This is a genomic window from Marinobacter goseongensis (genome assembly GCF_023156235.1).
Taxonomy (GTDB): Bacteria; Pseudomonadota; Gammaproteobacteria; order Pseudomonadales; family Oleiphilaceae; genus Marinobacter; species Marinobacter goseongensis.
The window spans coordinates 1-114,307 of the sequence record NZ_JAKZAI010000012.1 but is presented as its reverse complement, the minus strand read 5'-3'; the positions used below and the strand labels follow the sequence as shown (position 1 = coordinate 114,307).

108 protein-coding genes, 3 tRNA genes and 1 other RNA gene are annotated in these 114,307 nt (G+C 60.2%); 37 read left to right on the top strand and 75 right to left on the bottom strand.

The window, feature by feature from the left end; genetic code table 11:
- Positions 1-26: 26 nt before the first annotated feature.
- The 13 genes from MLC70_RS12585 (at position 27) to MLC70_RS12525 (ending at position 13,808) form a co-directional block, all read left to right on the top strand.
- Positions 27-1,772: a tetratricopeptide repeat protein gene (locus MLC70_RS12585; RefSeq protein WP_248184231.1), complete on the top strand. Its 1,746-nt coding sequence runs from the start codon at positions 27-29 to the stop codon at positions 1,770-1,772.
- 2 nt (positions 1,773-1,774) lie between these two features.
- Positions 1,775-2,416, top strand: coding sequence for a lipoprotein insertase outer membrane protein LolB (lolB, locus tag MLC70_RS12580; RefSeq protein ID WP_282448453.1), 642 nt, complete (start codon positions 1,775-1,777; stop codon positions 2,414-2,416).
- A complete protein-coding gene (ispE, locus tag MLC70_RS12575) occupies positions 2,413-3,276 on the top strand; it encodes a 4-(cytidine 5'-diphospho)-2-C-methyl-D-erythritol kinase (RefSeq protein ID WP_248184229.1) in 864 nt (287 codons plus the stop codon). The genes lolB and ispE overlap by 4 nt, the downstream gene beginning before the upstream one ends.
- Before the next feature lie 19 nt (positions 3,277-3,295).
- Positions 3,296-3,370, top strand: a tRNA-Gln gene (locus MLC70_RS12570).
- A gap of 52 nt (positions 3,371-3,422) precedes the next feature.
- On the top strand, positions 3,423-4,373 hold the full coding sequence (locus MLC70_RS12565; protein ID WP_248184227.1) for a ribose-phosphate diphosphokinase: 951 nt from the start codon (positions 3,423-3,425) through the stop codon (positions 4,371-4,373).
- Positions 4,374-4,543: 170 nt separating this feature from the next.
- Positions 4,544-5,188: a 50S ribosomal protein L25/general stress protein Ctc gene (locus MLC70_RS12560; RefSeq protein WP_248184226.1), complete on the top strand. Its 645-nt coding sequence runs from the start codon at positions 4,544-4,546 to the stop codon at positions 5,186-5,188.
- Positions 5,189-5,218: 30 nt separating this feature from the next.
- Complete coding sequence (gene pth, locus MLC70_RS12555) at positions 5,219-5,809, top strand: aminoacyl-tRNA hydrolase (protein ID WP_248184224.1); 591 nt, start codon at positions 5,219-5,221, stop codon at positions 5,807-5,809.
- Positions 5,810-5,886: 77 nt separating this feature from the next.
- Entirely contained in the window at positions 5,887-6,978 is a 1,092-nt protein-coding gene (gene ychF, locus MLC70_RS12550) for a redox-regulated ATPase YchF (protein WP_248184222.1), read from the top strand.
- 92 nt (positions 6,979-7,070) lie between these two features.
- Positions 7,071-7,147 (top strand) — tRNA-Met (locus MLC70_RS12545).
- A gap of 392 nt (positions 7,148-7,539) precedes the next feature.
- On the top strand, positions 7,540-8,817 hold the full coding sequence (locus MLC70_RS12540) for an O-acetylhomoserine aminocarboxypropyltransferase/cysteine synthase family protein (protein WP_248184221.1): 1,278 nt from the start codon (positions 7,540-7,542) through the stop codon (positions 8,815-8,817).
- 159 nt (positions 8,818-8,976) lie between these two features.
- Positions 8,977-10,017, top strand: a complete 1,041-nt coding sequence (gene lipA / locus MLC70_RS12535; protein ID WP_248184219.1) for a lipoyl synthase — start codon at positions 8,977-8,979, stop codon at positions 10,015-10,017.
- 25 nt (positions 10,018-10,042) lie between these two features.
- Complete coding sequence (locus MLC70_RS12530) at positions 10,043-11,263, top strand: methyl-accepting chemotaxis protein (protein WP_248184215.1); 1,221 nt, start codon at positions 10,043-10,045, stop codon at positions 11,261-11,263.
- Between the two features lie 52 nt (positions 11,264-11,315).
- Entirely contained in the window at positions 11,316-13,808 is a 2,493-nt protein-coding gene (locus MLC70_RS12525) for an efflux RND transporter permease subunit (RefSeq protein WP_248184209.1), read from the top strand.
- 116 nt (positions 13,809-13,924) lie between these two features.
- Here the strand turns inward: MLC70_RS12525 and MLC70_RS12520 are convergent, their stop codons facing one another.
- Complete coding sequence (locus MLC70_RS12520) at positions 13,925-14,374, bottom strand: Spy/CpxP family protein refolding chaperone (protein WP_248184206.1); 450 nt, start codon at positions 14,372-14,374, stop codon at positions 13,925-13,927.
- Between the two features lie 211 nt (positions 14,375-14,585).
- On the opposite strand from MLC70_RS12520, the gene ylqF reads away from it, so the two are divergent.
- The gene (gene ylqF / locus MLC70_RS12515) at positions 14,586-15,479 is read left to right on the top strand and encodes a ribosome biogenesis GTPase YlqF (RefSeq protein WP_248184204.1); all 894 of its coding nucleotides are present in this window, start codon (positions 14,586-14,588) and stop codon (positions 15,477-15,479) included.
- Here ylqF and MLC70_RS12510 read toward each other — a convergent pair.
- Entirely contained in the window at positions 15,471-16,253 is a 783-nt protein-coding gene (locus MLC70_RS12510; protein WP_248184200.1) for a helix-turn-helix domain-containing protein, read from the bottom strand. The genes ylqF and MLC70_RS12510 overlap by 9 nt on opposite strands.
- A 52-nt stretch (positions 16,254-16,305) precedes the next feature.
- A complete protein-coding gene (locus MLC70_RS12505; RefSeq protein ID WP_248184196.1) occupies positions 16,306-16,944 on the bottom strand; it encodes an Mpo1 family 2-hydroxy fatty acid dioxygenase in 639 nt (212 codons plus the stop codon).
- Between the two features lie 83 nt (positions 16,945-17,027).
- On the opposite strand from MLC70_RS12505, the gene fabB reads away from it, so the two are divergent.
- Together fabB and fnr are read left to right on the top strand one after the other, a co-directional pair.
- A complete protein-coding gene (fabB, locus tag MLC70_RS12500) occupies positions 17,028-18,236 on the top strand; it encodes a beta-ketoacyl-ACP synthase I (RefSeq protein WP_248184194.1) in 1,209 nt (402 codons plus the stop codon).
- 143 nt (positions 18,237-18,379) lie between these two features.
- Positions 18,380-19,126, top strand: a complete 747-nt coding sequence (gene fnr / locus MLC70_RS12495) for a fumarate/nitrate reduction transcriptional regulator Fnr (protein WP_248184192.1) — start codon at positions 18,380-18,382, stop codon at positions 19,124-19,126.
- Here the strand turns inward: fnr and MLC70_RS12490 are convergent.
- Positions 19,123-19,968, bottom strand: a complete 846-nt coding sequence (locus MLC70_RS12490; protein ID WP_248184191.1) for a sugar nucleotide-binding protein — start codon at positions 19,966-19,968, stop codon at positions 19,123-19,125. The genes fnr and MLC70_RS12490 overlap by 4 nt on opposite strands.
- 142 nt (positions 19,969-20,110) lie before the next feature.
- On the opposite strand from MLC70_RS12490, the gene MLC70_RS12485 reads away from it, so the two are divergent.
- Positions 20,111-20,470: a hypothetical protein gene (locus tag MLC70_RS12485; RefSeq protein WP_248184189.1), complete on the top strand. Its 360-nt coding sequence runs from the start codon at positions 20,111-20,113 to the stop codon at positions 20,468-20,470.
- 16 nt (positions 20,471-20,486) lie between these two features.
- Here the strand turns inward: MLC70_RS12485 and alr are convergent, their stop codons facing one another.
- From alr to rnr, 8 genes are all read right to left on the bottom strand, one after another.
- Complete coding sequence (gene alr / locus MLC70_RS12480) at positions 20,487-21,563, bottom strand: alanine racemase (RefSeq protein ID WP_248184187.1); 1,077 nt, start codon at positions 21,561-21,563, stop codon at positions 20,487-20,489.
- Positions 21,563-22,969, bottom strand: a complete 1,407-nt coding sequence (dnaB, locus tag MLC70_RS12475; RefSeq protein WP_248184184.1) for a replicative DNA helicase — start codon at positions 22,967-22,969, stop codon at positions 21,563-21,565. The genes alr and dnaB overlap by 1 nt, the downstream gene beginning before the upstream one ends.
- A 234-nt stretch (positions 22,970-23,203) precedes the next feature.
- Positions 23,204-23,650: a 50S ribosomal protein L9 gene (gene rplI, locus MLC70_RS12470; protein ID WP_248184182.1), complete on the bottom strand. Its 447-nt coding sequence runs from the start codon at positions 23,648-23,650 to the stop codon at positions 23,204-23,206.
- Between the two features lie 20 nt (positions 23,651-23,670).
- Positions 23,671-24,537, bottom strand: a complete 867-nt coding sequence (locus tag MLC70_RS12465) for a hypothetical protein (RefSeq protein ID WP_248184181.1) — start codon at positions 24,535-24,537, stop codon at positions 23,671-23,673.
- A gap of 26 nt (positions 24,538-24,563) precedes the next feature.
- Positions 24,564-24,794, bottom strand: a complete 231-nt coding sequence (rpsR, locus tag MLC70_RS12460) for a 30S ribosomal protein S18 (protein ID WP_007154918.1) — start codon at positions 24,792-24,794, stop codon at positions 24,564-24,566.
- A 25-nt stretch (positions 24,795-24,819) separates the two neighbouring features.
- On the bottom strand, positions 24,820-25,236 hold the full coding sequence (gene rpsF, locus MLC70_RS12455) for a 30S ribosomal protein S6 (protein ID WP_248184179.1): 417 nt from the start codon (positions 25,234-25,236) through the stop codon (positions 24,820-24,822).
- Between the two features lie 231 nt (positions 25,237-25,467).
- Positions 25,468-26,205 (bottom strand): 23S rRNA (guanosine(2251)-2'-O)-methyltransferase RlmB, encoded by a 738-nt coding sequence (gene rlmB, locus MLC70_RS12450; RefSeq protein ID WP_248184177.1) that lies wholly within the window; start codon positions 26,203-26,205, stop codon positions 25,468-25,470.
- Positions 26,206-26,208: 3 nt separating this feature from the next.
- Positions 26,209-28,794, bottom strand: a complete 2,586-nt coding sequence (gene rnr, locus MLC70_RS12445) for a ribonuclease R (RefSeq protein WP_248184175.1) — start codon at positions 28,792-28,794, stop codon at positions 26,209-26,211.
- 252 nt (positions 28,795-29,046) lie between these two features.
- Between rnr and MLC70_RS12440 the strand changes: the two genes are divergently transcribed.
- Positions 29,047-29,133, top strand: a tRNA-Leu gene (locus MLC70_RS12440).
- 127 nt (positions 29,134-29,260) lie between these two features.
- Here the strand turns inward: MLC70_RS12440 and MLC70_RS12435 are convergent.
- The 4 genes from MLC70_RS12435 to mpl form a co-directional block, all read right to left on the bottom strand.
- Positions 29,261-31,138 carry a hypothetical protein gene (locus MLC70_RS12435; RefSeq protein ID WP_248184173.1) on the bottom strand — a complete coding sequence of 626 codons (1,878 nt, stop codon included), beginning with the start codon at positions 31,136-31,138 and terminating at the stop codon, positions 29,261-29,263.
- A 142-nt stretch (positions 31,139-31,280) separates the two neighbouring features.
- A complete protein-coding gene (locus MLC70_RS12430) occupies positions 31,281-32,420 on the bottom strand; it encodes an acyl-CoA dehydrogenase family protein (RefSeq protein WP_248184172.1) in 1,140 nt (379 codons plus the stop codon).
- 120 nt (positions 32,421-32,540) lie between these two features.
- Positions 32,541-33,209, bottom strand: a complete 669-nt coding sequence (locus tag MLC70_RS12425; RefSeq protein WP_248184170.1) for a flavin prenyltransferase UbiX — start codon at positions 33,207-33,209, stop codon at positions 32,541-32,543.
- Entirely contained in the window at positions 33,206-34,603 is a 1,398-nt protein-coding gene (mpl, locus tag MLC70_RS12420) for a UDP-N-acetylmuramate:L-alanyl-gamma-D-glutamyl-meso-diaminopimelate ligase (RefSeq protein WP_248184166.1), read from the bottom strand. Before mpl ends, MLC70_RS12425 begins: the two co-directional genes overlap by 4 nt.
- 166 nt (positions 34,604-34,769) lie before the next feature.
- On the opposite strand from mpl, the gene MLC70_RS12415 reads away from it, so the two are divergent.
- On the top strand, positions 34,770-36,032 hold the full coding sequence (locus MLC70_RS12415; protein WP_248184164.1) for a 6-phosphofructokinase: 1,263 nt from the start codon (positions 34,770-34,772) through the stop codon (positions 36,030-36,032).
- A gap of 96 nt (positions 36,033-36,128) precedes the next feature.
- On the opposite strand, the gene MLC70_RS12410 is transcribed toward MLC70_RS12415, so the two are convergent.
- Both MLC70_RS12410 and MLC70_RS12405 read right to left on the bottom strand, forming a co-directional pair.
- Positions 36,129-36,386 carry a GrxA family glutaredoxin gene (locus MLC70_RS12410; RefSeq protein ID WP_248184162.1) on the bottom strand — a complete coding sequence of 86 codons (258 nt, stop codon included), beginning with the start codon at positions 36,384-36,386 and terminating at the stop codon, positions 36,129-36,131.
- A gap of 158 nt (positions 36,387-36,544) precedes the next feature.
- The gene (locus tag MLC70_RS12405) at positions 36,545-38,671 is read right to left on the bottom strand and encodes a methyl-accepting chemotaxis protein (RefSeq protein ID WP_248184160.1); all 2,127 of its coding nucleotides are present in this window, start codon (positions 38,669-38,671) and stop codon (positions 36,545-36,547) included.
- A 46-nt stretch (positions 38,672-38,717) separates the two neighbouring features.
- Here MLC70_RS12405 and MLC70_RS12400 point away from each other — a divergent pair, with 46 nt between their 5' ends.
- Positions 38,718-39,164: a YqaA family protein gene (locus MLC70_RS12400; protein ID WP_248184159.1), complete on the top strand. Its 447-nt coding sequence runs from the start codon at positions 38,718-38,720 to the stop codon at positions 39,162-39,164.
- Here MLC70_RS12400 and MLC70_RS12395 read toward each other — a convergent pair.
- Positions 39,101-40,555 (bottom strand): ABC1 kinase family protein, encoded by a 1,455-nt coding sequence (locus MLC70_RS12395; protein ID WP_248184157.1) that lies wholly within the window; start codon positions 40,553-40,555, stop codon positions 39,101-39,103. The genes MLC70_RS12400 and MLC70_RS12395 overlap by 64 nt on opposite strands.
- A 259-nt stretch (positions 40,556-40,814) precedes the next feature.
- Here MLC70_RS12395 and MLC70_RS12390 point away from each other — a divergent pair, with 259 nt between their 5' ends.
- Positions 40,815-41,903 carry a GGDEF domain-containing protein gene (locus MLC70_RS12390; RefSeq protein ID WP_248184155.1) on the top strand — a complete coding sequence of 363 codons (1,089 nt, stop codon included), beginning with the start codon at positions 40,815-40,817 and terminating at the stop codon, positions 41,901-41,903.
- A gap of 12 nt (positions 41,904-41,915) precedes the next feature.
- On the opposite strand, the gene lipB is transcribed toward MLC70_RS12390, so the two are convergent.
- The 11 genes from lipB to MLC70_RS12335 all read right to left on the bottom strand — a co-directional run bounded on the left by lipB (position 41,916) and on the right by MLC70_RS12335 (position 51,978).
- Positions 41,916-42,554, bottom strand: coding sequence for a lipoyl(octanoyl) transferase LipB (gene lipB / locus MLC70_RS12385; protein WP_248184154.1), 639 nt, complete (start codon positions 42,552-42,554; stop codon positions 41,916-41,918).
- 4 nt (positions 42,555-42,558) lie between these two features.
- Positions 42,559-42,828 carry an HP0495 family protein gene (locus tag MLC70_RS12380; RefSeq protein WP_248184153.1) on the bottom strand — a complete coding sequence of 90 codons (270 nt, stop codon included), beginning with the start codon at positions 42,826-42,828 and terminating at the stop codon, positions 42,559-42,561.
- 33 nt (positions 42,829-42,861) lie between these two features.
- Entirely contained in the window at positions 42,862-44,025 is a 1,164-nt protein-coding gene (locus MLC70_RS12375) for a D-alanyl-D-alanine carboxypeptidase family protein (protein ID WP_248184152.1), read from the bottom strand.
- Positions 44,026-44,063: 38 nt separating this feature from the next.
- Entirely contained in the window at positions 44,064-44,936 is an 873-nt protein-coding gene (locus MLC70_RS12370; protein ID WP_248184287.1) for a septal ring lytic transglycosylase RlpA family protein, read from the bottom strand.
- Positions 44,937-44,963: 27 nt separating this feature from the next.
- Positions 44,964-46,004: a lytic murein transglycosylase B gene (gene mltB, locus MLC70_RS12365; RefSeq protein WP_248184150.1), complete on the bottom strand. Its 1,041-nt coding sequence runs from the start codon at positions 46,002-46,004 to the stop codon at positions 44,964-44,966.
- A 126-nt stretch (positions 46,005-46,130) separates the two neighbouring features.
- Positions 46,131-47,270: a rod shape-determining protein RodA gene (rodA, locus tag MLC70_RS12360; RefSeq protein ID WP_248184149.1), complete on the bottom strand. Its 1,140-nt coding sequence runs from the start codon at positions 47,268-47,270 to the stop codon at positions 46,131-46,133.
- Positions 47,270-49,162 (bottom strand): penicillin-binding protein 2, encoded by a 1,893-nt coding sequence (gene mrdA, locus MLC70_RS12355; protein ID WP_248184145.1) that lies wholly within the window; start codon positions 49,160-49,162, stop codon positions 47,270-47,272. Before mrdA ends, rodA begins: the two co-directional genes overlap by 1 nt.
- Positions 49,163-49,170: 8 nt before the next feature.
- A complete protein-coding gene (gene rlmH, locus MLC70_RS12350) occupies positions 49,171-49,641 on the bottom strand; it encodes a 23S rRNA (pseudouridine(1915)-N(3))-methyltransferase RlmH (protein ID WP_248184143.1) in 471 nt (156 codons plus the stop codon).
- 2 nt (positions 49,642-49,643) lie between these two features.
- On the bottom strand, positions 49,644-49,994 hold the full coding sequence (gene rsfS / locus MLC70_RS12345; protein WP_248184141.1) for a ribosome silencing factor: 351 nt from the start codon (positions 49,992-49,994) through the stop codon (positions 49,644-49,646).
- 70 nt (positions 49,995-50,064) lie between these two features.
- A complete protein-coding gene (gene nadD, locus MLC70_RS12340) occupies positions 50,065-50,715 on the bottom strand; it encodes a nicotinate-nucleotide adenylyltransferase (RefSeq protein ID WP_248184139.1) in 651 nt (216 codons plus the stop codon).
- A 6-nt stretch (positions 50,716-50,721) separates the two neighbouring features.
- Positions 50,722-51,978: a glutamate-5-semialdehyde dehydrogenase gene (locus tag MLC70_RS12335; RefSeq protein ID WP_248184137.1), complete on the bottom strand. Its 1,257-nt coding sequence runs from the start codon at positions 51,976-51,978 to the stop codon at positions 50,722-50,724.
- Between the two features lie 202 nt (positions 51,979-52,180).
- On the opposite strand from MLC70_RS12335, the gene MLC70_RS12330 reads away from it, so the two are divergent.
- Genes MLC70_RS12330 through MLC70_RS12320 form a run of 3 tightly spaced genes read left to right on the top strand, consistent with a single transcriptional unit; the run spans position 52,181 to position 55,640 of the window.
- The gene (locus MLC70_RS12330; RefSeq protein ID WP_248184135.1) at positions 52,181-53,200 is read left to right on the top strand and encodes a GGDEF domain-containing protein; all 1,020 of its coding nucleotides are present in this window, start codon (positions 52,181-52,183) and stop codon (positions 53,198-53,200) included.
- A complete protein-coding gene (locus MLC70_RS12325) occupies positions 53,197-54,195 on the top strand; it encodes a GGDEF domain-containing protein (protein ID WP_248184133.1) in 999 nt (332 codons plus the stop codon). Before MLC70_RS12330 ends, MLC70_RS12325 begins: the two co-directional genes overlap by 4 nt.
- Positions 54,192-55,640, top strand: coding sequence for a bifunctional DedA family/phosphatase PAP2 family protein (locus tag MLC70_RS12320; protein ID WP_248184131.1), 1,449 nt, complete (start codon positions 54,192-54,194; stop codon positions 55,638-55,640). Before MLC70_RS12325 ends, MLC70_RS12320 begins: the two co-directional genes overlap by 4 nt.
- A gap of 27 nt (positions 55,641-55,667) precedes the next feature.
- Here MLC70_RS12320 and MLC70_RS12315 read toward each other — a convergent pair whose 3' ends face one another.
- Positions 55,668-56,246: an LON peptidase substrate-binding domain-containing protein gene (locus tag MLC70_RS12315; RefSeq protein ID WP_248184129.1), complete on the bottom strand. Its 579-nt coding sequence runs from the start codon at positions 56,244-56,246 to the stop codon at positions 55,668-55,670.
- 50 nt (positions 56,247-56,296) lie between these two features.
- Positions 56,297-57,553 carry an HDOD domain-containing protein gene (locus tag MLC70_RS12310; protein ID WP_248184128.1) on the bottom strand — a complete coding sequence of 419 codons (1,257 nt, stop codon included), beginning with the start codon at positions 57,551-57,553 and terminating at the stop codon, positions 56,297-56,299.
- A 168-nt stretch (positions 57,554-57,721) separates the two neighbouring features.
- Between MLC70_RS12310 and ilvD the strand changes: the two genes are divergently transcribed.
- Positions 57,722-59,557 carry a dihydroxy-acid dehydratase gene (gene ilvD, locus MLC70_RS12305; RefSeq protein ID WP_248184123.1) on the top strand — a complete coding sequence of 612 codons (1,836 nt, stop codon included), beginning with the start codon at positions 57,722-57,724 and terminating at the stop codon, positions 59,555-59,557.
- 84 nt (positions 59,558-59,641) lie between these two features.
- On the opposite strand, the gene MLC70_RS12300 is transcribed toward ilvD, so the two are convergent.
- Positions 59,642-60,052, bottom strand: coding sequence for a peptidoglycan-binding domain-containing protein (locus tag MLC70_RS12300; protein ID WP_248184120.1), 411 nt, complete (start codon positions 60,050-60,052; stop codon positions 59,642-59,644).
- 127 nt (positions 60,053-60,179) lie between these two features.
- Positions 60,180-61,280: an AI-2E family transporter gene (locus MLC70_RS12295; protein WP_248184118.1), complete on the bottom strand. Its 1,101-nt coding sequence runs from the start codon at positions 61,278-61,280 to the stop codon at positions 60,180-60,182.
- Positions 61,281-61,405: 125 nt separating this feature from the next.
- On the opposite strand from MLC70_RS12295, the gene MLC70_RS12290 reads away from it, so the two are divergent.
- From MLC70_RS12290 to MLC70_RS12280, 3 genes are all read left to right on the top strand, one after another.
- The gene (locus MLC70_RS12290) at positions 61,406-61,750 is read left to right on the top strand and encodes a hypothetical protein (protein WP_248184117.1); all 345 of its coding nucleotides are present in this window, start codon (positions 61,406-61,408) and stop codon (positions 61,748-61,750) included.
- A gap of 122 nt (positions 61,751-61,872) precedes the next feature.
- Positions 61,873-62,121 (top strand): hypothetical protein, encoded by a 249-nt coding sequence (locus MLC70_RS12285; protein WP_248184115.1) that lies wholly within the window; start codon positions 61,873-61,875, stop codon positions 62,119-62,121.
- Positions 62,122-62,246: 125 nt separating this feature from the next.
- Positions 62,247-63,146, top strand: coding sequence for a haloalkane dehalogenase (locus MLC70_RS12280; protein ID WP_248184113.1), 900 nt, complete (start codon positions 62,247-62,249; stop codon positions 63,144-63,146).
- 27 nt (positions 63,147-63,173) lie between these two features.
- Here the strand turns inward: MLC70_RS12280 and MLC70_RS12275 are convergent, their stop codons facing one another.
- Positions 63,174-63,962 carry an acyl-CoA thioesterase gene (locus tag MLC70_RS12275; RefSeq protein WP_248184111.1) on the bottom strand — a complete coding sequence of 263 codons (789 nt, stop codon included), beginning with the start codon at positions 63,960-63,962 and terminating at the stop codon, positions 63,174-63,176.
- A gap of 197 nt (positions 63,963-64,159) precedes the next feature.
- Here MLC70_RS12275 and MLC70_RS12270 point away from each other — a divergent pair, with 197 nt between their 5' ends.
- A complete protein-coding gene (locus MLC70_RS12270) occupies positions 64,160-65,689 on the top strand; it encodes a DEAD/DEAH box helicase (RefSeq protein WP_248184108.1) in 1,530 nt (509 codons plus the stop codon).
- Here MLC70_RS12270 and MLC70_RS12265 read toward each other — a convergent pair.
- Genes MLC70_RS12265 through MLC70_RS12250 form a run of 4 tightly spaced genes read right to left on the bottom strand, consistent with a single transcriptional unit; the run spans position 65,668 to position 68,650 of the window.
- Positions 65,668-66,183, bottom strand: a complete 516-nt coding sequence (locus tag MLC70_RS12265) for a dihydrofolate reductase (RefSeq protein WP_248184106.1) — start codon at positions 66,181-66,183, stop codon at positions 65,668-65,670. The two genes, MLC70_RS12270 and MLC70_RS12265, sit on opposite strands and share 22 nt — an antisense overlap.
- A gap of 34 nt (positions 66,184-66,217) precedes the next feature.
- Positions 66,218-67,057, bottom strand: a complete 840-nt coding sequence (locus MLC70_RS12260; RefSeq protein WP_248184105.1) for a thymidylate synthase — start codon at positions 67,055-67,057, stop codon at positions 66,218-66,220.
- A complete protein-coding gene (gene lgt, locus MLC70_RS12255) occupies positions 67,054-67,842 on the bottom strand; it encodes a prolipoprotein diacylglyceryl transferase (protein WP_248184104.1) in 789 nt (262 codons plus the stop codon). Before lgt ends, MLC70_RS12260 begins: the two co-directional genes overlap by 4 nt.
- A gap of 10 nt (positions 67,843-67,852) precedes the next feature.
- Positions 67,853-68,650 (bottom strand): sulfite exporter TauE/SafE family protein, encoded by a 798-nt coding sequence (locus tag MLC70_RS12250; RefSeq protein ID WP_248184103.1) that lies wholly within the window; start codon positions 68,648-68,650, stop codon positions 67,853-67,855.
- 85 nt (positions 68,651-68,735) lie between these two features.
- On the opposite strand from MLC70_RS12250, the gene MLC70_RS12245 reads away from it, so the two are divergent.
- From MLC70_RS12245 to dxs, 4 genes are all read left to right on the top strand, one after another.
- Positions 68,736-69,512, top strand: coding sequence for an NRDE family protein (locus tag MLC70_RS12245; RefSeq protein ID WP_248184102.1), 777 nt, complete (start codon positions 68,736-68,738; stop codon positions 69,510-69,512).
- Between the two features lie 54 nt (positions 69,513-69,566).
- A complete protein-coding gene (locus MLC70_RS12240) occupies positions 69,567-69,821 on the top strand; it encodes an exodeoxyribonuclease VII small subunit (RefSeq protein ID WP_248184100.1) in 255 nt (84 codons plus the stop codon).
- Positions 69,821-70,720: a polyprenyl synthetase family protein gene (locus MLC70_RS12235; RefSeq protein WP_248184098.1), complete on the top strand. Its 900-nt coding sequence runs from the start codon at positions 69,821-69,823 to the stop codon at positions 70,718-70,720. Before MLC70_RS12240 ends, MLC70_RS12235 begins: the two co-directional genes overlap by 1 nt.
- 72 nt (positions 70,721-70,792) lie before the next feature.
- Positions 70,793-72,724 (top strand): 1-deoxy-D-xylulose-5-phosphate synthase, encoded by a 1,932-nt coding sequence (dxs, locus tag MLC70_RS12230; protein ID WP_248184097.1) that lies wholly within the window; start codon positions 70,793-70,795, stop codon positions 72,722-72,724.
- A 44-nt stretch (positions 72,725-72,768) separates the two neighbouring features.
- Here the strand turns inward: dxs and ribA are convergent, their stop codons facing one another.
- The 6 genes from ribA to MLC70_RS12200 all read right to left on the bottom strand — a co-directional run bounded on the left by ribA (position 72,769) and on the right by MLC70_RS12200 (position 80,258).
- Positions 72,769-73,383, bottom strand: coding sequence for a GTP cyclohydrolase II (gene ribA, locus MLC70_RS12225; protein WP_248184096.1), 615 nt, complete (start codon positions 73,381-73,383; stop codon positions 72,769-72,771).
- A gap of 109 nt (positions 73,384-73,492) precedes the next feature.
- Complete coding sequence (gene moaC, locus MLC70_RS12220) at positions 73,493-73,981, bottom strand: cyclic pyranopterin monophosphate synthase MoaC (protein ID WP_345799556.1); 489 nt, start codon at positions 73,979-73,981, stop codon at positions 73,493-73,495.
- Between the two features lie 106 nt (positions 73,982-74,087).
- On the bottom strand, positions 74,088-75,044 hold the full coding sequence (locus tag MLC70_RS12215) for a Nudix family hydrolase (RefSeq protein ID WP_248184095.1): 957 nt from the start codon (positions 75,042-75,044) through the stop codon (positions 74,088-74,090).
- Between the two features lie 2 nt (positions 75,045-75,046).
- Complete coding sequence (argJ, locus tag MLC70_RS12210) at positions 75,047-76,264, bottom strand: bifunctional glutamate N-acetyltransferase/amino-acid acetyltransferase ArgJ (protein WP_248184094.1); 1,218 nt, start codon at positions 76,262-76,264, stop codon at positions 75,047-75,049.
- A gap of 105 nt (positions 76,265-76,369) precedes the next feature.
- Complete coding sequence (secA, locus tag MLC70_RS12205; protein WP_248184093.1) at positions 76,370-79,108, bottom strand: preprotein translocase subunit SecA; 2,739 nt, start codon at positions 79,106-79,108, stop codon at positions 76,370-76,372.
- Between the two features lie 193 nt (positions 79,109-79,301).
- Positions 79,302-80,258 carry a M23 family metallopeptidase gene (locus tag MLC70_RS12200; RefSeq protein WP_248184092.1) on the bottom strand — a complete coding sequence of 319 codons (957 nt, stop codon included), beginning with the start codon at positions 80,256-80,258 and terminating at the stop codon, positions 79,302-79,304.
- A gap of 213 nt (positions 80,259-80,471) precedes the next feature.
- On the opposite strand from MLC70_RS12200, the gene MLC70_RS12195 reads away from it, so the two are divergent.
- On the top strand, positions 80,472-80,918 hold the full coding sequence (locus MLC70_RS12195; RefSeq protein WP_248184090.1) for a DciA family protein: 447 nt from the start codon (positions 80,472-80,474) through the stop codon (positions 80,916-80,918).
- An 11-nt stretch (positions 80,919-80,929) separates the two neighbouring features.
- Here MLC70_RS12195 and lpxC read toward each other — a convergent pair whose 3' ends face one another.
- From lpxC to rsmI, 18 genes are all read right to left on the bottom strand, one after another.
- Entirely contained in the window at positions 80,930-81,847 is a 918-nt protein-coding gene (lpxC, locus tag MLC70_RS12190) for a UDP-3-O-acyl-N-acetylglucosamine deacetylase (RefSeq protein WP_248184087.1), read from the bottom strand.
- Positions 81,848-82,059: 212 nt separating this feature from the next.
- On the bottom strand, positions 82,060-83,217 hold the full coding sequence (gene ftsZ / locus MLC70_RS12185) for a cell division protein FtsZ (protein ID WP_248184085.1): 1,158 nt from the start codon (positions 83,215-83,217) through the stop codon (positions 82,060-82,062).
- A gap of 103 nt (positions 83,218-83,320) precedes the next feature.
- Positions 83,321-84,556 (bottom strand): cell division protein FtsA, encoded by a 1,236-nt coding sequence (gene ftsA / locus MLC70_RS12180; RefSeq protein WP_248184083.1) that lies wholly within the window; start codon positions 84,554-84,556, stop codon positions 83,321-83,323.
- A 36-nt stretch (positions 84,557-84,592) separates the two neighbouring features.
- Complete coding sequence (locus tag MLC70_RS12175) at positions 84,593-85,435, bottom strand: cell division protein FtsQ/DivIB (protein WP_248184081.1); 843 nt, start codon at positions 85,433-85,435, stop codon at positions 84,593-84,595.
- Entirely contained in the window at positions 85,428-86,402 is a 975-nt protein-coding gene (locus MLC70_RS12170; RefSeq protein ID WP_317238707.1) for a D-alanine--D-alanine ligase, read from the bottom strand. Before MLC70_RS12170 ends, MLC70_RS12175 begins: the two co-directional genes overlap by 8 nt.
- The gene (murC, locus tag MLC70_RS12165; RefSeq protein WP_248184079.1) at positions 86,395-87,840 is read right to left on the bottom strand and encodes a UDP-N-acetylmuramate--L-alanine ligase; all 1,446 of its coding nucleotides are present in this window, start codon (positions 87,838-87,840) and stop codon (positions 86,395-86,397) included. Before murC ends, MLC70_RS12170 begins: the two co-directional genes overlap by 8 nt.
- Entirely contained in the window at positions 87,833-88,918 is a 1,086-nt protein-coding gene (gene murG / locus MLC70_RS12160) for an undecaprenyldiphospho-muramoylpentapeptide beta-N-acetylglucosaminyltransferase (RefSeq protein WP_248184077.1), read from the bottom strand. Before murG ends, murC begins: the two co-directional genes overlap by 8 nt.
- Positions 88,911-90,113 carry a putative lipid II flippase FtsW gene (gene ftsW, locus MLC70_RS12155; protein WP_248184280.1) on the bottom strand — a complete coding sequence of 401 codons (1,203 nt, stop codon included), beginning with the start codon at positions 90,111-90,113 and terminating at the stop codon, positions 88,911-88,913. The genes murG and ftsW overlap by 8 nt, the downstream gene beginning before the upstream one ends.
- Complete coding sequence (gene murD / locus MLC70_RS12150; RefSeq protein WP_248184074.1) at positions 90,113-91,456, bottom strand: UDP-N-acetylmuramoyl-L-alanine--D-glutamate ligase; 1,344 nt, start codon at positions 91,454-91,456, stop codon at positions 90,113-90,115. Before murD ends, ftsW begins: the two co-directional genes overlap by 1 nt.
- Before the next feature lie 15 nt (positions 91,457-91,471).
- Complete coding sequence (mraY, locus tag MLC70_RS12145; protein ID WP_248184072.1) at positions 91,472-92,557, bottom strand: phospho-N-acetylmuramoyl-pentapeptide-transferase; 1,086 nt, start codon at positions 92,555-92,557, stop codon at positions 91,472-91,474.
- Positions 92,557-93,933, bottom strand: a complete 1,377-nt coding sequence (locus tag MLC70_RS12140; RefSeq protein ID WP_248184070.1) for a UDP-N-acetylmuramoyl-tripeptide--D-alanyl-D-alanine ligase — start codon at positions 93,931-93,933, stop codon at positions 92,557-92,559. The genes mraY and MLC70_RS12140 overlap by 1 nt, the downstream gene beginning before the upstream one ends.
- The gene (locus MLC70_RS12135; RefSeq protein WP_248184069.1) at positions 93,930-95,414 is read right to left on the bottom strand and encodes a UDP-N-acetylmuramoyl-L-alanyl-D-glutamate--2,6-diaminopimelate ligase; all 1,485 of its coding nucleotides are present in this window, start codon (positions 95,412-95,414) and stop codon (positions 93,930-93,932) included. The genes MLC70_RS12140 and MLC70_RS12135 overlap by 4 nt, the downstream gene beginning before the upstream one ends.
- A 4-nt stretch (positions 95,415-95,418) precedes the next feature.
- Positions 95,419-97,158: a peptidoglycan D,D-transpeptidase FtsI family protein gene (locus tag MLC70_RS12130; RefSeq protein WP_248184068.1), complete on the bottom strand. Its 1,740-nt coding sequence runs from the start codon at positions 97,156-97,158 to the stop codon at positions 95,419-95,421.
- A gap of 32 nt (positions 97,159-97,190) precedes the next feature.
- Positions 97,191-97,595: a cell division protein FtsL gene (ftsL, locus tag MLC70_RS12125; RefSeq protein WP_248184279.1), complete on the bottom strand. Its 405-nt coding sequence runs from the start codon at positions 97,593-97,595 to the stop codon at positions 97,191-97,193.
- Positions 97,596-97,597: 2 nt separating this feature from the next.
- A complete protein-coding gene (rsmH, locus tag MLC70_RS12120; RefSeq protein ID WP_248184067.1) occupies positions 97,598-98,584 on the bottom strand; it encodes a 16S rRNA (cytosine(1402)-N(4))-methyltransferase RsmH in 987 nt (328 codons plus the stop codon).
- Positions 98,581-99,033, bottom strand: coding sequence for a division/cell wall cluster transcriptional repressor MraZ (gene mraZ / locus MLC70_RS12115; protein WP_248184066.1), 453 nt, complete (start codon positions 99,031-99,033; stop codon positions 98,581-98,583). The genes rsmH and mraZ overlap by 4 nt, the downstream gene beginning before the upstream one ends.
- 306 nt (positions 99,034-99,339) lie before the next feature.
- Positions 99,340-99,689: RNase P RNA component class A (rnpB, locus tag MLC70_RS12110), an RNA gene on the bottom strand.
- Positions 99,690-99,741: 52 nt separating this feature from the next.
- Positions 99,742-100,620 (bottom strand): 16S rRNA (cytidine(1402)-2'-O)-methyltransferase, encoded by an 879-nt coding sequence (gene rsmI / locus MLC70_RS12105; protein ID WP_248184065.1) that lies wholly within the window; start codon positions 100,618-100,620, stop codon positions 99,742-99,744.
- Positions 100,621-100,800: 180 nt separating this feature from the next.
- Here rsmI and MLC70_RS12100 point away from each other — a divergent pair, with 180 nt between their 5' ends.
- The 3 genes from MLC70_RS12100 to MLC70_RS12090 are packed head-to-tail and all read left to right on the top strand — an operon-like array spanning position 100,801 to position 103,651.
- The gene (locus tag MLC70_RS12100) at positions 100,801-102,642 is read left to right on the top strand and encodes a penicillin-binding protein activator (protein WP_248184064.1); all 1,842 of its coding nucleotides are present in this window, start codon (positions 100,801-100,803) and stop codon (positions 102,640-102,642) included.
- Between the two features lie 44 nt (positions 102,643-102,686).
- A complete protein-coding gene (locus MLC70_RS12095) occupies positions 102,687-103,058 on the top strand; it encodes a YraN family protein (protein WP_248184062.1) in 372 nt (123 codons plus the stop codon).
- Between the two features lie 2 nt (positions 103,059-103,060).
- Entirely contained in the window at positions 103,061-103,651 is a 591-nt protein-coding gene (locus MLC70_RS12090) for a D-sedoheptulose-7-phosphate isomerase (RefSeq protein ID WP_248184060.1), read from the top strand.
- A gap of 56 nt (positions 103,652-103,707) precedes the next feature.
- Here MLC70_RS12090 and MLC70_RS12085 read toward each other — a convergent pair whose 3' ends face one another.
- The 12 genes from MLC70_RS12085 to MLC70_RS12030 all read right to left on the bottom strand — a co-directional run bounded on the left by MLC70_RS12085 (position 103,708) and on the right by MLC70_RS12030 (position 114,156).
- Entirely contained in the window at positions 103,708-104,118 is a 411-nt protein-coding gene (locus MLC70_RS12085; RefSeq protein WP_248184278.1) for a ClpXP protease specificity-enhancing factor, read from the bottom strand.
- 62 nt (positions 104,119-104,180) lie between these two features.
- Complete coding sequence (locus MLC70_RS12080) at positions 104,181-104,810, bottom strand: glutathione S-transferase N-terminal domain-containing protein (RefSeq protein ID WP_248184059.1); 630 nt, start codon at positions 104,808-104,810, stop codon at positions 104,181-104,183.
- A gap of 107 nt (positions 104,811-104,917) precedes the next feature.
- Positions 104,918-105,673, bottom strand: a complete 756-nt coding sequence (locus MLC70_RS12075; RefSeq protein ID WP_248184057.1) for a cytochrome c1 — start codon at positions 105,671-105,673, stop codon at positions 104,918-104,920.
- A complete protein-coding gene (locus MLC70_RS12070) occupies positions 105,673-106,905 on the bottom strand; it encodes a cytochrome b (RefSeq protein ID WP_248184055.1) in 1,233 nt (410 codons plus the stop codon). Before MLC70_RS12070 ends, MLC70_RS12075 begins: the two co-directional genes overlap by 1 nt.
- Positions 106,905-107,501 carry a ubiquinol-cytochrome c reductase iron-sulfur subunit gene (gene petA, locus MLC70_RS12065; RefSeq protein ID WP_248184054.1) on the bottom strand — a complete coding sequence of 199 codons (597 nt, stop codon included), beginning with the start codon at positions 107,499-107,501 and terminating at the stop codon, positions 106,905-106,907. Before petA ends, MLC70_RS12070 begins: the two co-directional genes overlap by 1 nt.
- Before the next feature lie 241 nt (positions 107,502-107,742).
- Positions 107,743-108,135, bottom strand: coding sequence for a 30S ribosomal protein S9 (rpsI, locus tag MLC70_RS12060; protein ID WP_248184053.1), 393 nt, complete (start codon positions 108,133-108,135; stop codon positions 107,743-107,745).
- Between the two features lie 12 nt (positions 108,136-108,147).
- On the bottom strand, positions 108,148-108,576 hold the full coding sequence (gene rplM / locus MLC70_RS12055; RefSeq protein ID WP_248184052.1) for a 50S ribosomal protein L13: 429 nt from the start codon (positions 108,574-108,576) through the stop codon (positions 108,148-108,150).
- 206 nt (positions 108,577-108,782) lie between these two features.
- Positions 108,783-109,559: a TatD family hydrolase gene (locus MLC70_RS12050; protein WP_248184050.1), complete on the bottom strand. Its 777-nt coding sequence runs from the start codon at positions 109,557-109,559 to the stop codon at positions 108,783-108,785.
- 15 nt (positions 109,560-109,574) lie between these two features.
- On the bottom strand, positions 109,575-111,155 hold the full coding sequence (gene prfC, locus MLC70_RS12045; protein WP_248184049.1) for a peptide chain release factor 3: 1,581 nt from the start codon (positions 111,153-111,155) through the stop codon (positions 109,575-109,577).
- Between the two features lie 113 nt (positions 111,156-111,268).
- Positions 111,269-111,754 (bottom strand): ribosomal protein S18-alanine N-acetyltransferase, encoded by a 486-nt coding sequence (gene rimI / locus MLC70_RS12040; RefSeq protein ID WP_248184048.1) that lies wholly within the window; start codon positions 111,752-111,754, stop codon positions 111,269-111,271.
- On the bottom strand, positions 111,751-112,578 hold the full coding sequence (locus MLC70_RS12035; protein ID WP_248184047.1) for a 2-isopropylmalate synthase: 828 nt from the start codon (positions 112,576-112,578) through the stop codon (positions 111,751-111,753). Before MLC70_RS12035 ends, rimI begins: the two co-directional genes overlap by 4 nt.
- Before the next feature lie 27 nt (positions 112,579-112,605).
- Positions 112,606-114,156, bottom strand: coding sequence for a 2-isopropylmalate synthase (locus MLC70_RS12030; protein ID WP_248184046.1), 1,551 nt, complete (start codon positions 114,154-114,156; stop codon positions 112,606-112,608).
- Positions 114,157-114,307 lie beyond the last annotated feature (151 nt).

Sequence of the window (114,307 nt, the reverse complement as noted above, 5' to 3'; positions counted from 1 at the left end):
GTTGTTTACAGGATACGGGATGTTGCATGCATAGATCTGCACGGATTTATCTTTCCTGCCTTTTCGGGCTGTCTCTCACCGGTTGCGCAGCCCTGAGCGGGGCGCCGGACGAACCCGCGGTCAGCGAGAAAGACACCCCGACGGACGCCGCCTCAATCGAGCCCGAAATCCGCTACGCCGATTTTGAGCCAGAGGTGCTTTATCTGCTTTTGTCCGGCGAAATCGCGGCCCAGCGCGGACGCTACGACGTCACCCTGGTGAACTACCTTAATGCCGCCAAGCAATCCCGTGACAAGGCGGTGATCGAGCGCGCCATGCGAATCGCTCAGTCGCTGAACGGTGACAACGCTCAGCGCCAACTCGCCAACCTGTGGCTGGACGTGGAGCCGGACAACCTGCAAGCGCAGCGGGTTGCCGCCATTCAGGCCATCAAGCAAAACGATCTGCAAACGGCCATCGGGCACATGGAGCGGATCATGGACCTGGGCGGAGACGCAGATTTTGACAGCCTCGCTGCCATGGCCACCAACCTGCCCCCGGAGCAGCAGCAGGAGCTGCTGGCACTCTATGAGCAGATGGCAGAGCGCCACCCGGAAACCCCGGAACTGGAATACAGCACTGCGCTTCTGCTGAAAGTCACCAACCAGCCAAAACGGGCGCTGGCAAGGATTGAGACCCTGCTGGAGCGCGAACCCAACTTCCAGCCTGCAATCATTCTGAAGGGCGACCTGCTGTACCAGGTGGGCGACCAGCGTGATGCCCTGGACCACCTGCTGGTCAACACCCGGCGCTTCCCGGAAAACCGCCAGATGGGCACGCTGTACGGCCGCATGCTGATCGGCGAGGGTGAGTTGCAGGCGGCGCAGGACGAATTCAACCGATTGATGAAACGCTTCCCCAACGCACCCGGTCTGCGCCTGTCCCATGCGCTGGTCGCGCTGGAGAACGGCCAGACCGAGCTGGCACGCACGGACCTGACCCGATTGATTGAGCAGGGCCACCACACCAGTGAAGCCAACTATTACCTGGGGCGGATCGCCGACGAGGACAACCAGCCGCAGCAGGCCATCGGCTACTACCGCAGCGTGGAAGAAGGCAACTACTACTTTCCGGCACTGGCCCGGGCCAGTGCGTTGCTGGCCGAGCAGGGCGAGCTGGACTCGGCGCTGGAGGACATCCGCACACTGCGCCAGTCCAACCCCGGACAAGCCGAGAATTTCTGGCTGCTGGAGGTCAACCTCCTGCTGGACCAGGAACAGCAGGCCGCGGCCCTCGACAGTGCCACCGATGCGCTGAACTCTTATCCGGACAACGTCAGAATCCGCTACGCCCGCGCCATGCTGTTCGACAGCCTGGACTCACCGGACAAAGCCGAGGAAGATCTGCGCCGGATCATCGAGGATGAACCCGACAACGCGGTTGCCCTCAACGCCCTCGGCTACATCCTTACCACCCGCACCGACCGTGTCGACGAGGCCCGTACGTTTATTGAGCGCGCCCTGACCCTGGATCCGGAAAACCCCGCCATACTCGACAGCATGGGCTGGGTGCTGTTTCTGCAGGGGCAACAACAGGAAGCGCTGGCGTACCTGTCCGAGGCCTGGGCAGCCTATCCGGATCCGGAAGTGTCCGCCCACTATGGCGAAGTCCTCTGGACCACCGGTGCCGAGGACCAGGCCCGGATCATCTGGAAGGAAGGCATCGATGTGGACCCGGATCATCCGGTACTGATTGAAACCATTCAGCGCCTGACCGGAGAGCAACAACCGTGAGCCTGCTCAGACCACGACTGCTTCTGCTGGTGGCCAGCGCACTGATGCTGGGTGCCTGTACCACCATTCAGCTGGAACCCCTGCCCGAGGGCCTGACCGACCAGCCCCCCGCTGACTGGAGCGAGCGCAGCGAACAGCTCAAACGCTTCAACGCCTGGCAACTGAGCGGCAAACTGGCGGTGAAACAGCCGTCAGACAGCGGCACGGCCATTATTAACCACTGGATCCAGAAGCAGGATGCCTACGATCTGGAACTGTCCTCGTCTTTTCTCGGTATGGGCCGAACCAGCCTGCAAGGGGTTCCGGGCTTCATCTCCCTGACCCTGCCGGATGGCGAAACCTACCGCTCCGGCGACCCGGAAGCGCTGATCCAGGCGGCGACCGGCTGGCAATTGCCGATCGACAGCCTGGTGTGGTGGATTCGCGGCCTGCCCGGTCCCGATGGCGACTTCCGCCTGCTGTTTGACGACAGCAGTCAGCTCGCCATGATTCGCCAGCAAGGCTGGGAAATCCGTTACGATCGCTGGCAAGCCTTCATCACCGGCTACCCCGAACTGCCCGCCCGCATTACTGCGGTCAAGGACGACAAGCGCGTCAGAATGGTGGTGACGCGCTGGCAAGAGACCACGGAACAAAACCGGTGAAACCGTTTACCCTGCCCTCTCCGGCAAAGCTCAACCTCTGCCTGCACATCGTTGGGCAGCGCCCCGACGGTTACCATGAGCTGCAGACTCTGTTCCAGTTCCTTGATTACGGTGACCACATCACCTTTGAACCGGCTGCAGGCGGTGCCCCGGGGATACGGCTGAAAACGCCCATACCCGGCGTTGCCGACGACGCCAATCTGATCCTGCGAGCCGCTCGCCTGCTGGCCGGAAACCGCGAACCCGAGCTGCCCGGCATTACCCTATCGGTCCGCAAGCGCCTGCCCATGGGCGGCGGCCTCGGCGGCGGCAGCTCCAATGCCGCCACGGTGCTGCTGGGACTGAACCACTACTGGCAACTGGGACGCAGCCTCGACCAACTGGCCGACCTCGGCCTGCAGCTGGGCGCAGACGTGCCGGTGTTCGTGCGGGGCCACGCCGCCTGGGGAGAAGGCGTGGGTGAACAGCTGACTCCGGCCAAGCCACCGGAAGACTGGTTTCTGGTTCTTAAACCCGCCTGCGATATAAACACCGGTAAGATTTTTTCCGAGCAAGGGTTGACAAGGAACACCCCTAGAATCAAAATAGCGCCCGCTTTTGAGGGAGACGCCTCGAGGTACCGAAACGACTGTGAGGATGTGGTTTGCGAACTGTATCCGGAGGTTAACCAGAGCCTGAAATGGCTTTCACAATTCGGACCTGCAAGATTAACCGGAACCGGGGCTTGCATATTTGGACGTTTCCCGACAGAATCCGCAGCCCGGATTATCTGGGAAAGCAAACCCTCCGGCATCACGGGGTTCGTCGCTCAAGGGGTGAATATTTCACCACTTCACACAAAGCTGACAGAGCTGGAATGATGCCAAAAAAGCACGATACTGGGGTGTCGCCAAGTGGTAAGGCAACGGGTTTTGATCCCGTCATGCGCAGGTTCGAATCCTGCCACCCCAGCCACCTTTCTCCTGCTTCTTCTGAATCAAACGCTGATACCGCGAAGGATGCCGTCGTGTCCAAACTGATGATTTTCGCTGGCAATGCCAATCCTGACCTTGCCAAAGCTATTGCCCAGAAACTCCACATTCCCATGGGTCAGGCCACCGTAGGCCGGTTCAGCGACGGTGAAACCACTGTCGAGATCGATGAGAATGTCCGTGGCCATGATGTTTTCATCATCCAGCCCACCTGCTACCCCACCAACGATAACCTGATGGAATTGATCGTGATGGCCGACGCACTTCGCCGTGCATCCGCGACACGCATCACCGCCGTAATTCCCTATTACGGATACGCTCGTCAGGACCGTCGCGTTCGCTCAACGCGGGTAGCCATCAGTGCCAAGGTCGTGGCCGATATGATTTCCAGCATCGGCGTGGACCGCGTGCTGACACTCGACCTGCACGCTGACCAGATACAAGGCTTCTTCGACATCCCGGTAGACAACATCTACGCCACCCCGGTGTTGCTTGAAGACATCGAGAAGCAGCGCTTCGAGAACTTCGTTGTGGTCTCCCCTGACGTTGGCGGCGTGGTTCGTGCGCGGGCTATCGCCAAGCGCCTGGACGACGCCGACCTTGCCATCATCGACAAGCGCCGCCCGCGGGCCAACGTGTCCCAGGTCATGCACATCATCGGCGATGTAAAAGATAAGACCTGCATCCTGGTGGATGACATTATCGATACCGCCGGCACCCTGTGCAAAGCCGCCAATGCGCTCAAAGAGCACGGCGCTGCAAGGGTTGTGGCCTATATTACCCACCCGGTGCTTTCCGGTCCGGCGATCGAGAACATCAATTCCTCCGAACTGGACGAGCTGGTGGTCTGCGACACTATTCCACTGGGTGACAAAGCGAAGAATTGTGATAGAATCCGCGTCCTCAGTATGGCGGGTCTGCTCGCGGAATCCATTCGCCGCGTCAGCAACGAAGAATCCATCAGCGCCATGTTTGAGAACGTCTGAGCAGGATCTTTCTGTTTACTCAGACAAAACAAGCAGATACAGAATCGGGAGCCTGAACAGGCTCCCGATTCTTTTAGTCAGCCGAAGAAAATATTCCGAGGCTATTCAAAAATATCACCTGTCCAAACGCCTGGTCGCGGGCAGTTCAGGTGACGATCGAGGTACATATCATGTCCCAGGAATTTGTTATTGAAGCATTTCCTCGTGGCGATCAGGGGAGAGGTGCGAGCCGCCGCCTGCGTCGTGAGGAACGGAAAATCCCGGCCATCGTCTATGGCGGTGATAAAGAAGCTGTGTCCATCTCCATCTGGCACAACGAGCTGAAAAAGGCTCTGGAGAACGAAGCGTTCTTCTCCCACGTTCTGACCATTGAACTGGACGGCAAGAAAGAAAGCGTGATCCTGAAGGATCTGCAGCGTCACCCCTATAAGCCGCTGCTGACCCACGCCGACTTCCTGCGCGTTGACAAGGATCATGAGATCCACGTTAACGTACCGCTGCACTTCCTTAACGAAGACAGCGCACCGGCCATCAAGCTTCAGGGCGGCGTTGCCAACCACCAGATCAACGAAGTAGAAGTGATCTGTCTGCCGCAGAACCTGCCTGAGTTCATCGAAGTGGACATGACCACTGTCGAGATGGATCAGGTTGTTCACCTGAGCGACCTGAAACTGCCGAAAGGCGTCAAGGTTGCGGCTCTGCTGCAGGGTGAAGATCACGACCTGCCAGTTGTGGCGATCCACAAGCCGCGCGGCGCCAAGGCTGATGATGCCGAAGACGCTGCAGAAGGCGAAGAAGGCGAAGACAAGGAGTAATCGCTCCGGGTCTGAGGAGGGCAACGGCGAATGGCTCAGGATATTGTCATGGTGGTCGGCCTGGGGAATCCCGGAGCCGACTATGAGAATACCCGCCATAACGCCGGCGCCCTGTTCGTCGAAGCTCTGGCCCGCACTGCGGGCCAGACGCTCCGCCCCGAACGCAAGTATCACGGGCTCTATGCCCGCATTCAGTGGCAGGGTCTCGACCTGCACTTGCTGAACCCCTCCACGTTCATGAATCGCTCCGGCCTCGCCATCAAGGCACTGGCGGATTTCTTCAAGATTCAGCCCGAACAGATTCTGATTGCCCACGACGAACTCGATATCCCCCCCGGTACCGCCAAACTGAAAAAGGGCGGAGGGCACGGCGGGCACAACGGCCTGCGAGACACCATTGCCCACCTGGGCAGCAACGATTTCCAGAGACTGCGCATTGGCATTGGCCACCCCGGCGACAGCCGCAAGGTCACCGGCTATGTGCTGGGCCGCCTCGGCAAACAGGAAAGCGAAGAGCTCACCGCGGTGATTGACGAGATCCTGCGTGTTCTCCCGGATGCCGCCAGCGGCAAACTGGCCGCCGCGATGAACCGGCTGCACAGCTTCAAGCCGACCCCCTGACATATCCCCCTACTCGCTTACGCCCATCGACACCGGTATAATCCGGCCAAATTTTCCAGTACCAGCAGAGGCACTCCATGGGATTTAACTGCGGCATCGTCGGCCTTCCCAACGTCGGCAAATCCACCCTGTTCAACGCACTGACCAAATCCGGCATCGGCGCGGAAAATTTCCCGTTCTGCACCATTGAGCCCAATGCCGGTGTGGTGGCCATGCCCGACCCGCGCCTTACCAAGCTGACCGAGATTGTAAAGCCTCAGCGAGTGGTGCCCACCACCATGGAGTTTGTCGACATTGCCGGCCTGGTTGCCGGCGCCTCCAAGGGCGAAGGCCTGGGCAACCAGTTTCTGGCCAACATCCGACAGACCGATGCCATTGCCCACGTGGTGCGCTGTTTTGAAGACGGCAACGTGATCCACGTCGCCAACAAGGTGGATCCCGCCTCCGATATCGAGGTGATCAACACCGAGCTCGCCCTCGCTGACCTGGACACCGTAGAGAAAGCCATCAAGCGGGTACAGCGCGTGGCCAAGAGTGGTGACAAGGACGCCAAGGCCCAGCTCGAGATGTTCGAAAAGCTGCTGCCGGTGCTGAACGAGGGTAAACCCGTCCGCAGCATGAACCTCGACAAGGACCAGATGGCCCTGGTGCGCGAGCTGTGTCTGTTGACCGTAAAGCCCACCATGTACATTGCCAACGTCAATGAAGAAGGCTTCGAGAACAACCCGCATCTGGATACCGTGAGAAAGATCGCCGAATCCGAGAACGCCGTGGTGGTACCCATCTGCAACAAGATGGAAGCCGAAATCTCCGAACTGGAAGACGAAGAGAAAGCCATGTTCCTGGATGAAATGGGCATGGAAGAGCCCGGGCTGGATCGGGTGATTCGTGCCGGGTATGGCCTTCTGGGCCTGCAGACCTACTTCACGGCAGGGGTAAAGGAAGTGCGCGCCTGGACCGTCCGGATTGGCGCTACGGCACCCCAGGGCGCCGGTGTGATCCACACTGATTTCGAGCGTGGTTTCATCCGCGCGGAAGTGGTCAGCTACGATGACTTCGTGCAGTACAACGGCGAGGCCGGTGCCAAGGATGCCGGCAAGTGGCGCCTGGAAGGCAAGGAATACATCATCAAGGATGGCGACGTCATCCACTTCCGCTTCAACGTGTAACTTTTCAGGAAAAAACGGCCCCCAAGCCTTGACAGGAAGGGCCCAAATACTGAAAATACGCGCCTCGTTCAGGGCGATGCCCAAAGCGAAATGGCAAGGTAGCTCAGTTGGTTAGAGCACAGCACTCATAATGCTGGGGTCGGCGGTTCGACTCCGCCCCTTGCTACCAGTATTGCTAAAAGCCCGACTCGCAAGAGCCGGGCTTTTTTTGTCGATTCAGTCCCAGAGATTCCACCAGGCCTTGGCGTTTTCCTGTTTTTTAGCCTGCCCCTGCTCACTGCCTTTTGACACCGGATCCGCCTTGCGGTTTTCGTTATCCCGGTTGGCGGCCTGAGCCTGCTCCCGCTCGCTCTCACCCCGTTCTCGGATTCATGGAGACTCTCTCTTCAATGAGTTAACACCGGTGTCATCCCCGGCAGGTTCAACCGCACGCAATGATAAGGATGAATGAAATATCCGGGGTACTCATTTCACGCCAGAAGCCGTGCCGTGGTTCCAATCGGTATGGCATACTCCGCTAACGAAACCGACAAACCCCATACAACAGCAAGGATCGTTGCTATGAGACCCGAAACTCTGGCTCTGCACGCAGGCTTCAAAAGCGACCCCACCACCCGGGCCGCCACCACGCCCATCTACCAGACCACGTCCTACACCTTCGATGACACCCAGCACGGTGCCGACCTGTTTGACCTCAAGGTGCAGGGTAATATCTACACCCGCATCATGAACCCCACCAACGCGGTGCTCGAAGAGCGGATGGCCGAGCTGGAAGGCGGCGTGGGCGCCCTGGCCGTGGCTTCCGGCATGGCCGCCATTACCTACGCCCTGCAAACCATCTGCAGGGTGGGCAACAACATTGTCAGCACCAGTCAGCTTTATGGTGGCACCTACAACCTGTTTGCCCACTCGTTGCCCAACCAGGGCATCGAATGCCGCATGGTGCCCCACGACGATTTCGACGCCGTCGAGAACGCCATCGACGACAACACCCGGGCACTGTTCTGTGAATCCATCGGCAATCCGGCGGGCAACGTGGTGGATATTCAGCGCTGGGCCGACATTGCCCACAAGCACGGCATCCCCCTGATGGTGGACAACACCGTCGCCACGCCGTTCCTGTGCCGCCCGTTCGAGCACGGCGCTGACATCGTCATTCACTCCCTCACCAAGTACATCGGTGGCCATGGCACCACCGTGGCCGGCGTGGTGGTGGATTCCGGCAAGTTCGACTGGAAAGCCAGCGCCGCCAAATTCCCGATGCTGAATGAACCCGACCCGTCCTACCACGGCGTGGTCTACACCGAGGCCCTCGGCCCGGCCGCCTTCATCGGACGCTGCCGTGTGGTGCCGCTGCGCAATACCGGCGCCGCGCTGGCCCCGTTCAATGCCTTCCTGATCATGCAGGGCCTGGAAACCCTTGCCCTGCGCATGGAGCGCCATTGCGAGAACGCCGAGAAAGTCGCCCACTTCCTGCAGAACCACCCGTCCGTGGAATGGGTCAACTACGCCGCGCTGGCCAACAGCCCCTACAAAGCTACCTGTGACAAGATCTGCGGCGGCAAGGCCTCCGGTATTCTGAGTTTCGGCATCAAAGGCGGCCGTGATGCCGGTGCCCGCTTCATTGATGCCCTGAACCTGATTCTGCGGCTGGTCAACATTGGCGATGCCAAATCCCTGGCCTGTCACCCGGCTACCACCACCCATCGCCAGCTCAACCCGGACGAGCTGAAAAGTGCCGGAGTCAGCGAAGATCTGGTGCGGCTGTCGATTGGCATCGAGCACGTCGATGACATCCTTGCCGACATCACTCAGGCCCTCAACGCCGCCACGCCCTGACTCTACTTTGACGGAGATCAACGGGTACGACAAAAGTCGTGCCCGTTATCCCTCTTTACCCCTCTATAACCCCGTGATTGCCCTTACTCGTCTTGTAACTACCCCGCCGCCGTTTTACTCTTTAAAGCTCCCCAACGTCTTTACGAGAGTCCGGTTGTAATGAGCGACACCGCAAAGCCCCGCGTCACCAGTGGTTCCAAATTCCGCAACGAGCATGGTTTTTCAGCCATCAAGGATGGCGTCAAGCGCACATCCAGCCCGGAAGCCACGCCGTTACAGCGCAAGCCAAAATGGCTGAGGGCCCGCATGCCCGGTGGTGAGCGCTACGAAGCGGTACGCAGGAACGTCAGTGAGCATCGCCTGAGCACCGTCTGCCAGGAATCCCACTGCCCCAACATCGGGGAATGCTGGACCAACGGCACCGCCACCATCATGGTCATGGGTTCCGTATGCACCCGCGCCTGCAAGTTCTGTGCGGTCGACACTGGCAACCCCAGGGGCTGGCTGGATCCGGAAGAGCCGGAGAACACCGCCAAATCCGTGGAACTGATGGGGCTGCGCTACATCGTTCTGACATCGGTAGACCGGGACGATCTTGACGATGGCGGCGCGGCTCACTACGCCGCCTGTGTGGCAGCCATCAAACAGCGCACGCCCGAGGTGGCCGTGGAGGCGCTGACCCCGGATTTCGACGCGGTGATGACCGATGTGGAGAAAGTAGTGGATTCCGGCCTTGATGTGTTTGCCCAGAATGTCGAAACCGTGGAACGCTTGACCAGCCGCGTGCGTGACCCGCGGGCGGGCTATCGGAAAACACTGGATGTGCTGGCCCACGCCAAGACGCATCGCCCGGATGTCATCACCAAGACCAGCCTGATGCTGGGGCTGGGCGAGACCGAGGCAGAAGTTCTGGCGACCATGGACGACCTGCGCGCCATCGGTGTGGATATCCTTACCCTCGGTCAGTACCTGCGCCCCACGCCCAACCATCTTCCGGTTGAGCGCTACGTGACCCCGGAAGAATTCAATCGTTACCGTGATATCGGCCTTGAAAAGGGCTTTATGGAAGTGCCCTCCGGCCCCATGGTGCGCTCCAGCTACCGGGCCGATCGCGTATTCGACAAGAACAACCTCGGGCTTGCTGTCCCGGAAGTGCCTGTGGCTGGCGCCCAGCAAATTCCGGTCAAGGCCTTGGATTAAGACCACCGTCCGGACCGGGAATTCCATGTTAACCCTGCTCAAAAACGCCCGCCTGAAATACAAGTTCTGGCTGCTCAACATCCTGGTGTTTGCGGTGATGTGCCTGCTGGTGCTTTACGCCATCGACACCATTGCCGACATCACCGGACAAAGTTTTGCGGCCACGTTTTCAAAGGCGGCCCCGGGCTTTGCCCTGGTGGTCGCCGTGCTCATGGCACTGGAAATGGCTGGATCCCAGTTACTGATCTCCTTTATTGAGCGCCACGTTCACCGCCTCAAAGGTACCATGGTAGACGTTCAGGCCTCCGGCAATCTGAGTAAACGGGCGCAGGTGGATTCCACCGATGAAATCGGCGAGATGGGCGACGCATTCAATGCCATGCAGGACCGCACCATGGCCGTGGTCAAAAGCATGAAAGCGGCCATCGACCGGTTGCACAGCGAAGTGCGAGAACTGACCGCCGCAGCGGAGAGCCGCCGCGACGATCTGGCGCGCCAGCAATCCGGGGCCGACCGCTCGGCGGAAGTGATCGCGACCATGCTCCAGAGTTTTGGTGGTATCGCGGAACAGGCCGGCATTGCCAAAACCCTGTCCCACGAGGCGCGCAGCACGGCATTGGACGGCGGTGAACGGGTCTCCCGCAGCGCCGACTCCATTCGCCGCCTGGAGGACGTTATCCGCCATTCCGCCGCCAGTGTGGAATCCCTGGCCGAGAACAGTCATGAAATCAGCAAGGCGGTCACGGAAATCAAGGGCATTGCCGAGCAAACCAACCTGCTGGCATTGAACGCCGCCATTGAGGCCGCACGCGCCGGCGAGCAGGGCCGTGGATTTGCCGTTGTTGCCGACGAAGTGCGCAACCTGGCCCAGCGTGTTCAGGACTCCACCGGGCACATCCAGACCATCATCGACCGTCTGCTGCAGGCGATGGATACGGCTGTCCGCCAGATGACGGAAAGCTCCGCTGACGCCAGCCGCTGCGTGGATGAGTCCGAGCAGGGCCGCAAGGCGCTGGACGCCATCAACTCGGTGGTCAGTCGCATCGACGATACCAACGAGGAGATCGCCGCCATGTCTGCCCACCAGACCGCCTCCACCGGCGACGTGCTGGCCAACGTGCAGGGCATCCGCGACACCACGCAGAGTATGGTGACTCAGCTGGCGGAAAGCGCCGATATGACCCGGCGGCTGAAAAATCTGATTGATTCCCTCGAAGAGGCCTCAAACAGAGTCACAGTCAGCTAGGGGTTTGTGGCACACTCTGCACTCGTTTTTTCGCAGCGTGGACAATGTGCCGATGACCCCGATCCGCTCCCTTTATGACCGTTGGATTCTCCCCCACCCGGTCGCCGTTCTTGTGGTGTTTGCTCTCATCCTTATTGTCGCCAGCCTGAGGCTGGACCAGTTCCGGCTCGACGCCTCTGCCGAGTCCCTGGTGCTGGAGAATGACCGCTCCCTGGAGCAGTATCGCGAGGTGAATCGCCGCTTCACCACCTCTGACGATTTTCTGATCGTTACCTATACGCCGGCGAATGACCTGTTCAGCTCCGACACACTGGATACCCTGCGGCAGCTCCGCGACGAGCTGGAAGCCCTGGAGGCTGTCAGCTCCACCAACAGCATTCTCAACGTGCCGCTGCTGCACAGCCCAGACCTGACCCTTGACACGGTGGATTCGGAGATCAAGACCATGGACGGCGATGACGTGGCCCCCGACACCGCCCGGGAAGCCCTGCTCAGCAACCCCCTGTATCCGAACCTGTTGATCAGCAAAGACGCTGGCACCACCGCCATCCAGGTCAACCTGCCGACACCGGAACGGTATTTCGAGCTGCTCAATGAGCGCGAGCGGCTGCGCGAGGCGGTGGCCGGTGACGACGCCAATGCCGACGACCAGCAGGCGCTGGAACGGGTGAGCGATGACTTCATCCGTTTCACCGAACAGCTCGGGGCAGAGCGGGAACAGACCATCAGTGAGGTGCGCAGCATTCTGGACACCTACCGGGACAGTGCCGAGATCTACCTCGGTGGTTTACCGATGATCGTTGCCGATATGATCCAGTTCATCCAGAACGACCTGTCAACCTTCGGCATCGGCGTGCTGATCTTCCTGCTGCTGACTCTCGCTCTCATCTTCCGCCAGTGGCGCTGGGTGCTCGTGCCGTTGCTGTGCTGCAGTGTCACGGTGTGGCTGGTGATCGGGTACCTGTCCTGGGCCCAGTGGCCGGTTACGGTGATCTCGTCCAATTTCGTTTCGCTGCTGCTGATCATGACCCTGTCGCTGACCATCCACCTCATCGTCCGTTACCGGGAGTTCCAGCACGACGATCCCGGAGCAGCGCCCCGGGACACTCTTCGCCAGACGGTGCTGGCGATGATCAAACCCTGCTTCTATATGGCCATCACCACCATCGTGGCATTCGGCTCGCTGACCTTCAGTGGTATCCGCCCGGTGATCGATTTCGGCTGGATGATGACCATCGGCCTCTCCGTAGCCTTTCTGGTCACCTTTATCCTGTTCCCTGCGCTGCTGGCACTGTTGCCCCCGCCGGTTGATCGCTTCGTCAGTTCGGACCACGTGCCCTTCACGGACGCCTTTGCGCGCTTCACAGAACACCAAGGCAAACTGGTGCTGGGTGGTTCTGCCGTCATCGCTGTGCTCTGCGTGATTGGCCTGAGCCGGTTGACGGTGGAGAACAGCTTTATCGATTACTTCAAATCCAGCACCGAAATCTATCAGGGTATGATCACCATCGACGACCGCCTCGGCGGAACCACACCGCTGGATGTGGTGATCACCGACGACCCGGCACCGGAAAACAGTGGCTCCGACGATCCGTTTGCCAGTGACTGCGATCCGTTCGTCGACGACTGTGGCGATGAGGCCGAATACCGGGACACCTGGTACACCTACCAGAAAATGGACCGCCTGCGGGGCGTGCACAACTATCTGGACAGCCTCAAGGAAACCGGCAAGGTACTGTCCATCAGCACGACCCTGGATCTGCTGGCCCAGGTCAACGGTGACGAACCGCTGAATGCCCTCGAGCTGGCGTTCGTGCCCTCCGCTGTGCCGGCAGACCTGCAGGACATCCTGCTGACGCCCTATATTTCGGAGGAGCACGATCAGGCCCGCTTTAGCATCCGCATTCTGGAAACCCTGCCGGAGCTACGTCGTCAGGAACTGCTGGATACCATTCACGGCCACCTCACCGGTGAGCTGGGTTTTGATGAGGACCAGGTGCTGTTTACCGGCATGACGGTGATGTACAACAACATGCTGCAAAGCCTGTTCGACTCCCAGATCAAGACCCTGGGCGTGGTGTTCCTTGCCATCATGGCCATGTTCCTGATTCTTTTCCGCTCGCTTCTGATCGCACTGATCGGCATGGCGCCGAACCTGATTGCCGCCGGCTCAGTGCTGGGTTTGATGGGCTGGCTGAACATACCTCTGGACATGATGACCATCACCGTGGCGGCCATCACCGTCGGTATCGCCGTGGACGACACCATCCACTACATCCACCGATTCAAGACCGAGTTCGCCAAAGACGGCAATTACATTGCCACGATGCACCGCTGCCACCGCAGCATCGGTCGGGCCATGTTCTACACGTCGCTGACGATCATTACCGGCTTCTCGATTCTGGTACTGTCGAACTTCATCCCCACCATCTACTTTGGCCTGTTCACCGGCTTCGCCATGTTCATGGCCTTGGCTGGCGCTCTCACCCTGTTGCCCCGGCTGATCATTCTGATCAAGCCGTTCGGCGCAGGCTCGCCGAGTTAACCGGCCTTCTGGCGTGAGGGCCGGAGCGCTTACGTCTCCCGGACCCGGAAAACCCGACGGACACAAAAAAGCCGCCAACGGCCAGAGCCGTGGCGGCTTTTCTTCAGGGCCGACGCTTACTGCATTTGCTGCTGCATCTGACGCTGTTGCTGCATCTGCTGCTGCATCTGCTGCATGCGCTTGTCGAGCTCATTGCGCTGCTCTTCAGTGAACACCGCATCGACCTTGGCCTGCATAAGCGTGGACAACGCGGTCATCTCACCGGTCAGGTCACCCAGTTTTTCTGCATTGTCGCGGATTTTTCCTTCGTCGTAGTCCGGCTTGATCTCGGCCTGGATGGACTGCTGCAATTGTCGCGCCTCAGCCTGGAGCCCCTGGATCTCGCTCTGCATTTCTTCGATGATGCCGCGGATTTCTGTTTGCTGCTCATCGCTCAGCCCGACCAGTTCCGCCAGTTGGTCTACCTGATCACCTTGTGGGGCCTGCTGGCTCATATCTTGCGCCAGGGCGGGAGTGGTCAGGCCAAAGGTCAACATGGCAATGCCGAACAGTTTTACAAGCTTCATAAATATCTCCGTTGTGTATTGCGGTTAAGAGCGTCAGACCCCACACCCTAAAACAAAACATCCCCCGCTTTCACCCCGATACCCCCTCTTTTTATACACATTTATTAATCCGGTCATCGGAATCCCGCAGCAGCAGCGGCCTCAATCAAATGTGAAAATTTAGTCATTCCGGTCCATAATGGCGCCGTTCAGCCAACACTGGAGTCACACCATGGCGATTAACTGGTTTCCCGGGCACATGCACAAGGCCCGCAAGGAGATCAAAAAAGTAATGCCACAGATGGACCTGATTATCGAGGTTCTTGATGCCCGCATTCCGTTCAGCAGTGAAAACCCGCTGGTTCCCAACCTGCGTGGCGATACTCCGCTGATCAAGGTGCTCAACAAGCGTGACCTGGCAGACCCGGACATCACCGCCCAGTGGCAGACGTGGCTGGAGAAGGAGCGGGGCGTGCGAACCATCACCCTGACCCACAACCAACGCAGCGAAGCGCTGGACATTCTCCGGCTTGCCACAGAGATGACCCCCAACCACGACCGGCAGAAGAGCGCACTGCGGGTGATGATTCTGGGCATTCCCAACGTTGGCAAATCGACCCTGATCAATACGCTCGCCGGACGGCCGGCGGCCAAGACCGGCAACGAGCCCGCAGTGACCCGCGCCCAGCAGGCCATCAAACTGCCCGACAACGTGTTGCTGTATGACACTCCCGGTTTTCTGTGGCCGAAGCTGTCGCCGGAAGCCTGCGGTTATCGCCTCGCCATCACCGGCGCCATCCGCAGCGCCGTACTGGATTTCGAGGACATAGCCCTGTTCGAAGCAGACTACCTGCTACAGGCCTACCGGGACCTGGTCATGAAACGCTACGGATTGGATGAGACGCCGGTGGATGGCCTGGCGCTGATGGATGCCATCGCCGCCAAACGCCGGTTCTTCGCCCGCGGCGGCATACCGGATCTGCACAAGGTGTCGGAAGTGCTGCTGAACGAACTGCGGGCCGGCACCCTCGGGCGTATTTCCCTTGAAACGCCGGTCATGGTTGAGCAGGAAACCCGGGAGGCGGAAGCCGCCAGAGCCGCCAAGGAAGCGGAGCAGTCACGCTGACGGGCAACGACACACCCGCAGCCAGCCTTTGGCAATGATCTCCGACGGCAGGGCATCAAACATCTCCCTGGCAGTCCTTACGAGGTGGGGCTGATCGTAGAATCCGGCCTCTGCGGCCACATGGGATACCGGCTTGCCCGGCGTCCAGAAGCTCAGAGCCCGGGTCATTTTCAGGTGCAGCAGGAACCGCCGCAGTGGCACGCCCGTCTGCTGGCGAAACAGGTGGCTCAGGCGCGAGTTAGACAGCCCGACCCCGGCAGCCAGCGCACTTACATCCAGTTTATCCGGTAGGTCACGCCGCAGCGACTCACAGACCCGGGACACCCGGTCATCCAGTGCCGCGGGTGGATGCCCTACCCTCCTCACCAAGCCGCTCAGGTGGTTCCTCATCGCGGCGCAGCCGGTCTCGCCTGTTGGCAGTCGCATCTCCTTACTGAATGCGATGTCGACCGAGCGGTCATCGCCCACCAGTGGCGCCAGTGCGCGCCAGAACGGGCTATCGGGGTCGAGCTGGGCAATCCACATGGCAGCGCACCCCGGGTCCAGCGCCTGGGGCACGTCGGGCGCGACAACCGCCGCCCGGGTGCGCCGCCACTGTCCATCAACCTGTAACCTGAACGACTGATCCAGACCCACCAACAACGAGGCACTGATGTGGCGGTGCGCCCGGTTCGGCATCAACTGCCCGAGCACCTGCCAGTGATCCGGCCACAGAAATAACGTGCCCCTCCCGGCTCCCATGCTGTGGGTGTCTTGCGCGGATTTCACAACCATAGCCATGACCTGACGAATTCGGAGCTGCCAAGCATAGCCCAATCCGCGGTATTCAGTGACCCCCTGAGGAATTCTCCGGCTGTGAGCCCAGTGCATGCGGAACCGGAATGCCCAACTTGGCGGCAAACTCGACACTGACGAAAATCGGCCCGATCAGCAGAAATACCAGGTCTTCAACAAACGAGGGTTTCTTGCCTTCTACTTTGTGGCCATAGACCTGCAAGGCCCAGGCCGCGATCCAGACCACCAGACTGGTCCAGAACAGCGACCAGCCGGCGGCCACCACGCTCTGAATAGCCCATACCGACAGCGCGAACCAGCCCGCCATCAGCACGAACACGGCCAGCGAGAGCTTCAGGTACACCATGCCGGACACGGCCGCCAGCAGGGTTGCACCGTTCACCCATTCCGCGGCCGCGTCAGAAAGCCCGAGCCAGTGGCCCACCGGAATCAGCCAGAACAGACCAAGGGTGGATACCAGAATGGCAGGCACACACACGAAGTGTATCCACTGGTTCAGGGGGTTCTGATGGCTGTCACCATAATCGTGAAGAAACCGGGACAGAGTGCGCACGAAAGTCTCCTTTTTGTCGTCATTGAGACCGCCCAGGGTATCAGCGGCGCGGTCCACTGCCTTGTACGTAACGGCTATTGCCGGCGACTGCCCCTTACCAAGGTCAAATATCACCACCGCGGCAAACCCCTTACACTGCCAAACAATGTCATCGATTCAATGGCGTCGCCCCAAGGGGCGATCCGTTCCAGGAGGAGCATATGAGACGCGTTGTCGTCACCGGTATGGGCATTGTGTCATGCCTGGGCAATTCCACCGCTGCGGTGCTGGAAAGCCTGAAGGGCGGGCGCTCCGGCATCCGCTTCAATCAGACCTACAAAGACATGGGCTTTCGCAGCCAGATTTCCGGATCTGTGGACGTGGACACCAGTGTGATCGACCGCAAGCTGCGCCGTTTCATGGGTCAATCCGCCATGTACAGCTACCTGGCCATGGAGCAGGCTGTGGCCTCCGCCCAACTGAGCGAGGACCTGGTATCCAGTGATCGCACCGGACTCATTGCAGGCTCTGGTGGCGCCTCCAGTGCCAGCCAGGTGGAGGCAGTGGATCTGATGCGGGAGAAAGGTGTCAAACGCATCGGCCCCTACATGGTGCCCCGCATCATGACCAGCACCGTCTCGGCGTGCCTGGCCACCGCCTTCCGCATTCGTGGGGTGAACTACTCGATGTCCTCAGCCTGCGCCACCAGCGCACACTGCATTGGCCACGCCATGGAGCAGATCCAGTCCGGCAAACAGGACATTGTCTTCGCCGGTGGCGGAGAAGAAGAAGACTGGAGCCTGACCATGCTGTTTGACGCCATGGGCGCCCTGTCCACCAAGTATAACGATGAGCCGGCGACCGCCTCGCGCCCTTTCGACAGCGGCCGTGATGGTTTCGTGATTGCCGGTGGTGGTGGCATGCTGGTGATGGAAGAGCTGGAACATGCCCGCCGCCGAGGCGCACCCATCATCGCCGAGCTCACCGGTTACGGCGCCACGTCTGACGGACACGACATGGTGGCGCCCTCCGGTGAGGGCGCCATGCGCTGCATGAAACAGGCGTTGGCCACAGTGAGCCGCCCCGTGGATTACATCAATGCCCACGGCACCAGCACGCCTGTGGGTGATGTGGCCGAGCTGGGCGCGGTGCGCAGCGTGTTCGGTGACACCCTGCCGCCGATTTCCTCCACCAAGTCCCTTTCCGGACATTCCCTGGGGGCATCCGGCGTCCACGAGGCCATCTACTCGCTGCTGATGCTGCAGCACAGCTTTATTGCCGGTACCGCCAATTTGAACAATCCGGACGAAAAGGTCGGCGACATGCCCCTGGTTGGCCCGCAAGCCCGCGACACCGGGCTGACCACCGTCATGTCCAACAGCTTCGGCTTCGGCGGCACCAACGCGTCATTGATTTTCCAGAAGGTCTGATTCGGGCACGGAGCCGCCGGCAACCATCCGGCGGTTTTCTCCGGGAATTACCTACCCCGTCGACAGCATCTATCATTGGCAAAGCAGGCCATCCGTATTAAGGTACGGTTTTGATATGAATCAATTTGGATGGTTCATCCGCCATGGCACAAGTAATCCGAATCAAGCAAGCCTCGCCGCTCAAGGCGTCCTGTCACAAGTGCAGTCTCAGCAATCTCTGCCTGCCGCTTGCGATTGAGGAAAACGACCTTGATCGGCTCGAGGACATCGTGCAACAGGGACGCATCTTTAATCGTGGCGAACACATTTTCGAGCAGAGTACACCCTTCCGATCCTGTTTCGCGGTGCGTAGCGGTGCGGTGAAAACCTCGATCATCACCGAGGGGGGCGAAGAGCAGGTCACCGGTTTCTTCATGCCCGGCGAACTGGTTGGTCTCGACAGCATGAGCGGCGAGAGCTATGCCAGTACCGCCAAAGCCCTGGAGCGCACCAGTGTGTGTGAATTCCCGGTTGAGAAACTGGAAGAGTTGACCGGCAAATTGCCAGACCTTCAACATCATATGTATCACCTGATGAGCCAGGAGATACAGAACAGCCATCAACTGGCAATGTTGCTGAGCAAGAATACTGCCGAGGAGCGCATCGCCGCACTGCTGCTGTCATTATCCAGCCGCTTCCAGCGTCGACGCATGTCGCCTACCAATTTCAGCCTGCCCATGGCACGTAATGACATTGCCAACTTCCTGGGACTGGCGGTGGAAACCGTCAGCCGGGTGTTCACCCGCTTCCAGAACCAGGGCATTATCCGCGCCCGCGGGCGGGAAGTGGAGCTGTTGGATGTGGAAGCACTGCAGCTGGCGACCCGGGACTCGGCACGCCAGGGCGGCTAGTCCCTGGCAAGTACCTCCAGCTCAGCTGTCAGCCCCGATCGCCAGGGCTGCTGCTTGATGCCGAAGGTGTTGCGAATCTTGGTACAGATCAGGGTGGCGTTGGCAGGTTCCAGCGTTGCCCATTCCGGCACATCGTCCACCACGCGAATACCCGCCGGAATGCCCGGTAAGCCGGCGATGGCCAGGCCCAGCTCATACAGAGTGATTTCTTCCGCACCTGCGTACTGATAAGTGCCCCACACTTCCGCACCGCAATCCAGCTGCAGGATCACCGCCGTCATTACCCTCGCCAGGTCTCGCACCGTCACCGGCTGACCACGGCAACGGCCCGGCAACCGCAGGGTCTCGCCGCCACAGGTGCTTTTCTGCACCTTGCGGATAAAACGTCCCAGACTCCAGCCGGTCCGCAGAATAATGTGCCGGGGCAGCAACGTCCGTAACGCCTGTTCACACTCCCACTGCCAGTTACCCAACTCATTGCTGGGCTGCCCGGGATTGGAGGCGATGTAAGCGCTCTGTTTGCGACCGTCAAACACATAACAGGAAGACAGTTGCAGCAGCGCCATGTGGCGCTCACCGGCGAACTCCGCCAGCGCAACCGGCAAGGAAAAAGCGGCCAGGTGAACGCCCTCGGGGTCCCGCTCGGCCACTTCCGGGTCGGTCAGCCAGAGGGCGTTGACGATCAGATCCGTGTCCTCGGGAATCCATTCCTCCAGCGCTGACAGGTCTGCCCTGTCAGGATCACTGACCAGCAAGGGCGTGACCAGCAGCGGCGTTTCACGCAGCCGCTCCAGCAGCACCTTGCCCAACGGGCCGTAATCATGAACCACTACAACATGCACAAGCGTCCAACGCCTCCCGGAATATCACTGATGTGACGGACACCCCATTACGCTCAAGCCAATGGCACACGAGGTAACCGCCATACAATACTATGGAAATGACCAATCAGAACCCGCTGAGCATACAACAACAGGAACCGACATGCTGAAACAACAAAGCCATATCGTCGCCCCCATCTCCGATGAGCTGAGAACCCGTGCCCTCTACACCGTGGGTGAACTGCGGGAGCGAGGCAAGGCCGACAAGGAAGCCATCGATAAACTCTTCAACCTGATCGTCGAAATGACCGACGACGGCCTGGATTTCTTCTTTCTGGAGCCACTGCGCCGGCTGAATGCCAGCAGCATGATGATGGGGATGGCCAGAGTGGGCATCAGCAGCATGCTCAAAGGCAGCAAGATGGTGGTTCACAAGGTGCTGAAAAAACTGGACGATCGCAGCCTGGGCGCCATTCTCGACTTCATCGAGGAAATCATTCACGAGCCTGAGCCCGCGGCCTGACCCCCGCTGCCGGCTATCAGTACAGCCTGGGCACCCGGGCTGTAACCCCCGTCAGCAATTCATAGCCGATTGTACCTGCGTGGGCCGCCACTTCATCGACACTGACCTGCGGTCCCCACAGTTCGACCGCATCCCCCTCTCGAGCGTCCGGAGCGGACGACAGATCCACTGCCAGCATATCCATGGATACCCGGCCAATCAGACGTATGCGTTTGCCTCTGATGGCCGCAGGCGTGCCCGTGCCGGCATGCCGCGGGTAGCCATCGCCGTAGCCCACGGCCACCATTCCCATCCGGGTATCCCGGTCGGCAACCCAGGTAGCGCCGTAACCCACGCAATCGCCCGCCTGCAGCAGGCGTGTGGCTATCAACGGTGCCTCCAGTGTCATCGCGGCTTTCAAACCCAGCTCAGACCCGGTCTGACCGATCATCGGCGAACCACCGTACAACATGATGCCGGGCCGGCTCCAGTCGAACAGCGCCTGACCCTCAAGAAAATGCGCAGCGGAATTGCCCACACTCTTTTCCAGATGCGGCCACGGGGCCACGGCACGGGAAAACCGCCGGGTCTGCTCCGCCGTGACCTGACTGGCCGGGTCATCGGCGCAAGCGAAATGGGTAACGAACCCTTGCAAGGCACTTTGCAGCACCGGTTTGGCGCTAAGCGCATCCACCCGCGCCGCGAGACTCTCCGCAGGGAACCCGAGTCGGTTCATCCCGGTGTTGACCTTCAGCCAGAAGGCCGGAATCTCCGCCGCAGCGCCCAGCCAGTCCAGTTGATAATCGCTGTGAAGCACCGGATGAAATCCCCGGCGCGCGCATTCCGCCATGTCGTCGCGTTGGTGAATCCCCTGTAACAGCACCACCGGCTGGGACAATCCCGCCTCGCGAATCGCGAGCGCCTCTTCCAGACACGCCACCGCATAGCGCGGCGCCTCATCAGCCAACGCCCGCGCGACGGCGGCAATGCCATGGCCGTAGCCATCGGCCTTGATCACCGCCATGACCCTGGCCGAGCCCGCACGCTCACAAGCCATCCGGTAGTTATGGCGGATGGCACTGGTATCAATGCGCGCGACGGTACTGCGGGGCATCAGTAATCCCCACCGTAATCGCCATAGTCCCCGTGCGCCAGATCTTCAAATTTGGTGTATTTTCCGATAAAAGCCAGGCGGAGCGTGCCAATCGGGCCGTTTCGCTGTTTACCAATGATGATTTCGGCAATGCCCTTGTCGGGGGTATCCTCGTTGTAGACTTCATCCCGGTACACAAACATGATGACGTCGGCGTCCTGCTCGATGGCACCGGATTCCCGCAGGTCGGAATTCACCGGGCGTTTGTTGGGGCGCTGCTCGAGGCTCCGGTTCAACTGGGACAGCGCCACCACCGGGCAGCTCAGCTCTTTCGCAAGACCTTTGAGAGAACGGGAAATTTCGGAAATCTCCGCCGTTCTGCCCTCGGTATTGCCCGGCACCCGCATCAGCTGCAGATAATCCACCATGATCAGACCGATCTTGCCATCGTTCTCCCGTGCGATACGACGGGCGCGGGAGCGCATTTCGGTCGGGCTCAGGCCGGGGGTGTCGTCAATGTAGAGGGGCTTGTCCTTGAGCAGACTCACCGCAGACGTCAGCCGCGGCCAGTCATCCTCTTCCAGCTTGCCGCCGCGGACCTTGGTCTGGTCGATCCGGCCCAGCGAGGACAGCATACGCATCGCCAGGGCATCGGCCGGCATCTCCATACTGAACACCAGCACCGGAGTGCCGGTGCTGATCAGCGCGTTCTCCACAATGTTCATGGCAAAGGTGGTCTTACCCATGGACGGTCGCCCCGCCACGATGATCAGGTCGGCCGGCTGCATCCCGGAGGTCTGATCATCCAGATCCCGGAAGCCGGTGGTCAGACCGGTGGTTTGCTCGCCGGACTCGAACAGTTCTTCAATCCGGCTCAGCGCCTTGGTCAGGATGGGATTGATGGCCTGGGGACCGGATCCCTCCTTGGCACGGGATTCAGCAATCTTGAAAACGCTGCGCTCTGCCTCATCCAGCACTTCCGCACTGGTCCGGCCAAGGGGATTGAACGCCGAATCGGCGATCTTTCCGGACACCTCAACCAGACTGCGCAGGATCGAGCGCTCCTTGACGATGTCGGCGTAGGCACGGATGTTCGCCGCGCCTGGTGTTTTCTCCGCCAGCTCCGCCAGGTATGACAGACCGCCGGCGTCTTCGATGTCGCCGGCGCGCTCCAGAAACTCCGCCAGCGTGACCACATCGAGAGGCTCGCTCTCGCTGGACAGACGCTCTGCGGCCGCGAAAATCAGGCGATGATCCTGGCGGTAGAAATCGGCTGCGGAAATCACTTCGCTGACTTCATCAAACCGGCGGTTATCCAGCATCAGACCACCCAGTACCGCCTGCTCGGCTTCGACCGAATGAGGTGGCACCTTGATGCGGCTGGTTTCCAGGTCGGTTTTCGCAGGTTTGAGATTGGGATTGGCCATGAACACATCTTCAGTTAGGGATCGCTTCCGCGACAGTTTAAGCCCATTGCGTGCCAGATGGGAGGGGCTGTCGAAACCTGAAGCATATCAGAAAGCAACAGGCCCGGAACCCGCATCTGCGGGGCCGGGCCTGTGGCGCCATTACCGTTCGGTATTACGAACAGTAACGGCCTTTGTCACTGGTTGTGGACTCGCCCCGGCGTTGCCACCGCGACAGGAGCCCACAGCAACCGATTACTCGGCTACCACAACCAGCTTGATCTGGACGGTCACGTCGGAGTGCAGCTGCAGCTCGATGTCGTACTCGCCGATCGCGCGAAGCGGACCTTCGGGCAGACGAACTTCGCTCTTCTCGACTTCGGTGCCACCGGCGGTCACGGCATCAGCGATGTCGCGAACACCAATAGAACCGAACAGCTTGCCTTCATCACCGGCCTTGGAGCTGATGGTGAAAGACGCACCTTCCAGCGCTTCGGCGCGAGCGGTCGCTGTCGCCAGCTTGTCGGCAGCGGCTTTTTCCAGCTCTGCGCGGCGCTCTTCAAAGGCCTTCAGGTTATCAGCTGTTGCTGCAACCGCTTTGCCGTAAGGCAGCAGAAAATTACGACCGTAACCGGCCTTTACCTTGACCTTGTCACCGAGTGAACCAAGGTTTGCTACTTTCTCGAGCAGAATAACTTCCATCTCGTTAACCTCTTCGTGCTTTATTCAGCCGGCCCGGCGGGTTTGATTCGCCCCCGGATATCCAGCCAGCTATCCACAAACGCCAGAACTACCAACAGAATCATCAGGCTTGGGCCCAACAGCACCAATGCTATATAAAACAGCACCAGCCACTGGCCATTCAGATTTTTACGACCTACCACACCGTGGACCAGCGCCAGGCTTGCCAGGAACAGCGGCATACCGGCAGCCCAACCCAGCAACATGGAGTTCAGCCCCAGAAGAGGCCCCGCCACCATGGTCACTGCACAAAGCACAGCCACCACCGGAGACAGCCGGAAAGCATGAAACTCTTTCCGGAACCCGCCCGGGTTGTACAACCCGGCCTGCCAGGCGCGCGCCAACATGGTCATCGCCACCCCTGTTACCAGGTAGGTGCCTGCCATGCTGGCATTCATGGTGTCCCGAATCACAGTCTCGAGTTCATCACCCAGACTACGGGCCACCTCGGCGTTGTATTGTTCGTAAAAACTGACCCCGGTACGGACCAGATCGTCCAGCAGACCGGGGTATATCACGGGCAACATCAGCCCGATGACAATCGCCAGAAAACTCCCCGCAAGGAGTGCTTTCTCCCAGGACAGGGAAAGTCTGAGAACCGACGCCATCAGCATCACTTCCAGCAACACCGCCAGGGCCGTCGGGTCTTGCCCGAACCAGCTCCAGCCCAGTGCCGGCAATAATGCCCAGAGGCCAATTTGCAGCCCCTGACCGATACCCAGCCTGAGAATCACCAGGCCAATAACGGCAGCGCCAATCCAGAACAACAGGGGTATGGCCGATGCAACCGCCGCAACCCCGCCTGCCTGCAGGGGACCGCGCATTACAAACTGTGCCAGTGCACGCATGGTCCCAAGTCCTGTTTATCTGTTAATTAGTTATCGTGGCTGTCCGAATACGGCAGCAGTGCCAGGTAGCGGGCACGCTTGATAGCGGTAGCCAGCTGACGCTGATAACGTGCTTTGGTGCCGGTGATGCGGCTGGGCACGATTTTGCCGGTTTCAGTGATATAACCTTTCAGAGTGTCCAGATCTTTGTAATCGATCTCTTTCACACCCTCTGCCGTGAAGCGGCAGAACTTACGACGTCTGAAAAAACGAGCCATAACTTAACTCCTCAACTCCGGTTAATTACTCTTCTTCGTCCTGGGTTTCAGCCTGACGACTTTCGTCAGAATCGGCCGAACGACGGGGACGATCTTCGCCACTGGGACGACGGTCCTCGCGGGACTCAGCGGCTTTCAACGGAGACAGATCGGTAACAGCCTCATCGCGACGCAAAATCAGGTCACGGATAATGGCATCGTTGAACCGGAAGTTGTGGGTCAGCTCGTCCATAGCGGCCTGTGAACATTCAGCGTTCATCAGCACGTAGTGAGCTTTGTGAATCTTGTTGATCGGGTAAGCCAGGTGACGACGGCCCCAATCTTCCAGGCGATGTACCTTGCCGCCATCTTCAGTGATGACGCTGGTATAACGCTCGATCATAGCGGGCACCTGCTCGCTCTGATCCGGGTGTACCATAAATACGATTTCGTAGTGACGCATGAGTTCTCCCTACGGTTTGAACAGCTTCCTTTTCAGCGGGCGGCATAAAGCGCCGGAATCCGATAAATATGAAAGCAAGGAGGTGGCAGTCAAGCTGCCGGTTTCTTTTGCTTTATCAATAAGGCATGTCAGACAGACCTGATCAAAAGCGTCGCGTTGCGGCCCGGAATTCAGGCAATACAACACCGCCCCTATAAAAAGGGGTCACGTATTCTAGGCGTGTGGGTGGTTCTATGCAAGCCTCTGACGCAGAGCTTCGTAGAGACAGACGCCGGTGGCCACCGACACATTGAGGCTGTCGACGTGCCCGAGCATGGGGATATTGATCAACGCGTCGCAGTGCTCGCGGGTCAGCCGGCGCATACCCTTACCTTCCGCGCCCATAACCAGCGCCACAGGACCGGTGAAGTTTGCCTGGTACAGTGTGCTGCCTGCCTCGCCGGCGGTGCCGACCAGCCACACACCCTGCTCCTGGAGCGCGCGCAGGCAGCGCGCCAGATTGGTCACCCGCACAAAAGGCACGGTCTCCGCCGCGCCGCACGCCACCTTACGGGCAACCGGCGTCAACGTGGCAGACTTATCCTTGGGCACAATCACCGCCTGCACACCCACCGCGTCCGCCGTGCGCATACAGGCCCCAAGATTGTGGGGGTCGGTCACACCATCAAGTACCAGCAGGAACGGTGGCTCGCTGGCAGCGGCCAGCATGGCCATGAGATCGTCTTCACCCCATTCCCGGCTTTCCGATACCGCCGCCACCACACCCTGGTGCACGCCGGCGACTTTCTCATCCAGCGTCTTGCGATGCACCACGCTCCAGCGCACCCCGAGGGTGTCCAGACCATCGGTGATGGTTTTGACCCGGCGATCCTGGCGCCCGGTCTGAATCCAGACCTGCTGCAACCGCTCCGGCTCGCGTTTGAGGACGGCCTCAACCGCATGCCAACCAAATATGAACTCTCCGGACACTGATTATTTTCCTGACTTACGGGGTTTCCGTTTCTTGTCCTTGCCCAACGCCAGCTTGGCCGCCTGAGCGATCAGCTCATCCCGCGCCGACAACGGCTCGTTCGCGGAACCCGGCTCTTTTGCCGCAGGTTTGTCACGGGAGGCGTCTCTGGACTTGCCTTTGGGCTTGTCGCCCGCACTTTTCGCAGGACGCTTTTTCGCGGCGGGCCGCTCACCGGTGGCCGGCTTGTCACGGTTATCCGCGCGCCCCCGGGGCTTACCGTCGCGGGCGCCGCCCTTGCCACGCCCCTTGGTGTTGCCACGAGGCTCCTTGCGAGTCACTACCAGCGCATCACGATCGGCCTGGCGATGGCGCGGCTCACTGATCAGCTCCAGGTCGATCTTGCGATCTTCCATGCCGACACGCACCACCTTCACCCGCACCTCATCGCCAAGCCGGAAACTCTGAGCCGTGCGTTCGCCAATCAGCCGGTGTTTGGCGGCGTCGTGATGGAAAAAGTCACCACTGAGGGTGGATACGTGCACCAGGCCCTCGATGTAGACACCCGACAGCTCCACAAAGAAACCGAAAGGCACCACCGCGGCAATCACGCCGTCAAACTCTTCACCCACATGATCGCTGAGGTACTCGCACTTGAGCCAGGCCATCACGTCACGGGTGGCATCATCGGCACGGCGCTCGGCCATGGAGGTGTGCTCACCGAGCCGCTCCATCCGCGCGAAGTCGTAGGGGTAATTGGACAGCTCCGGATCACGCTTCGGCGGCTTGACCACATCCTTGGCCTGACTCTCGCCGTGAATGACGGACTTGATGGCCCGGTGGGCAATCAGGTCAGGGTAGCGTCGAATGGGCGATGTAAAGTGAGCATAGCCCGCGAAACCGAGACCGAAGTGCCCGCCCTCTTCCGGGCTGTAGACCGCCTGACTCAGAGACCGCAACATCACCGTCTGGATCACGTTGGCATCCGAGCGATCGGAAATGTGGGACAGCAATTCCTGGTAATCAGCCGAGGTGGGGCTGTCGCCACCACCGAGCTGCAACCCCAATTCGCTCAAGAACAGCCGAACCGCATTCAGCCGCTCTTCCGAGGGGCCGTCGTGAACCCGGTACAGGGCCGGCAGCTTGTATTTCTTGAGGAAGCGCGCGGTAGCCACGTTGGCGCACAGCATGCACTCCTCGATGATCTTGTGAGCGTCATTACGCTGTACCGGCACGATTTCTTCAATCTTGCGGTTGGCGTCAAACACGATTTTGGTTTCGGTGGTTTCGAAATCAATCGCGCCGCGCTCGGTGCGGGCCTTGCGTAATAGCTGATACAGACCATAGAGATTATGCAGCTGCGGCAGCACATGGGCGTACTGCTCACACAGCTTGTAGCCTTGCTCCGTATCCGGCTGCTCCAGCATGGCGCTGACCTTGTTGTAGGTCAGTCGCGCGTGGCTGTACATCACCGCCTGGTAGAAGCTGTAGCTGCTGATATTACCTGCGGCACTGATGGTCATGTCTGCCACCATGCACAGCCGGTCAACGCCTGGATTCAGGGAGCACAGGCCGTTGGACAGCTTTTCCGGCAGCATCGGCACAACATGATCGGGGAAATAGACGGACGTACTGCGGTTGACGGCCTCATCATCCAGCGGCGTGCCCGGACGGACGTAATGAGACACGTCCGCGATCGCAACCAGCAGGCGGTAACCGCCCCGTGGGCGGGGCTCACAGTAGACCGCGTCATCGAAATCCCGCGCGGTTTCGTCATCGATGGTGACCAGGCGAAGGTTACGGATATCCACCCGGTTCGCCTTGTCTTTCTCTTCCACTTCTTCGGCAATCTTCGCCGTCTGCTCGCCAACCGCCGGCGGCCAGCTGTGGGGAATGTCATAGGAGCGGATGGCAACGTCGATTTCCATACCCGGCGCCATGTGCTCACCGAGGATTTCCACTACTTTGCCCAGCGGCTGGGTGCGCACAGTGGGCTGACGAATGATATCGACCACCACGTACTGGCCGTGACGTGCTTCACCACAGTTCTCCTGGGGCACCAGCACCTCATGGTTGATGCGAGCATTTTCCGGCACCACGAAACAGATGCCACTCTCCTGGAAGAAACGGCCAACGGTCTGGCTGGTACGATGCTCCAGCACATCAACAATCACGCCCTCGCGGCGCCCCTTGTCGTCAACCCGATCGACCCTTGCAGCAACACGATCGCCGTGAAATACCTGGCGCATCTGGCGCGCGGTCAGAAACAGATCGCTACCGCCGTCGTCAGGAATCAGGAAGCCGAAGCCATCCTTGTGACCTACCACGCGGCCGGTCACAAGGTCCGCCTCTTCGATGGGGAGGTAGGCGCCACGGCGGTTACAGATCAGCTGGCCGTCACGGCACATGGCAATCAGCCTGCGTCGCAAGGCCTCAATGCCCTCTTCGGATTCCTGCCCCAGTTCGTCGCAGAGCGTCTCGTGAGTTGCGGGTGCACCGCGCTCCTTGAGGTGCTCGAGAATGAATTCTCTGCTCTGGATGGGGTTGTCGTAATTTTGCGCCTCACGACTGGCGTGCGGATCTCTGTCCGTCTTTTTTCTGGAAACCATTCGGATCCTTGTCCTGTCCGCACCGAAGATGGTGCGGTTATATTGCGTGTGTTCGGGAGTATAACGCCGGATAGGTCGGCCTGCCTAACCGGCGGCGAAATAAAGCAATTAAATTCGGGAAAATAATCTTCAAAAAAATGTTTGACAGCTTTTTATCGAATCATTAAAGTACGCGCCATCGGTTGAGGCACACACCTCAACGCTGGCAGAACCGTCCGGTCCAACGACCCGCGACGTGACTGCAAATCACCTGCCGAGGTGGTGAAATTGGTAGACACGCTAGCTTCAGGTGCTAGTGGGGGCAACCCCGTGGAGGTTCAAGTCCTCTCCTCGGCACCATTTCCTTCCCCAGGAAATGAAGAACAAATTCCCGATTCAAACACAGTCCGATAATGCTCCGAGCATCCATGCGTCCGGCATATGCGATCGTGCTTTCCAGACATGATGGACCAGCGCCCGAAGGCGCCTACTCCACCAGCCCTGTCAGATACTCCGACAATCGTCGGTAGCCATAATCCACACGCCCGAAAATCGACGACGGCACGTCCTCGAATTCGCGCCCACAGGACGCCAGTGTTCTGACGTTGGTCAGATAGGCATCGGTAATCAGATCCGGCTGTTCACCCACGTAGTCGGGCGCCCCTTGCGGCGCGTAGTAGAGGATCCAGTCGAACCCACCATTGGCGGTGACATGATCAAGGCCGGCACTCACCGGGTCGGCAAAGGTGTAGCGCAACAGTCGGAAGAAATCACCGCGGGTATCCAGCTCCAACTGCAGCGACTCAAAACCGGCCGGTGCGCCGGGGGCATCAAAGCTGTAAGGCTGAATAGCCGATACTGCATGGTTTGCCGCTTCCACCCCTTCGTCCAGGACACAGGTACTGACACCACCGGAGGGTGACAGCACGACCTCCTCTACGCCGTTTACCTGCAGGCGGTAGCCGTTGAACACCGGGGACGGATCCGTTGCATCCGGATCCACGGCACTGTTGGTGTAATCCGGCGCCAGTGTGCGGGTTTCCAGTCCGGACACCGCCGACAACTCGCTGACCTGACCGTCCGTCATGACCCAGGCGTAGGTGATTTCGGCCGGCCCACCCAGCGCACTGCCATCGGCCAGACCTTCCTGACAGGACGTCGCCGTCTCGAAGTAGGCTCTCTGCTCCTCCCAGTCGAAGGTCAGGCGCTCATCCACGGCACTGCCCTCCTCTTCATAGGCGGTGCGGCTGTGCAACGACAGTGAAATGGAAGGCAACCACTGCACACCGAGCGCGGCCATTTGCCCACCGACATTGATCAATCGCGCCATTTCCGGCATCGCGGGCATCATGCAGCCGTTGGCAGAGACCGACATCAGCCGTCCGTCGGGGCTGTAGTCGAAATGCAGTTCCGCGGACACCTGAAGATTGGAGCGGTTCTCGGGCAACCCGCCATTTTCCGGGTGGGCATACACCTGCTGCACTGTCAGCAACAGCGGATCCGCCAGTTCCAGCGGCACCTCGCGAAAATCGAGGGCGGCCACATCCACATTCTCATAGCCACCCTGCGAAGCCGCGTCATCCACAAGTCCCACAAGCTCGCCCGCGTTCTGAACCAATGACAGCCCTAACAGGTAGGCCGCCCGCGGGCTCAGAATCCGTTCGGTGCCGTCGGCATCGCTGGCGGCTAACGCCTCGCTGAACGGGAACTGGCTGGCCATGAAGCGGGCAAACGCCCGCGCGTAGGCATGGGCCCGCTCATCACCAGCGAGAATGTAATCCGACAGCAGGTTGACGCTGCCAAGCGAGTCGTTGGCACTGCCGGTACCCGAAACCAGTGGACTGGCCCCCGCGAGCCGCCGATAACGCACCAGCGTGCTCAACGGCGTGATATTTCTCACCCCCGGAGGAGCCGACATCATATAGGCATCCTCAATGGTTTGATCGCCGTTGCGCCGCTGCTCGACGGTCTTGCCCGGCAACGCCATGGCGAACAGCGGGTAATCCCGCGGGTCCAGATCCGGCGCCTCTGCCGGGTCACTCAGCAGCTCACCGATATCCAGCACAAATACGCCATCCTCACCGGACAAGGCCGTCGGTTCGCCCGAGGCCAGCGTCACCAGGGTGCCGGACTCCAGCTCAACCGTCAGTGGTCCGGGGGTGAATTGGCTGTCGCCATCAAGATCTAGCCAGACCCTGGCATTGCTCAGGTAACCGTCGATGACCCGTCCGGTGTAGGGTGCGGGATCGCTGTAGCCCACGCCGTCAAAGTCACGACCGTCGACGGGCAGATCATCAGACTCTTCGCCACAACCGACGAGGGCCAGGGCAAACAGCGAAAGGAACAGGGGGAAGGAACGTTTCATGGCAGCAACCGGTTATCCTTGTTGGAGGTTGTGCCGCTACTGTAGGAGATGTGGGGAGGAGGAACCTTGATAGGTTTGGCAATTTGTAAAGTTTGGTAACCAATGGTCCCGGCAGCCATCAGCCACCGGGACCCGGATCCGGTCAGAAGGAGCGGGCAACGATCTCTTTCATGATTTCGTTGGTGCCGGCGTAGATCTTCTGCACACGGGAATCCGCCCACGCCCGAGCGATCGGGTATTCCCACATGTAACCGTAACCACCGTGCAGCTGCACGCACTCGTCCATCACCTTGCACTGGATGTCCGTGGTCCACTGCTTGAGCATGGCCGCGGTGGGGATGTCCAGCTTCTTCTCGAGGTGAAGCTCCAGGCACCGGTCACAAAACACCCGCGCGGCAGTAATCTCTGCTTTCATCTCGGCCATCTTGAAACGGGTATTCTGGAAAGCGATCACCGGCTTACCGAAGGCTTTGCGCTCCTTGACGTAGTCCAGCGTCCACTTCCAGGCTGCTTCGGCGGCGGCAACCGCCGCCAGCGCCACTTGCAGACGCTCGGCCGGCAATTCCTGCATCAGCTGGAAAAAGCCCTGCCCTTCCATGGTACCCAGCAGGTTCTCGACCGGCACCTTCACGTCCTGGAAAAACAGTTCGGAGGTGTCTTGGGCCTTCATGCCAACCTTGTTCAGGTTCTGGCCTTTTTCAAACCCTTCCCAGGCGGTCTCGACCAGCAGCAGACTGATGCCCTTCGCCCCTTCCTTCGGGTCGGTTTTGGCAACCACAATCACCAGATCCGCAAGCTGACCATTGGTGATGAAGGTTTTCGATCCGTTCAGGACGTAGTGGTCACCATTCTTGACCGCGGTAGTTTTTACCCCCTGCAGATCAGAGCCGGCACCCGGCTCGCTCATGGCGATGGCGGTGATCATTTCACCGGAAGCCATCTTGGGCAGATAGTATTCTTTCTGCGCCTGGGAACCGTAGCTGAGGATGTAGGGTGCGACGATGTCAGAGTGCAGCGCCCAGCCGATGCCGGAGAGGCCAGCATAGGACACTTCTTCCATGATTACGGCGCTGTAGCGGAAATCCGCACCTGCGCCGCCAAATTCTTCCGGAATGGCCGGGCACAGGAAGCCCAGCTCGCCACCCTTACGCCACAATTCGCGGCTGACCTGGCCGTCTTTCTCCCATTGTTCGTGGTAAGGCGTGGCTTCCTGTTCCAGGAATTTACGAACGGAATCGCGGAAGCCTTCAAGATCGGCGTCAAAGAGTGTGCGTGGAATCATGGTAAACCTCGGTGAATGACCAATGTTGTGATTGTCGTTCACCAAGTCTCTGCTGACTGGTCATTTCGCTCAATGGTGAAAACCATCAATCGGGCTGACCAAAACCATCGCTCCCGGCGCTTACTGACGCTGGTCATCGCGTTTGCCGTCAGCGCGTTCCTCGCCCCAACGCGGCATCAGATCCTGGGGCAGGTCCAGATGGTCGAGAATACGGGCCACGATGAAGTCCACCAGGTCGTTTACCGACTGCGGGTTATGATAGAAGCCTGGGCTGGCCGGCATGATCACGGCGCCCATGCGGGTCAGTTTCAGCATGTTATCGAGATGCACCTCGGAATACGGCGCTTCCCGCGGCACCAGAATCAGCTGCCGCCGCTCTTTCAGGGCGACATCGCCGGCCCGCTCGATCAGGTTGTTGCTGGCCCCGGTGGCCAGCGCCGACAAGGTGCCGGTGCTGCAGGGACAGACCACCAGCGGCGCTTTTTCCCCGGAGCCTGATGCCGGCGGGGCAAACCAATCTTCCCGCCCGAACACCAGCAACTGGCCCGGCGCGGCGCCGGTAAACCCTGCCAGTGTAGCCTGCATGGCCGGCGGCGAGCCCGGCAGTTTGAGGTCGGTTTCCGTCGCCATCACCACCTGCGCAGCGCGGCTGACCATCACATTCACGGTGCAGCCGGCTGCGACCAGGCACTGCAACAGACGCAGCCCATACTGGGCGCCGGAAGCGCCTGTGAAGGCCAGGTTGATGGTTCGTGGTGAGCTGCTTTGCTGCGCTGTTGTCTCTGTCATGCCGGATATTTACGCTCAAGTTCGGCAATCAGTTTCTGGTGGATGCCACCAAAACCGCCGTTGCTCATGATCACAATGTGGCAGGGACCGGAAATCTTTGCCAGCGTCTGCTCAATCAGCGCCTCCACCGTGTCCTCCACCTGGTGCTGAACCGTTTGTCCGGGGTCGGCCGACCAGGCATTCACCAGCGCCGGCAACCACGTCAGTTGATTCAGATTGGCCCAGATAACGTGGTCGGCAGCGGCAGCACTGGACAGCAGGGCCTGCTGATGCACCCCCTGCTGCATGGTGTTCGAGCGGGGCTCGATAAGCGCCAGCACCGGCTCGCCCCCCACCTTGTGGCGCAGCCCCTCCAGGGTGGTGGCAATGGCGGTGGGGTGATGGGCAAAATCGTCGTACACACTGACGCCGTTGATTTCCGCCAGCAACTCCATGCGGCGCTTGACCCCGGAGAAACGGCACAGAGCAGCCACCGCATGGTCCGGCGTCACTCCTACATGGCGCGCGGCAGCGATAGCGGCCAGCGCGTTGCGGACGTTGTGCAGCCCGGTCTGGGACCAGGTCACCGTTGCTACCGGCTGCTCATGGTGCACCACCATGAAGCGGCTGCCATCCTCCGCCAGCAATTCCGCGCGCCAGTCGGTGGTGTGCGCCACCTCGCTGCCGATGGCGGTGCTTTGCACCCCGCTCCAACACCCCATTGCCAGAGCGCGATCCAGGTGCACATCGCGGGCGGGGCGAACAATCAGACCGCTGGACGGCACGGTGCGCACCAGATGATGAAATTGCCGTTCGATCGCTTCAACATCGTCGAAAATATCCGCGTGATCGAATTCGAGGTTGTTCATGATCAGCGTATGGGGACGGTAGTGCACGAACTTCGAGCGCTTGTCGAAAAACGCGCTGTCGTATTCGTCCGCTTCGATCACGAAGAAGTCACTGGAACCAAGGCGGGCCGACACCGGAAAATCCTGCGGCACGCCACCCACCAGATACCCGGCGTCAAAACCGGCCTGATCCAGAATCCACAGCAGCATGGAGGTGGTGGTGGTTTTGCCATGGGTGCCGGCAACCGCAAGAACCCAGCGGTGGCGCAGCACTTCCCGCGCCAGCCACTCCGGCCCGGACATGTAGTCGATGTTGCGATTGAGCACCGCTTCCACTTCCGGATTGCCACGGGACATGGCGTTGCCAATCAGTACCAGGTCCGGCTTCGGCTCAAGATTCTCAGCGCGATACCCGTCCATCAGGCCAATGCCCTGGGCTTCCAGTTGGGTACTCATGGGCGGGTACACCCCCTGGTCCGAGCCGGTCACCGTGTAGCCCAGCTCCCGGGCCAAGACCGCCAGGCTGCCCATGAATGTGCCGCAAATCCCCAGGATATGAATGTGCATGACCGGTCTGACCCCTTACTTGGTCCAAAATAGAACGTGCCAAGCCTCCCGTATAGATCACGAGCCGTCAAGCGCTTCGTTATCCGCAATCCTGCTCATGAAAAAAACCGGCAATTGGCGTATCATCGGCGGCATTTACTGAACCAGCAGGAGGCACCAGCCCGAGATGGCCACCAAGAACGCTTTTTATGCTCAATCCGGCGGTGTGACCGCAGTCATTAACGCCAGCGCCTGCGGGGTCATCCAGACCGCGCGTAAATACCCGGATCGCATTGGCAAGGTGTATGCCGGCCGCAACGGGATTCTCGGCGCACTCAAGGAAGAGCTGATTGACACCAGCCTGGAAAGCGACGAGGCCATTCAGGCGCTGATACACACCCCCGGGGGCGCTTTCGGCTCCTGCCGGCACAAACTCAAGAACATTTCCGAAAACCGGCGCGAGTATGAACGCCTGATCGAGGTATTCCGCGCACACGATATCGGCTACTTCTTCTACAACGGCGGTGGCGACTCCCAGGACACCGCCTACAAAGTGTCCCAGCTGGCCGACAAAATGGGGTATCCGATCACCTGCATCGGCGTACCCAAGACCGTTGACAACGATCTGCCCTTCACCGACTGCTGCCCCGGTTTCGGCTCCGTTGCCAAATACATCGCCACTTCCACGCTCGAAGCCAGCCTGGACATCAAATCCATGTGTGAGACCTCGACCAAGGTGTTCATCCTTGAGGTGATGGGCCGTCACGCCGGCTGGATCGCCGCAGCCGGCGGACTGGCCGGCCAGGGCGAAGGCCAGCCGCCGCACATCATTCTGTTCCCGGAAATTCCGTTTGACCGCGAGGCGTTCCTGGCGCGCGTGGAATTCTGTGTGAAGGAATACGGCTACTGCGTCATTGTTGCCTCGGAAGGCGCCCAGTACGAAGACGGTCGCTTCCTGGCGGATGCCGGCGCCAAGGATGCCTTTGGTCATACCCAACTGGGCGGTGTGGCACCGGCGCTGGCCAACATGGTCAAGCAGGCCCTGGGCCACAAATACCACTGGGCAGTGGCGGATTACCTGCAACGCAGTGCCCGCCACATTGCCTCGGCCACCGACGTGGAGCAGGCCTATGCGGTGGGCAAGGCCGCGGTCGAAATGGCCATGGAGGGCAAGCAGGCCCTGATGCCAACCATCGTTCGCGAACAGTCAAAGCCGTATCGCTGGCACATCGGCGAGGCGCCCCTGAGCGAGGTGGCCAACCAGGAGAAGAAAATGCCGATCCACTACATCACCGATGACGGCTTTGGCATCACTCAGGATTGCCGGGATTACCTTGAGCCACTGATCTACGGCGAGAGCTTCCCGCCGTTTGACAACGGTCTGCCGCGGGTGGCAAAACTGCAGAATACCCTGATCGAAAAGAAGCTGAAGACAGGTTTCGAGCTCTGATCTCCGGTTGGGGTGCCCGGTAACAGCGACACAACCGGAGCGAAAGAAAAAAGGCGCTTGTGATTACCTCACAAGCGCCTTTTTTTCAGCAAACGATCACCCGTTCGCGTTCGCCGTTTCCTGTTCGCGTAAGTAGCGGATGAACTCGTCTGACCCTCCGATGTAGCGCTGCCCGACCAGAATCTGCGGCACAGTGTGAACCGGACGACCAATCCGATCAGCAATGTCTTCCTTGCTCAGCCTCTCCGCCACCATGTCTACCCAGGTGAAAGGAATACCTCTGGACTCACACAACTGTTTGGCACGCACACAGAAACCGCAAGATGTACGGCCGTAAATAGTCACATGCTCCATAACCTACTCCTCATTTGGCAACGTTCCGGCGGGGGCCCTCGCCACGCACTCAACAAGCTCCAATGATGACACGCCGTCATGGGATCGCAAAATTGACGCAATGAATCGCCGCCATAGCGGTGCACCATCCCCGCATCGGCCTGCGCTCAGACCCGCCGTCAGGTTTTCAGTCGGCCCAGCTCGGAATCCAGCACATCCACCTGCTGATCCAGCGCATCGCCGCTGCTGCGGACACGCTGGGCCAGTTCGCGCAGGTCGTTGGCGGCATCCCCGATGTGCGTCAGGTTACGGTTGATCTCTTCGCTGACCGAACTTTGCTCCTCGGCGGCAGTAGCAACCTGGGTGACGTGCTCGACAATGGTGCCAATCCGTTCCACAACTGCCGCCAGGGAGTGGTCGGCTTCGCGGGTGCCCTCCACCGCCAGGGTGGCACGATCCACTCCCGAACGAATGACCGACACCGCGCCGTCCACATCGCTCTGTAAAGCTTCGATCATGGTGCTGATTTCATCCGTGGATTCGCGGGTGCGTGACGCCAGCGTGCGCACCTCGTCCGCCACCACCGCAAAACCGCGCCCCTGCTCTCCGGCACGGGCAGCTTCAATGGCGGCATTCAGGGCCAGCAGATTGGTTTGCTCGGCAATACCCCGGATCACGTCGAGTATCCGGTTGATATCCTCGCTGCGCCCGGCCACCTGAGTAATCGCGGTGCTTGCCTCGCCCATGTCGCCGGACAGCGCACTGACACCATTGACGGCGGTGGTCAGGGTGTCCTGGGTGAAACGCACGCCGTCCTGGGCCTGGCGGGCGTTATCCGCGGCATCACCGGCAAAACCGGCGACTTCTCCGGCCGCTGCCGACATCTCATTCATCGCGGCAACCACACCCTCAATGTCCTGATGCTGGCGTTCAGTCTGGGCATCGGTCTCCCGTGCGATGCCACCCACATCGGAGGCCTGTTGTCGAACCTGGCCATTCACGCTCTTGAGATCGTTGATCATGTCCCGCAGCCGCGCCAGGAAAGCATTGAAGCCACCGGCCAGTTCGATCAGCTCGGCATGGGTATCAATACTCAGCTCACGGGTCAGGTCGCCCTCGGCGCTCGCGAGGCTTTTCATGCGATCACGGATCTCATTCAATGGACGGGTGACCGAGCGCACCAGCAGCACCAGTACCAGGATCGACAGCACAGAGACCACCATACCCACCAGCGTCTGACGCCCGGCGGTAGCATCCACTTCCTCGGACAACAGACGGGTAATCTGCGCTACCTCGGCCAGCGCGGTATCTCGCGGTAACTGGATCAACAGCGACCATTGCGTGCCCGGCAAGGCAATGTCCACCGGGTAGGACACCGCCAGTGTCTCGCCGTCATCGTAGGTACCCTCACCCCGGTGCAATCGGGTAAAGTCTTCGGCAAGCTTGGGCAGCGCTTCCTGGAGCGGGCGCCCGAGATAGTCCTTGTAGTGGCTGGAGGCGGCAATGAGGCCTTTGTTGCTGAGCAGTGTCACCCGGGATTCACCGCCATACAGCTGTTGGCTGACCTCGCCGATGGTGCGTTGCAGCGTTGACAGATTGATGTCGACACCGACAACCCCCGCAAACCGCCCGCCATCCATGATGGGTACCACCAGGCTGGTCATCAGTTCGGAGTAGCCCTCTTCAATCTCGTAGTCGTAGGGTTCCATAATGCACGGCTTCTTACTGTCCCTGGAGCACAAATACCACTCCGCCTCACGGATGCCGAATTCGTTGCGGGTGTCCAGGTACTTGGTGGCGGGGTCCTCGGTTCTGCTGAACACCACCTCACCCTCCGGCGAACGGTAATAATAGATTTCCAGGGTTCCCTCGTCGCTGCTGTGTTCTTCCACACCGCCGGTGAAATAGCGATCCTGGCCGTCGTAGCCATCCGGCTCGAACTGGGCATACACCGAGCTCAGACTTTTCTGCTCCTCCAGAACCGCGCCGATGGTTTCCTGCAGGTCGATGCGGCTGATGCGCCCGGAGCTGTCCGCCTGGATGTTGCGAATAATGACGTTGCGCACCACCTCCGGTGTCCGGTAGGCGGTTGCAAACAGCCCGCTGACCAGTTCTCCGTATTGCCCGGCGGTTGCGCTCAGACGCTCCATCACAATACCCTGCACGGTATCCCGGGTTTCGGTGGTGATCCTGTGCTCCATGTCGCTGAGCGACAACTGGGCGGTAACCACAATACTGATCCCCATCACGAGGAGCAGCGAGATCACCAGGGCGTAGAGTTTCAGGCGTAACGAAAGCTTTTTCATGGTGCGGGAACCTGTACGGTAACGATGTTTAAAACGAGGTAACAACGTGGCATACCTGACCCTGTTTCTGACCGCATTCGCGGCCGCCACGCTGCTCCCGGCGTACTCAGAAGTACTGCTGGGCACGCTGGTAACGCAGGGTTATTCCCTGTGGTGGCTGTGGGTATGGGCAACCGCAGGCAACACGCTGGGCTCCGTTGTTAACGGGGTTATCGGCCGGCAAGTGGATCGCTTTAAGAACAAACGCTGGTTTCCGGTATCGGAGCGTCATTTGGAGAGAGCCCGGGAGCGGTTCAATCGCTACGGGCAATGGTCATTATTGCTGGGCTGGCTGCCCTTAGGAGGCGACGCGCTGACGCTGGTAGGCGGCATCATGCGCGTGCCCTGGCTCAATTTCGTGGTGCTGGTTGCCATTGGCAAAGGCCTGCGTTACGCCTTCGTGTTGTGGCTGGTCATGGAAGCTGCTGGCGTTCCCTCCGAATCGGTACCCTGACCGTATAGATAGGCCCTCAGCAGATCTTCACCGTTGAATTCAGCGTTGAGCACCGCGATAAACGTATAGACCCCGATCAGCTTGCGATTGAGGAACACAAACTCCTTCGGTGGTACCCGAAAATACCGACTGATGGCGGAGCGCGCGGCCTGGCGCGCCACCCTGGACGGCAGATCACTCTGTTTCCAGCGGTACTGCCCCTGTTCGTTCACCGCCTGCTCGGGCCACTGGCTCCGGTCCCGGGACAGAGGTTCCAGTACCGACATGCAGACCGAACCGAACTTCTCGAGCACATCCTCGGGCCAGTCACGGCTCATAAATCGCAGCGTCACACCGCCTTCAATCACCGCTGGCAGGTCGCCCTCGTAGGAGGCGCGGATCATCTGAATTACCGGATCGAGAAACGACCGTGAGTAGGACTGCACAGCGCCAAAGTCCAGCAGCACGATCTGATCATAACCCGGATCTGCGCCCTGCTCACCGGCAATGCGGATACGGTAATTGCCGAAATTGGGGTCGGTCTGGATTTCTCCCCAGACAAACAGTTCACGGAAAAACAACTCCAGCGCCGCCTCTCCCAGCGTGGTTCGCCGCTCCAGCGGCAGTTCCCGTACCGCCACCGAGCTTACCGAGTGGCCATGCTCGTAGGTGGAGGCAATGACGTGGGTGGTGGAAAACTCTTCAAGAACCCGAGGCACAACGAACCGCGGGTCCGCGGTCAGCATCTTGCGGAACTTTTCTGTGGTTCGGGCCTCGAGGCGGTAGTCGACCTCCCGGTGCATCATTTCCCGCACTTCTTCCAGCCAGTCATTGAACTCCGGACCGAAGGACACCAGCCGCGCTATTTTCAACAATTGCGCCACCGCGTTGAGGTCGCTGTCCACCGCGTCGGCAACGCCGGGGTACTGCACCTTCAACACCAGTTCGAGGCCATCGCTCTTGCGCCGTGCTCTGTGCACCTGGCCCAGCGAGGCGGCACCAATGGGCTCGGGATCCACCTCCAGTTGTGCCAGCCGCTCGGGGCCCAGTTCATCCTTGAGCACCCGCTCGATCGCCCCCCACTCCAGAGACGTGGTCTGATCCTCGAGGGTATGCAGGGCTTCGGTCACTTCCTCCGGCAGGAAATGCTCACCGTAAAGGGCCATGACCTGCCCGATCTTGACCACACTGCCCTTGAGCTTACCCAGCTCATCCACCAGAAACTCCGCCTGGCTGGACAGCATGGCACGATGGCGCTGATCGCGGGTCTCGCGACTGCTGAACCAGTTGGTTGCCATGTGGGATGCCATTCGCGTGCCCGCGAACAATCCGGCCCTGGTCAGCGTCAGGCGCCGCTCGAAGCTTCCGGTTTTGATTCGTGAAACCGACGTTCCCCGTTTCTTGGATACCATCAAATACCTGCGCGGTTCAGAAATTTCAGCCCCGGGGCCACTCACCACCATTATACGGACAGGAACGACAACGAGCCTCACTGGCGTGCCGCACGCCGCACGCCCTTACGGCCAATGCCTCGCATCTTGTCACCGTATATCGGTGAAATCCTTGCAACTCTTTACGTTTCTAAACAATCAGCCGCATAATTTCCGACTAGTATGGAGATGCGGCTTTTGCCATGGCCCAACAATAACACCAGAACAACAAGACCTGAAAATGACACTAGAACCCATAAAACGCGCAGACAGCGAGTTATCCCAGTATCGGGTACAGGGGGAAATTCCCGTGCCCACCCTGATCGGCTGGCTGACCCTGGCCGCCGTGCCCTTACTGATCTTTTTCGCCTACCGCTCCTCGCTGCGCGGAGATCCGCTGACGCCGGCGCTACTGCTGGCGTTTGCCGGGCTGCTCGCCGCCAACGGCCTCGTGTATCTGGGCATCCGTCACAGCATGCTCCAGCGCCGGGGATTTATTACCATCATCTCCGCCCTGTTCACTTATCTGGCGGTTCAGGCGGTCGAAGACGGCTCCGCCATCATCTGGCTGTTTGCCTATCCGCCCATCATTTTCTACATCAGCCAGGCGAGAGTGGGCGTTATCGCCTGCAGTGGCGGGCTGGCGGCAGTCGCGTTGCTATTCAGTCCGCTGGGGGACCTGGTCTTCGACTCGCCCTACAGCACCAGTTTCCGGCTGACCATGCTGGCGGTGCTGGCGTTCGAGATGTCCACCTGTTACGTGCTCGACCAGAGTCGACGACGCAGCAAGCTCAGCCTGCTGAAGCTGGCCAAGGAATTCGAATACGCGGCCAAACATGATGCACTGACCGGCCTGGCCAACCGGCGGGAAATCATGACCCAGCTGGATGGCGAATATCAGCGCTACCTGCGGAATTCGCGGGTGTTTTCGGTGCTGCTGATGGACATCGACCTGTTCAAGAGTGTTAACGACAACTACGGCCACCATGTGGGTGACGAAATGATCGTACTGGTGGCAACAACATTGCGCGAACAGTGCCGAAAAGTCGATACACTGGCACGCTGGGGGGGAGAGGAATACCTGGTCTTGCTGCCGGAAACCGGAATCGCGGATGCGGTGCATACCGCCAACCGCATCCGCGAGGCCGTTGGCAGCAAATCGGTACAGGCCGACAATCGGGCCATCGCCGCCACCATCAGCGTTGGCGTGGCCACCATCAGCGGTTCCGAATCGGTGGACCGCCTGTTGCAACGGGCCGATGAAGCGCTCTACCGGGCCAAGACCCAGGGCCGTAATACCGTCTGCGATTCAGGCAGCGCCGCGGCCTGAAGCCCCGCCCGGCTACCAGCCGCGGCGGCGCTCCACCTGATCGTGCCCTAGCCCGACCACCAGTTCGTCTGCCAGTTTGGCGGCAAAGTCCGCGACGGTGGCGCCGGGCACAAAATCCCGTACCTGACACATGGGCATGCCGGCAAACCCACAGGGATTGATACGGCGAAAAGGCTCCATATCCATGGCCACATTCAGCGCCAGGCCATGAAAGGAACAACCGCGACGAACCCGCAACCCCAACGATGCGATCTTGGCCCCATCGACATAGACACCCGGCGCATCGGGCCGTGGCGCCGCCTGAATACCCACCTCCGCCAATACCCGCACGATAGCCTGCTCAATCTCGTCCACCAGGGTCCGCACCGCGAACCGCAGCCGCGGCAGATTGATCAGCAGATAGATCACCAGTTGGCCCGGCCCGTGATAGGTCACCTGACCGCCCCGATCCACCTGAATCACCGGAATGTCGCCCGGCGCCAGGATGTGTTCGGCCTTGCCGGCCTGGCCCTGGGTATAGACCCGCGGATGTTCCAGGCACCAGATTTCGTCCGCCGTCGCCTCGTCGCGCTCGGCGGTGAAGGCCTTCATGGCATCCCAGGTTTCCAGGTACGGCTGCTCACCCAGGGAGCGAACAATCAGTTGTGGCATCGGATCACAGCACCATATGGACTCGGCCACTGGCTTTCAGCTCTTCGAACAACGCTTTGAGCTGCTCCTCGCCGGTGGCAACGATCCTCAATTGCACCGAGGAGAACCTCCCTCCACTGCTGCTGTTCACCGAGACGTCCGCCTCGGTGATGCCCGGCGCGTGCTGCTCCACCACGTCGACGACAAAGTCCGTGAAGTCCGGCGCGGCATTGCCGATGACCTTGATAACGTAGTCGCAGGGAAACTCGATTTTTGGTGCTTTCGGCTCACTCATGCCGGCGGACTCCTGAAGCCTCTCAGGCCTTGATTAGAACAACTGGATAAAGAACAGCTTGATGGCATCCCACAGACGCTTGAACAAGCCGCCCTCGGGCACGTCTGTCAGGGCCAGCACCGGTTGGTCCACAATCACCTCATCCCCCAGTCTGACCTGTACGCGACCCAGCTCATCACCCACTTTGATAGGGGCCTTGATGACCGAATCCAGATCCACGGTCGATTCCAGGGAATTACGGGAGCCACGGGGAATGGTGACGTTGACATTCTGGGTCACGCCAACCGACAACTGGTCATCACGACCACCCCAGATGCGGGCCTCGATCAGCTCCTGACCGGCGCTGAACAGGGTTTCACTCTGGTAGTAGCGGAACCCGTAGTTGAGCATCTTCTGGACTTCCTGCGCTCGCGCGCCGGTGCTGTTGGTGCCCATGACCACGGCAATCAGGCGGGTATCGTTGCGCTCGGCGGACGCCACCAGGCAATAGCCCGCTTCTTCAGTGTGGCCGGTTTTCAGACCGTCAACGCTGTCGTCACGCCACAACAGGCTGTTGCGGTTGGGCTGGCGGATGTTGTTGTAGGTGAAATGCTTCACGGCGTACAACGGGTAGTTTTCCGGGTAATCGTTGATGATCGCCTTGGCCAGCAACGCCAGGTCGTGTGCCGTGGAAAAATGATCCTGAGAAGGCAGACCGGTGGCGTTTTCAAAACGGGTATCCCGCATACCCAGCAACTGGGCCTGCTGGTTCATGATGTCGACAAAAGCGCCCTCACTGCCGGCCACGAACTCGGCCAGCGCAACCGAGGCGTCGTTGCCGGACTGAATGATCACACCTTTGAGCAGATCCTCCACCGACACTTCCGTGCCTTCCTGCACAAACGTCCGCGAGCCCTCAGTGCGCCAGGCGTTTACGCTGATGGGCACCATGTCGGGCATGGAAATACGGCCCTCATCCAGCTCCCGCTCGACGATGTATGCAGTCATCATTTTGGTCAGGCTCGCCGGAGGCAGACGCTCGTTACTGTTCTCATCCATCAGGATCTTGCCGCTCAGCGGGTCCATGAGGATATAGGAGCTGGCGGCCACCTGGGGCGGAGACGGGATCAACACCGATTGGGCGTTCGCCTGCCCGAAAGGCATCAACACCAGAAGCAGGGCTACAATGAGTACGCGGAAAACAGAATTTATCGCCATGGGTCCATTCATTCGTCGTTAAGGGTGTAATTGCTTTTTTAGTGGGAATCGGTCAGCAGTATGGTCTGGCCGAACCCCCGGTTTTCAAGCCTCATCTGGGCTTTTCGTGCGTCATCCGGATTGCTGAACGGGCCAACCTGAACGCGGTGGAACCGTCCGGATGCCGTGTCCACCTCACGGACCCGCATGGGGTCCGGAGTGGCATCGCGGGCTTTGATCAACAGGCTTTGCGCCGGGCTGCGGCTGCTGAAAGAGCCAAGCTGAACGAACATCGCCGAGCGACTGCCGTCGGGCGCCGGCTGTTCTGCCACCCGCTCGACCGGAACCGGGTCACCGCCCCCCGGGAACGGCTGACCGGCGAGTGTCATGGTACCGTCTTTCGCCACCGTAATGGCAGCGACTTCCACCCGGGCAGTGCCTTTGCTCTGATAGCCCAGCTTCTTTGCAGCGGCGTAGGACAGGTCGATCAACCGGTCACCGTGGAAGGGACCACGATCGTTCACCCGAACCACCACCGAGCGGCCGTTGTCCAGATTGGTCACCCGTGCGTAGCTGGGAATCCGCAGGCTCTTGTGGGCAGCCGTCATGGTATACATGTCAAATACCTCGCCATTGGACGTCTTGTGGCCATGGAATTTTTCCCCGTACCAGCTGGCAATGCCCCGCTGGACATAGCCATCGTTACTGGCAATAACCGAGTACTGTTTACCCCAGACGGTATAGGAGGATTTGTTGCCGGCCGATCGCGGCGCCTCGTATCTGGGTTTCGCATCCACCAGCCCAGAGGCGTCGAAATTTCCGTCCGGCGCCCGATCCTGACTCAGGGTGTATCTTGAAGAATGGTCTGTCTCCGGCGCGGAAGACGATGCGCATCCGGACAGAATCAGCGCTGACGCAGCCAACCACATCATCACTACTGGACACTTGATTACCACCGGTCAGGATTCCTTTGTTTTGCTGGTTTTGTCATCATCCGCGGCCAGTCCCCGGGCAAGCTCGGAGGCCAGTTCGAACACGGCCATTGCGTACAGGTGACTGTGATTGTAGCGGGTTATGACATAAAAGTTGTGGTACGTCAGCCAGAGCTCCTCACCACCCGGCCCATCCAGCAGCATGGCCCGGGCCGTGGCTTCATCCGCCACCGCCACTTCTGGCTCCAGCCCCGCGCTCCGATAGTCACTGACCGTCAGACGGGGCTTCAGTTCCCGGGTCAAAAGGGGTGAGTCGGCCGCAAGCCTGGCATCGACAGGTTCGGCAACCGGTTCACCCTTGCGCCAATGGTGTGCACCGAAGTAATTGGCCACGCTACCGATAGCATCCACCGGATTGGTCAGCAGATCGACGATGCCGTCGTCGTCAAAATCAATGGCGTAATGGCGATAGCTACTGGAGATAAACTGACCATAGCCCATAGCGCCGGCATAAGAGCCTTTCACCTCCAGCGGATCGAAACGCTGCTCCCGCGTCATCAACAGGTATTGCACCAGCTCACTGCGAAAGAAACGGCTTCGGGGCGGGTAATCGAAGGCGAGGGTCGCCAGCGCGTCCAGCACCCGGTAGTTGCCCAGATAGTTTCCATACCAGGTTTCCACGCCAATGATGGCTGCGATGATGGTGGCCGGAACGCCAAATTCCGCCTCTGCCCGGGCAAAGGCGTCTTCATGCTCGCGCAGAAACGCCAGGCCCTGCTCGATACGTGCCGGTTTGATAAAAATCTTTCGATATTGGGCCCAGCTCAGGGTGCGTTCCGCCGGACGACTGATCGATTCCAGAATTTTGTCAACGCGTTCGGCCTCGGCCAACAACGACGCCACCCGATCCCCATCGAAGCCGTACTTCGTGACCATCTCATCGATCAACGCCCGACCGTCAGGCGTGGCCTCATAACCGGTGGCCTGCGCCTGGGGCGCAACCATCAGCATGACGGCAATCATCCACAGGAGCGGACGACGAAAACCCGGAGTTGAAACAGCTGTCATGACTTTCCCGTGAAGTAATGGCGGATCGTTAAGGCCTTTCCAGCGGGCCTTGCACGCCTGCCGGTTCGCCGCCGGGGCTACATTACCACGGAGCCCGGGAGGGGAACCATTACCCACCGTCCATGGTCAGGCGCTGATCATGCGCCGGTGCGTGTGAATCGACATCAACACGCCAAAGGCCGCCATCAGCGTGACTCCGGACGTGCCCCCGTAGCTGATCAGAGGCAGCGGCACCCCCACCACCGGGAGCAATCCGCTCACCATACCCACATTCACGAAAATGTAGATGAAAAACGTCATGGTCAGGGCGCCGGCAAGCAAGCGACTGAAGGAATCCTGAGCGGTGGCGGAGATGTACAGGCAACGCAGGATGATCAGGAGATACAGGGTCAACAGCGCCAGAATACCGACAAAGCCGAATTCCTCGGCCAACACGGCGACAATAAAATCGGTGTGACTTTCAGGCAGGAATTCCAGGTGAGACTGGGTGCCCTGCAACCAGCCCTTGCCATCCACCCCACCAGACCCTATGGCGGTTTTGGACTGAATGATGTTCCAGCCGGCGCCCAGTGGATCGCTTTGCGGATCCAGCAGCGTCAACACCCGCTGTTTCTGGTAATCGCGCATCACAAAGAACCACATCAGCGGCGCAGCGACCGAGACCATGGCCACGAACGCCCCGATCAGCCGCCAGCTCATGCCGCCAAAGAACACCACGAACAGACCCGCGGCGCCGACCAGCAATGACGTGCCCAGATCCGGCTGCATGACAATCATGGCCATGGGCACCAGAACGATAGCCAGCGCCACGGCAACGCGCGACAATCGCGGAGGCAGGAAATGACGGGAGAGGTACCAGGCGGTCATCATGGGCACTACCAGCTTCATCAGCTCTGAGGGCTGGAAGCGCGGCAGCCCCGGAATCGCCAGCCAGCGTTGCGCCCCCTTGGCACCCACACCGACCAACAACACCGCGACCAGCGCGGCAACGCCGGCCAGGTAGAGCCAGGGCGCCCAGCGCCGGAATACCGCCGGATCCAGCTGGGCGAACACTGTCATCACCACCAGCGCCACCGCCATACGGATACCCTGGGCCTTCACCACTTCGATGTTGCGGTCGGCACCGCTGTAGAGAACGACCAGGCCACCACCAATCAGCAACAGCAGAAGGCCCAGCAGAATCGGGTCAATGTGAAAGGCCGACCACAGGCTTCGCGGCCGCGATAACGGGTGATGTGCCGGTTGTCCCAGTGCTTTGCCCAGCATCAGCGTGCGCCCTCCGTCGCGGCACCGGTCACCGGGGCCTTACTTTCATCAGGAAAGCCCAGCAACCAGGCATCAAACAATGCCCGCCCCACCGGCGCGGCCGTGCCGCTGCCACTGCCACCATTTTCAACAATGATGGCAACGGCGATCTGTGGGTCATCAATAGGCGCAAATCCGACGAACAGCGCATGGTCGCGCAGGCGTTCACGCACTTCTTCTTCCTCGTATTCCTCGTCTTCTGCCAGGCTGAAGACCTGCGCCGTGCCGGTTTTCCCGGCCATCCGGTAAGGCGCGCCGCGGGCTGCACCGCGAGCGGTGCCCTTGGTGCCATGCATGACTTCAGCCATGGAGTCGACAACGAACTCCCAGTCATCGGGGTTTTTCAGAATCAGCGGATCGTGATCGGGTGGTGGCAGAAACTCGTCTGCCGAGCGATCCCCCTTGATGTCCCTGAGCAATCGGGGTTCAACCCAGCGCCCACGATTGGCAATCAGCGCGGTCGCGGTGGCCAGCTGTAACGGCGTGGCCAGCATGAAGCCCTGACCAATCCCCATGTTGACGGAATCACCCGGGTACCAGGGTTCGTTGCGCACCGCCCGTTTCCAGTCCCGCGACGGCAGCAGCCCGCTGAGGGCGCCGGAGACATCCAGTGTGGCGTCTTCCCCGAAGCCGAACTGGGCGAGGTACTCGTACATGGTGTCTACGCCCATTTCCACCGCGATCTCGTAGAAGTAGATGTCGCAGGACTCGGCCACGGCATCGGTCAGATCGACCCAGCCATGACCACTGCGTTTCCAGTCCCGATAACGACGCCCGCCGGATTGCAGCTGAAAGTAGCCGGGATCCCAGATGGTCCGGTCACGGGTGGTGGCGCCGCTGTCCAGCGCGGCCACCGCCAGCATGGGCTTGAGCGTCGACCCCGGCGGGTACTGGCCACGGAGGGCACGGTTGAACAGGGGCTTGTCGAGGTCTTCGCTGAGGGCCCGGTAATTATCGACACTGATGCCGGTCACGAACTGGTTGGCGTCGAATCCAGGCACGCTGGCGAGAGCCAGCAGACCGCCGGTGTCCGGCTCCACCGCCACAATGGCGCCACGGCGACCGTCGAGCAACTCGTGGGCCAGGCGCTGGAGCCGCAAATCCAGGTGCAGCTGAATGTCCTCCCCCGGGACCGGATTCTGGCGCTCCAACACTCTCAGGGTGCGGCCACGGGCATTGGTCTCCACGTGCTGATAACCCACCTGCCCGTGCAGAAGCGCCTCGTAAAAGCGTTCAATACCGGATTTGCCGATGTAGTTGGTACCGGCGTAATTGACGGGGTCGATCCGCTGCAGCTCGTCACGATTGATTCGCCCGACGAAGCCCAGCGCGTGGGCGGTCAGCTCGCTGTGGGGGTAATAGCGCACCAGTTCAGCCGACACTTCCACCCCCGGCAGCTCGTGGCGATGCACCGCCAGACTGGCGATTTCCTGTTCGTTGAGGTCGTATCTCAGTGGCAGAGGCTGGAACGGTCTTCGGGGCTCCCGCAACCGGCGCTGGAAGCGTTCCATGTCCTCCTCGGAAATCGAGAGAATAGAGGAAAGCTTGCCCAGGGTGTTTTCCATGCCGTCAACCCGCTCCGGTACCAGGGTAACACCGAATACCGGGCGGTTCTCCGCCAGCAGCTCTTCATTGCGGTCATAGACCAGGCCACGGGGCGGCGCCACGGATTGCACCTGGACCCGGTTCTTGTCGGAGAGCGTGGTGTAGATATCGTGCTCGACAATCTGCAACTGGTACATGCGGGCGACAAGAATGGCGAGCATGAACAGAACGAAGCCCAGCATGACGGTGGTGCGTCGCTGAAACAGCCGGCGTTCCGCGGCAACGTCTTTGAATTCTCCCCAGGGCATGACGCGTCCTAAGCCCGATGGTACGGATGGTTACGGGTGATTGACCAGGCCCGATACAACTGCTCGGCCAACAGAATTCTCACCAGCGGATGGGGCAATGTCAGGGCTGACAACGACCAGAGCTGATCGGCACGCTGTCGGCAGGGGTCTGCAAGACCGTCCGGCCCGCCGACCAGGAAGCTGACATCGCGGCCGTCCTGCTGCCAGTTTTCCAGCTGGCTGGCGAGCTTTTCCGTCGACCAGGGGCGGCCTCCCACCTCCAGAGCGACGACACGATCCCGGGGCCCGGTGGCCGCCAGAATCGAATCGCTCTCTTTTTGCATCAGCCGGGGAATGTCAGGATTCTTGCCGCGATGAGCCATGGGGATCTCTACCAGTTCCAGCGGCAGCTCCGGCGGCATTCGGCGGGCGTAATCGTTATAACCCTGGCTGACCCAGTCGGGCATCTTCTGCCCTACACAGATCAGTCGCAACCGCATGCTTATTCGCTACCTGCAACACCCAGATCCGGCGCATCGCGCCAGAGGCGCTCGAGATCGTAGAACTCACGGGTGGCCGGCATCATGACGTGAACCACCACGTCACCCAGGTCCACCAGAATCCAGTCGCTGACGTTACTGCCTTCGACATTGCCAGCACGGACGCCCTGCTCTTTCGCTTCGGAGACAACAGACTCCGCCAGTGATTTCACATGGCGATTGGACGTTCCCGAGGCGAGAACCATGTAGTCGGTCACGCTGGTACGATTTCGAACGTCAATCACACTCACATCCTGTGCTTTAACATCCTCGAGTGCACTTATCACCAGATCTTTCAGTTGCTCAGCCTGCATAATCACCCTGTCGGACGGGTGGCGGCGTCGGCGGCCACCCGAAAAGTCATATTCAAATGCGATTGTAGCACTAAAAGTTCCCGTCAGGGCATGCACCGTAAAGCCCGAGCCGGCAAATTTCCCGCCATACGGGGTCGGGCAAAAGGTAGCGCGGCGATCGCCCGCTACCGATACGCTCACGGATACCGGTAGCCGAGATATCGAGAAGTGGCGGGTCCAGCTCCAGAAAGTAGCCGTGGGGCGCTTCATGAAGGGCTTCCGCCCCGCCCACGCGACGCTCGCGAAGCAGCTTTGCCGGCGCTCCCCGCGGGTCGGGCAGCGGCCCCGGGCGCCGCACCACCACCACGTGGGCAAGCTGCGGAATCTGCTCCCATTCCCGCCAGCGATCAAACCCGGCGAACGCATCGGTACCGACCACCATCACCAGCGGCTCCTGGTCACCCAACTGACTGCGTAGCTGGCGCAGGGTGTCGGCAGTGTAGGAGGCGCCCTCCCGCTGCAGCTCCCGGTCATCCACCAGCAGCCCTGGCTCGCCCTCGACAGCCATGGCCAGCAGGCGCAGGCGCAGGCCACTGCCGGCACCGGGATCCTCGCGATGGGGGGGCATATGACAAGGCACCAGGGAAATCTCACCCACGCCCAGCCGCTCTTTCAGTTCAATGGCAAGACGCAGGTGGCCGTTGTGGATCGGATCGAAAGTGCCGCCATAGATAACATGCATGGGCAATCAGGTCCGGATGTGGCCGTCGCCGAACACCACATACTTCTGCGACGTCAACCCTTCGAGGCCGACGGGGCCCCGGGCATGAATCTTGTCCGTGGATATGCCGATCTCCGCACCCAGCCCATACTCGAAACCATCCGCGAAACGGGTCGAGGCGTTCACCATCACCGAACTGGAATCCACTTCAGTGATGAACCGGCGGGCGCGGGTGTAGTTTTCGGTAATGATGCTGTCTGTGTGCTGGGAACTGTAACGGTTGATGTGGGCAATCGCCCCGTCGAGGCCGTCCACCACCCTGACCGCGAGGATCGGTGCGAGGTATTCCGCTTCCCAGTCGGCCTCCGTTGCTGCATGGGCCGACGACACCAGGGCACAGGTGCGCTCACAGCCCCGCAGTTCTACACTTTTTTCCACAAAGGCGCCCGCCAACAGAGGCAGCATGTCGTCCGCAACTTCGGCGTCCACCAGCAGGGTTTCCATGGTGTTGCAGGTGCCGTAGCGATGGGTCTTGGCATTCACTGCCACATTTAACGCTTTCTCCGGATCGGCGTGACTGTCGATGTACACATGGCAAACGCCGTCCAGATGCTTGATCACCGGCACCCGCGCGTCCCGACTGATGCGCTCGATAAGGCCCTTGCCACCCCGGGGCACGATCACGTCTACGTACTCGGGCATGGTGATCAGCTCACCCACGGCGGCCCGGTCAGTGGTATTGATGACCTGCACCGCGGTTTCCGGCAGCCCGGCGGCCGCCAGCCCGGACGCCACGCAGGCAGCAATGGCCTGATTGGAGTGGATCGATTCCGACCCGCCCCGAAGAATGGTGGCATTGCCGGATTTCAGGCACAGACTTGCGGCCTCCACCGTCACATTGGGTCTCGATTCGTAAATAATGCCGATCACGCCCAGTGGCACCCGCATTTTGCCCACCTGGATGCCGGAGGGCCGATAGGTCATATCGGTAATCGCGCCGATCGGATCGGGCAGCGACGCCACTTGCCGCAGCCCCTCGATCATCCCGTCAATGCGCTCGGCGGTGAGCTCCAGACGATCCAGCATGGCCGCGTCAAGACCGTTGTCACGGCCCTGGGCCAGATCACGGGCATTGGCCGCAGTCAGCTCGCTGCGGGCCGCGTCCAGCGCTTCGGCCGTCGCCAGCAGGGCCTGATTGCGCATGGCCGTGGTTGAGCGGGCCACGGCGGTTGCTGCTGTACGTGCCTGTTGCCCGACGCCAGCCATGTAAGCTGCAATATCCATTCGATTACCTTTCGTTTTGGTGGCCAGAATTGCAATTCAGGGACTAACTTTACCTTTCCCGTTTCAAGTACGCATCCCAAACGATTATTATACCGCTGCTAACGGGCCTGCTGGCCATTCAAAGAGCACCGAAGGATGCAGGCTATTCCATGCGACCTGCGGTATGCTGACACAAACGGATGTCCGGGAGAGGATGGATACTATGGCCCAGATGGCCGAAAAATTCCTGTTGAGCCGCCTGTCGAGAGTCGGGTTCGTCGCTCTGGCCATCGTTGCCGCACTGGCCGCCTTCTCCGGAGACTCCCTCACCGCGCTCACCGCTGTGGCGGCAGCGGCACTGGTGTTTACCGGCAGTACCTTCCATCCCCGCCGGGCCGAAGCGCCCTGGCCTGCCGTCAACCGTCTGATTCTTTGCGGCTTCCTTGCCTTGCTGCTCAGCAGCCTGTGGGCCGGACCCTGGAGCCTGGTGCACTGGCTCTATCTGGCGCCGCTGGTGGCGTTTGCCCTGCTCCCGCTGAGCTGGGCGGCACTGGTCACCGTGGTCTGCGCATTTTTTGCGATGATCGCTACCCACTGGTCCGCCGGCCTGCCGGAGCGCCACCAGATGATCAGCGCCTTCTTGCTGACGATCATGCTGTCTGCCCTGCTTGTGTTTCTGCGGGAGTACAAATCACGCCAGCTGGCCCCCCTGCGCCGCACCGACGAACTGACACAGGCCGCCAGCCGCGAGTACCTGTCGGCCGACCTGCACAAGGAAATTCAGCGTAGCGAGCGGGAGGGTACAGACATGTCGCTGATCATGATTGGCCTCGACACCCATCTGAGCGACAGCGACCCCGATGCTGACATCCGTTCCATTCTCCCCCGGATCGGACGCTACCTGCACTCCCAGTTGCGGGACTTCGACACCTACTACCGGGTCGCTGACCTGCAATTCCTGATCATTCTGCCCGGCATTTCCACCGCAGAGGCCGCCGTGCGCGCCGATACCATCCGCAAGGGCCTGCGAGCGCTGCTGGCCTCCCATGGACTGGAACTCACCGTCAGCGCCGGCATCTCCGGACTCAACATCGGTGACGACGCCAACAGCATGCAGCAATCGGCCGCCAATGCATTGCGGCGGGCTCAACTGCAGGGGGGCAACCGGGCGCAGTCCTACAGCACCCGGTCACACACTGCGCCTACCCCCACTGAGCCCGAAACCGGAGGGCCTGCCGCATGACCGAAACTCGCCTGCGCACATACACCCACCTGGCCGGTTACTGCCTGGCCAGTCTGTTCATTGCCAGCCTGGCGTTCCAGAACCTGCGCTACGGCTTCTACGGGCTGTTCTACCTGGCAGCGGGCATGGCGATACTGACGGTGGCCGGTGCCGGCTACACCATTCTGTGCCGCCGCCACCAATTGTCAGCCCCCGGTCATCTGATCATTCTGACCGCGCTCAACAGCGGCCTGGTGACCGCCACCTTCGCGATGAGTGCCCCGGGCATCAGCCACTGGAGCATGCCGCTGATCCTGCTGAATCTGTTGATCCTGCCTCTGCGCCAGGCCGTCATCCTGTCAATCGCGCTGCTGCTTGCCCTCGGCACCTTTCTGCTGTTCAGCCAGCCACTGCAAACTGCCGCAACAGTACTGGCCGGTGGCCTGGCACTGATTACCATCGGCGCCCTCTACGTCTGGCACTACGATCACATGGCCCAGTCTGCGGAGGATCTCGCCATCACCGATCCGGTCACCGGCGCCCACAATGCCCGTTTTCTGGACGAAACCCTGCAAAAGGAGATCAGTCGGGCCATCGCAACCGGGCACTGCCTGTCGGTCATCACGCTGGCCATTGATTACGCAGACGAGGTGGAGGATCTGCACGGCAAGACCGGGATGCAGACACTGTTCCGCAATGTCACCCAGCATCTGTTCGGAGTAATCCGTGCCGGCGATACCCTGTACACCCTCAATAACTCCGAATTTTTCCTGATCCTGCCGTTCACGCCCGAGGAAGGCGTGCGAGTCATTGCAGAGCGCATACGTCGGACCATTGCAGAGCAGAACTGGGCGGGCGTCGGTAAAGCAACCATCAGCCTCGGCTGCACCACCCGCGGCTCCGGAGACACCCGCACCGACACCTTGCGTAAGCGCACGCACCAGGCCATGGAAGAGGCCCGCAAGCGCGGGGCGGACTCGGTGTGGTTCCTGCCGGGAGACGCCGCCGGGTCATGAGCAGTGACTGGCTGACCAGCCTATCCGCCTGGCTGTCCATCAACCCGGATTGGTTGTCCGTGGCGATGTTTGCCACCGCCTTTGCCGAGTCCCTCGCCATCGCTGGCATCCTGATACCCGGGGTAGCCATCATTTTTGCGATTACCGTCCTGGCCGGTCAGATCGGCATGCCGCTGGTGGATCTGCTGCTGTGGGCCGCCCTCGGCGCCATTCTCGGGGACAGCATCAGCTTCGCTCTGGGCAGACTCTGCCAGGGCAGACTGGACCGGATCTGGCCGTTGAGCCGATACCCGAAGATGATTGCCAAGGGCGAGCATTTCTTTTACCGGTACGGCGGCGTCAGTGTGGTGATCGGACGGTTTGTCGGGCCGGTCCGCCCTGTCATCCCCCTGATTGCCGGCGCCCTGCTGATGCCCTGGCGTCGGTTCCTACTGTTTAACCTGACCTCCGCCGTGGGCTGGGCACCCGCCTATGTGTTACCGGGGTATCTGGTGGGCAGCGCGCTAACAGCGGATCTTCGTCCGCCCGTCCATTTCTATCCGGTGATCGGCGTGAGTCTGGGCGCCCTGCTGCTAATCTATCTGACCGTTTTCCGCTTCCAACTGGGGCTCGGCCACGACAGTCGCCTCTATCAATGGCTCGCCGGGAAAATGGCCGGGTACGAGGCCCCCCATCGGTTCTGGCGCCTTTACTCCAGCGAGCGACCGGCCCAGGCCGGCGAATTCCCGCTGTCATCACTGTCTCTGGCGGTAAGCTGCACCGCTCTGTTTCTGATCTGCAGTCAGCTCACCACCGGCACCCACCTGCTGACCCCCTTTGACCAGGCGGTGGCGGAATGGTTCTCCTCTCTGCGATTACCGCTGTTCGATCCGGCCATGATTTTCCTGACGGTTATGGCCGATGGTCCGGTGCTGATCGCAGCCGCTGCGTTTCTGTGCCTGGGACTGACATTTCGGGGTTTCTACGGCGCGGCCGTGCACATCGGTGCCGCGGCGGTGATTACGTTTGCGGTGGTCTGGGCGCTCAAATCCGCCACCGCCATTCCGCGACCGGAGCAGGTGCTGGCACCTCCGGTCTCCGCCGCTTTCCCCAGTGGCCACACCGCCGGCATCACCGTATTGAGCACCCTGATCGCCAACTTTATTGCCCGGGAGAATCGCCACTACCAGCGCTGGCGCATTTACCTGCTGTTCAGCGTCCCCGTTGTACTGGTCGCCCTCAGCCGTCTGTATCTCGGGGTGCATTGGTTCACAGATGTCGTGGGCGGGCTGTTGCTGGGGCTGGCGATTACCGGCTACATTCGCGCCAGCTACAGCCGCTACGACCAGGTGCCGCTGGCGCCGGATGCGTCGCTGGTAGCAACCACGTTGGCCTGGGGAGGCTTTGCTGCGATATACACCTGGCACCGCTGGCCGGAGGCGGTGCAGTTCTACGCTCCGCTCTGAGCCGATTGCGGGAGCGCGGTGCCGTTATCAGTCCTGCTCGAGGGCTTCCAGCAGGGTTTGCAGACGGCTCAGCCGCTCCAGCGGATCCTGAAGCTCGACCAGGCGCTGTTTTTCCTGCTTGTCCAGGGGCAACAGCTCAGTCAGCCGCCACCCCACATCGCGGGCGTCCTCGTAATCCACTGCCATATCCAGATCCCGGATCACCGGGTGACGGAACAGCGCCCGAAGAACCGAAGGCAGCTCGGTATACCGCTCAGGCACTTTGCAATCGGCCTCATCCATCAGGCACTCCACGTCACCCAGGTTCAGGCCATCCTCTTCCTGCCAGCTCCTGACCACGGACACCTTGCCCTGCCCTTCAACGGTGATACCCAACAAGCCGTTATCCAGTTGCTGGAAATCAATGATGCGAACGTAGGTGCCAATATCGTAGAACGCGGCTTCTTTCCTGGTTTCTACCCCTTCGCGGAGCAGCACCACCACAAAGCCGCGATCCTCCTTCAGGCAGCGCGTCAGCATATCGATGTAGCGAGGCTCGAAGAGCTGAAGGGGAATACGCCCCCGCGGCAGCACGATCGAGTTCAGCGGAAAAAGAGGTACGTTCATCTGGGCAACGGCCACCTTTGGGTTAACTCAGAATTAATCATCACGCAACGTCAGTGAATCGACAGCAACCGGTGGACCTCGTCCACCCGTGCCCGCGCTTCGGTCAGCAGTTGCAGGCTGCGCGACGCATTCAGTTCCAACTCGCCGAGCCGCCGGTAGGCCGGTACCTGGTCAAATGCCGGCAGGCTGGCATTCTGACTGGAACCGATCATCGAGTGCAACTGGGCAACAATCACCACATCCACCAACTGGGGTTCGGGCGCACGGCACTCATGGGCCCAGTCCTCGGCATGGCGCACGGCCTCGGTAAACGCCGGAGGAAACGACCAGTTCTCCAGCATCGCCGTACCCACATCGGCGCGGAGCTCCGACACAGCATGGGCAAGGTTGGCCGGATCAGCGAACAGGTTCACATGATGCTCGGCCTGAACCAGTACCGGCACCACTCCGATATCATGCAGCAGGCCAGCCAGCATGGCTTCTTCCGGGTTCAGACGGGTGGCGCTGTCGGCGAGAACCCAGCACAGGGCGGCAACCTCACTGGAATGCCGCCACAACCGGTCCATTTCTTTCTGCAACGCCGGTTGCCGCGTCTTGAACACCTCCCGCATGGCAAACACGGTGACCAGCTGACGGGTGGTTCTCATGCCCAAGCGCACCACCGCTTCACGCACATTGCGGACATCGCTGAAGCCACGGTAGAGCGGACTGTTACTGGCACGAACCAGTTTCGCCGCCATCGCCGGATCGGCCGATACCGCCAGCGCTACCTGTTCGGCACTGGTGTCGTCCCGGTCCACAATTCGCCGAACTTTCCAGGCCACGTCCGACACGCTGGGCAGGTTGATCTGGTTGGACCGCAATTCCGAGTAGAACTCCATCAGCAGATGATGCTCTTCACTCTCGTCGTTGCCGAAGGCGTCCCCGGATTCCATTTCCACCTGCTTCACCGGTGCAGAGCGCAGCAATTGATTGAGAATGTCCTGCTCCACCACGAGAAACTCGCAATTGCGCACCGCCGTGACGTCGTATATCCGCGGTTGCAGCCGGGCGATCGGGTTCAGGGCTTTCTCGCTCTGGGAATCAATGGTGGCCTTGCGGCCATCCGCCGATTCCAGCTCGATCACTCCGTCAATCAGAAACAGCTCCAGACCATCGCGCACACCACGCTCCGCCACTCGCTGGCCGGGCCCGTGCACGCGTCGCTCTGCACGACTGGCCAGCACAACAAGCTGTTCATCCGTTAACCGGTTCAGCGGCTGGAACTGTTTCAGACGACTCAGCGGCAGGCTTTCCCGGCCAGCCATAGGCTTTCTCCCGATCAGGCAATCACTCCCGTACCCGAAGGCGACGGTTTCAGACATCGTTACTTATTGTAAACACGGACCCGCAAAACAACCATGCGAACAGGGTCGAATCTGGTATCCTCTGCCTTTTCAAATCTGAACACAGGCAACCAGAGAGACCAGAAACCCATGCCCCAGTATCGTTCGCGGACTTCCACTGCCGGCCGTAACATGGCCGGTGCCCGTGCGCTTTGGCGCGCCACCGGTATGAAAGATGGCGATTTCGGCAAGCCGATCATTGCGGTTGCCAACTCCTTTACCCAATTCGTGCCCGGCCACGTTCACCTGAAGGATCTGGGCCAGCTGGTCTGCCGCGAAATCGAGGCCTCCGGCGGCGTCGCCAAGGAATTCAACACCATCGCCGTGGATGACGGCATCGCCATGGGCCACGACGGCATGCTGTACTCGCTACCGTCCCGGGAAATCATCGCCGACTCCGTGGAGTACATGGTCAACGCCCACTGCGCCGATGCGCTGGTGTGCATTTCCAATTGCGACAAGATTACTCCTGGCATGCTGATGGCCGCCATGCGCCTCAACATCCCGACCATATTTGTTTCCGGCGGTCCAATGGAGGCTGGCAAGACCAAATTGTCCGAGCACAAGCTCGATCTGGTGGACGCCATGGTCATTGCCGCTGACCCCAATGCCGATGATGAAACCGTGGCCGAGTACGAACGCAGCGCTTGCCCCACCTGCGGCTCCTGCTCCGGCATGTTCACCGCCAATTCCATGAACTGCCTCACCGAGGCTATTGGCCTGGCCCTACCCGGCAACGGCTCACTGCTGGCCACCCATGCCGACCGGGAACAGCTGTTTCTGAAGGCCGGACGCCAGATTGTGGAGAATGCGCGACGCTATTACGAGGAGGACGACGCCAGCGTCTTACCTCTGAGTATTGCCTCCATGGCCGCGTTCGAGAATGCCATGGTGATGGACGTTGCCATGGGTGGCTCCACCAACACCATTCTGCACTTGCTGGCAGCCGCCCAGGAAGGCGGCGTCCCGTTCACCCTGAACGAGATTGACCGGCTCTCCCGCAAGGTGCCGCAACTATGCAAGGTGGCGCCCAACTCGCCTAAATATCACATGGAAGACGTTCACCGTGCCGGCGGTATCATGGGCATTCTCGGCGAACTGGAACGCGGCGGGCTGATTAACACCGACCTGCCGACAGTGCACAGCAAGACCATGCACGAGGCCCTGGAAACCTGGGACATCATGCGCAAACCGCCGGCGGAGGTGGTAGAGCTCTATAAGGCAGGCCCTGCCGGCATCCCCACACAAACCGCGTTCAGCCAGAGCACGCGTTGGCCCTCCCTCGACGGTGACCGCGAAACCGGGTGCATCCGCTCGGTCGAACACGCCTACTCGGCTGAGGGCGGCCTGGCGGTGCTGTACGGCAACATCGCCCTGGACGGCTGCGTGGTCAAAACCGCCGGGGTGGACGAGAGCATCTACGTGTTTGAAGGCAAGGCGCGGGTGTTCGAGAGCCAGGATTCCGCCGTCGCCGGCATCCTCAGTGACGAGGTCAAAGAAGGCGAAGTGGTGATCATCCGCTACGAAGGCCCCAAGGGCGGACCCGGCATGCAGGAAATGCTCTACCCCACCAGCTACCTGAAATCCAAGGGCCTCGGCAAATCCTGCGCCCTGCTGACCGATGGTCGCTTTTCAGGGGGCACTTCCGGCCTGTCGATCGGCCACGCTTCACCGGAAGCCGCAGCAGGGGGGGCCATTGGCCTGATCGAAAACGGCGACCTGATCCGCATCGATATTCCCAACCGCAGCATCAATGTGGAACTGGATCAGCACGAGCTGGACCGCCGCCGCGCTGAGCGCGATGCGAAAGGCTGGAAGCCTGAGCTGGCCAGGGACCGCAAGGTCTCTGCTGCGCTCAAGGCCTACGCCCTGCTGGCGACCAGCGCCGACAAGGGTGCGGTCAGGGATCTCAGCAAGCTCGACTGATCGGGCCCGGCGGCGCTGCGGCGCCGACCATAAAAAAGCCCGCTCAGGTCACTGGCCTGGCGGGCTTTTTTTATGCCGTCGGGGTCAGAACAACGACCAGCCGCCGTCATCGTCCTCTTCCACCGCGTCGTCTTCACCCGCGCCGTCATCTGACGGCGTTGCGGTGTCGTTGGCCTTCATGGCGCCCGCCTCCGAAGTCTGGGCCGACTGGGCAGCAGCAATGTCTACCGGCACCATGCCCAGTGCCGACTTGGTCGCCTCATCCAGTTCCCCGGTTACATCCAGCCCCTGATCGGTCTGGAAAGCACGAAGTGCCGCGCGGGTGCCCTTATCCATGGACCGGTTCACGTTACTGACGTCATAGCCTGCGCCATAAAGGGCGTTTTTCAGTGCGACGGTGTCGTCGGCCAGGGCGGCGGGTACGGCAGTCAGGGTCAGGGCAGTGGCCAAGGCAGCAGTGGCCAGTTGATGTCGTGTCAATGTTGTAAAGCGCATGGAATTCTCCTGGAACTCGCCTGATACCGTCCGGGGTACCAGTTCTTCTTTTTATGGGTTTGTGGAGCCCGTCCCTACAGATCAGGCTTCCACCGCAAAGCCTATCACATTTTTCGCGGCAACCGGCTTAACCGGCCCCAGGCCCGGACGTCTCCTGCACAGGTTCAGGATCGCCGGCTTCCTCGGGGTTCTCACTGAACTCGCGTATGAAAATACCCCAGAACGCCATGAACAGGGCCGCCACCAGCGGCCCCATCACGAATCCGTTGATGCCGAACATGACAATGCCACCCAGGGTCGACAGCAGCACGATGTAATCCGGCAGCTTGGTATCCCGGCCCACAAAAATGGGGCGTAACACGTTGTCGGCCAGGCCAATCACAATGGCGCCGTAGGCCGTCAGCACCGCGGCCGGCACCAGATCGCCCACCGCTGCCAGATAAATCGCCACCGGCACCCACACCAGCGATGCGCCGATCGCGGGTATCAACGATACGATGGCCATGACCACCCCCCACAGCAAGGCGCCGGTAATGCCCAGAATCCAGAAAATCAGGCCGCCCAGGGCACCCTGGATAATGGCGATGAGTAAATTGCCCTTCACGGTGGCCCGGGTAACCTCCGCGAACTTGGCAAACAGCAGCCGCTCGCGGGCATCCCCCAACGGCAGCGCACGGATCAGCAACTCCACCAACTTCCTGCCGTCCCGCAGCAGGAAGAACGCCAGGTACACCATCAGCGCCAGGCCCAGAAAAAATTGGAAAGTATTCTGCCCGAGCCCGAGAGCCTGCTTGGCGAGAAACTGACTGCCCCCGAGAAACGCGCTGACCGCACGGTCGCGCATCTCGCTGAAATCGATGCCGAACTGGGCCAGAAACGCCTCAATGGCCGGAAACGACTGGTTCACCCGATCAATGTATTCCCCGGGTCGTATCTCCCCGTTCTGGATTTTCTGGTAAAGACCGAGTCCCTCCGCAACCAGCGAGGTCACCAGCAGAACCACGGGTATGACCACAATCACCATGCAGATGGACAGCGTCAGCAGCGCCACGGAGTTGGGACGATCCCCCAGCTTACGCGCCACAGCCTCCCGCACCGGGTGGAAGATCAGGGCAATGGCAACGGCCCAGAAAATGGGTCCGAAAAAGGGTTTCATGAGCAGAAAGAAGGCCAGGGACACGCCCACCAGCAGAGCAAGAAAAGTCCGTGTTTCCAGTTTTGCGTACATATCCGAAGGGTTCCCGATTGAGATGTCCGGTTAGCTGACCACAGCCTAACACGGCCCGTGGCCACTGCCGCCTTTTTCAGGGTATAGTGGTTGGTTATTGATCAGTAATAAAACAGGTCAAGTCCTTGGAATACGAAGAATTCAGCATTGAAACCGCACTGGACGCCGCAGGCGCCCTGCACCGCGTCCTGGCGGCCCGCACCCATCGCCGCAAGGTGATGGGACAAGAAGTGTGGGTGCCCGGCCAGCTTGGTGAAGCGCTGCACCTGCCGCGCATTATGCGCCGGCTGCAGAGCAAGCAACAGAAACAGCGGGAACAGGGCCTGGACGAGTTTCATGAGCTCTGGCCCACGCTGTCACCAGCCACCCGGGAAAAGGTGCTGCACCGGATCGGCTGGTACAACCCCAAGGAGCTTGACTGGGAAGACAAACGCTCCAATCGCCGACCGATTCCGGATGCCGACGCCTGATCCCTGACCTATAGTGAACGTAAGCGGATGCCGGCACGTACCTGTTACCTGCAAAAACGGGGTCCGCCGTCTTCGAGTTGTCATATTGGACCCTTATGTTAGGGACACTGAGGAGGTCTGAAATGAGTGAACATCAACATTACAACGCGATTGCCGCGGAAGGGAGCGCAGTACCCATGCTGCTCTGCGGACATTGCCATTCCACCCTGCCCCGCGCACGCCTGTTCCGCAACGGAGGCGAACGTTTCCAGGATTTTTGTTGCCAGACCATCGGCCTCTGCTCGGCCGACGATTGTGGCGCGGTTAACTGCTGCGACGAGGCGCTGGCCACACTGGACGACGCAGAATTACTGTTCCGGATCGCATCCTGATTCAATCGGGCAACGCTCTGTTACCGAAACCAAACACAGAAAATTTCCATCTGATTTATCCTTGTCTGAGTTAAGGCTGGCACATTCCTAGCCACGCAACCACTCAGTCAGGACAGTCGATGGGCATGCGTATTCTGCGAACCGACGAGACCCGTTTCGAGGGTCTCCCGGATTACCCCTTTGCACCTCACTACCTGGATGTCGAACCAGGACTGCGGATGCATTACGTGGATGAGGGTCCGGCCTCCGCCTCACCGGTGGTGATGCTCCATGGAGAGCCATCCTGGTCCTACCTCTACCGGCACATGATTCCCGCGGTCGCTGCGGCGGGCCACCGGGTACTCGCTCCGGATCTGATCGGCTTTGGTAAGTCCGACAAACCCGCCGCTGTTGGCGATTACAGCTATCAGGGGCACATCGCCTGGCTGACCCGCTGGCTGGAGGCACTCGATCTCAGCAACATCACGCTGGTCTGTCAGAACTGGGGATCCCTGCTGGGTTTGCGGCTGGCGGCGGAAAATCCGCAGCGGTTCCAGCGCATCATTGTCGGCAATGGCATGCTGCCCACCGGCGACACCTCGGTACCGCCGATTTTTGCACTGTGGAAAGCCTTTGCCACACACAGCCCATGGTTTCCGGTGGCGCGGATTGTGCAATTGGGTACCGAACGCACCTTGACCAAGGCTGAGCTGGCGGCGTACGAAGCGCCGTTCCCGGACGCGGAATATAAGGCTGGAGCACGGGCGTTTCCAAAATTGGTTCCCGTCTCACCGGACGACCCGGCCAGTGACGCCAACAAGGCTGCATGGCGGGTCCTGGAGAAGTGGCGTAAACCGTTCATCACCTGCTTCAGCAGCGGCGACCCGATCACCCGCGGTGGCGACCGGCACATGCAACGGCGCATTCCCGGTGCCTATGGCCAACCCCACATCACCCTCAGAGGCGGGCATTTCCTGCAGGAAGATTCTCCCGATGACTTTGCCCGCATCATCATTGATGCACTGAAGTCGGAGCTGGCGGCCTGAGCGCGCCAGCTCACGCGACCGGTGGTGTCAGCCAAACACCGTGACGGTCTGGCGGCTGAGCGCCACCAATTCACCCTTTTCGGTCCAGATCCCCGCCTGAGTGTGCCCGTAACCTGACCCGGCCTGATCAATACTCGCCCGATACAGTAACCAGTCGCCCGGCTTGATGGCTGGCCGCGGATGCATGATATCCAGCGCCCAGTTCAGCGAACTGGCCGGCACGGGGCCTTTGAGGTGCGGTAAAACCGCCGGCGGCCAGGCGTCGACCAGGGCCACGATGTGGGCGTCGGTAATCTCGGCCGGGGTTTCGCGGAATTGCATCCAGCCGCCCATATCACGCCCGCCCCTGCCACTGAACGGGAAAGCACCGAAGGCCCAGCGCATATCGATGTGCTGGGTGAACTCCGGTGTCATGCCTTTGATGTAGGGCAGGCCCTGACACTCGCTCACCGGAGCCGCATCGGGAGCCGGAAGCGGGCTGACCGCAACCACCGATTCCCGGTCACCACCGAAACTGGCCAGGCACACCAGCTTCACCTCGCCCTCCTGGACGATGCGGCCCTGCACCTGACTGACGGCTTTGCCTTCCCGCAGAATGTCGGCCTCAATCTCCACCGGCACATCCGGTGTCACCGGCCCGACGAAGGAGACCTGCATGGATCGCATGGCGCGCCCGGGCGCGACCACCTTCTCCATCTTGTCGAACACGAGGGCCGCAATAATGCCGCCAAAGGTTGCCCGCCCCTGCGCCCAGTCCGGCGTAAACATCAGCTCTGTTCCGGCCTTGCCGGCCGCCAGCACATCATCAAAATTCATCGGATTGCCCTGTTAGCTTGCTATTGGAAACCCTGTGAAGATTGCCCAATTGTTCCGCAAGGCGCAATGGGCCGCACCGGCAACTACCTACGGCAGGTCCGTTATTATGCGTATTAAAGCCGCGCCAAACCGGCTATAATGCGCGCACATCATGCATTGCAATGCAATGCTTTACCCTCCGAATTCCGAGTACATTAATGTCAGAATTGTCTTTTGCCGAACTTGGTCTGGACTCAGCCGTTCTTGAAGCTGTGACCACCGTCGGTTATGAAACTCCGTCTCCGATTCAGGCCCAGGCCATCCCCGCGCTGCTTGCTGGCAAACACCTTCTTGGCGTTGCACAGACCGGCACGGGCAAAACCGCAGCGTTTGCGCTGCCGCTCCTGAGCCGGATCGACGCCTCCTCAATGGAGCCCCAGATTCTGGTGCTGGCCCCCACGCGAGAGCTGGCCATCCAGGTAGCCGAGGCGTTTACCACCTACGCCAGCAAATTCAGCCGCTTCCACGTGTTGCCCATCTACGGCGGTCAGGATTTTTACCCCCAGCTGAAAGCACTCAAGCGCGGCGCCCAGGTCATTGTGGGCACCCCGGGTCGCTTGCTGGATCACCTGCGCCGCGGCACCCTCAAGCTGGATGCCCTGAAGGCCCTGGTGCTGGATGAGGCCGATGAAATGCTGCGCATGGGCTTTATCGACGATGTCGAGGCGATTCTCGCCAAGACACCGGAGAACTGCCAGCGCGCCCTGTTCTCGGCCACCATGCCGCCGCAGATCAAGAAAGTGGCCCAGACCTACCTGCGCGATGCCGTGGAAGTCCGGATCGAGAGCGAAACCCGCACGGTCGAGCGGATTTCCCAGTTCGTGCTGCCGGTCTACGCCGAGCGCAAACTCGATGCCCTGACGCGCATTCTCGAGGTTGAGCCCTTTGATGCCTCGATCATTTTCGTGCGCACCAAGGCCGAAACCACCCTGCTGGCCGAGAAGCTCTCTGCCCGCGGCCACGCAGTAGCGCCGCTGAACGGTGATCTTAACCAGCGTCAGCGTGAGCAGACGGTTGAAGACCTCAGGCGCGGCAAGAAAGACATTATTGTGGCCACGGACGTCGCCGCACGGGGCCTGGACGTACCGCGGATTACCCACGTCATCAACTACGATGTGCCCTACGACACCGAAGCGTATATTCACCGCGTCGGTCGTACCGGCCGCGCCGGCCGCGATGGCAAGGCCATTCTGCTGGTGACTCCGCGGGAGCGCAGTTGGCTGCGCACCCTGGAGCGCGCCACCAACTCGCCGATGGAAGCCTATGAGCTGCCCTCGCCCACGGATCTGAAAAAGATGCGTGAGCAGCAATTCGAGCAACAGTTGCTGGGCTTTGCCGAGGACCGCAAGCTGGCCAAATCGATGGCGCTGCTGGACGAGATTGCCGAACGCAACGAAATGGACATGGCGATGGTCGCCGGCGCCCTGGCGTGCTGGATGGAGGCCATGCAACCCGGCTCCATGCCGCTGGAACAGCCGGAAGCTATCCCGGTAGTGTCGGCGTCAGCCCCGCACCGTGACCGCAAGGGTGGCGGCGGTGGCCGCCCCGGAGGCAAGCCTGGCTATAAGCCCGGCTTCAAGAAAGGCCCGAAAGGTCGTGGCGGCCCCGGCCCGAAGGGCAAGCCCCCGGGCAAAGGCGGCAAGCCCGCCGGTAAACGCCCGCCCCGTCAGGCTGACGCCAAGCGCTGATAGACGACGAAACTGTAGTCATATGGGTTGTTATCGGACGCGGAGAAATCCTCCCGTCCGATTTCTTCCCAGCCATCCCAGTTCACTTCCGGAAAGAATGCATCCCCTTCGACGTCCGCATGCACCTGGGTGATGTAGATCCGATCCACCATCGGCAAGGCTTCGGCGTAGATCTGCCCGCCTCCGATAATCATCACTTCGTCCCCACCCTCGATTTCAGCCTGTGCCTCGGCTTTAACCAACGCTTCCTCCAGTGACGCTGCCGCTACGGTACCCGCGGGCGCTTCCCATTGCGGATTCCGTGAAATAACCACGTTCATCCGTCCCGGCAACGGCCGGCCGATGGAATCCCAGGTTTTCCGCCCCATGATGATGGGTTTGCCCATGGTGGCCTGCTTGAAGTACCGCAAATCACCCGGCAGATACCAGGGTAGCTTGTTGTTACGACCGATGACCCGGTTACGGGACATAGCGACGATGAGTGCCTTGCGCATTTCGATTCCTCTGGAACTTGGGTGACTGCACGGCTCAGATGGCAATGGGTGCCTTGATTCCCGGATAGGGGTCATAACCCTCGAATTCGAAATCGTCCAGCTCGTACTCGAAAATTGATTCCGGTTTCCGCTTGATCACCAGCTTCGGCAACGCCCGCGGCTCCCGCTTCAACTGCTCGAAGACGATGTCGTCGGTCAGGTGATTCTGATACAGATGGCAATCGCCGAAGGTATGCACGAACTCGCCGACACCCAGATCGCACTGCTGGGCAATCATGTGGGTCAGCAGCGCGTAGGAGGCGATGTTGAACGGCACGCCGAGGAACAGGTCCGCGCTGCGCTGATACAGCTGGCAGGAGAGCTTGCCGTCGGCAACGTAGAACTGGAACAGGCAGTGGCACGGTGCCAGTGCCATGCGACCCTCGCGGACGTTATCCTGGGGACCGATGGATTCGTCCGGCAGCTCCGCCGGGTTCCAGGCAGAGACAATCAGCCGGCGGGAGTTGGGCTTGTGGCGGATCTGCTCAATCAGCTCACTGATCTGATCAACAGTACGGCCGTCCGGGCAGTGCCAGCTGCGCCATTGTTTGCCGTAGATCGGCCCCAGGTCGCCGTTGTCCAGCGCCCATTCGTTCCAGATGGAGACGTTGCGCTCTTTCAACCAGTTGTTGTCGGTGGAGCCCTGCAAAAACCACAGCAGTTCCTGAATGATGCTGCGCAGGTGGACTTTCTTGGTGGTCACCAGCGGGAAACCGTCCTGCAGATCAAAGCGGATCTGGCGGCCAAAGACCGAACGGGTGCCCACGCCGGTGCGGTCGCCCCGGTCGAGACCGTTATCGACCACGTCTTTCATCAGGTCAAGATAGGCTTTCATTCAACACCTCTGCGGTAAGCAATCAACATCAGGCCGGCACCGGCCAGTATCATCGGGAACGACAGTACCTGCCCCATGGTGAGCCAGTCGAAGGCCAGGTAGCCCAGCTGTGGGTCCGGCTGCCGCACGAATTCGACCAGGAAGCGGAATACGCCATAGCACACCAGAAACAGGCCGGAAACCGCCATCCTTGGGCGTGGTTTGGCGGAAAACCACCACAAAATGACAAAGAACAGCACACCTTCCAGCGCAAACTGATAGAGCTGGGACGGGTGACGTGTCAGGGCGTCCGGCGCCTGAGGGAACACCATACCCCAGGGCACGTCCGTCGGCTTGCCCCAGAGTTCGCCATTAATAAAGTTGCCAATGCGGCCGGCACCAAGACCAACAGGCACCAGCGGGGCGACAAAATCCGCTATTCGCCAGAATCCACTGCCCACCTTGCGGCCATACCACCACATGGCAAGCATCACTCCCAGCAGTCCGCCATGGAACGACATCCCGCCTTCCCAGACCCGCAGCAACCACAGCGGATCCGCGATAAAGGCGTCGAAGTTGTAGAACACCACATAGCCGAAACGGCCGCCAAGGATGACGCCGAGGGCGATGTAGAACAGCAGATCACCCACCTGGTCCTCGTTCAGCGGTGACCAGGGTTTGCGGGCCCGCAGCCGGCCCAGCCACCAGCCGGCAACGAAGCCCACGAGGTAGGTCAGGCCGTACCAGTGAATTTTCAGCGGCCCCAGGGAAATGGCCACGGGATCAATCTGCGGATGCTGCAGCATCAGTAACCTCTCAGCTCAGAAGAAAGCGGATGCCGATCAGAATCAGCATGATGGCAAAAACTCGTTTCAGAAGACGGGCGTTCAGCCGGTGCGCCAGATTGGCGCCCACCCTGGCAAACCATACGCTGGTCAGGATAATTCCCAGCAGCGCCGGCAAATAGATGAACCCGACACTCAGCTCCGGCAGGTGTTCGTTACCCCACCCGGTCGCCATATTGCCCAGGGCTCCGGCGGCGGCGATGGGCAGCCCGCAGGCTGCCGAGGTACCCACCGCCTGCTGCATCCTGACGTTGCACCAGCTCAGGTACGGCACCGTCAGCGTGCCACCGCCGATGCCAAAAATGGCGGAAGCCCAGCCGATGCCGGCGCCGGCAACGCCCAGACCGGTCGCACCCGGCACCATGCGTCCGGGTTTCGGATTGACTTCAAGAAGCATCTTGATGGCCACCACAATGACAAACACACCGATGACAAGTTCCAATGCCGGGCCGCTGAGCAGGGAGGCTGTCCAGGCACCCACCAGCGCGCCGACGATAATTCCGCCGGTCATGGGCCTGAATATCTCCCAGCGCACCGCTGCGTGCAGGTGGTGGGACCGGATCGAGCTGAGCGACGTAAACACAATGGTGGCCAGAGAGGTGCCCACTGCCATATGGGCGGCCACCTCGGAACTGATACCCTGAAGCCCGAAACTGAAAATCAGCACCGGGACGATCACCAGGCCACCGCCAATTCCGAAAAGCCCGGCCAAGGTTCCGGCGAACGCACCCAGTGCGAGATACAGGCCAATTACACTCAACAGGGTCATGCTACCGTCACACCCGGACAATTAGTGAGGCTGGTATGATACACACCGACGCAGCCGAGATCATTATGAGAGCGCCCCGAAACCTATGTGCCTGATTGCCTTTTCCGTGGGACAACATCCGGACTATCCGCTGGTGGTTGCCGCCAACCGCGACGAGTTTTTCCGTCGACCCACCGCTGCCATGACATGGTGGTCGAGCGGCGACACGCCGTCGGTACTGGCGGGCCGCGATCTGCTTTCCGGCGGCACCTGGCTGGCCGTCACCCGACGTGGCGAGGTGGCCGCCGTTACCAACGTGCGCGAAGGCAGCGCCGAAACCGGTCGAATCAGTCGCGGCGAGCTGCCGCTGCGGGCGCTGGCCGAGCCCGAACACCCGCTTCAAAAGCGTCTGACGGAACAACAGGCGGACTACTCCGGATTCAACCTGATCCGCCTGAACCCTGACGATGGCTGGTATTTCAGTAATCGCGACGCCCATCCCGGCCGTCACCTGCACCGGGGCACCTATGGACTCAGCAATCATCTGTTGCAGAGCCCGTGGCCGAAACTGCTCAGGTTGCGCAACGCCGTGGCGGATACTCTGGCGGCGACACCGCCCGGTGCGTCCGAGGGCCTGCACCAGGCGCTGATCCCGCTGCTGAAAGACACCGCTCCGGCGCCGGACCCGGACCTGCCGGATACCGGCGTGGGACTGGAAACCGAACGTTTTCTGTCCTCCCCGTTCATCGTCGGCAGCGATTATGGCACCCGTGCGACCACGGTTGTGTCGGTCAGCCGCAGCGGGGAAATCCGCGTCACCGAGCAAAGTTGGGGACCGATGGGCCAGGCCGGCGAACAACGTCAGTTCTGTTGGCAGCGATAGCGCCGAACCTTTGTTATAATCCCGCGGAAACCCGCGAAGCAACCGGAGGCCCTGATGGCCGGTGAACAAGGCGCAACATCCATCGCCGACTTTGAAAAATCCCTTGATGAGCTGGAAAAACTGGTTCGCGACCTCGAACAGGGTGAACTCTCACTCGAGCAGTCACTGGCGGCATTCGAGCGCGGCGTGAAGCTGACCCGCGAATGTCAGCAGGCGCTCAAATCCGCTGAGCAGCGGGTTGAGCAGCTGGTTCAGAACAGCGATGGCACCCTCGAGACCCGACCGTTCACGCCGGATGACCCTGCCTGATGACCGCACAGCCCTTCCTTGCGGAAAGCTTTCTGGAAACCGCCCGCGCGCGGGTCGATGCCGAACTGGAACGGCGAATCGAAGCTGACGGCCATCCCTCCGACCGGCTGCAGCAGGCCATGCGGTATGGCGTTCTGGGCGGCGGCAAACGCATTCGCCCTGCGTTGTGCCTCGCAGCGGCAGTGGCGGTGGGTGAGCCCGCGGACAACGCACTGGTTCCGGCCTGCGCACTGGAGCTGATACATGCGTACTCACTGATACATGACGATCTGCCAGCCATGGACAACGACGAATTGCGTCGCGGCCGCCCCACCGCTCACATTGCCTTTGATGAAGCCACCGCCATCCTCGCCGGCGACGCCCTGCAGGCTATGGCCTTCGACTGGCTGGCCGGGGCACCGGGTCTGAATGACACCGTACGACTGTCCATGGTCCGCGAACTGGCCCGGGCAAGTGGTCATGGCGGCATGGTGGGCGGCCAGGCCATCGATCTCGCATCGGTGGGCAAGGCCCTGTCGATCACCGAACTCGAAACCATGCATCGCCACAAGACCGGCGCACTGATTGAGGCCAGCGTACGCATGGGCGCGTTGACAGCAGCGCACGTAACAAAGCAGCAGCTGGCCGATCTGGGCCAGTATGCCCGCGCACTCGGGCTGGCGTTCCAGGTGCAGGACGACCTGCTGGACGTCGAGGGGGACACGTCGGTCATCGGCAAGCCCCAGGGCTCCGACGTTGCCCGCGGCAAGCCGACCTTCCCGGCACTCCTCGGCATTCAGGGTGCTCGGGATCACCTGTCGCAACAGAAAAAACTGGCCCACGACAGCCTCGCCGGTTTCGGCTCCGAGGCAGATCCTTTGCGGGCCATTGCGGATTATGTCGTTGCCCGCACCCATTGATTGATCCAGTGCCGGAAGCGCACACTATCATTCTCTGACTAGCCACACACAGACCGGAATAGACCCGAGCAAATGCAGGACACATATATTTTCAAGGAAATCCCACCCCAGCGGCCCCATACGCCGCTACTGGACAGGATAGAGACTCCGGACCAGTTGCGGACATTGCCGGCGGAGCAATTAACCCGCCTCGCCCGGGAGCTGCGGGCATTTCTGTTGTGGTCGGTTGGCCAGACCGGGGGCCACTTCGGTGCCGGTCTTGGGGTCCTCGAGCTCACCGTCGCTCTACATTATGTGTTCAACACGCCACGGGACCGCCTGGTGTGGGACGTGGGGCATCAGGCCTATCCGCACAAGATTCTGACCGGGCGTCGTGAGCAGATGGGCACGATTCGCCGTAAAGGCGGCCTTGCCGGCTTCCCCAAGCGCGCGGAGAGCGACTACGATACCTTCGGCGTTGGCCACTCCAGCACCTCGATCAGTGCCGCGCTGGGCATGGCGCTGGCGGCCCGCATGCAGAACACCGGGCGCAAGAGCATCGCTGTCATCGGCGATGGTGCAATGACCGCCGGCATGGCGTTCGAGGCGCTCAACCACGCCGGTCACCTGCACGCCGACATGCTGGTGGTGCTGAACGACAACGACATGTCCATTTCCCGAAACGTCGGCGGCCTATCCAACTATTTCGCCAAACTGCTGGCGAGCCGCACTTACAATCAGGTGCGGGACAGCAGCAAGAAGGTTCTGCAGGGCGCACCCAACCTGAGGGCGCTGGCAAAAAAGACCGAAGAGCATTTCAAGGGCATGATCGCCCCCGGCACCCTGTTCGAGGAGCTGGGCTTCAACTACATTGGCCCCATCGATGGCCATGACCTGCCTCTGCTGGTCGAGACCCTGGAAAACATTCGCGAGCTGGACGGCCCGCAGTTCCTCCACGTGGTCACCACCAAAGGCAAGGGCTTTGCCCCGGCTGAGGCCGACCCGATTGGCTATCACGCCATCAACAAGATCGAGCCAGTACCGCCCAGCAAACCGGAACCGGTCAAACCCAAGGCCTCGAAACCCAAATACGCCAACGTTTTTGGCCAGTGGCTGTGTGACGCCGCCGAACAGGATCATCGCGTGGTGGGCATTACCCCGGCAATGTGCGAAGGATCGGACCTGCTGGCGTTTTCCGAACGTTTTCCGGACCGCTACCACGATGTTGCTATTGCCGAGCAGCACGCGGTGACGCTTGCGGCGGGACTTGCCTGCGACGGTACCAAACCGGTGGTGGCGATCTATTCCACGTTTCTGCAGCGGGCATACGACCAGCTGATCCACGACGTGGCCATCCAGAACCTGGATGTACTGTTTGCCATCGACCGTGCCGGTCTGGTGGGCGAGGATGGGCCAACTCACGCCGGGGCATTCGATATCAGCTATCTGCGCTGCATCCCCAACATGGTGGTAATGACTCCGTCTGATGAGAACGAGACCCGACAGCTGCTGCACACCGGACTGATGTTCGACGGCCCGGCCGCGGTCCGCTACCCCAGGGGCACCGGCCCGGGCGCGGTCATTGCGCAGGAACTGACGCCACTGCCCATCGGTAAGGGACGCGTTGTCAGGGAGGGGCGCGAGGTGGCGATACTGAATTTCGGCACCCTGCTGGCACCGGCGCTGGACGCCGCCGTGGCACTCGGGGCTACCGTGGTGGACATGCGCTTTGTCAAACCGCTGGACGAAGAGCTGGTGCTCTCATTGGCCGCTCGACACAACCTGCTGGTAACACTGGAAGAAAATGCAATCGCGGGTGGCGCCGGCAGTGCTGTGACCGAATGCCTCAACAACCGCGAGGTGTGTCTGCCGGTGTTGCAACTGGGGCTTCCGGACACCTTCATAGATCATGGCAAGCATGGCGAGCTGTTGCAGAACTGCGGGCTGGATGCCGAGGGCATTGGTCGTGCCATTAGCGCGAGGCTGGAGCGCTTGCGCCACCAGACACTGAAAGCCGTCCGGTAGTCATTCACCCATCCGGCTGTCCGACAGCGGGATGGGTGAAGGGCTCAGCCTTCGGGGTCGTCGTCCTGGTGAGTTTCAAGCCAGTGGCCCAGCTTGCTTTGCTTGGTATCGAGATAATGCTCGTTGTGAGGATTGCGGCCAACGTGCAGTTGTACCCGCTCGGTTATCGCGATGCCGTAGGACGTCAATGCATCCACCTTGCGCGGGTTGTTGGTCATCAGGCGCAGGCTTGAGATACCAAGATGCTCGAGCATGTCCTTGCACATGCTGTAGTCACGCAGATCCGCTGCAAAACCCAACTTCTCGTTCGCTTCAACGGTGTCAGCACCCTGATCCTGCAAATTGTAGGCGCGGATCTTGTTCAGCAGGCCGATACCACGACCCTCCTGGCGGAGGTACATCAGGATACCGCGACCCTCCCGGGCGATGCTTCGCAGTGCTTCCTCCAACTGGTAACCACAATCACAGCGCATGCTGTACAGCGCGTCGCCGGTCAGGCACTCAGAGTGGGTACGCGCCAGCATGGGCTCACTGCTGCTCAGGTCACCCAGCGTCAGAGCGACGTGCTCCTTACCGGTATCCGGCTCTTCGAAGCCGTGCATATCGAATACCCCGAACGGCGTGGGCAACCGGCAAGTCTGGATGTAACGAACAGCCACAGTGTTTCCTCGTGGTTCAATCAATCGGGCCGCGCATTCTATCATGGGGCTGCCTTCTTGGCGTAGTCTCTGCACTGTCGCTTCTCCAGCTGTTTTGGTTCATACAGCTTTACGATGCAGGACCCGAAGCAGACCAGTGGCCGCTGCGCCCCCCTTTCTTTTCCAGCAGCCGCACGCCGTCGATTACCATGCCGCGATCGACCGCTTTGCACATATCATACAGTGTCAGCGCTGCCACACTCGCTGCCGTTAACGCCTCCATCTCAACACCAGTCTGTGCCGACAGTTTGCAAAGGGTGAGGATATGCACCGAGGCACCGTCCACGCCCGGGCTCAGCTCCACTTTCACCGAGCTCAGATTCAGCGAATGGCACAGCGGGATCAGTTCGTGGGTTTTCTTGGCCGCCATGATGCCGGCAATCCTGGCCACCGCCAGTACGTCGCCTTTCGGATGCTGGCCGCCCACGATCATTTCGAGGGTGCCTGGTGCCATACGGATCCAGGCTTCAGCCCGCGCCTCGCGTTCAGTGACTTCCTTTGAGGTCACATCCACCATGCGGGCTTCGCCCTTGTCATCGAGGTGCGTCAGTTTGCTCACGGGCTCTCCTGTGCCCGGTTCACCGGGGCTGATTGAACGAAATTCATGACCTGTCGGGTCCTCATGGTATCAGACTCGACCGCGCGGAAGACGGCCCTGCTGCGGTCTAGACTCCAGGCCACCAGAGACCGATACCCGCAACGCCCTGCCCGCCATTGCCGATGGCGGCATCCCGATCCGCTGGCGTCAGCCCGCCCAGACCATAGACCGGCATGGCCGCCGCCGCGACCTGCTGGCGAAACGCCTCCCACCCCATCACCTCTGCTCCCGGATGGGTGGGCGTTGGCGCGACCGGGCCCAGGGTGACGTAGTCGGCATTCAATGCACGGGCATGGTCAATCTCCGCGGCGTTGTGGCACGACACACCCAGCCATTTCCCGTCCGGGACCGGGCGGGCATGGCACGTCTGCGCCGCCCGCCAGGGCAGATGCAACCCGGCCGCTTCCGGCACGGCGTCGAGACGCTCGCCCCCTCCGTGCAGCAGAACGCCGGTGCCACGATCCCGGCCAATCATCACCAGATCACGCGCGACGGCCTGATATTCAGCAAACTTCAGCCCGGGTGCGCGCAATACCACCAGAGCGGGGCGGGCGAGGTTGACGCGCTCCTCGAACTGGTTGACCAGATCCGCCGAGGTTCGGTAATCGCCCGTAATCGCAAGCCAGGAGGGCAGTCTCAGTGCCCGGATAATCGGCCGGTTGGCAGCGGGAAAATCGCCATCGTGCAATGCCGACAACGGCAACCACTGCACCGGCTGCCCTTCGCGGCCGACCGCATCGCCCGTGGCGTCGTCGGTGCGCCAGACATCAAGAAAGACGCGCTTGTCGCCGTAGTCATGACGGATGCCGATGACCGGGCGCAGCGATGACATGGGAACCTGAAGACCGGTCTCTTCATGGATCTCACGCACCAACGCCTGCTGTACCGTTTCGCCGGCTTCCACCTTGCCACCGGGAAACTCCAGCAAGCCGCCCTGATGGGCATGATCCGGCCGCCGTGCAATCAGCACCCGCCCCTCACGGATGATCACCCCGACCGCCACATGGACTTCCCTGCAGACCATGATCAGGTACGGTATTCGGCGTTGATGGTCACATAATCGTGGGAGAAGTCACAGGTCCACACCCGTTCCTGAACTTCGCCCCGTTTGAGATCAATGGCGATGGTAATCTCTTCGCGATCCATCACCGCCTGACCACGGGCCTCGGAGTAATCATCGGCACGACCGCCGTTGCGCACCAGGCAGACATCGCCGAGGTGAATTTCAAGGGCGTTGAGATCGAGGTTGTCGACGCCGGCCCGGCCAACGGCCGCCAGAATCCTGCCCCAGTTAGGATCCGAGGCAAACAGCGCGGTTTTCACCAGCGGTGAATGGGCCACGGTGTAGGCAACATCCAGCGCTTCCTGCTGGCTGTGAGCATGACTGACCTCAATGGTGACAAATTTGGTGGCACCTTCGCCGTCGCGGACGATGGCGTGAGCCAGATCCAGATAAATCTGCTGCAATGCCGCTCGGAGCTTGGGCAACAGCGGGCTGTCGCGGGTAATCTCGGGCCCGCCGTAGCGGCCACTGGCAACCAGCATACATGCGTCGTTGGTGGAGGTGTCACCATCGATGGTGATGCGGTTGAACGATTGCTCTCCCAGCTCGGACGCCAGCGTGGCCAGAGCGTCCGGCGCGATGCTTGCGTCCGTGGCGATAAACCCGAGCATGGTCGCCATGTTCGGGCGAATCATGCCCGCCCCCTTGCTGATGCCGGAAATGGACACCGTGTGGCCATCAAGATCCAGCTGGCAGGACGCTCCCTTGGGGCGGGTGTCGGTCGTCATGATCCCCGAGGCCGCCTCGGCCCAGCGGTTCTCGGCAGTATTTGCCAGTACCGCTGGCAGGGCCGTGATGATCTTTTCCACCGGCAATGGCTCACCGATCACGCCGGTGGAGAACGGCAGCACTGCTGACGGTGACACGCCCGCGGCATCAGCCAGTGCCTGGCAACAGGTCTGGGCATCGTTCATGCCCCGCTCACCGGTACCCGCATTAGCATTGCCGGTATTGATCAGCAGGTATCGTGGCTCGCCCTCGGCCAGATGACGACGGCTGAGTATCACCGGCGCGGCACAGAACTGGTTGCGGGTGAAAATGCCCGCCACCCGACTTCCCGGCTCGAGCTCAAAGATCACCAGATCTTTACGACCGGGCTTCTTGATTCCGGCACTGCCGATACCCAGCCGAACGCCGGCAATCGGAAAAAACTCGGGCAAGGTTCCTGGACCTACTGCCATGGTGACTCTCCTGATGTCTTCGTGAAATCTCTGTCGCGGTAACGAAAAACCCGCAGCCTGACGGGGTCAGAGTGCGGGTCATCGGGTGTTTGCCGAGATGCGGAGTTAGCTGACCTTACCGCAACACTGCTTGTACTTCTTGCCGGACCCACAGGGACAGGGCTCATTTCGGCCCACTTTGCGCTCCTGTCGAACAAACGTTTCCGGCGCACCCTGCTGGCTGTCGCTGTCGCCATCCTCCGCCTGTCTCTGGGCCGTGGCACTGGTTTCATCGTGACGCAGCTTGGCCCTGGCCAGCTCACGCTCCAGTTCATCCTTGCGCCGACGCTCAACCTCTTCCATTTCCTCGCGGCTCTGCACCCGCACGTGACTCAACACCCGCGTTACGTCCCGCTTCATGGTCTCAAGCATGGTTTCAAACAGGTTGAAGGCTTCGCGCTTGTATTCCTGCTTCGGGTTTTTCTGGGCATAGCCCCGCAAATGAATACCCCGGCGCAGATGATCCATGTTGGAAAGATGCTCTTTCCACAGGGTATCCATCACCTGCAGGAAGACCTGCTTTTCAAACTTGCGCATGGAGTCTGCGCCGGCCACGGCTTCCTTGGCCTGATACTCGCTGACAATTGCCTCCAGAATCTTCTGGCGCAGGCTCTCCTCGTACAGCTTGTTGTCCTCATCAAGCCACTTCTGCACCGGCAGATCGATGGCCATTTCAGACTGCAACTGGGATTCAAGGCCTGCCACGTCCCACTGCTCCGGCATGCTCTGGGGCGGAATATATTCGCTGACCAGCGCCTCCACCACGTCCTCACGGATGGTGGTCACCATCTCGGAAATATCGTCCGATGACATCACCTCGTTGCGTTGCTCGTAAATCACCGTACGCTGGTCATTGGCCACGTCATCGTATTCCAGCAGGGTTTTCCGCATGTCGAAGTTGCGGCCTTCCACCTTGCGCTGGGATTTTTCGATGGCATTGGTCACCATGCGGTGCTCAATGGCCTCACCCTTCTTCATGCCCATGGCCTGCATCAGGCTCTTGACGCGATCCGGTGCAAAAATACGCATCAGGTTATCTTCCAGCGACAGGAAGAAACGGGAGGAGCCCGGATCACCCTGGCGTCCGGCACGACCGCGCAACTGATTGTCGATGCGGCGGGATTCGTGGCGTTCTGTACCGATGATGTGCAGACCACCGGCGTCCAGTACCTGATTGTGACGCCCGGTCCACTCCGCCTTGATACGCGCGGCCTCTTCTTCGGTCGGGTTTTCTATGCCCGCCACCTCGAACTCCCAGTTACCGCCCAGCACGATGTCGGTACCCCGGCCGGCCATGTTGGTGGCAATGGTCACAGCACCCGGGCGACCAGCCTGGGCAATGATCTGGGCCTCACTTTCGTGCTGCTTGGCGTTCAGGATCTTGTGATCAATCCGCGCCTTTTTCAGCAGCATGGACAGCAGCTCGGACGCCTCGATGGATGCGGTACCCACCAGAATGGGACGACCCTCGGCGGTCACGTCCTTGATTTCATCAATGATGGCGTGAAACTTTTCTTCCTGCGTCAGGTAGATCAGATCGTTGTAATCGATCCGCTGAATCGGCTTGTTGGGCGGAATCACCACCACGTCCAGACCGTATATCTGGCGGAATTCGAACGCCTCGGTATCGGCGGTGCCGGTCATACCGGCAAGCTTGTCGTAGAGCCGGAAGTAGTTCTGGAAGGTCGTCGAGGCCAGGGTCTGGCTTTCGGCCTGGATCCGTACCCCTTCTTTGGCCTCGATGGCCTGATGCAGGCCTTCACTCCAGCGACGCCCGGGCATGGTGCGACCGGTGTGTTCGTCGACAATCACCACCTGATCGCCCTGAACAATGTAGTCCACATCTTTCTGGAACAGGTGGTGCGCTCGCAGGGCGGAATGCACGTGGTGCAAAAGGCTCAGGTTGGCGGCTGAGTAAAGGCTTTCACCCTCTTTCAGCAGGCCGCGCTCCAGCAGCAGTTCCTCGACCTTTTCGTGGCCGCCCTCGGTAAGTTCCGCCTGACGGGATTTTTCGTCAATGGTGAAGTCGCCGCTGGGCTCGCCCTCCTCGCTGACCTCCCCTTTCTCCAGGTTCGGAATCAGGGTATTGATGGCCTGATAGAGCTTGGAGCTGTCCTCGGCGGCACCGGAGATGATGAGCGGAGTACGGGCCTCGTCAATAAGAATGGAGTCGACCTCGTCGACGATCGCGTAGTGCAGACCGCGCTGGACCTTGTCCTCGGTGCTGAACGCCATATTGTCGCGCAGGTAATCGAAACCGAATTCGTTGTTGGTGCCATAACAGATATCGGCCTGGTAGGCGGCACGCTTTTCCTCCGGTGCCTGGCCGGCCACCACAACGCCTACCTGAAGCCCGAGGAACCGGTACAGCTTACCCATCCAATCGGCATCACGGCGGGCCAGATAGTCGTTAACCGTGACGACATGCACGCCCTTTCCGGGCAACGCATTCAGATACACCGCAGCCGTCGCCACCAGGGTTTTACCCTCGCCGGTCTTCATCTCGGCGATGTGCCCCTCGTGCAGAGTAATACCACCCACCAGCTGGACATCGTAATGACGCATGCCCATGACCCTGCGACTGGCCTCGCGCACGGTGGCAAAGGCCTCCGGCAGAATCGCATCGAGCTTTTCGCCTTCATCAAGCCGGCGGCGGAACTCGGCGGTCTTGCCTTGCAACTCGGTATCGGACAGGTTGCCAAACTGCTCCTCAAGTTCGCTAACGCGCAGCACCGTCTTGCGCATTCTCTTGATTTCTCTGGCGTTTTTACTGCCGAACATCTTCGTTGCAAGCTTTGTGAACATAGACCACTGCTTCTTTGATTAATCGGAGGAAGCCGGCATTCTACCCTTATTTGCCGGCAGTACAAAAGACAGGGCTCACACCGGCGCCATTTGCACGGGTGACATCACGCTGTCCAAGGTAAGGTCCTGATATTACGGGAGTGGTTATCAAAGGGAAAGGCGCGGGAGCAGGATCAGCTCCCGACTGACGAGATCAGCGGCTGGCGCGCTGGATGTAGGTTTCCGGGTTTTCGGACCTGCCGTTACGAATCACTTCAAAATGCACGTGCGGGCCGGTGGACCGGCCGGTGCTGCCCATCAGAGCAACAACCTGCCCTTTCTGAACCAGGTCCCCGACATTGACCGCTACCGATTTGGCGTGGGCGTACCGAGTGACCAGTCCGTCACCGTGGTCGACCTCGACCAGGTTGCCGTAGCCATAGCGCTCGTCCGCGTAGGTCACCACACCGCCAGCCACGGCAATGATGTCACTGCCCTCTTTGCCCGCAAGATCAACACCGGCATGCCAGGTGCGCTTGCCGGTGAAAGGATCCGACCGGTAACCGTAGCGGGAAGACAGCCATCCCCAGGTGATCGGGCGCCCGGCAACGAACAGCTCATCTTCCAGCTTCATGCGGGATGCCAACTGATCCAGCAACCGGAGCTGCTGCTCGCGATCCTCTATACGCCTCGCCAACTGGTCAATCATCGAAGTCAGTTCCGGGGCTGTAAACGAGTCCCCGTAAAGGCCGGCATCTTCCGGGCCACCCACGGCAGCGGGCTGATCAAAATCAAATTCGTCACTGGCCACCAGGCCAGACTCCACAAAGCGCTGACCCAGGGCATCCAGCCTCAGCAAACGCCCCTGCATTTCACCCAGGCGAAGCGTCAGTGCATCAATCTGTTGCTGAACGTTCAGCTCGATCTCCGCCAGCTCGGATTTCTGGGTGTTCAGCTTGGCCTTCCACTCGATCACCAGTTCCGATGGCGTGGGTTCTGCCGCGTCGGCCTGACTCACGGCCACGCGGTAACCTGACCAGCTCGCCACAGCCAGCAGCACGAGGAGAACCACAACCAGTGCAGCAGCAACAGGCGCATTTACTGCGACCACTCGAGATTTGCCGTGGCGCTTGCCAACGAAAATAATATTCATACCGTCTTCTGTTTTCATAGAAGAGCCGCAACCCGATCCTGTAGTGTTGCGCCTCAGAAGTTCTGAGTGGGCCTGCCATCCTTAGCAACAACTACGTTCTTGAAATTATCGCAGTCGCCCGTGGACACTCATGCACAAGACAATGTAAAAAGAGTGTAATACACGGACTGCCGCCAAACTGTACTGAAGTGTAACCAATCGTAACCGGAGTCGTCGAGAGAAAACGCGGCCATGAAAAAGCGATCAGACCTCAAATTGACCCAGGACACCTTTCGTCGTGCCCCGGTGCTTCGCGAATTAATGAACAAAGCGGAACTGCATCAGCAAGCTGAAGCTGTTGTGCTGTCCGCCCTGCCCGATCACCTCGCACTCGGTGCGCGCTTCGTGGCATGTCACGAAGGTGAAATGGTGCTGTCGGCAGAAACTTCCGGCGCCGCCAGCCAGATCCGCTTTCGCCAACACGAGATTATGGAACGTTTACGTAACGAAGAGCTGTTCCGATTTGTCTGGAAACTGAAGGTGAAAGTGGCGCCGGCGCGGTTCCGCAACAAACCAAAATTCAAGAAGGCACCGCTCAGTAACGAAAATGCCCGGCTCCTCAAAGAGGAAGCCGGGCACACGAAGGACAAACAATTACGCGAGGTTCTCGAAAAACTCGCAAGCCACGTCCGGGATTAAAGCATCCAGCCTTAAGCCTGGGCCGCCAGCACAGGTTTCATGTAGGAAATCGGAGCCGTGGCCTCGTCGTCAAAGGTTACCACTTCCCACGCATCCTCTTCAGCCCTGAGCTTACGCAGCAGCTTGTTGTTCAGGTCGTGACCGGATTTGATGCCGCGAAATTCGCCAATCAGGCTGTTGCCCAGCAGGTACAGGTCGCCGATAGCATCCAGCACTTTGTGCTTGACGAATTCATCTTCGTAACGGAGACCGTCTTCGTTAAGAATCTTGTAGTCGTCCACCACAATGGCGTTATCCACACTGCCACCCAGGGCCAGGTTCATGGCACGCAGCTTCTCGATATCACGCATGAAACCGAAAGTACGGGCCCGGCTGACCTCTTTCACGAACGACGTGCTGGAGAAGTCAACAGTGGCAGTCTGGGCGCGCCCCTTGAATACTGGGTGATCGAAGTCGATCCCGAAGCTGACCTTGAAGCCTTCAAACGGCAGGAAGGTCGCCTTCTTGTCGTCCTCTTCAATGGTCACTTCGCGCTTGATGCGAATGAAACGCTTGGCAGCGTCCTGCTCGGCGATGCCGGCAGACTGCAGCAGGAACACAAACGGACCGGCTGAACCGTCCATAATGGGCACCTCGGCAGCACTGAGCTCCACAAAGCAGTTGTCGATACCGAGACCAGCCATGGCGGACAGCAGATGCTCTACTGTGGCCACACGGACACCGTCTTTTACCAGCGTCGTGGACAGCATGGTCTCACCAACATTTTCGGCGCAGGCGCGAATCTCGACCATCGGGTCCAGATCGGTTCTGCGGAAAATGATCCCTGAATCAACGGGTGCGGGCTTCAGGGTCAGGTAAACCTTTTCCCCCGAGTGCAACCCCACACCGGTTGCACGGATAGTGTTTTTAAGTGTCCGTTGTCTGATCATCGGTTCATCATTCCGTCACAAATTGGCGATATTCTGGGCAAAATTATGCTCGGAGAATATCAGAAAGTCAGACTGAGTACCATTTAACCAATCTGGCTTTGCCTGAAATTTACAATAAGCCCACACACGGCAATCCAATGCACGCTTAACCCGGCATTGTGGCTCTCTGATTCGTCAGAAAACCGGGACCGGATCACACCTGCACTAGATTATCAATCAGCCTGACGGCGAAGGAATGCGGGAATATCGAGATAGTCGACTCCCTGCTCTTCGCTTTCCTTGCTCTGATCGATTGCCACATTACCATGAGCCACCGCACGACGACGCAGCACTGCAGGCCGATCCAGCTGGTTGTAATCGGTCTTGCCGTCCAGGGAGCGGGTGTTATCCACCACCTTGGTCGGTTTTTCGCGATCACCGCCAAGGCCGGTCGCGACCACAGTCACTTTCAGCTCGTCTGTCATTTCCGGATCAATAACAGTACCCACGACCACGGTCGCGGAATCCGACGCGAACTCACGCACAATGTCGCCAACCTCGGAGAACTCGCCCAGATTGAGGTCCATGCCGGCAGTGATGTTGACCAGAATACCCTTCGCGCCCTGCAGGTTGATATCTTCCAGCAGCGGGCTGCGGATGGCCGCCTCGGCCGCTTCGCGGGCACGGTTTTCGCCGGTTGCGCGGGCGGTGCCCATCATCGCCATGCCCATTTCGGACATTACGGTTTTCACGTCGGCAAAGTCGACGTTGATCATGCCGTTGCGGGTAATCAGGTCGGCAATGCCCTGAACCGCACCCAGCAGCACGTCGTTGGCCGCGGCAAAGGCGTCCAGCAGGCTGGTCTTCTTGCCCATGACCGCCAACAGCTTCTCGTTGGGGATGGTAATCAGGGAGTCAACGCTCTCTTCCAGCTCCTTCAGACCGGACTCCGCCACGCTCATGCGCTTGCCGCCTTCAAACTGGAACGGCTTGGTCACCACGGCCACGGTCAGAATGCCCAGCTCGCGAGCCACCTCGGCCACCACAGGCGCTGCGCCGGTGCCGGTGCCGCCGCCCATGCCGGCGGTAATAAAGACCATATCGGCGCCCTTGATGGCCTCGGCAATACGGTCACGGTCTTCCAGGGCCGACTGGCGCCCCACTTCCGGGTTTGCACCTGCGCCCAGGCCCTTGGTGATGTTGCCACCCAGCTGGATGATCTGGCGGGCGTCCATATCAAACAGAGCCTGCGCATCGGTATTGGCGCAGATGAATTCCACACCTTCAATGTCACTGTTAAGCATGTGACGAACGGCGTTGCCGCCACCGCCACCTACACCCACTACTTTAATGACAGCGTTTTGCTGGACATTATCGACGAGTTCAAACATTCCCCTACTCCTTCGTGCTGTTTTCAGCCTTGTGCCAGGCCGTTTGTTCGAGATTGTGTTTTCGAGATACCTTCGTTTCTTTCTTTACTGCCACCCGGCGCCGTCAGAAATGACCGGTAAACCAGGCTTTCATGCGCTCCAACAGCGAGGGTGCTTCTTCACCCTTGAGCACCGGTGTCCGTCCCAGATCCATCTGGCGGAAACCATGAATCAACAGCCCCACGCCGGTAGCGTAGATCGGGTTGTTGACCACTTCCGTCATGCCGGAGACCCTCTGTGGACAGGCGAGCCTGACCGGCATATGGAAGATTTCCTCAGCCAGCTCCACCACCCCTTCCATGGTAGAGGAACCACCTGTGATCACGATGCCTGCGGGGATGAGGTCCTCGAATCCGGACCGGCGCAGCTCCGACTGCACGAGGGTAAACAGCTCCTCGTAGCGAGGCTCCACCACCTCGGCCAGGGCCTGGCGCGAAAGATCCCGCGGCGCGCGATCTCCGACGCTGGGCACTTTGATGGTCTCATCCGCGCCGGCCAGTTGAGTCAGCGCACAGGCATACTTGATCTTGATCTCTTCGGCGTTCTGCGTGGGCGTGCGCAGCGCCATGGCAATGTCATTGGTGACCTGGTCGCCGGCGATGGGGATCACCGCGGTGTGACGGATCGCACCACCGGTGAACACTGCGATGTCGGTGGTACCGCCACCGATATCCACCACACACACGCCCAGCTCTTTTTCGTCCTCGGTGAGAATCGCGTGGCTGGAGGCCAACTGCTCGAGGATGATGTCATCCACTTCGAGGCCGCAGCGCTTGACGCACTTCTCGATGTTCTGGGCGGCGTTGACGGCACAGGTCACCAGATGCACCTTGGCTTCCAGACGCACGCCGGACATGCCCATGGGCTCTTTGATGCCTTCCTGGCTGTCGATGACGAACTCCTGAGGCAGAATGTGGAGGATCTTCTGGTCCGCCGGAATCGCCACCGCCTGGGCAGCGTCGATCACCCGGTCGATATCCGCCTGGGTCACTTCCCGGTCACGGATGGCGACAATGCCATGGGAGTTCAGACTCTTGATGTGACTGCCGGCGATGCCGGCGTACACCGAATGGATCCGGCACCCCGCCATGAGCTCGGCCTCTTCGACAGCGCGCTGGATGGCCTGCACGGTGGTTTCGATATTCACCACCACACCACGCTTCAGCCCCCGTGACGGGTGCGAGCCAATGCCCACCACCTCAATGGTCCCGTCCATTTTGCGCTTGCCGACAATCGCAACCACCTTGGAGGTTCCGATATCGAGGCCGACAATCATGTTTTCCGTTTCAACCGATGACATGTGTTTCACCAAACCGTAGGTCTGAATTTGACGTTGCTATGATTTTTTTCCGGAGCCGGACACCACGTCCGACTTCCACTTAACCGCCACCCCATTGGTGTAGCGGGCATCCACCTGGCTGACTTCATCCTCTCGGGAGATCAGCCGGTTCTCGTACACGGTAATAAAGCGCGCGAAGCGCTCCTCAACCTGATCGCGTCCCAGCACCACTTCAATGCCGTTAGCCAGGGTCAGGGTCCAGGCGCCCCGCTGCTCGAGGGTCAGACCGGCAAAGCCCAGACCGTGCCCCCCCAGAGTTTCACTCATGGTGCGGGCCATACGAATCACATCCTTGACCCGCTCATCCGGCCCCGCCAGTCTCGGCAGGCGCCCGGCAACCTCGGGATTCCCGGGCGAAAACAGCTCGCCGGCACGGCTCACCAACCGGTCACCGTTCCAGTAGGCCAGCGGTTTTTTCTCACGAATCTCGATTTCCAGCCGGTCGGGCCAGACCCGTCTGACCGCCGCCGATTCCACCCAGGGACGCAGCTCCAGTTCAGTCTTGATATCGGACAGATCGGTGGCGAAGAAGCTCTTGCCAATCCAGTCGCCGGCTTTCCGCTCCAGATCCGTCCGGCTTTCTCCGACCAGTGTGCCTTTCACGTCAATCGCCATGATCTGACGATCCATGGCATTGAGGACCTGCCCGGTCCCCCAGGGCATCATCGCCGCCAGCAGAACAATCGCGGCACCCATGCCCACCTGCAGCCAGGGCACTGCCGCCAGGACCGCTTTCAACAATCCGAACCGGTTCCTCTCGGGACCGAGGGTGGTTGCCCCCCGTCGCCGCGGGGGATCGGACGGTACCGCCCGACTCCGGATCAGAAGGTTTTCAAGCATCGCCGTCCTCCAGGGTGTCCTTGAGAATCCGCACCACCAGTTCCTCAAAACTGATACCGGCCGCACGAGCGGCCATGGGCACGAGACTGTGGTCGGTCATGCCCGGGACCGTATTGACTTCCAGCAACCAGAAACCGCCATCGCGATCCTGCATGATGTCGACCCGCCCCCAGGTGCGGCATCCAATGACCCGGAACGCATCCAGAGCGAGGTGCTGTAACTCAAGCTCGGTTTCCGGATCCAGACCACAGGGAATCCGGTAACGGGTGTCGTCTGCCAGGTACTTGGCGTCGTAGTCGTAAAACACATGGTCAGTGCTCAGCCCGATGGCAGGAAGCGCCTTGTCCTGCAGCAGGCTGACGGTAAATTCCGGCCCCTCAACCCACTCCTCTACCAACACCAGTGAATCGAGGGCACTGGCCTCAAGGTAGGCGTCGGCGAGCTCGCCGCGACTGGTCACCTTGCGAATGCCGATGCTCGACCCCTCGCGGGACGGCTTGACACTCAGGGGCAGCGACAAATCACGGAGAATGTCGTCAACCTCGCTCACGGCGCCCATGGCGCGGAACTTCGGGGTGGGCAGACCGCAGCCTTCGAACACATACTTGGTGCGCAACTTGTCCATCGCCAGGGCCGACGCCAGCATTTCGCTACCGGTGTACGGAATCCCGGCCTGGGACAGGATGGCCTGCAGCGTGCCGTCTTCCCCGCCACGGCCGTGGAGTGCAATGAACACGCGATCAAACTCGGGGCTGTCCACGGTGCGCAGCAGGCAGCCTTGAACATCCACACCGTAAGCGTCTACCCCGGCAGACTGCAGCGCAGCGAGTACCGCGTTGCCACTTTTCAGCGACACCGCCCGTTCCGCTGAGTCCCCCCCCATGAAAACCGCCACGCGCCCCAGAGCGCGCACAGTTTCCGGAGAAGCCTGATAACCCTGTGTATCCACGCGCTTCGCATCACTCACTGGCAATCACTCCTGCCGCCGCAAGGCGTGCAGCAACACCACCAATATCGCCGGCGCCCTGGGTAATCAGCAGATCACCGTCCTGCAGGGCATTGGCCAGCAGCTGTTCGATTTCGTTGTTGTCTTCCACAAACACCGGTTCCACATTCCCGCGCTGGCGGATGCTGCGGCACAGTGCGCGGCCGTCGGCGCCGGGAATCGCCGGTTCGCCGGCAGAGTACACGTCCATCAGCAGCAATCCGTCCACCTCGGAGAGTACCTTGACGAAGTCTTCGTACAGGTCGCGGGTGCGGGAGAATCGGTGCGGCTGGTACAGCATGACGATGCGGCGGCCCGGCCAGGCGTCCCGGGCGGCACGAATCACTGCGTCCACTTCCGTCGGGTGATGGCCATAGTCGTCCACCAGCGTGACGTTACCGTTGGGCGTCTGGTAGTCGCCATACACCTGGAACCGGCGCCCGACCCCGGCAAAACCGGCCAGCCCGCGGCAGATGGCGGCGTCATCAACCCCTTCATCGGTGGCCACGGCAATGGCCGCCAGGGCATTCGCGACATTGTGGCGGCCCGGCATTTTCAGTTCGACCTGAAGATCCGCACGACCGCCGGGGCGACGCACCACAAAGTGAGTCCGCAAGCCGTCGGAGGTAATCTGCTCGGCACGGTAATCGGCATCGGGATTGTCGATGCCGTAAGTAATGATGGCCCGGGAAATGCGCGGGATGATTTCCCGCACGTAGGCGTCATCCACACACATCACCGCGATGCCGTAAAACGGCAGGTTGTGCAGGAAGTCCACAAAGGTCTGTTTCAGGCGCTCGACATCGCCACCATAGGTGTCCATGTGATCGGCTTCGATGTTGGTAACGACAGAAATGACCGGTGTCAGGTGCAGAAACGATGCGTCACTCTCGTCCGCTTCCGCGACCAGATACCGTGAGCCACCCAGTTGCGCATTGGTGCCGGCGCTGTTGAGCTTGCCACCGATCACAAACGTCGGGTCCAGCCCGGCCTCACCCAGGACCGAGGCGATCAGGCTGGTGGTGGTGGTTTTACCGTGGGTACCGGCCACGGCAATGCCGTGACGGTAGCGCATGATTTCCGCCAGCATCTCGGCACGGGGCACAATCGGCACCCGCCGACTGCGCGCCGCAACCACTTCCGGGTTGTCGGCTGCCACTGCAGTAGACACCACCACCACATCGGCACTGGCACTGTTCTCTTCCTGATGGCCGATGTAAACGTCGACGCCCATGGCTTTCAGGCGATCCGTCACCGCCCCTTCGCGGATGTCCGAGCCGGACACGTCGTAACCCTGGTTTTTAAGCACCTCAGCAATACCGCTCATGCCGGCGCCGCCAATGCCCACAAAGTGAATGCGGCGAATACGGCGCATTTCAGGCACCTGATAGACCAGTGGCGTATTCATTGCGTCAGCCATTGGCGGCCTCCAGACAGTAATTCACGACTCTCTCCGTTGCATCGGGGCGCGCCAGCGATTTTGCCGCTTTCGCCATATTCATTACCCGGGACCGGTCATTGGCCAGGTCCCTCAGCGTTTCAGCCAGCGCCTCAGGAGCAAGCCGGGGCTGGGGAATCAACACCGCTGCCTTCGCACTCACCATTTGCTGGCCGTTTTTTGTCTGATGGTCATCCACGGCATGGGGGAATGGCACCAGGATCGCACCCACGCCGGCGACGCACAGCTCAGACACCGTCAGCGCGCCCGACCGGCACAAGACCAGATCGGCCCAGGCATAGGCTTCCGCCATATCCTTGATAAACGGCTCCACCGTTGCCGCCACTCCATGATGCTCATAGGCAGCGCGTGCTGCTTCCGCATGCTTTTCGCCACATTGGTGACGCACCTCAGGACGCTCGGCTCCGGCCATTTGCGCCAGGGCTTCGGGCACTTGCTGGTTGAACACCTGAGCACCCAGGCTGCCGCCAACCACCAGCAACCGCAGTGGCCCCTGGCGGTCCGCCAGACGCTCCTCCGGCATGGGCAACCCAGCCAGATCCTTGCGCACCGGATTTCCCGTGCAGCGGGTGACCACACCTGCTCCGAAACTGCCGGGAAACGCCTCCAGTACGGTTTCCGCAAAGCGCACCAGGATCCGGTTAGTCATACCGGCTACGGCGTTCTGCTCGTGGATGACCAGCGGAATCCTGCTGAGCCAGGCCGCGACGCCACCGGGACCGGTGACAAAACCGCCCATACCCACCACACAATCGGGCCGAATTTTCCGCACCACAGTAAAGGCCTCACCCAACGCGCGCATCAGCCGGAAGGGTGCTGTCAGCAGCGCCAGCTTGCCCTTGCCGCGCAATCCGGACACATGAATCAGCGACAGGGGAATGCCGGTGTCACCGATCAGGCGCTCTTCCATGCCGCCGGAAGAGCCCAGCCAGAAAACTTCGTGGCCCCGCTCCTGCAGCGTGCGGGCGGTGGCCAGTGCGGGGAAAACATGCCCGCCGGTGCCACCAGCCATCATCAGAAACCGGCGCGAATCAGTCATAAACCGCGCCTCCCCTGACCCGCTTGCCAGGCGTCTTCTCATTGGCCAGGCGCTGCTGATCCAAACGCTCCATTTCCACCCGCGCCAGGATGCCGAGGGAAATACAGGTAATCATCAGGCTGGAACCGCCGTAACTCACCAACGGCAGCGTCAGCCCCTTGGTGGGCAGCAACCCGGTGCTTACCGCCATGTTGATGCCGGCCTGCAGACCGATCAGCAGGGTGATGCCGTAGGAGAAACAGGCCGCAAACGGCATGTCTGCCAACTCGGCTCGGCGGGCGATAACGAAGCCGGTGACCACCAGTACGGCGAACAGGGCCAGCACCACCAGCGACCCCATCAGGCCGAACTCCTCGGCAATGATGGCGAAGATGAAATCGGTGTGGGCTTCCGGCAGATAGAACAGTTTCTGAATCGAATTGCCCAGCCCGACACCGGCCCACTCGCCGCGGCCGAAGGCAATCAATGACTGGGTAAGCTGGTAACCGGTGTCAAACTGGTCTTTCCAGGGATCCAGGTAACTGACAACCCGTTTGAGCCGGTAGGGCTGCGTCACAACCAGCACAATCCCCAGCGCAACCAGAATGCCAATCAGCGGCATAAAACGGCTGAGACGCACGCCACTGAGAAAAATCATGCCGGCCGCGGCCGTCACCAGAACCACCGTGGCACCAAAGTCTGGCTGAATGACCAGAAGAATGGAGGCGACACCCAGCACCACCAGCGGCTTCAGAAAACCGGCCCACGTGTTGAGCAACTCGTCCCGGCGGCGGACCACATAGCCGGCCAGGTAGGCGATCAGACACAGCTTGGCGACTTCCGAGACCTGAACGTTGAACAGACCGAACGGAATCCAGCGCGTAGAACCATTAACGGTGCGTCCCAACGGCGTCAATACCAGCACCAGTACCAGCATGCCAACACCCAGCAACAGCCAGCCACTGCGCTCCCACCAGGCAACAGGCACATTGACCGCCACCAGCGCGAGGAAACAACCAATTCCCGCAAATATCAGCTGACGAATCACGTAGTGATAGCTGTTACCCGCGGTTTCCGCCGCCATGTCCATCGAGGCCGAGGAAATCATCACCACGCCCATGACCATCAGGGCAACAGAACTGATGATCAGCAGCGGCAGTGGTCGCAGATCACTGAACAGCTGCTGGCGATCGGGAAGTGAAAGGCTGCCGTGCATCATAGCGCCCCCTCCACCGCGCGACGGAACTGATCACCGCGATCACCATAATCACGGAACATGTCAAAACTCGCACAGGCCGGTGACAGCAACACCCGGTCACCGGCCTGTGCCAGCTCCGCCGCCACGCCAACTGCTTCGGCCATGGTCCGGGCATAGGCCACATTCACCGCAGCACCGACGCTGTCGGCAATCAGACTGGCATCGCGACCGATTAACACCAACGCCCGACAATGCAGGGTGACCGACGCCTCCAGCGGTGAGAAATCCGCGCCCTTACCGTCACCGCCGGCGATCAGCACGACCTTTCCGTTCTCCGGTACCAGGCTGTCGATTGCGGCCACGGTAGCGCCAACGTTGGTTCCTTTGGAATCGTTGATGTAATCGACACCGTTGACCCGCGCCACGAATTCACAGCGATGCGGCAGACCGCGGAACTCGCGGACAACCGCCAGCATGGTGTCCATTGGAAGCCCTGCGGCATGCCCGAGCGCCAGCGCCGCCATGACATTGCTGATGTTGTGGCGTCCCATCAGCCTCAACTCGTTTGCCAGCAGCAGGTTATCGAAACCCAATGTGATCCACGTGCCCTGTTCGTCGTCGCGGGTGCTGAAGGTTTCCGGATTGACCCGGTGGAACCCGAAACACAGAAAGCGCAAATTGTCACGGGCCATGGGCGTGCTCAAGGCATCGTCCAGATTGACGATGGCGTTCTTGCAGCCGCGGAAGATCCGTTGCTTGGCCTGGAAATAGGCCATCTTGGACGGATAGCGGTCCATATGATCATCGCTGACGTTCAGCACCGTGGCCGCCAGTGCATTCAGTTCTGCCGTGGTCTCAAGCTGGAAGCTCGACAGCTCGAGCACATACAGGTCGGCACCACGCCCGAGCAGATCCAGCGCCGGGGTGCCAATGTTGCCACCGACCTCTACGCGCCGGCCGGCAGCGGCGGCCATTTCACCCACCAACGTGGTAACCGTGGTTTTGCCATTGGATCCGGTGATCGCGACGATGGGCGCGTCGGCCGCCTCTGCAAACAGATCGATGTCGCCGCGGATGCGGGCACCGTTGGCGTGGGCCGCACGAATTGCGGGAGCCTCAACACTGATGCCGGGGCTGACTACCAGCTCATTGAAGGTGCTGAACAGCTCGGCGTCGAACGGGCCAGTGTGCACCGGCACTTCCGGCCAACCGGCTTGCAGGGCTTCCAGACCAGGCGGATGCTGACGGCTGTCAGCCACCGCCACGTCCCGCCCCTGATCGCACAGATAGCGCACGCAGGAAAGCCCGGTGATACCGAGCCCTACGACCAATGTGCGACGATCTGAAACGATGACACTCATAGAGACGTCATTCCCCTATCGCAGTTTCAGACTGGCAATGCCAATCAGAACCAGAACCACAGTTACAACCCAGAAGCGCACGATCACCCGTGGCTCAGGCCAGCCTTTCAATTCGAAGTGGTGGTGCAACGGCGCCATGCGGAAGATTCTCCGACCGGTCAGACGGTAGGAGGCGACCTGAAGAATCACCGAAACCGTCTCCATGACGAACACACCACCCATGATGAACAGCACAATTTCCTGCCGGACGATCACCGCAACCACACCCAGCGCAGCTCCCAGTGCCAGCGCGCCCACATCCCCCATGAACACCTGTGCCGGGTAGGTGTTGAACCAGAGAAAACCAAGGCCCGCACCCACCAGAGCCCCGCAAAACACGATCAGTTCGCCGGTGCCTGGCAAGTGCGGTATCAGTAGGTAATCGGCGAACTGGGCATGGCCCGAGAGATAGGCAAAGAGCCCCAGGGCACCGGCCACCATGACCGTGGGCATGATCGCCAGCCCATCAAGGCCGTCGGTCAGATTAACCGCATTGCTGCTGCCGACGATGACGAAATAGGTCAGCAGGATGAACAGCACCGGTCCCAGGGTCAGCGACACGTTCTTGAAGAAAGGCACGTACAGCGATGTTTCCTGCGGCAGCGTCGAGCTGAAGAACAGCACAATCGCCGCCGTGGCACCGATCAGCGACTGCCAGAAATATTTCCAGCGAGCCGGCAGGCCCCGTGGGTTACGTTCGACAACCTTGCGATAATCATCCACCCAGCCAATGGCACCGAACAGCAGGGTGACCAGAATAGTGACCCACACGTAGCGGTTGCTGAGATCTGCCCACAACAGCGTGCTCACGCCAATCGCCACCAGGATCAGCGCGCCACCCATGGTCGGCGTGCCGGCCTTGCTCAGGTGGGTCTGGGGACCGTCATCACGAACCGCCTGGCCAATCTGGTACTGGCTGAGTTTACGAATCATGACCGGACCAATCAGCAGTGAAATGGCCAATGCCGTCAGCGTGCCGAGAATGCCCCGCAGTGTCAGATACTGAAACACCGTCAGGGACGTGAAATATTGTGATAAAACCTCTGTCAGCCAGAGCAGCATTATGTAGTCACCTTTTCTTTCATTCCCTCTACCACGCGATCCATGGCAGAACTGCGAGAACCTTTGACCAACACGGTCATGGCCGGCTGTGGGTCCGCCAACAGGCGATTCACAGCGTCATCATGGATCTGACAGATTTCGGCCTGATTGCCGAAACCCTCTACATATCCTTCACAACCCGGCCCCACCACGAGCAGGCGATCGATACCCTGTGCTTTTGCAAACGCACCTACCTCCCGATGCAGGCTATGGCTGTCTGGCCCCAGCTCTGCCATGGCGCCCAGAACCACTACGCGGGCTCCGGCGCGGGACGCCAGCACACTGATGGCCGCTTTGATTGAGGCCGGATTGGCGTTGTAGCTGTCATCAATCAGCGTCAGTTGCGGCGCCAGCTCGATCATCTGCAGGCGCCCTTTGACCACCTTCAGCCGCTGGAGCCCATCCTGCACAGCCTGGTCCGACACACTCAGGTCCCGAAGGGCGGCAATAGCGAGCAACGCATTGGTGATATTGTGATCGCCCTGCAGCGCCAGAGTGACGCTACACTGCCAGCCATCGCGGTGGTGTGCGATGAAACTTTGTCCATGGATGTCGGCCGTCACCGCCGACGGGTAATAATCCGCCAGCTCGCTGGCAGAACGGCAGACAACAGAGATTCGACGCGCCGCCGCCCTGCGTTTCCAGACCGCGAGTGCCGGGTCGTCACCGTTGAGCACCACCAGACCGTCCGCGCTGACGCCGTCGATGATTTCGCCCTTGGCCTCCACAATGTTCTCGTAACTCCCGAAACCCTCGAGGTGCGCCTGCCCCGCGTTAGTCAGGATGGCCACATGCGGGCGCGTGATCGCAACCGTATGGGCAATTTCGCCCAGGCCGCTGGCGCCCAACTCGATGGCACCGAATTGGTGTTCGGGCGCCAGACGAAACAGCGTCAGCGGCACGCCGATGTGGTTATTGAGATTGCCCTCAGTTGCCAGGGTTGCACCGGCCTCGGAAAGCATCGATGCCACCATCTCCCGCACCGTGGTTTTACCACTGCTGCCTGTCACCGCCACGATGTGCGCTGAGCTCTCACTGCGGTTACCGGCCGCAAGCTTTGCCAGCGCATCCACCGTATCCGTCACCAGGATCTGGGGCAGCGCCACATCGGCCTGTTCGGTATCAACCACCGCAGCAATGGCGCCGGCCGCACGGGCCGCATCCAGAAACCGGTGGCCATCAAAATTCTCACCACGCAGGGCGACAAACAGGTCGCCCGGCTGTATGCCCCGGGTGTCGGTGGACACACCGGAGTAGAGCACCCCTTCCGCAGCGGTGTCATGGCACTGACCCGCGGTCATCCGGGCCGCCTCCGCCAGCGAAAAAGCGCGCATCATGCCACACCCCCGTTAAGCTGCAGCGCGTGGCGCACCTGCTCCGCATCACTGAAATGCGCGCGTTGACCGGCAATTTCCTGATAGGTCTCATGTCCCTTGCCGGCGATCAGTACCACATCGCCCTCGCTGGCCTGGCGAATCGTTCGGGCAATAGCCTCGGCCCGGTCGTGAATCACAGTGACCGATTCCGGGTAGGTAAAGCCTTTGAGAATATCCCGGGTGATGGCATCAGGATGCTCCGTGCGTGGGTTGTCGTCGGTGACGACAACCACATCGGCGCCTTTCTCGGCCTCCGCCGCCATTTCCGGTCGCTTGCCGCTGTCGCGGTCGCCGCCGCAGCCAAACACGCAGTACAGCCGACCGCTGACGTGGGGGCGCAATGCCGCCAGAGCGTTGGCCAATGCATCCGGTGTGTGAGCGTAATCGACCACAACACGAACGCCATTCTCCCCGGCAAAGGGCTCAAGGCGCCCGGGAGGCGGCTGCAGAGTACTGACCGCTTTCTGCACTCGGTCCACCGGAACCCCGAGGGAAAGCACCGCGGCCATGGCCGCCAGCACGTTGCTGGCATTGAAGCTGCCCATCAGCGGCACGGCAATGTCAAAGGCGCCCCATTGACCGTCCACTGAACCCGCAAAACCCTGGAGACTGGGTTCAAAAGCGGTCAGCCACAATTCCGTCTGGGCTTCATGCAGACTGTAACGTACCCGGTCGCATTCGCCCGCGAGCTGGTTATACAGCTGCCGCCCGAACGGGTCGTCAAAATTCACCACAGCAAAGTGCAGCTCTTCGCGCTCGAACAGTTTGGCCTTGGCAGCGCCGTATGCCGCCATGTCGCCGTGATAATCCAGGTGATCCCGGGTGAGATTGGTGAATACCGCTCCGGTCATGGTCACGTGGTCAATGCGACCCTGGTCCAGCGCGTGTGAGGACACTTCCATCGCCGCGGCCCGCCCGCCCTGGGCGAGCACGTGGGAAAAGACCCGGTTGACCTGCACCACGTCCGGCGTGGTGTGGGACGCCACCTGCAACGCACCCGGCATGCCGTAGCCCAGCGTGCCAAGCACCCCGCAGGGTGTTCCGGTCTGCTGCAGAAGCTGCGCGATGTACTGACTGACCGATGTTTTACCGTTGGTCCCGGTTACGCCGATCAGCCGCAGCCGCTGCGACGGGTGCTCGAAGAACCGATCGGCAAGGCGGCCAATTTTCGCGCGCAACTCTGTAACAGGCACCACCAGGGCGCCGCGGTATTCACGGCACTCTCCTGGCTGATCCGCCTCGAGAATGATGACCGAGGCGCCGGCCTTGACGGCCTGATCCACGTAATGATCCGCCGGCGTTCGCTGGCCAGCCAGGGCAATAAAGGCATCTCCCGACGTCACCAGACGGCTGTCGGTTTGCAGGCCATGTATGGTGACATCGAACACCGACGGCACCGGCGCAATCCCCTGCATTAATGTGCTGAGTGATGTGATACACATACCTTTACCCCCGCTCCCCGGGTGTTTTCTGGCTTACTGAGGCGTCGCCGACATCGAGCTCCGGCTTCACATTCAGCAGACGTAAGGCATCGCTCATTACCCGGGCGAATACCGGGGCAGCCACTTCGCCACCGTAGTATTCTCCGGATTGAGGCGCGTCCACCGCCACAACGGTCACGATCCTCGGATGATCAATGGGCGCCATTCCGGCAAAGATGGCCTTGTACTGGCTGTCCTCGTAACCGCCTTTGCCCACCAGATGGACGGTGCCGGTCTTGCCACCGGCGGAATAGAACCCCGGCTGGGCCCGCTTGCCCGTGCCGTTCTCGACGGCCTCGCGCAACATGTTCCGCACCTGAAATGAGACATCTTCTGACAACACCCGTTCCCCCGGCGGCCGCTCATCGACCTTCAGCAGACTCAGGGGGTACCGAATACCGCCATTGGCCAGCACCATGTAGGCCTGCGCCAACTGGAGCGCATTCACGCTCATACCGTAGCCATAGGAGAGCGTGGCCTCCTCAACGGGGCGCCATTTCGGCGGTGCTGGCAGCACCCCAACGGCCTCTCCCGGAAAGCCAATACCGGTGGGCTGACCAATACCAAGACGCGCGTAAAGATCTCGAATAACATCACCGCCCAGATCGGTGGCAATCCGGCTGATGCCGACGTTGCTGGATTTCGCGATGATATCGGTCAGCCCCATCACGCCGTAGTTGCGGCTGTCACGGATGGTAAAACGACCAAAGCGCCGATAACCCGGCGCTGTATCAATGGTGCTGTTGTGACTGTATTTGCCCGATTCCAGCGCTGCCGCCATGGTGACGGGCTTCATGGTGGACCCGGGCTCAAAGAGGTCGGTTATCGCCTTGTTCCGGAGACGGTCCGAGCTCAATTGGCTGCGGTCGTTGGGGTTATAGGATTCCTGATTGACCATGGCGAGCACTTCGCCGGTATCCACATCCAGCATCACCAGCGTTCCGCCGCGCGCACCGTGGGCGCCAACAACCGCTTTCAGTTCCCGGTAGGCCAGGTACTGCAGGCGGAGATCGATGCTCAGAGCCAGGTCACCGCCGGGGCGGGCCTCGCGGATCAGCGTCAGATCCTTGATCACACGACCACGGTTATCCTTGAGAACCCGCTTACGACCGCTCTCACCGCTGAGCCAGGCGTTGTAGGCCAACTCAATGCCTTCCTGACCATTCTCATCGATGTTGGTAAACCCCACCACATGGGCCGTCACCTCACCCGCCGGGTAGTATCGACGGTACTCCTGACGGCTGTAGATGCCCGGAAGCTCCATGCCCAGCGCGCGTTCGGCCAGGTCCGGCTGCACCTTGCGGCGCAAATAGATGAATTCCCGGCTAGCGTAGGTTCTGAGCCGCTGGCGCAAGGGTGCTTCACTGATATCCAGCAAGCGGGCGAGGTGCGTCAGGCGCGGATCGTCCGGGTCCATTTCCGAGGGGTTCGCCCACAAGGTGTGCACGGGGGTACTCACAGCCAGCGATTCGCCATGACGATCGGTGACCACGCCGCGGTGGGCATCAATGGATTCGACCCGAATGGTCCGCACGTCGCCTTGCTGGCGCAGAAACTCGTTATCAACAACATGCAGATCCACGAGACGCCAACCCAGCGCAGCAACCACGATCAGAAACACGCCCAGCACGGAGCCGTAGCGCCAGGCTGCTAGCCCGGCTGCTACCCGCTGACCCCATGTTGTGCGCTTTCCCTGATCGGACAAAACAGTCACCCTGCGTTTGTTGTTTTCGCGGCTCAGAGACCGGCTACCGGTGTCATCAATGGCACCAGCACAATATCCTCATGCCCCGGCACGACCATGCCGAATCGCTGGGCTGCCAGACTCTCAACGCGGCTGTGGGCGCTCAGTGCACTCTGCTCAAGCAACAGCTGACTCCACTCCCGCTGGTACAGGTCCCGCTCCGCATGCAGCTGAGACAGCGTATTGAACAGTTTGCGGTTCTCATAGGAACTGACCACCACACCGATGGAAGAGGCAATCAGCAGCCCCACCAGCGCCATGGAAATCACCACGCGCTTCTGTTGCAGCGCCTCGAAAACCTGCTGTGACACCCGAATGGCACTGGCCAGGCCGTCCTTCACTTTCTGCCGGTTCAGCCCCGCATTCCTGACTGTTGGTTCAATCGCTACCGCGCCCATGGTCATGCGCTCCCCTGCTTGTCCTGATTGTTTTGAACACGTTCAAGCACGCGCATGACTGCGCTGCGAGCTCTCACGTTGTCGCTGATTTCTTCCGTATTGGCCTTGCTGGCCTTGCCTACGAGGCGAAACTCCGAGGCCTCCTGGGCGGCAGTGACCGGCACGCCTTTGGGCAACCGCGGCCCGCGCGCCAGATCCCGCATGAAGCGCTTGACCACCCGGTCCTCGAGCGAATGAAAACTGATCACCACCAGGCGACCACCCGGCGCCAGCCGGTCCACCGCCGCGGCAAGCCCGGCCTCAAGATCCTCAAGCTCCCGATTAATAAAGATCCGGATTGCCTGGAAGGTCCGGGTAGCGGGATGCTTGTGCTTTTCTTTTTTAGGGACGGCTTTGCTCACCAGCTCTGCCAACTCCCGGGTGGTGCTGATGGGCGACTCCTGCCGCTGCTCCGCCACCAGACGCGCGATACGGCGAGAGAACCGCTCCTCGCCGTATCGGAAAATCACGTCAGCAATGTCTTTTTCATCCGCCTCTGCCAGCCATTGCGCGGCACTGGGGGCCTGCTGCGGATTCATCCGCATGTCCAGCGGTCCATCCCGCATGAAACTGAAGCCCCGCGATGCGTCATCAAGCTGGGGAGAAGACACCCCCAGGTCCAGCAGCACGCCGTTGACGGTGCCCCAGCCCTGACCGGCGATCGCTTCGTTCAGGTCAGCGAAGGAGCCGTGGTAACAGGAAAACCGCTGATCCTGATCCCCCAGCTCACAGGCCACCCGGATCGCTTCGGGATCCTTGTCGATCCCCAACAGGTGGCCAGAATCTCCCAGCTTTCCCAGCACAAGACGACTGTGACCACCCCGGCCAAAGGTGCCATCCACGTACAAACCATCGGGGTCGTTAACCAGATAATCGACCGCCGAATCCAGGAGCACGGAGCGATGCGAGAACGACTGGCCCGCTAGCCCGTGCTTGCGTTCGGAGGTCATAGGGACAATGCCTCCATTTCCGGCGGCATGTCATCGTCGTCGGTGGACTCATCCAGCCAGGCCAGCCAGCGCTCCTCACTCCAGAGTTCCAGCTTCTTACCCTGGCCGATCAGCATCAGCTTTTTCTCCAGGTGGGCGTAGGAGCGCAGCGTCGGCGGCACCAGAATGCGACCAGCACCGTCCAGCTCCATGGGTGCCGCATTACCGAGAATGAGGCGCTGAAGCCTGCGGGCAGCCTTGTTCATATTGGGCAGCGCTTCGATCTTCGGGCGCAGAATCTCCCATTCCGGTTCCGGATACAGCAGAAGACAGCGCTCTTCATCGGCGTTGGCCGTCAATACAATGCGGCCACCACAGGCTTGCGCGAGCTCTTCGCGCACCTTGGCGGGGATCGCCAAGCGACCCTTCGCATCCATATTGATGGCATGACTGCCGAGAAAATTGCTCATTCGCACCGACTCTGGGGTTCAGAAACCTAAAAAAACCACTAAAAACCACTTTTTCCCACTCCTGCACACTATAGAAACACGCAATACACAATGCAAGCGCCGTTAACGGCGTCGCACCTGTAAAAGTTCCTTTTATGACAAGAGGTTAGAGGCGAGGACTCGCCAGATATCGGAGATTAACAAAAAGAAACGGAGAAAAATCATAGACCTGCAAAAAGGTCTGAAGATAGCAAGTGAGGTTTAAGATTTTTTGGCTATAAAGGACGCTGCCTCAGAATGACAAGCATCACAAAGGCAGGTTAAGAAAAAACGAGCTCGCCGGTAAGCCGGGTTCTGTCGTGGACAGTCATTCATCTAGGGCCTGCGTCACCACAGGCCTCAAGCAACCTACCCGAATCCAGCGCGGGCCACGCCATTGGATTCCTATTTGGTCTTGCTCCAGGTGGGGTTTACCATCGCCGTGAACTGTTGCCAGTCACGCGGTGCGCTCTTACCGCACCGTTTCACCCTTACCGGCGCCCGAAGGCGCTTAGGCGGTCTGCTTTCTGTTGCACTTTCCGTCGGCTCACGCCGCCCAGGCGTTACCTGGCACCTTGCCCTGTGGAGCCCGGACTTTCCTCCCCCAGCGGACTGGCGGCGACTGTCTGGCGAGCTCGGGCACGAAGATACCCTTGCGACCGGGGAGGCGCAAGAAAAACCATACCCAGACTACGTTTTTCGCTCATCGGGCTTCAGCGCCAACGCCCGCTGATACAGCTCGTTCTTCGGCCGCCCGGTCAACTCGGACACCATTCGGGCCACCTTCTTTACCGGCAGTTCGGCCAGCAGCAGGCTGAGAAGCTGATCTGTATTCACCTCACCGGCATCGCCGGGAACTTCATTCTGTGGAGCACCGGCCACCATCACAACAAACTCGCCCCGGGCGCCATTGGGATCCTGCTCAAGGGTGTCGCAGACCGCCCCCGCCGGACCCGCATAAAAAGTCTCGAAGGTTTTCGTCAACTCTCGACCCAGCACCAGCTCTCTTTCCGCGCCCATCACATCGCGGATTTCGGCCACGGTTTCCAGAATCCGGTGCGGTGACTCGTAGAAGACCAGCGTCGCCCGTTCGGCCGCCAGCAGCTCCAGCTCTGCGCGGCGTGCGCCGCGCTTGGCCGGCAAAAACCCGGCGTACAGAAAACGGTCCGTCGGCAGCCCAGCAGCACACAGCCCCGCAATCAGAGCGCAAGGCCCGGGCACGGGGCTGACCCGGAGGCCCCGCTCGCGGGCCTGATGAACCAGCACATACCCGGGATCGGAAATCAGTGGTGTGCCCGCATCGGAGACCAATGCGACATCCTCCCCCGCCTCCAAACGGTCCAGCACCTGGCCGGCACGATCCCGCTCGTTGTGGTCGTGTAGAGCCAGCAACGGCTTCTGAATACCGAGATGCTGCAACAGACGGCCACTGTGGCGGGTATCCTCGGCGGCAATCACTGCGACACCCGCCAGCACCGACGCTGCCCGGGGCGACAGATCGTCGAGATTACCAATGGGTGTGGCCACGATATACAGAGTGCCCGCACCGGAACCGGGAGCTGATTTCACAACATTGCCTCTCTTTGCCAGGGGTCCATGACACCTACGTCATGTGAAATGTGCCGGGAGCTGTTAAACTTGCCAGCCTGAGAACGATACAGGAAAGCCCGGAAATGCCCGAGCTTTCGGCATGATGCCGCCGTTTATCCGGCGTCACAAGCGTATTTACCCGGAGTTCGTGAGCCTGCCATGACCAAACACCGTTTGAACCTGAAAACGTTCGTCACTCTTCTGATGCTGGCCGTGCTGGCCGCCGGATGTGCCAGCGTCAATCTGGAATCCCACACCGCGGAAACTGCTGAACAGGCATTGCAAACGGCCAGCAGCCAGAGCGACCGCCAGGAGGCCCAAAGGTATCTGTTGAGGTCGGCCGACCAGTTCCAGAACCGCGACGATCACGCCGCAGCGCGCCGCATCCTGAGGAGCGATCAGCTCTCACCGGTGGCGGCGGAATTGGAAGATCAGTATCTGCTGCTGTCCATGGCAAGCGCCACAGCACTTGAGGACCGCGATTGGGCCTCTCAGCTGGCCGACGAGCTTCCCCGCGATCAGTTTCTCCGCTACGAGCGCGGCATCATGTCGCGTGCAGCCAACCTGCAGGCGGACACGCTTCAACTGGCTGGCAATCACCTGGGTGCCGCCGCTACGCTGATCACTCTGGCGCAGTCAGATTCGCGTCAGGATGTGCAGGCGATCCACGATCGCATCTGGCTCGCTCTGAAAGCCACATCCGACGCCCAACTGTCCAAAGAGAGCGGAACGATCATCGGCTACGAGGCCCAGGGCTGGATTGAACTGGCGGGCATTCTCCGCGAGCCCGGCATGAAACTCGATGATCAGGGTCGCCTGGTCCGCGAATGGCAGAACAACTGGCCCGGTCACCCGGCAGCAAGCGCCCTGCCTTCGGAACTCGGGTTGATTGCCAGTCTCGCCGAGTCCCGACCGGAGCAGATCACGCTGGCATTACCCCTGGACGGACCTCTGGCCAGTGCCGGCAAGGCCATCCGCGACGGTTTTTTTGCCGCCTACTACAGCGACGAGTCTGCCGACCGCAGCACAACCAGCATTCGCGTGGTCAACTCGGCCGATTCGAACTTCGATGAGCTCTATCGTGAGCTGTCGGCGGACGGTCAGGATCTGATTGTCGGCCCTCTCGAAAAAGACGCTCTGGCCGCACTGGCCCGCCTGAAGACGTTACCGGTACCGGTACTCGGCCTGAACTACCTGCCCGACGACGCCGACATCCCGACGGGTCTTTACCAATTCGGCCTGTCAGCGGAAGACGAAGCCCGCCAGATTGCCAACCGCCTCGCCCTGGAACACAACGATCAGGTTCTGGTTCTGATTCCTCAGGGGGAATGGGGCGACCGGTTAGAGAGCGCCCTGCTCCAACGTATGGCCGAAAATGGCAGCCTTGCACTGGATATTGAACGCTACTTCCGGGAAGACAATCTCCGCGCCGTTACCGCCGATCTGCTGGGCATCACGGTGTCCCGGGAGCGCGCCATAGACGTCGAACGCACGGCCGGTATCAACGTGGAGTTCGAGCCCCGTCGCCGCCAGGACGCCGACGCGGTTGTCATGGTCGCCGAGCCCACCATTGCCCGCCAGTTCAAGCCCCTGTTTGCCTTTTACTTCGGAGGTGACCTGCCGGTCTATTCAACCTCCATGGTTTATGAGGGCAACAAGGACCCCGGGCGGGACCGGGACCTCAACAACGTCATTTTTACCGACATACCCTGGGTACTGGACGATGAGAACAGCTTCCGACGCACCGCTACCGAGGCGCTTCCGGATATGAGAGGACAACTAGGCCGCCTGTTTGCCATGGGTGCTGACGCCTGGGACCTCAGCAAACGACTGCCGCTGCTGCGCCAGGTTGAGGGCGCGTCCCTCAACGGTCAGACCGGCATTCTCACCATGACTCCGCAAGGCAGCATTCATCGTCAACAGCTGTGGGCGCGGTTCCGCAGCGGTACACCGGAATTGCTGACCACCATGCCCGAGGAGGATACCTCCGGCACGGAGTAATCGTTTACCGACACAGCTAGGCTTGACCGCAGGATTTTTCCGCCATGGATGGCAAACCCGACAGCAACACCATTGGCGCCCACACCGAGGCGGTGGCTGCCCGCTACCTCACGAGTCGCGGGGTCACCATTATCGAGCGCAATGTTTTCAACCGCGGCGGAGAGATCGACCTGATCGGCCGTGACGGGGACACTCTGGTGTTTTTCGAGGTCCGTTTTCGAGGCGCCGGCAGCCTGACCAGTGGTGCGGAGTCCATCACCTATGGCAAACAGCGAAAACTGGTTAAAGCGGCCTCGTTCTACCTTCATCGTCACGGGTTATGGCACAGCCCGAGTCGCATCGACGTCGTTGCAATCGCACCGGGTGATGTTAAAAAATACCGGATACAATGGATCAAAAATGCTATTCAGGCGTGAACATGACCGACACTGAACAAGAAATCAATCAATGGTTTGCCGCTCACATGGAGCTCACAGCCCAGGCTGCCAGCACAACCGCGCCGGCCATTGAACACGCCGCCACAGCCTTCGTGAACACCCTGCTCAACGATGGCAAGATCATCACCTGCGCCAATGGCAGCGCCAACATCCTGGCCCAGTACTTCTGTACTGCACTGCTCAACCGCTTTGACCACGACCGACCAGCACTTCCGGCCATTAACCTGGGCGCAGACGCAACCACTTACTCCGCCATCTGCCGCGACAACCGTTTCAACGATACGTTTTCACGACCGGTTCGCGCCATTGGCAAGCCTGGCGACCTGTTGTTCGTGATTGTCGACGACGGCCACAAGGCCAATCTGATCCAGGCCATCCAGGCCGCTCATGATCGTGAAATGAGCGTGGTTGTGCTGAGCGCCAAGGAAAAGTCCGACATCACCTCATTGTTGCATCCGGAAGATCATGAGATCGCTTTGGACAACCTGGCACCCACAGCAGCCACCCCGCTGATGCTGGTCATCATCAATGCGCTGTGCGGTCTGATTGACAGCACGCTGTTTGGCGGATAATAAAAAAGCCAGCGTATCGCTGGCTTTTGCTACTGCATCCGGGGCTCACCGGTCGCTCATTTAACGACCTTGAGCGTCGGTCGGCCGGAGGGGCGCTCCCCCTGAGCCTGACTACTGCCCGCATCCTTGCTGCTATCGTCGTCGGGATCCGGAGAGCCGGGCTCACTGCCGAACACCATACCTTCGCCATTTTCCTTGGCATAGATCGCCATCACCGCCTGCAGAGGTATAAACACCTGCATGGGGACGCCGCCGAAGCGCGCGCTGAACTCCAGCGCGCCGTTTCCAATCACCAGGCTTCGAACCGCTCCCGGACTGATGTTAAGCACGATCTGGCCGTTGGCAACGTGCTCGGTGGGCACTTGAACGCCCTGTACGCCCGCATCAACCACAATGTACGGCGTGCAGTCGTTGTCGAGAACCCACTCGTTGAACGCCCTGACCAGATAGGGACGACTGGATGTCATGGTCACTTTACTATCAGGCACTGACTCTCTCCTGACCCGCGCTCAGACCCTGCATGGCTGCCTCAGCTACGGATATCTTCTTCGAGATCGGAAAGGCTCGCTTTGAAACCGTCCCGACTGAAAATGCTGTCCATGTACTTCTGCAGCGGCTTGGCCTGCTTGTCATCCAGATCGATGCCCAGGGCCGGCAAACGCCAAAGAATGGGCGCAATGCAGCAGTCCACGATGGTGAATTCCTCTGACAGGAAGAACGGCATTTCACCGAACAGAGGCGCCGTGGCCAGCAGACTTTCCCGCAGCTCCTTACGCGCCGTGTCGGACGCCTTGGCATTCGGTTGGGCCAGAATCTGGTCAACCAGACCGCACCAGTCTTTCTGAATACGATGAATCATCAGGCGACTGTTCGCCCGGGCCACCGGGTACACTGGCAACAGCGGGGGATGAGGAAACCGCTCGTCCAGGTATTCCATCATGATGTTGGGCTCGTACAGCACCAGATCACGATCCACCAGAGTGGGAAGGGCATTGTAGGGGTTCAGATCGGCCAACTCGGCCGGCGGGTTATCCGGATCAACATCAACGATATCAACCGTCACACCCTTTTCCGCAAGCACAATACGCACACGATGGCTGTAATGACTGGCCGGGTCCGAGAAAAACGTCATTGATGACCGCTTGGTCACAACGCCCATAGAACTACCTCACGAGTAAACAAAACAGAATGATCCTGAAAACGCAAAAATCCAGCGGGCCGGTGATAACCCGCTGGAACTCAGGACCGAAGATTATACCTGAAATCTCAGTGTACGTCCTTCCAGTACTCACGATTGAGCAGGTAGGCGAAGATGAAGAAGATTGCGACAAAGATCAAAGCAAAGACCCCCAGCCGCTCCCGCTCCACTTTTACCGGATCGCCCATGTAGGACAGGAAATTTGTCAGGTCATACATGGACCGGTCAAACTCCGCAGCCGACATGCTGCCCTCGATCGCGTACTCAGGGCAGGCATCCGCGTTGTTGATGTTGCCACTGAGTGGGTCGACACTGGCACCTTTGCCGATTCGCGGCTCGACAGCGCACAAGCCCTGCATATCGACCAGCACATGGGGCATACCCACATTGGCGAAAACCACGTTGTTGACGCCCAGCGGGCGGGTGTCGTCCTTGTAGAAGCCGCGCAGATAGGAATAAATCCAGCTTTCGCCACGCAGACGAGACTCGAGGGTCAGGTCTGGTGGTGGCGCGCCGAACCAGCCCGCCGACTGCTCCTTGCTCATGGACACCTTCATCAGCTCACCGATTTTTGCACCGGTAAAGATCAGGTTCTCTTCATAGAGCGACGCCGGAATTTCCAGATCTTCGGATACGCGCTTGTACCGCGCGTATTCCATCGAGTGGCAACCCATGCAGTAATTGGTGAACAGGGCCGCGCCACGCTGCAGCGAAGCCTTGTTGGTGTGATCCGGCTCCATGATATCCAGCGGGACCGCGGCACCGGCTGCCAGCCCTAGGGCCGGCAGGATTGCGATGAAAAGACCAAAAATCAGCTTTCTCATTATCCCGTGACCCTCTCTGGAACTGGCTTGGTTTTCTCTATACGCGTGTAAAACGGCATGAGAATGAAGTAGAGGAAGTACAGCGTCGTCAGAATCTGCGCGACGATGGTACGGCCTTCAGTCGCCGGAACAATACCCAGGTAACCGAGGACCACAAAGCTCACCACGAAGATGGCCAGTGCGATCCTGCTGATCCAGCCCTTGTAGCGCATGGAGCGCACCGGGCTCTTGTCGAGCCAGGGCAGCACGAACAGGATCGCAATGGCGCCGCCCATGACGACCACACCCCAGAACTTCGCATCAAGCCCGAACAGGTCGACGGTGACCGCGCGCAACATGGCATAGAACGGTGTGAAGTACCAAACCGGCGCAATGTGGTCAGGGGTCTTCAGAGCATTCGCAGGCTCAAAGTTGGGCGCCTCAATGAACAAGCCACCACCTTCCGGGAAGAAGAACACAACAATAAAGAAGATGAAGAAAAACACGCCTACACCCATCAGATCATGCACGGTGTAGTAGGGATGGAACGGAATGCCATCTTTTGGAATGCCGTTTTCATCCTTGTTTTTCTTGATATCGATACCGTCAGGGTTGTTGGAACCCACTTCGTGCAGGGCAAGAATGTGGAGTACCACCAAACCAAGCAGCACGATTGGCAACGCGACCACATGCAGGGCAAAGAAGCGGTTCAGGGTGATACCGGAGATCAGGTAATCACCACGGATCCACAGTGAGAGGTCTTCACCAATCACCGGAATCGCGCCAAACAGGTTCACAATAACCTGAGCACCCCAGTAGGACATCTGGCCCCATGGCAGCAGGTAGCCCATAAAGGCCTCCGCCATCAGGATCAGGTAGATCAACATGCCAAAGATCCAGATCAGTTCACGGGGCTTCTGATACGAGCCGTACATCAGACCGCGGAACATGTGCAGATACACCACCACGAAAAATGCAGAGGCACCCGTGGAATGCAGATACCGCAGCAACCACCCCCACTCCACATCACGCATGATGTATTCCACCGATGCGAAGGCACCCTCGGCAGTCGGGTTGTAGCTCATGGTCAGCCAGATACCGGTAATCAGCTGATTCACCAGTACCAACATGGCCAGTGAGCCGAAGAAGTACCACATATTGAAGTTTTTCGGCGCGTAGTACTTGCCGATGTGCTTGTTCCAGGCGTCGACAATAGGAAGACGCTCGTCAATCCAGGATACTAACTTTTGCATTATGCTGCCCCCTCCGGATCAAGACCGATGGTCAGAGTGCTCTCGTCATCGAAACGATACGGAGGAATCTCCAGATTCTGTGGCGCCGGCTGGTTCGCGTAAACGCGCCCAGACAGGTCATAGCGGGAGCCGTGGCAGGCACAGTAAAAGCCACCGAGCCAGCTGTCACCCAGATCAGCAGGAGACACTTCCGGACGGAACTGAGGCGAACAGCCAAGGTGTGTGCAGATACCTACAAGCACCACATACTCCTCCTTCACTGCGCGATAAATGCCGTCAATGTAGGTGGGCTGGTTAGCCTCTTCTGACTGAGGATCTTTGACCTGCTCGTTCAATTCCTCGATATTCTCAAGCATTTCCGGTGTACGACGGACAACCCAAACAGGCTTGCCTCGCCACTCGACAGTCATCTGCTGACCCGGCTCCAGTTTGCTGACATTAGCGGTAACCGGCGCACCAGCTGCTTCCGCCTTGGCGCTGGGATTCCAGGACGCCACGAAAGGAACTGCCGCACCGACGACGCCGACTCCACCTACCACCGACGTAGCACCGATCAGAAACCGGCGCCGGCCTTGGCTCACGTCGCCATTACTCATTATGGTCTTCTCCCATCAGGCGAGGCGCAGAGCACCGCGAATCGGCGCTGCCACACTTCAAAAAGGACTTCACAACCCAAAATTATAAGCGCACAAATGGTAATGAAATTACCCGTGCCTTACAAGTCGGAAAGGCGCGGCCAACGGTCGCCCCCTGTTTCAGATCCGCTCGTTGCCCGTTTACCAGACAATAAAAAACCCGGCCAGAGACCGGGTTTTCGGGGGCAACGCTCCAGCGAGATTAACGCTTGGAGAACTGAGGACGCTTACGCGCCTTCCGCAGACCCACTTTCTTACGCTCGACTTCACGCGCATCACGGGTTACATAACCCGCTTTACGCAGCGCCGGACGCAGAGTCTCGTCGTAATCCATCAGGGCACGGGTCAGACCGTGGCGAATCGCGCCGGCCTGACCACTGATACCACCACCCTTGACAGTGATATTGATGTCGAAACGATCGCTGGACTCCGCAACTACCAGCGGCTGACGAACGATCATGCGCAACGTTTCGCGACCGAAGAAATCTTCGATGGTGCGACCGTTGATAGAGATGTTACCGCTTCCCGGCTTGATGAAAACCCGAGCCGTGGATGTCTTGCGGCGACCAGTACCGTAATTTTGTGCTACAGACATATCCGCCTTCCGTTAAATGTCGAGTTCTTTGGGCTGCTGGGCTGCATGAGGATGCTCAGCGCCGGCATAGATTTTAAGCTTCTTGAACATGGCACGGCCGAGTGGGCCATTCGGAAGCATGCCTTTTACAGACTTCTGAATAATTTGCTCAGGTGCCTTGTCGACCAGCTTCTCGAAACTGATGGACTTGATTCCACCCGGAAAGCCGGTGTGACTGTAGTACATCTTGTCAGATGCTTTTTTGCCCGTAACCCGGACCTGGCTTGCGTTGATCACAACGATGTAATCGCCAGTGTCTACATGAGGGGTATACTCAGGCTTATGCTTGCCCCGCAGACGACGGGCGATTTCGGTTGACAGACGACCCAGCGTCTTGCCGGCTGCGTCTACAACGTACCAGTCACGTGTTACTGTTTCTGGTTTCGCACTCAGAGTCTTCATTGATTCCGCCTTGAACGCTATATAAGAAACGTTAAAAACCGCCACCGGTAAATGCTTGGCATCCGGAGGAGGTTCTGTACCTGTAATGTTCGGCAGTGACATCATTCGGGGCTGAGATGACGGCATCGCCTTGAAAAGCCAGGGCGCGAAGTATATCCAAACCACACAGGAAAGCCAACCCCATTGCACGCTGTTTCGCTAATCCCCTACACGGGGACCGGCCAGTCGTAAAGCTGGCAGCTATTCCGCAACAGCTGGCTAGCCAACTCCTCCCGCTTTGCCGCTTTCAACGAGACCAGTGCGTCGAAGATCATTGGTAAGTATTCCGGAGAGTTACAGCCTTTGGCAACGCCTTCGGGCGCCATATCCGGCGCATCGGTTTCCAGCACCAGAGCGTCAACCGGCAGCCGGGCAATGGCGTCGCGGATTTTCTTCGCCCTGCCATGGGTGATCACACCACCAACGCCGATATAGCAGCCCAGATCCACCAACTGGCGCGCCTGCTCATAACTGCCGGAAAACCCATGGATCAGCGCCCTGCCCGCAAACGCCTGCGCCCGCAATATGCGGTGAATTTCATCATGGGTTCGAACCGAATGGATAACCAGGGGGCGCATCAGCCGCGCCGCGAGCTCAACTTGTGCCTCGAACCAGGGAATCTGATCCGCCAACTCGCCCCTGAGGCGGTCAAGCCCGCATTCGCCCAGCCCGACACACTGCCTGTCGGCGCCGGAAAGGCGACGCTCGAGCACAGCCAGATCACCCTCCTCATGTTCCCCGACATACCAGGGGTGGATGCCGAGGCAGTAATACACCCCGGACATTCCGGACGCGACCCTCACCACCCGGTCCCAGTGCTGTCGCCGGACCCCGGGTATCACAATGCGCGACACCCCTGCTGCTGCGGCGACGGCCAGCACCCGTTCCCGATAGTCCGCAAACTCGGGAAAATCCAGGTGACAATGTGCGTCGGTGAGCTCCATAGCGTTTCGCCGCGGTTAATGCTCCCGGGTTTTTTGGAAGCGGATGTCTGGATAGCGCTCGTGGGCCAGCTGGAGATTGACCATGGTCGGTGCGATGTAGGCCAGCTGATCGCTGCCATCGAGGGCCAGATAATCGTTGTTCTTACGCTGGAACTCGTCCAGCTTGCGTTCGTCGTCCGAGCCGACCCAGCGGGCCGTTGCCACGTTGATCGGCTCGTACAGTGCCTCGACCTTGTATTCGCTTTTCAGCCGGCTCACGACCACATCAAACTGCAGCACACCCACGGCGCCAACAATCAGGTCGTTGTTCTTCAGGGGCCGGAAGACCTGGACCGCTCCTTCTTCAGACAACTGGATCAGGCCTTTCTGCAGCTGTTTGGATTTCAGCGGGTCTTTCAGACGAATGCGACGGAACATCTCGGGAGCAAAGTTCGGGATACCGGTGAATTTCATGTCCTCACCTGCAGTAAAGGTATCACCGAGCTGGATGGTGCCATGATTGTGAAGCCCGATGATATCACCGGCGAACGCTTCCTCTGCGTGCTCCCGGTCGCCGGCCATGAAGGTCAGGGCGTCGGAGAAGCGCACATCCTTGCCGATACGGACATGGCGCGCCTTCATGCCCTGACTGTAGCGACCGGAGACAATGCGCATGAACGCAACCCGGTCACGATGCTGAGGGTCCATATTGGCCTGGATCTTAAAAACGAAGCCCGAGAAACCGTCCTCATCCGGCTGCACCAGCCGCTGATCGGTGTCCCTGGGCTGGGGCGCTGGCGCCCATTCGATGAGGCCATCCAGCATGTGATCAACACCGAAGTTCCCCAGGGCCGTGCCGAAGAACACCGGCGTCAGCTCGCCTTTGAGGAACGCATCGTGATCGAACTCGTGAGAAGCACCCTTGACCAGCTCAATCTCGTCACGCAGTTCGGACGCGTACGCACCCAGCACTCCGTCCAACTCTGGATTATCAAGGCCGGAAATAACCCGACGCTCCTGGATCATGTGACCCTGCCCGGACTGATACAGAATCACCTCGTCCCTGAGCAGGTGGTACACGCCCTTGAAGTTCTTGCCCATGCCGATGGGCCAGGTCACCGGAGAACAGGCAATTTTCAGGATATCCTCGACCTCATCCATGAGCTCCACCGGATCCCGGGTATCCCGATCCAGCTTATTCATAAAGGTCAGAATGGGGGTATCCCGCAGGCGCGTGACCTCCATCAACTTGATGGTGCGGTCCTCGACACCCTTGGCGCTGTCAATCACCATCAGGCAGGAATCGACCGCCGTCAGCGTACGATAGGTGTCTTCGGAGAAATCCTCGTGGCCCGGGGTGTCCAGCAGGTTCACCAGGCGATTGCCGTAAGGAAACTGCATGACCGATGTGGTCACAGAAATGCCCCGCTCTTTCTCCATTTCCATCCAGTCCGACTTGGCGTGCTGCCCGGACTTCTTGCCTTTCACGGTGCCGGCTTTCTGGATCGCCTGACCAAACAGCAGCACCTTCTCGGTAATGGTGGTCTTACCAGCATCCGGGTGCGAGATGATCGCAAAGGTACGGCGATTGGACACTTCTTTTGCAAGGGTGGACATAATGGACAACAACCTGATTCAAATACGCTGAAAAGGCCGTCATTATAGGGGGAATAGCACCGAGACGCGAACAGTGTCCGCGCAGAAAAAAGCGCACGGAATCCGGATACAAGTCAGTCTGCGGTGAGGTCGAGCGCCATGACCGAGGCGTCCTCCCGCCCTTTAACGGCAGGGTAGTAATCGGGCCGCTGACCGATCACACGGAACCCCTCGGAGGCATAAAGCGCCATAGCGCCGGGATTGGACACGCGAACCTCCAGAAGTGTCTGCTTCATGCCATCATGAGCCGCCTGTGCAACCAGATGGCGCAGCAATTGCCGGCCGGCACCCTGCCGGCGGAACCCCGGTGCCACACAAAGATTCAGCAGGTGGGCCTCGTCAAAAAGGTAGGCAACCACCGCATAACCGCCCAGGTCGCCCCCGCTAACGTAGCCCCAGAGACGGTAATCCGGACGAAAACAATCGCGAAACACAGTTTCGCTCCAGGGATGAGAGTAACTGCACAGCTCAATGTCCAGGACTCCGGGCAGATCCGCCGGCTCGAGGGGCCGGATCGCCGCATCGTTCTGACGAACCGGGGGGCAGAAATCCTGACTCACTCCGCACTCCGCAGCAGAGGTTTGAGGGCTTGCCAAAGCGACCGTTTATGCGCGGGAACGGCGGCGAGCTCCGCGAGAGACTGGCGGAAATCTACCGCCGGACGCCCCAGCGTTTGCGCCAGCCAGGGTTCACGCTCTTCATCCGGCAACTCCGGCAGAACGCCCAGCAGTATCAGCTGACGCCCCTCGGATTCACCGGCCATGGAGGCCAGAAGGCGGGAGAAATCCGCGAAGCCGTTCCCGGGAACCAGCGGGTTGGCGAACACCGGCCATCTCAGGTAATCGGGCTCAACGGGCTGACTGGCTCCCATCGCCGCCAGAATATTGTTAGCCAGCGTATCCTGAAGCCCCTCACTGGCGTCTTCCGACACCCGCCCCAACAGAATTCTGTTATTCGCCACCCACAACCCCATCGTTACCCGTAAATTCGATACCGTGAGACGATCATCGGGCACTGCCTCGGATACGGGCGCATCGCCGGCGGCGTCAATGGCGGGGGGTTCAGAATCGACCGCTACCTCCACCTCGGGTGAAGCCGGAGGCGGATGGTCTGAAACCGATGGGGCATTCGACATCAACGCCTGCAGGTTCGCAATACGCTGTCCCGCCTGGCCGGCATTGTCGCCTGACCGAGATCGATTGCCGCCAGGCGACGGCGCTGGTGGCACAGGCGGCGCCAGGTCAGCAGGCTCAGCGGTAACCGGGGTCTCGGGGAAGCTGAATTCCGCGCTCGGCGCCGCGCCAGACAGGGGCTCACGGGCATACCATAGCTGGATGCCCGCCATCGCAAGATAGTACTGCCTGTCGGCCTCGGAATAGGTCATCCCTGCACCCCCGGTGTTTCAGACCTATCAGACATCGGCCACCTGTGGGTGTTGACGAATACCACCGCGGCTGATCAGATTCAGCGCTTCGATATAGGCTTTCGCCGATGCGATAATAATGTCCGTGTCTGCACCGACCCCGTTGACGATTCGCCCTCCCCGCTCAAGCCGGACCGTTACTTCACCCTGAGCGTCGGTTCCGCTGGTGATATTGTTCACCGAATACAGCTGGAGGTTGCAGCCTGAGTCCACCAGGGATTCAATGGCCTTGAAAGTGGCATCCACCGGCCCGCTGCCCTCGGCCTCGACGTTATGCTCCTTGCCATCCATCAACAGAGTGAGATGAGCCCTGGGCACCACGCCGGTTTCAGAGCACACCTGCAGGCACACCAGGCCGAACCGACCCTCCTCTTCTTTCTGTCGGGTGTCGCTGGCAATGGCTTGCAGATCCTCGTCAAAGATTTCGTGCTTCAGGTCGGCCAGAGCCTTGAAGCGGGTAAAGGCTTCGTTAAGCTCGGTTTCCGTTTCGAACTGAATACCCAGCTCCAGCAATCGGGTACGAAACGCGTTGCGCCCGGAATGCTTGCCCAGCACCAGACTGTTGGTGTGCCAGCCGACGTCTTCTGCCCGCATGATTTCGTAGGTTTCGCGATGCTTCAGCACGCCATCCTGATGGATCCCGGATTCATGAGCAAAAGCATTGGCGCCAACGATGGCCTTGTTGGGCTGCACTGGAAAGCCCGTGATGGTCGACACCAGCCGCGATGCCGGCACAATGTGGCGGGCATCCACGCGGGTGTCGAGAGAGAACAGATCCTGGCGGGTGCGAACAGCCATGACAATTTCTTCCAGTGACGCGTTGCCCGCGCGCTCGCCGAGGCCGTTGATGGTGCACTCCACCTGCCGAGCCCCCTGACTCACCGCCGCAAGCGAATTGGCAACCGCAAGGCCAAGGTCGTTATGGCAATGTACCGAGAAGATGGCCTTGTCTGCGTTTGGCACCCGGTTCAATAACTGCCGGATGGTCTCACCGAACTGCTCCGGTATGGCGTAACCAACGGTATCCGGAATATTGATGGTTCGCGCGCCGGCGTCGATGGCGGCCTCGATAATACGGCAGAGAAAATCCAGCTCTGAGCGGCCGGCGTCTTCGCAGGAAAACTCCACATCGTCGGTGTGGCCGCGCGCCCTCTTGACCGCACGCACGGCCTGCTCGACGACCTCATCCGGCTGCATCTGCAGCTTGTGCTTCATGTGGATGGGAGAGGTAGCGATAAAAGTATGAATCCGTCCACTCTGGGCCGGTCGAATCGCTTCTGCCGCACGATCGATATCGCCATCAAGGGCCCGCGCGAGACTGCAGACCGTGGAGTCCTTGATGTTCTCGGCAATGGACTTGACCGCCTCAAAATCGCCCTGGCTGGCAATTGCGAAGCCAGCCTCGATCACATCCACACGCAATTTTTCCAGCACCTTGGCGATACGGAGTTTTTCCGCCTTGGTCATGGTAGCGCCGGGGCTTTGCTCACCGTCGCGAAGCGTGGTGTCAAAGATAACCAGGTGATCGGTTGCGGGCATCGGGGTACTCCCTCGGAAAGGTTCGGTTCTTTATGGCAGGAAGTATATCATCCGACCGCTTTTTTCGCGGCTGAAATAAAAAACCCCAGCATCAAGGATGCTGGGGTTTGGGTATTAAGAGCCTGACGATGACCTACTCTCACATGGGCGA

Bases quoted from the DNA above. Each gene is read 5' to 3' on its own strand.
- MLC70_RS12585 (WP_248184231.1), top strand. From the start codon at position 27: ATGCATAGATCTGCACGGATTTATCTTTCCTGCCTTTTCGGGCTGTCT.
- MLC70_RS12560 (WP_248184226.1), top strand. From the start codon at position 4,544: ATGTCCCAGGAATTTGTTATTGAAGCATTTCCTCGTGGCGATCAGGGG.
- pth (WP_248184224.1), top strand. From the start codon at position 5,219: ATGGCTCAGGATATTGTCATGGTGGTCGGCCTGGGGAATCCCGGAGCC.
- ychF (WP_248184222.1), top strand. From the start codon at position 5,887: ATGGGATTTAACTGCGGCATCGTCGGCCTTCCCAACGTCGGCAAATCC.
- MLC70_RS12540 (WP_248184221.1), top strand. From the start codon at position 7,540: ATGAGACCCGAAACTCTGGCTCTGCACGCAGGCTTCAAAAGCGACCCC.
- lipA (WP_248184219.1), top strand. From the start codon at position 8,977: ATGAGCGACACCGCAAAGCCCCGCGTCACCAGTGGTTCCAAATTCCGC.
- MLC70_RS12530 (WP_248184215.1), top strand. From the start codon at position 10,043: ATGTTAACCCTGCTCAAAAACGCCCGCCTGAAATACAAGTTCTGGCTG.
- MLC70_RS12525 (WP_248184209.1), top strand. From the start codon at position 11,316: ATGACCCCGATCCGCTCCCTTTATGACCGTTGGATTCTCCCCCACCCG.
- MLC70_RS12520 (WP_248184206.1), bottom strand. From the start codon at position 14,374: ATGAAGCTTGTAAAACTGTTCGGCATTGCCATGTTGACCTTTGGCCTG.
- ylqF (WP_248184204.1), top strand. From the start codon at position 14,586: ATGGCGATTAACTGGTTTCCCGGGCACATGCACAAGGCCCGCAAGGAG.
- MLC70_RS12510 (WP_248184200.1), bottom strand. From the start codon at position 16,253: ATGGTTGTGAAATCCGCGCAAGACACCCACAGCATGGGAGCCGGGAGG.
- fabB (WP_248184194.1), top strand. From the start codon at position 17,028: ATGAGACGCGTTGTCGTCACCGGTATGGGCATTGTGTCATGCCTGGGC.
- fnr (WP_248184192.1), top strand. From the start codon at position 18,380: ATGGCACAAGTAATCCGAATCAAGCAAGCCTCGCCGCTCAAGGCGTCC.
- MLC70_RS12485 (WP_248184189.1), top strand. From the start codon at position 20,111: ATGCTGAAACAACAAAGCCATATCGTCGCCCCCATCTCCGATGAGCTG.
- alr (WP_248184187.1), bottom strand. From the start codon at position 21,563: ATGCCCCGCAGTACCGTCGCGCGCATTGATACCAGTGCCATCCGCCAT.
- dnaB (WP_248184184.1), bottom strand. From the start codon at position 22,969: ATGGCCAATCCCAATCTCAAACCTGCGAAAACCGACCTGGAAACCAGC.
- rplI (WP_248184182.1), bottom strand. From the start codon at position 23,650: ATGGAAGTTATTCTGCTCGAGAAAGTAGCAAACCTTGGTTCACTCGGT.
- MLC70_RS12465 (WP_248184181.1), bottom strand. From the start codon at position 24,537: ATGCGTGCACTGGCACAGTTTGTAATGCGCGGTCCCCTGCAGGCAGGC.
- rpsR (WP_007154918.1), bottom strand. From the start codon at position 24,794: ATGGCTCGTTTTTTCAGACGTCGTAAGTTCTGCCGCTTCACGGCAGAG.
- rpsF (WP_248184179.1), bottom strand. From the start codon at position 25,236: ATGCGTCACTACGAAATCGTATTTATGGTACACCCGGATCAGAGCGAG.
- rnr (WP_248184175.1), bottom strand. From the start codon at position 28,794: ATGGTTTCCAGAAAAAAGACGGACAGAGATCCGCACGCCAGTCGTGAG.
- MLC70_RS12435 (WP_248184173.1), bottom strand. From the start codon at position 31,138: ATGAAACGTTCCTTCCCCCTGTTCCTTTCGCTGTTTGCCCTGGCCCTC.
- MLC70_RS12430 (WP_248184172.1), bottom strand. From the start codon at position 32,420: ATGATTCCACGCACACTCTTTGACGCCGATCTTGAAGGCTTCCGCGAT.
- MLC70_RS12425 (WP_248184170.1), bottom strand. From the start codon at position 33,209: ATGACAGAGACAACAGCGCAGCAAAGCAGCTCACCACGAACCATCAAC.
- mpl (WP_248184166.1), bottom strand. From the start codon at position 34,603: ATGCACATTCATATCCTGGGGATTTGCGGCACATTCATGGGCAGCCTG.
- MLC70_RS12415 (WP_248184164.1), top strand. From the start codon at position 34,770: ATGGCCACCAAGAACGCTTTTTATGCTCAATCCGGCGGTGTGACCGCA.
- MLC70_RS12410 (WP_248184162.1), bottom strand. From the start codon at position 36,386: ATGGAGCATGTGACTATTTACGGCCGTACATCTTGCGGTTTCTGTGTG.
- MLC70_RS12405 (WP_248184160.1), bottom strand. From the start codon at position 38,671: ATGAAAAAGCTTTCGTTACGCCTGAAACTCTACGCCCTGGTGATCTCG.
- MLC70_RS12395 (WP_248184157.1), bottom strand. From the start codon at position 40,555: ATGGTATCCAAGAAACGGGGAACGTCGGTTTCACGAATCAAAACCGGA.
- MLC70_RS12390 (WP_248184155.1), top strand. From the start codon at position 40,815: ATGACACTAGAACCCATAAAACGCGCAGACAGCGAGTTATCCCAGTAT.
- lipB (WP_248184154.1), bottom strand. From the start codon at position 42,554: ATGCCACAACTGATTGTTCGCTCCCTGGGTGAGCAGCCGTACCTGGAA.
- MLC70_RS12380 (WP_248184153.1), bottom strand. From the start codon at position 42,828: ATGAGTGAGCCGAAAGCACCAAAAATCGAGTTTCCCTGCGACTACGTT.
- MLC70_RS12375 (WP_248184152.1), bottom strand. From the start codon at position 44,025: ATGGCGATAAATTCTGTTTTCCGCGTACTCATTGTAGCCCTGCTTCTG.
- MLC70_RS12370 (WP_248184287.1), bottom strand. From the start codon at position 44,936: ATGATGTGGTTGGCTGCGTCAGCGCTGATTCTGTCCGGATGCGCATCG.
- mltB (WP_248184150.1), bottom strand. From the start codon at position 46,004: ATGACAGCTGTTTCAACTCCGGGTTTTCGTCGTCCGCTCCTGTGGATG.
- rodA (WP_248184149.1), bottom strand. From the start codon at position 47,270: ATGCTGGGCAAAGCACTGGGACAACCGGCACATCACCCGTTATCGCGG.
- mrdA (WP_248184145.1), bottom strand. From the start codon at position 49,162: ATGCCCTGGGGAGAATTCAAAGACGTTGCCGCGGAACGCCGGCTGTTT.
- rlmH (WP_248184143.1), bottom strand. From the start codon at position 49,641: ATGCGGTTGCGACTGATCTGTGTAGGGCAGAAGATGCCCGACTGGGTC.
- rsfS (WP_248184141.1), bottom strand. From the start codon at position 49,994: ATGCAGGCTGAGCAACTGAAAGATCTGGTGATAAGTGCACTCGAGGAT.
- nadD (WP_248184139.1), bottom strand. From the start codon at position 50,715: ATGCATGTTATCTATGGCGGCACTTTCGATCCGATCCACAACGGCCAC.
- MLC70_RS12335 (WP_248184137.1), bottom strand. From the start codon at position 51,978: ATGGATATTGCAGCTTACATGGCTGGCGTCGGGCAACAGGCACGTACA.
- MLC70_RS12330 (WP_248184135.1), top strand. From the start codon at position 52,181: ATGGCCCAGATGGCCGAAAAATTCCTGTTGAGCCGCCTGTCGAGAGTC.
- MLC70_RS12325 (WP_248184133.1), top strand. From the start codon at position 53,197: ATGACCGAAACTCGCCTGCGCACATACACCCACCTGGCCGGTTACTGC.
- MLC70_RS12320 (WP_248184131.1), top strand. From the start codon at position 54,192: ATGAGCAGTGACTGGCTGACCAGCCTATCCGCCTGGCTGTCCATCAAC.
- MLC70_RS12315 (WP_248184129.1), bottom strand. From the start codon at position 56,246: ATGAACGTACCTCTTTTTCCGCTGAACTCGATCGTGCTGCCGCGGGGG.
- MLC70_RS12310 (WP_248184128.1), bottom strand. From the start codon at position 57,553: ATGGCTGGCCGGGAAAGCCTGCCGCTGAGTCGTCTGAAACAGTTCCAG.
- ilvD (WP_248184123.1), top strand. From the start codon at position 57,722: ATGCCCCAGTATCGTTCGCGGACTTCCACTGCCGGCCGTAACATGGCC.
- MLC70_RS12300 (WP_248184120.1), bottom strand. From the start codon at position 60,052: ATGCGCTTTACAACATTGACACGACATCAACTGGCCACTGCTGCCTTG.
- MLC70_RS12295 (WP_248184118.1), bottom strand. From the start codon at position 61,280: ATGTACGCAAAACTGGAAACACGGACTTTTCTTGCTCTGCTGGTGGGC.
- MLC70_RS12285 (WP_248184115.1), top strand. From the start codon at position 61,873: ATGAGTGAACATCAACATTACAACGCGATTGCCGCGGAAGGGAGCGCA.
- MLC70_RS12280 (WP_248184113.1), top strand. From the start codon at position 62,247: ATGCGTATTCTGCGAACCGACGAGACCCGTTTCGAGGGTCTCCCGGAT.
- MLC70_RS12275 (WP_248184111.1), bottom strand. From the start codon at position 63,962: ATGAATTTTGATGATGTGCTGGCGGCCGGCAAGGCCGGAACAGAGCTG.
- MLC70_RS12270 (WP_248184108.1), top strand. From the start codon at position 64,160: ATGTCAGAATTGTCTTTTGCCGAACTTGGTCTGGACTCAGCCGTTCTT.
- MLC70_RS12265 (WP_248184106.1), bottom strand. From the start codon at position 66,183: ATGCGCAAGGCACTCATCGTCGCTATGTCCCGTAACCGGGTCATCGGT.
- MLC70_RS12260 (WP_248184105.1), bottom strand. From the start codon at position 67,057: ATGAAAGCCTATCTTGACCTGATGAAAGACGTGGTCGATAACGGTCTC.
- lgt (WP_248184104.1), bottom strand. From the start codon at position 67,842: ATGCTGCAGCATCCGCAGATTGATCCCGTGGCCATTTCCCTGGGGCCG.
- MLC70_RS12250 (WP_248184103.1), bottom strand. From the start codon at position 68,650: ATGACCCTGTTGAGTGTAATTGGCCTGTATCTCGCACTGGGTGCGTTC.
- MLC70_RS12245 (WP_248184102.1), top strand. From the start codon at position 68,736: ATGTGCCTGATTGCCTTTTCCGTGGGACAACATCCGGACTATCCGCTG.
- MLC70_RS12240 (WP_248184100.1), top strand. From the start codon at position 69,567: ATGGCCGGTGAACAAGGCGCAACATCCATCGCCGACTTTGAAAAATCC.
- MLC70_RS12235 (WP_248184098.1), top strand. From the start codon at position 69,821: ATGACCGCACAGCCCTTCCTTGCGGAAAGCTTTCTGGAAACCGCCCGC.
- dxs (WP_248184097.1), top strand. From the start codon at position 70,793: ATGCAGGACACATATATTTTCAAGGAAATCCCACCCCAGCGGCCCCAT.
- MLC70_RS12215 (WP_248184095.1), bottom strand. From the start codon at position 75,044: ATGGTCTGCAGGGAAGTCCATGTGGCGGTCGGGGTGATCATCCGTGAG.
- argJ (WP_248184094.1), bottom strand. From the start codon at position 76,264: ATGGCAGTAGGTCCAGGAACCTTGCCCGAGTTTTTTCCGATTGCCGGC.
- secA (WP_248184093.1), bottom strand. From the start codon at position 79,108: ATGTTCACAAAGCTTGCAACGAAGATGTTCGGCAGTAAAAACGCCAGA.
- MLC70_RS12200 (WP_248184092.1), bottom strand. From the start codon at position 80,258: ATGAAAACAGAAGACGGTATGAATATTATTTTCGTTGGCAAGCGCCAC.
- MLC70_RS12195 (WP_248184090.1), top strand. From the start codon at position 80,472: ATGAAAAAGCGATCAGACCTCAAATTGACCCAGGACACCTTTCGTCGT.
- lpxC (WP_248184087.1), bottom strand. From the start codon at position 81,847: ATGATCAGACAACGGACACTTAAAAACACTATCCGTGCAACCGGTGTG.
- ftsZ (WP_248184085.1), bottom strand. From the start codon at position 83,217: ATGTTTGAACTCGTCGATAATGTCCAGCAAAACGCTGTCATTAAAGTA.
- ftsA (WP_248184083.1), bottom strand. From the start codon at position 84,556: ATGTCATCGGTTGAAACGGAAAACATGATTGTCGGCCTCGATATCGGA.
- MLC70_RS12175 (WP_248184081.1), bottom strand. From the start codon at position 85,435: ATGCTTGAAAACCTTCTGATCCGGAGTCGGGCGGTACCGTCCGATCCC.
- murC (WP_248184079.1), bottom strand. From the start codon at position 87,840: ATGGCTGACGCAATGAATACGCCACTGGTCTATCAGGTGCCTGAAATG.
- murG (WP_248184077.1), bottom strand. From the start codon at position 88,918: ATGACTGATTCGCGCCGGTTTCTGATGATGGCTGGTGGCACCGGCGGG.
- ftsW (WP_248184280.1), bottom strand. From the start codon at position 90,113: ATGCACGGCAGCCTTTCACTTCCCGATCGCCAGCAGCTGTTCAGTGAT.
- murD (WP_248184074.1), bottom strand. From the start codon at position 91,456: ATGAGTGTCATCGTTTCAGATCGTCGCACATTGGTCGTAGGGCTCGGT.
- mraY (WP_248184072.1), bottom strand. From the start codon at position 92,557: ATGCTGCTCTGGCTGACAGAGGTTTTATCACAATATTTCACGTCCCTG.
- MLC70_RS12140 (WP_248184070.1), bottom strand. From the start codon at position 93,933: ATGATGCGCGCTTTTTCGCTGGCGGAGGCGGCCCGGATGACCGCGGGT.
- MLC70_RS12135 (WP_248184069.1), bottom strand. From the start codon at position 95,414: ATGTGTATCACATCACTCAGCACATTAATGCAGGGGATTGCGCCGGTG.
- ftsL (WP_248184279.1), bottom strand. From the start codon at position 97,595: ATGGGCGCGGTAGCGATTGAACCAACAGTCAGGAATGCGGGGCTGAAC.
- rsmH (WP_248184067.1), bottom strand. From the start codon at position 98,584: ATGACCTCCGAACGCAAGCACGGGCTAGCGGGCCAGTCGTTCTCGCAT.
- mraZ (WP_248184066.1), bottom strand. From the start codon at position 99,033: ATGAGCAATTTTCTCGGCAGTCATGCCATCAATATGGATGCGAAGGGT.
- MLC70_RS12100 (WP_248184064.1), top strand. From the start codon at position 100,801: ATGACCAAACACCGTTTGAACCTGAAAACGTTCGTCACTCTTCTGATG.
- MLC70_RS12095 (WP_248184062.1), top strand. From the start codon at position 102,687: ATGGATGGCAAACCCGACAGCAACACCATTGGCGCCCACACCGAGGCG.
- MLC70_RS12090 (WP_248184060.1), top strand. From the start codon at position 103,061: ATGACCGACACTGAACAAGAAATCAATCAATGGTTTGCCGCTCACATG.
- MLC70_RS12085 (WP_248184278.1), bottom strand. From the start codon at position 104,118: ATGACATCCAGTCGTCCCTATCTGGTCAGGGCGTTCAACGAGTGGGTT.
- MLC70_RS12080 (WP_248184059.1), bottom strand. From the start codon at position 104,810: ATGGGCGTTGTGACCAAGCGGTCATCAATGACGTTTTTCTCGGACCCG.
- MLC70_RS12075 (WP_248184057.1), bottom strand. From the start codon at position 105,673: ATGAGAAAGCTGATTTTTGGTCTTTTCATCGCAATCCTGCCGGCCCTA.
- MLC70_RS12070 (WP_248184055.1), bottom strand. From the start codon at position 106,905: ATGCAAAAGTTAGTATCCTGGATTGACGAGCGTCTTCCTATTGTCGAC.
- petA (WP_248184054.1), bottom strand. From the start codon at position 107,501: ATGAGTAATGGCGACGTGAGCCAAGGCCGGCGCCGGTTTCTGATCGGT.
- rpsI (WP_248184053.1), bottom strand. From the start codon at position 108,135: ATGTCTGTAGCACAAAATTACGGTACTGGTCGCCGCAAGACATCCACG.
- rplM (WP_248184052.1), bottom strand. From the start codon at position 108,576: ATGAAGACTCTGAGTGCGAAACCAGAAACAGTAACACGTGACTGGTAC.
- MLC70_RS12050 (WP_248184050.1), bottom strand. From the start codon at position 109,559: ATGGAGCTCACCGACGCACATTGTCACCTGGATTTTCCCGAGTTTGCG.
- prfC (WP_248184049.1), bottom strand. From the start codon at position 111,155: ATGTCCACCCTTGCAAAAGAAGTGTCCAATCGCCGTACCTTTGCGATC.
- MLC70_RS12035 (WP_248184047.1), bottom strand. From the start codon at position 112,578: ATGACCTATTCCGAGGCCGACAGGCAGTACTATCTTGCGATGGCGGGC.
- MLC70_RS12030 (WP_248184046.1), bottom strand. From the start codon at position 114,156: ATGCCCGCAACCGATCACCTGGTTATCTTTGACACCACGCTTCGCGAC.